Annotated in this window: 121 protein-coding genes, 1 pseudogene and 1 riboswitch (1 of these 123 cut by a window edge); of the genes and pseudogenes, 38 read left to right on the top strand and 84 right to left on the bottom strand. The window is 71.9% G+C overall.

The features are described from left to right. The 3 genes from ACPC54_RS18110 to ACPC54_RS18100 all read right to left on the bottom strand — a co-directional run. Positions 1-729, bottom strand: partial view of an ABC transporter permease gene (locus tag ACPC54_RS18110; protein WP_498965813.1) — the 5' portion only. The gene continues 261 nt to the left of window position 1, outside the view; the window shows 729 of its 990 coding nt (coding positions 1-729); it begins with the start codon at positions 727-729; its stop codon lies off the left edge, out of view. Between the two features lie 464 nt (positions 730-1193). Then, positions 1194-2108 (bottom strand): enhanced serine sensitivity protein SseB C-terminal domain-containing protein, encoded by a 915-nt coding sequence (locus ACPC54_RS18105; protein WP_498965811.1) that lies wholly within the window; start codon positions 2106-2108, stop codon positions 1194-1196. 115 nt (positions 2109-2223) lie between these two features. Beyond that, on the bottom strand, positions 2224-3009 hold the full coding sequence (locus ACPC54_RS18100; protein ID WP_498965810.1) for an enhanced serine sensitivity protein SseB C-terminal domain-containing protein: 786 nt from the start codon (positions 3007-3009) through the stop codon (positions 2224-2226). A 240-nt stretch (positions 3010-3249) separates the two neighbouring features. Beyond that, positions 3250-3354: riboswitch (glycine riboswitch) on the top strand. 230 nt (positions 3355-3584) lie between these two features. On the opposite strand from ACPC54_RS18100, the gene gcvT reads away from it, so the two are divergent. From gcvT to ACPC54_RS18080, 4 genes are all read left to right on the top strand, one after another. Further along, positions 3585-4706: a glycine cleavage system aminomethyltransferase GcvT gene (gene gcvT, locus ACPC54_RS18095; RefSeq protein WP_498965808.1), complete on the top strand. Its 1122-nt coding sequence runs from the start codon at positions 3585-3587 to the stop codon at positions 4704-4706. Between the two features lie 88 nt (positions 4707-4794). Then, complete coding sequence (gene gcvH / locus ACPC54_RS18090; RefSeq protein ID WP_498965807.1) at positions 4795-5175, top strand: glycine cleavage system protein GcvH; 381 nt, start codon at positions 4795-4797, stop codon at positions 5173-5175. 80 nt (positions 5176-5255) lie between these two features. Then, positions 5256-6536, top strand: coding sequence for a serine hydroxymethyltransferase (gene glyA, locus ACPC54_RS18085; RefSeq protein WP_498965806.1), 1281 nt, complete (start codon positions 5256-5258; stop codon positions 6534-6536). Positions 6537-6702: 166 nt separating this feature from the next. Further along, a complete protein-coding gene (locus ACPC54_RS18080) occupies positions 6703-8070 on the top strand; it encodes an L-serine ammonia-lyase (protein WP_498965805.1) in 1368 nt (455 codons plus the stop codon). Between the two features lie 341 nt (positions 8071-8411). Here ACPC54_RS18080 and ACPC54_RS18075 read toward each other — a convergent pair whose 3' ends face one another. Then, positions 8412-8624 (bottom strand): hypothetical protein, encoded by a 213-nt coding sequence (locus tag ACPC54_RS18075; RefSeq protein ID WP_498965804.1) that lies wholly within the window; start codon positions 8622-8624, stop codon positions 8412-8414. 161 nt (positions 8625-8785) lie between these two features. Here ACPC54_RS18075 and ACPC54_RS18070 point away from each other — a divergent pair, with 161 nt between their 5' ends. Continuing rightward, the gene (locus tag ACPC54_RS18070; protein WP_498965802.1) at positions 8786-9754 is read left to right on the top strand and encodes a hypothetical protein; all 969 of its coding nucleotides are present in this window, start codon (positions 8786-8788) and stop codon (positions 9752-9754) included. On the opposite strand, the gene ACPC54_RS18065 is transcribed toward ACPC54_RS18070, so the two are convergent. Beyond that, complete coding sequence (locus ACPC54_RS18065; protein WP_498965800.1) at positions 9717-10031, bottom strand: hypothetical protein; 315 nt, start codon at positions 10029-10031, stop codon at positions 9717-9719. The two genes, ACPC54_RS18070 and ACPC54_RS18065, sit on opposite strands and share 38 nt — an antisense overlap. A 77-nt stretch (positions 10032-10108) precedes the next feature. On the opposite strand from ACPC54_RS18065, the gene ACPC54_RS18060 reads away from it, so the two are divergent. Beyond that, positions 10109-10354, top strand: coding sequence for a helix-turn-helix domain-containing protein (locus ACPC54_RS18060; protein ID WP_498965798.1), 246 nt, complete (start codon positions 10109-10111; stop codon positions 10352-10354). A gap of 356 nt (positions 10355-10710) precedes the next feature. Here ACPC54_RS18060 and ACPC54_RS18055 read toward each other — a convergent pair whose 3' ends face one another. The 7 genes from ACPC54_RS18055 to ACPC54_RS18025 form a co-directional block, all read right to left on the bottom strand. Then, positions 10711-10896 carry a hypothetical protein gene (locus tag ACPC54_RS18055; RefSeq protein WP_498965796.1) on the bottom strand — a complete coding sequence of 62 codons (186 nt, stop codon included), beginning with the start codon at positions 10894-10896 and terminating at the stop codon, positions 10711-10713. Beyond that, positions 10893-11111: a hypothetical protein gene (locus ACPC54_RS18050; protein ID WP_498965795.1), complete on the bottom strand. Its 219-nt coding sequence runs from the start codon at positions 11109-11111 to the stop codon at positions 10893-10895. The genes ACPC54_RS18055 and ACPC54_RS18050 overlap by 4 nt, the downstream gene beginning before the upstream one ends. Before the next feature lie 59 nt (positions 11112-11170). Next, on the bottom strand, positions 11171-11299 hold the full coding sequence (locus tag ACPC54_RS18045) for a hypothetical protein (protein ID WP_498965793.1): 129 nt from the start codon (positions 11297-11299) through the stop codon (positions 11171-11173). A gap of 208 nt (positions 11300-11507) precedes the next feature. Next, positions 11508-11717 carry a hypothetical protein gene (locus ACPC54_RS18040; protein WP_498965792.1) on the bottom strand — a complete coding sequence of 70 codons (210 nt, stop codon included), beginning with the start codon at positions 11715-11717 and terminating at the stop codon, positions 11508-11510. Positions 11718-11803: 86 nt separating this feature from the next. After that, positions 11804-12643, bottom strand: a complete 840-nt coding sequence (locus tag ACPC54_RS18035) for a helix-turn-helix domain-containing protein (protein ID WP_498965790.1) — start codon at positions 12641-12643, stop codon at positions 11804-11806. Further along, positions 12640-13179, bottom strand: a complete 540-nt coding sequence (locus ACPC54_RS18030; RefSeq protein WP_498965789.1) for a DUF6879 family protein — start codon at positions 13177-13179, stop codon at positions 12640-12642. Before ACPC54_RS18030 ends, ACPC54_RS18035 begins: the two co-directional genes overlap by 4 nt. Before the next feature lies 1 nt (position 13180). Further along, a complete protein-coding gene (locus ACPC54_RS18025) occupies positions 13181-13381 on the bottom strand; it encodes a hypothetical protein (RefSeq protein ID WP_498965788.1) in 201 nt (66 codons plus the stop codon). A gap of 179 nt (positions 13382-13560) precedes the next feature. Here ACPC54_RS18025 and ACPC54_RS18020 point away from each other — a divergent pair, with 179 nt between their 5' ends. From ACPC54_RS18020 to ACPC54_RS18010, 3 genes are all read left to right on the top strand, one after another. Then, the gene (locus ACPC54_RS18020; protein WP_498965787.1) at positions 13561-14079 is read left to right on the top strand and encodes a hypothetical protein; all 519 of its coding nucleotides are present in this window, start codon (positions 13561-13563) and stop codon (positions 14077-14079) included. Between the two features lie 487 nt (positions 14080-14566). Then, positions 14567-14872: a hypothetical protein gene (locus ACPC54_RS18015; RefSeq protein WP_498965786.1), complete on the top strand. Its 306-nt coding sequence runs from the start codon at positions 14567-14569 to the stop codon at positions 14870-14872. Next, entirely contained in the window at positions 14869-15090 is a 222-nt protein-coding gene (locus tag ACPC54_RS18010) for a hypothetical protein (RefSeq protein ID WP_498965785.1), read from the top strand. Before ACPC54_RS18015 ends, ACPC54_RS18010 begins: the two co-directional genes overlap by 4 nt. Before the next feature lie 50 nt (positions 15091-15140). Here the strand turns inward: ACPC54_RS18010 and ACPC54_RS18005 are convergent, their stop codons facing one another. From ACPC54_RS18005 to ACPC54_RS17775, 47 genes and pseudogenes are all read right to left on the bottom strand, one after another. Next, positions 15141-15446 (bottom strand): hypothetical protein, encoded by a 306-nt coding sequence (locus ACPC54_RS18005; RefSeq protein ID WP_498965783.1) that lies wholly within the window; start codon positions 15444-15446, stop codon positions 15141-15143. Then, complete coding sequence (locus tag ACPC54_RS18000; protein WP_498965782.1) at positions 15443-15721, bottom strand: hypothetical protein; 279 nt, start codon at positions 15719-15721, stop codon at positions 15443-15445. Before ACPC54_RS18000 ends, ACPC54_RS18005 begins: the two co-directional genes overlap by 4 nt. 2 nt (positions 15722-15723) lie before the next feature. Beyond that, complete coding sequence (locus ACPC54_RS17995; RefSeq protein WP_498965781.1) at positions 15724-16593, bottom strand: hypothetical protein; 870 nt, start codon at positions 16591-16593, stop codon at positions 15724-15726. Continuing rightward, the gene (locus ACPC54_RS17990) at positions 16590-16982 is read right to left on the bottom strand and encodes a hypothetical protein (RefSeq protein WP_498965780.1); all 393 of its coding nucleotides are present in this window, start codon (positions 16980-16982) and stop codon (positions 16590-16592) included. The genes ACPC54_RS17995 and ACPC54_RS17990 overlap by 4 nt, the downstream gene beginning before the upstream one ends. Further along, positions 16975-17505, bottom strand: a complete 531-nt coding sequence (locus ACPC54_RS17985; RefSeq protein ID WP_498965779.1) for a hypothetical protein — start codon at positions 17503-17505, stop codon at positions 16975-16977. Before ACPC54_RS17985 ends, ACPC54_RS17990 begins: the two co-directional genes overlap by 8 nt. A gap of 15 nt (positions 17506-17520) precedes the next feature. After that, complete coding sequence (locus ACPC54_RS17980) at positions 17521-20349, bottom strand: hypothetical protein (protein ID WP_498965777.1); 2829 nt, start codon at positions 20347-20349, stop codon at positions 17521-17523. A gap of 11 nt (positions 20350-20360) precedes the next feature. Next, the gene (locus ACPC54_RS17975) at positions 20361-23183 is read right to left on the bottom strand and encodes a phage tail tape measure protein (protein WP_498965775.1); all 2823 of its coding nucleotides are present in this window, start codon (positions 23181-23183) and stop codon (positions 20361-20363) included. A gap of 32 nt (positions 23184-23215) precedes the next feature. Next, positions 23216-23701: a hypothetical protein gene (locus ACPC54_RS17970; protein ID WP_498965774.1), complete on the bottom strand. Its 486-nt coding sequence runs from the start codon at positions 23699-23701 to the stop codon at positions 23216-23218. Continuing rightward, positions 23691-23876 carry a hypothetical protein gene (locus tag ACPC54_RS17965; RefSeq protein ID WP_498965773.1) on the bottom strand — a complete coding sequence of 62 codons (186 nt, stop codon included), beginning with the start codon at positions 23874-23876 and terminating at the stop codon, positions 23691-23693. Before ACPC54_RS17965 ends, ACPC54_RS17970 begins: the two co-directional genes overlap by 11 nt. 17 nt (positions 23877-23893) lie before the next feature. After that, the gene (locus tag ACPC54_RS17960; RefSeq protein ID WP_498965772.1) at positions 23894-24352 is read right to left on the bottom strand and encodes a hypothetical protein; all 459 of its coding nucleotides are present in this window, start codon (positions 24350-24352) and stop codon (positions 23894-23896) included. Next, complete coding sequence (locus tag ACPC54_RS17955) at positions 24349-25314, bottom strand: phage tail tube protein (RefSeq protein WP_498965771.1); 966 nt, start codon at positions 25312-25314, stop codon at positions 24349-24351. The genes ACPC54_RS17960 and ACPC54_RS17955 overlap by 4 nt, the downstream gene beginning before the upstream one ends. Beyond that, on the bottom strand, positions 25314-25544 hold the full coding sequence (locus tag ACPC54_RS17950) for a hypothetical protein (protein WP_498965770.1): 231 nt from the start codon (positions 25542-25544) through the stop codon (positions 25314-25316). The genes ACPC54_RS17955 and ACPC54_RS17950 overlap by 1 nt, the downstream gene beginning before the upstream one ends. A 9-nt stretch (positions 25545-25553) precedes the next feature. Further along, a complete protein-coding gene (locus ACPC54_RS17945; protein WP_498965769.1) occupies positions 25554-26048 on the bottom strand; it encodes a hypothetical protein in 495 nt (164 codons plus the stop codon). After that, a complete protein-coding gene (locus tag ACPC54_RS17940; RefSeq protein WP_498965768.1) occupies positions 26048-26653 on the bottom strand; it encodes a hypothetical protein in 606 nt (201 codons plus the stop codon). The genes ACPC54_RS17945 and ACPC54_RS17940 overlap by 1 nt, the downstream gene beginning before the upstream one ends. Before the next feature lie 12 nt (positions 26654-26665). Then, positions 26666-27235, bottom strand: coding sequence for a hypothetical protein (locus ACPC54_RS17935; RefSeq protein ID WP_498965767.1), 570 nt, complete (start codon positions 27233-27235; stop codon positions 26666-26668). 1 nt (position 27236) lies between these two features. Beyond that, the gene (locus ACPC54_RS17930; RefSeq protein WP_498965766.1) at positions 27237-27563 is read right to left on the bottom strand and encodes a hypothetical protein; all 327 of its coding nucleotides are present in this window, start codon (positions 27561-27563) and stop codon (positions 27237-27239) included. Between the two features lie 67 nt (positions 27564-27630). Further along, positions 27631-29067: a phage major capsid protein gene (locus ACPC54_RS17925; RefSeq protein WP_498965765.1), complete on the bottom strand. Its 1437-nt coding sequence runs from the start codon at positions 29065-29067 to the stop codon at positions 27631-27633. A 133-nt stretch (positions 29068-29200) separates the two neighbouring features. Continuing rightward, positions 29201-29899, bottom strand: a complete 699-nt coding sequence (locus ACPC54_RS17920; RefSeq protein WP_498965764.1) for an HK97 family phage prohead protease — start codon at positions 29897-29899, stop codon at positions 29201-29203. A 3-nt stretch (positions 29900-29902) separates the two neighbouring features. Further along, positions 29903-31117: a phage portal protein gene (locus ACPC54_RS17915; protein ID WP_498965763.1), complete on the bottom strand. Its 1215-nt coding sequence runs from the start codon at positions 31115-31117 to the stop codon at positions 29903-29905. Continuing rightward, the gene (locus ACPC54_RS17910; protein ID WP_498965762.1) at positions 31114-31263 is read right to left on the bottom strand and encodes a hypothetical protein; all 150 of its coding nucleotides are present in this window, start codon (positions 31261-31263) and stop codon (positions 31114-31116) included. The genes ACPC54_RS17915 and ACPC54_RS17910 overlap by 4 nt, the downstream gene beginning before the upstream one ends. 9 nt (positions 31264-31272) lie before the next feature. Further along, positions 31273-32925 carry a terminase large subunit domain-containing protein gene (locus ACPC54_RS17905; protein ID WP_498965761.1) on the bottom strand — a complete coding sequence of 551 codons (1653 nt, stop codon included), beginning with the start codon at positions 32923-32925 and terminating at the stop codon, positions 31273-31275. Then, positions 32912-33403, bottom strand: coding sequence for a phage terminase small subunit P27 family (locus ACPC54_RS17900; protein WP_498965760.1), 492 nt, complete (start codon positions 33401-33403; stop codon positions 32912-32914). The genes ACPC54_RS17905 and ACPC54_RS17900 overlap by 14 nt, the downstream gene beginning before the upstream one ends. 163 nt (positions 33404-33566) lie before the next feature. After that, positions 33567-33758, bottom strand: coding sequence for an HNH endonuclease (locus tag ACPC54_RS17895; RefSeq protein WP_498965759.1), 192 nt, complete (start codon positions 33756-33758; stop codon positions 33567-33569). 302 nt (positions 33759-34060) lie between these two features. After that, positions 34061-34360, bottom strand: a pseudogene (locus ACPC54_RS17890) (DUF1003 domain-containing protein); the annotation flags it as partial. A gap of 103 nt (positions 34361-34463) precedes the next feature. Next, positions 34464-34658 (bottom strand): helix-turn-helix domain-containing protein, encoded by a 195-nt coding sequence (locus tag ACPC54_RS17885; RefSeq protein WP_498965758.1) that lies wholly within the window; start codon positions 34656-34658, stop codon positions 34464-34466. 123 nt (positions 34659-34781) lie between these two features. Further along, a complete protein-coding gene (locus ACPC54_RS17880) occupies positions 34782-35450 on the bottom strand; it encodes an NUDIX domain-containing protein (RefSeq protein WP_498965757.1) in 669 nt (222 codons plus the stop codon). A 41-nt stretch (positions 35451-35491) separates the two neighbouring features. Then, positions 35492-36097: a hypothetical protein gene (locus ACPC54_RS17875; RefSeq protein WP_498965756.1), complete on the bottom strand. Its 606-nt coding sequence runs from the start codon at positions 36095-36097 to the stop codon at positions 35492-35494. A gap of 29 nt (positions 36098-36126) precedes the next feature. After that, on the bottom strand, positions 36127-36741 hold the full coding sequence (locus tag ACPC54_RS17870; RefSeq protein WP_498965755.1) for a hypothetical protein: 615 nt from the start codon (positions 36739-36741) through the stop codon (positions 36127-36129). 35 nt (positions 36742-36776) lie between these two features. Further along, positions 36777-37058: a response regulator transcription factor gene (locus ACPC54_RS17865; RefSeq protein WP_498965754.1), complete on the bottom strand. Its 282-nt coding sequence runs from the start codon at positions 37056-37058 to the stop codon at positions 36777-36779. A gap of 37 nt (positions 37059-37095) precedes the next feature. Beyond that, positions 37096-37290 (bottom strand): hypothetical protein, encoded by a 195-nt coding sequence (locus tag ACPC54_RS17860; RefSeq protein WP_498965753.1) that lies wholly within the window; start codon positions 37288-37290, stop codon positions 37096-37098. Further along, complete coding sequence (locus tag ACPC54_RS17855; RefSeq protein WP_498965752.1) at positions 37287-37493, bottom strand: LuxR C-terminal-related transcriptional regulator; 207 nt, start codon at positions 37491-37493, stop codon at positions 37287-37289. The genes ACPC54_RS17860 and ACPC54_RS17855 overlap by 4 nt, the downstream gene beginning before the upstream one ends. Before the next feature lie 63 nt (positions 37494-37556). After that, entirely contained in the window at positions 37557-38132 is a 576-nt protein-coding gene (locus ACPC54_RS17850) for a hypothetical protein (protein ID WP_498965751.1), read from the bottom strand. Between the two features lie 5 nt (positions 38133-38137). Next, complete coding sequence (locus ACPC54_RS17845; protein WP_498965750.1) at positions 38138-38443, bottom strand: hypothetical protein; 306 nt, start codon at positions 38441-38443, stop codon at positions 38138-38140. Between the two features lie 92 nt (positions 38444-38535). After that, positions 38536-38826 carry a hypothetical protein gene (locus ACPC54_RS17840; RefSeq protein ID WP_498965749.1) on the bottom strand — a complete coding sequence of 97 codons (291 nt, stop codon included), beginning with the start codon at positions 38824-38826 and terminating at the stop codon, positions 38536-38538. Continuing rightward, on the bottom strand, positions 38823-39110 hold the full coding sequence (locus ACPC54_RS17835; protein ID WP_498965748.1) for a hypothetical protein: 288 nt from the start codon (positions 39108-39110) through the stop codon (positions 38823-38825). Before ACPC54_RS17835 ends, ACPC54_RS17840 begins: the two co-directional genes overlap by 4 nt. Beyond that, a complete protein-coding gene (locus ACPC54_RS17830) occupies positions 39107-39328 on the bottom strand; it encodes a hypothetical protein (RefSeq protein WP_498965747.1) in 222 nt (73 codons plus the stop codon). Before ACPC54_RS17830 ends, ACPC54_RS17835 begins: the two co-directional genes overlap by 4 nt. Beyond that, complete coding sequence (locus ACPC54_RS17825) at positions 39328-39570, bottom strand: hypothetical protein (RefSeq protein WP_498965746.1); 243 nt, start codon at positions 39568-39570, stop codon at positions 39328-39330. Before ACPC54_RS17825 ends, ACPC54_RS17830 begins: the two co-directional genes overlap by 1 nt. Positions 39571-39580: 10 nt before the next feature. Further along, on the bottom strand, positions 39581-39874 hold the full coding sequence (locus ACPC54_RS17820) for a hypothetical protein (protein WP_498965745.1): 294 nt from the start codon (positions 39872-39874) through the stop codon (positions 39581-39583). 14 nt (positions 39875-39888) lie between these two features. Then, on the bottom strand, positions 39889-40596 hold the full coding sequence (locus ACPC54_RS17815; protein ID WP_498965744.1) for a hypothetical protein: 708 nt from the start codon (positions 40594-40596) through the stop codon (positions 39889-39891). Then, positions 40593-41543 carry a mucin-2 gene (locus tag ACPC54_RS17810; RefSeq protein WP_498965743.1) on the bottom strand — a complete coding sequence of 317 codons (951 nt, stop codon included), beginning with the start codon at positions 41541-41543 and terminating at the stop codon, positions 40593-40595. Before ACPC54_RS17810 ends, ACPC54_RS17815 begins: the two co-directional genes overlap by 4 nt. A 100-nt stretch (positions 41544-41643) precedes the next feature. After that, positions 41644-41850, bottom strand: a complete 207-nt coding sequence (locus ACPC54_RS17805) for a hypothetical protein (RefSeq protein WP_498965742.1) — start codon at positions 41848-41850, stop codon at positions 41644-41646. 17 nt (positions 41851-41867) lie between these two features. Beyond that, complete coding sequence (locus ACPC54_RS17800; protein ID WP_498965741.1) at positions 41868-42248, bottom strand: hypothetical protein; 381 nt, start codon at positions 42246-42248, stop codon at positions 41868-41870. Beyond that, a complete protein-coding gene (locus ACPC54_RS17795; protein ID WP_498965740.1) occupies positions 42245-42400 on the bottom strand; it encodes a hypothetical protein in 156 nt (51 codons plus the stop codon). The genes ACPC54_RS17800 and ACPC54_RS17795 overlap by 4 nt, the downstream gene beginning before the upstream one ends. Then, entirely contained in the window at positions 42400-42972 is a 573-nt protein-coding gene (locus tag ACPC54_RS17790) for a hypothetical protein (RefSeq protein ID WP_498965739.1), read from the bottom strand. Before ACPC54_RS17790 ends, ACPC54_RS17795 begins: the two co-directional genes overlap by 1 nt. A gap of 103 nt (positions 42973-43075) precedes the next feature. Continuing rightward, entirely contained in the window at positions 43076-43522 is a 447-nt protein-coding gene (locus ACPC54_RS17785; protein WP_498965738.1) for a hypothetical protein, read from the bottom strand. Between the two features lie 94 nt (positions 43523-43616). Further along, on the bottom strand, positions 43617-43892 hold the full coding sequence (locus tag ACPC54_RS17780) for a helix-turn-helix transcriptional regulator (RefSeq protein ID WP_498965737.1): 276 nt from the start codon (positions 43890-43892) through the stop codon (positions 43617-43619). Positions 43893-43908: 16 nt separating this feature from the next. Then, the gene (locus tag ACPC54_RS17775; RefSeq protein WP_498965736.1) at positions 43909-44148 is read right to left on the bottom strand and encodes a helix-turn-helix domain-containing protein; all 240 of its coding nucleotides are present in this window, start codon (positions 44146-44148) and stop codon (positions 43909-43911) included. A 132-nt stretch (positions 44149-44280) separates the two neighbouring features. On the opposite strand from ACPC54_RS17775, the gene ACPC54_RS17770 reads away from it, so the two are divergent. From ACPC54_RS17770 to ACPC54_RS17755, 4 genes are all read left to right on the top strand, one after another. After that, complete coding sequence (locus tag ACPC54_RS17770; protein ID WP_498965856.1) at positions 44281-44853, top strand: helix-turn-helix transcriptional regulator; 573 nt, start codon at positions 44281-44283, stop codon at positions 44851-44853. A 122-nt stretch (positions 44854-44975) separates the two neighbouring features. After that, positions 44976-45413, top strand: a complete 438-nt coding sequence (locus ACPC54_RS17765; protein ID WP_498965735.1) for an ImmA/IrrE family metallo-endopeptidase — start codon at positions 44976-44978, stop codon at positions 45411-45413. Further along, positions 45383-46843 carry a tyrosine-type recombinase/integrase gene (locus ACPC54_RS17760; RefSeq protein WP_498965734.1) on the top strand — a complete coding sequence of 487 codons (1461 nt, stop codon included), beginning with the start codon at positions 45383-45385 and terminating at the stop codon, positions 46841-46843. Before ACPC54_RS17765 ends, ACPC54_RS17760 begins: the two co-directional genes overlap by 31 nt. Positions 46844-47070: 227 nt before the next feature. After that, complete coding sequence (locus tag ACPC54_RS17755; protein ID WP_498965733.1) at positions 47071-47892, top strand: serine/threonine kinase C-terminal domain-containing protein; 822 nt, start codon at positions 47071-47073, stop codon at positions 47890-47892. Between the two features lie 50 nt (positions 47893-47942). On the opposite strand, the gene ACPC54_RS17750 is transcribed toward ACPC54_RS17755, so the two are convergent. From ACPC54_RS17750 to ACPC54_RS17740, 3 genes are all read right to left on the bottom strand, one after another. Next, positions 47943-48356: a DUF6210 family protein gene (locus ACPC54_RS17750; RefSeq protein WP_498965732.1), complete on the bottom strand. Its 414-nt coding sequence runs from the start codon at positions 48354-48356 to the stop codon at positions 47943-47945. 64 nt (positions 48357-48420) lie between these two features. Next, the gene (locus ACPC54_RS17745; protein ID WP_498965731.1) at positions 48421-48882 is read right to left on the bottom strand and encodes a nuclear transport factor 2 family protein; all 462 of its coding nucleotides are present in this window, start codon (positions 48880-48882) and stop codon (positions 48421-48423) included. Between the two features lie 97 nt (positions 48883-48979). Beyond that, positions 48980-49558 carry a DUF6368 family protein gene (locus ACPC54_RS17740; RefSeq protein ID WP_498965730.1) on the bottom strand — a complete coding sequence of 193 codons (579 nt, stop codon included), beginning with the start codon at positions 49556-49558 and terminating at the stop codon, positions 48980-48982. Between the two features lie 242 nt (positions 49559-49800). Here ACPC54_RS17740 and ACPC54_RS17735 point away from each other — a divergent pair, with 242 nt between their 5' ends. Next, positions 49801-50865 (top strand): SUKH-4 family immunity protein, encoded by a 1065-nt coding sequence (locus ACPC54_RS17735; RefSeq protein ID WP_498965729.1) that lies wholly within the window; start codon positions 49801-49803, stop codon positions 50863-50865. Positions 50866-50883: 18 nt separating this feature from the next. On the opposite strand, the gene ACPC54_RS17730 is transcribed toward ACPC54_RS17735, so the two are convergent. The 5 genes from ACPC54_RS17730 to ACPC54_RS17710 form a co-directional block, all read right to left on the bottom strand. After that, positions 50884-51309: a hypothetical protein gene (locus ACPC54_RS17730; RefSeq protein ID WP_498965728.1), complete on the bottom strand. Its 426-nt coding sequence runs from the start codon at positions 51307-51309 to the stop codon at positions 50884-50886. Positions 51310-51525: 216 nt separating this feature from the next. Further along, positions 51526-52011: a hypothetical protein gene (locus ACPC54_RS17725; RefSeq protein WP_498965727.1), complete on the bottom strand. Its 486-nt coding sequence runs from the start codon at positions 52009-52011 to the stop codon at positions 51526-51528. A 104-nt stretch (positions 52012-52115) separates the two neighbouring features. After that, positions 52116-53081: a DMT family transporter gene (locus ACPC54_RS17720; RefSeq protein WP_498965726.1), complete on the bottom strand. Its 966-nt coding sequence runs from the start codon at positions 53079-53081 to the stop codon at positions 52116-52118. A 239-nt stretch (positions 53082-53320) separates the two neighbouring features. Further along, on the bottom strand, positions 53321-54016 hold the full coding sequence (locus tag ACPC54_RS17715; protein WP_498965855.1) for an aspartate/glutamate racemase family protein: 696 nt from the start codon (positions 54014-54016) through the stop codon (positions 53321-53323). A gap of 240 nt (positions 54017-54256) precedes the next feature. Beyond that, positions 54257-54706 carry an ATP-binding protein gene (locus ACPC54_RS17710; RefSeq protein ID WP_498965725.1) on the bottom strand — a complete coding sequence of 150 codons (450 nt, stop codon included), beginning with the start codon at positions 54704-54706 and terminating at the stop codon, positions 54257-54259. A 163-nt stretch (positions 54707-54869) separates the two neighbouring features. Between ACPC54_RS17710 and ACPC54_RS17705 the strand changes: the two genes are divergently transcribed. From ACPC54_RS17705 to ACPC54_RS17690, 4 genes are all read left to right on the top strand, one after another. Beyond that, positions 54870-55679 (top strand): helix-turn-helix domain-containing protein, encoded by an 810-nt coding sequence (locus ACPC54_RS17705; protein WP_498965724.1) that lies wholly within the window; start codon positions 54870-54872, stop codon positions 55677-55679. An 8-nt stretch (positions 55680-55687) separates the two neighbouring features. After that, on the top strand, positions 55688-55876 hold the full coding sequence (locus ACPC54_RS17700; RefSeq protein ID WP_498965723.1) for a DUF397 domain-containing protein: 189 nt from the start codon (positions 55688-55690) through the stop codon (positions 55874-55876). 208 nt (positions 55877-56084) lie between these two features. Then, positions 56085-56933, top strand: coding sequence for a hypothetical protein (locus tag ACPC54_RS17695; protein WP_498965722.1), 849 nt, complete (start codon positions 56085-56087; stop codon positions 56931-56933). A 95-nt stretch (positions 56934-57028) separates the two neighbouring features. Next, complete coding sequence (locus ACPC54_RS17690; protein WP_498965721.1) at positions 57029-58144, top strand: DUF4185 domain-containing protein; 1116 nt, start codon at positions 57029-57031, stop codon at positions 58142-58144. 315 nt (positions 58145-58459) lie between these two features. On the opposite strand, the gene ACPC54_RS17685 is transcribed toward ACPC54_RS17690, so the two are convergent. From ACPC54_RS17685 to ACPC54_RS17670, 4 genes are all read right to left on the bottom strand, one after another. Next, positions 58460-58978, bottom strand: coding sequence for an ATP-binding protein (locus ACPC54_RS17685; RefSeq protein WP_498965720.1), 519 nt, complete (start codon positions 58976-58978; stop codon positions 58460-58462). A gap of 244 nt (positions 58979-59222) precedes the next feature. Beyond that, complete coding sequence (locus ACPC54_RS17680) at positions 59223-60452, bottom strand: L,D-transpeptidase (RefSeq protein WP_498965719.1); 1230 nt, start codon at positions 60450-60452, stop codon at positions 59223-59225. Between the two features lie 234 nt (positions 60453-60686). Next, positions 60687-61931 (bottom strand): L,D-transpeptidase, encoded by a 1245-nt coding sequence (locus ACPC54_RS17675; RefSeq protein WP_498965718.1) that lies wholly within the window; start codon positions 61929-61931, stop codon positions 60687-60689. A 182-nt stretch (positions 61932-62113) separates the two neighbouring features. Continuing rightward, the gene (locus ACPC54_RS17670) at positions 62114-63220 is read right to left on the bottom strand and encodes a L,D-transpeptidase (protein WP_498965717.1); all 1107 of its coding nucleotides are present in this window, start codon (positions 63218-63220) and stop codon (positions 62114-62116) included. Between the two features lie 349 nt (positions 63221-63569). Between ACPC54_RS17670 and glgX the strand changes: the two genes are divergently transcribed. Next, positions 63570-65753 carry a glycogen debranching protein GlgX gene (gene glgX, locus ACPC54_RS17665; RefSeq protein WP_498965716.1) on the top strand — a complete coding sequence of 728 codons (2184 nt, stop codon included), beginning with the start codon at positions 63570-63572 and terminating at the stop codon, positions 65751-65753. A gap of 17 nt (positions 65754-65770) precedes the next feature. Here the strand turns inward: glgX and ACPC54_RS17660 are convergent, their stop codons facing one another. Further along, positions 65771-67201 (bottom strand): family 2B encapsulin nanocompartment shell protein, encoded by a 1431-nt coding sequence (locus tag ACPC54_RS17660; protein ID WP_498965853.1) that lies wholly within the window; start codon positions 67199-67201, stop codon positions 65771-65773. A gap of 238 nt (positions 67202-67439) precedes the next feature. Here ACPC54_RS17660 and ACPC54_RS17655 point away from each other — a divergent pair, with 238 nt between their 5' ends. Together ACPC54_RS17655 and ACPC54_RS17650 are read left to right on the top strand one after the other, a co-directional pair. Beyond that, positions 67440-69269 (top strand): ABC transporter ATP-binding protein, encoded by a 1830-nt coding sequence (locus tag ACPC54_RS17655; protein ID WP_498965715.1) that lies wholly within the window; start codon positions 67440-67442, stop codon positions 69267-69269. Next, positions 69266-71149 (top strand): ABC transporter ATP-binding protein, encoded by a 1884-nt coding sequence (locus ACPC54_RS17650; protein ID WP_498965714.1) that lies wholly within the window; start codon positions 69266-69268, stop codon positions 71147-71149. Before ACPC54_RS17655 ends, ACPC54_RS17650 begins: the two co-directional genes overlap by 4 nt. A gap of 72 nt (positions 71150-71221) precedes the next feature. Here the strand turns inward: ACPC54_RS17650 and ACPC54_RS17645 are convergent, their stop codons facing one another. Then, entirely contained in the window at positions 71222-72127 is a 906-nt protein-coding gene (locus ACPC54_RS17645) for a hypothetical protein (protein WP_498965713.1), read from the bottom strand. A 102-nt stretch (positions 72128-72229) separates the two neighbouring features. After that, on the bottom strand, positions 72230-74896 hold the full coding sequence (gene glgP / locus ACPC54_RS17640) for an alpha-glucan family phosphorylase (protein WP_498965712.1): 2667 nt from the start codon (positions 74894-74896) through the stop codon (positions 72230-72232). Positions 74897-75970: 1074 nt separating this feature from the next. Between glgP and ACPC54_RS17635 the strand changes: the two genes are divergently transcribed. The 8 genes from ACPC54_RS17635 (at position 75971) to pyk (ending at position 89697) form a co-directional block, all read left to right on the top strand. Next, on the top strand, positions 75971-77926 hold the full coding sequence (locus ACPC54_RS17635; protein ID WP_498965851.1) for an alpha-1,4-glucan--maltose-1-phosphate maltosyltransferase: 1956 nt from the start codon (positions 75971-75973) through the stop codon (positions 77924-77926). After that, on the top strand, positions 77923-79647 hold the full coding sequence (gene treS, locus ACPC54_RS17630) for a maltose alpha-D-glucosyltransferase (protein ID WP_498965711.1): 1725 nt from the start codon (positions 77923-77925) through the stop codon (positions 79645-79647). Before ACPC54_RS17635 ends, treS begins: the two co-directional genes overlap by 4 nt. Positions 79648-79907: 260 nt before the next feature. Next, entirely contained in the window at positions 79908-81380 is a 1473-nt protein-coding gene (locus tag ACPC54_RS17625) for a maltokinase N-terminal cap-like domain-containing protein (RefSeq protein ID WP_498965710.1), read from the top strand. A 71-nt stretch (positions 81381-81451) separates the two neighbouring features. Continuing rightward, on the top strand, positions 81452-83878 hold the full coding sequence (gene glgB, locus ACPC54_RS17620; RefSeq protein ID WP_498965709.1) for a 1,4-alpha-glucan branching enzyme: 2427 nt from the start codon (positions 81452-81454) through the stop codon (positions 83876-83878). Positions 83879-84004: 126 nt separating this feature from the next. Continuing rightward, entirely contained in the window at positions 84005-84673 is a 669-nt protein-coding gene (locus ACPC54_RS17615; protein ID WP_498965708.1) for a hypothetical protein, read from the top strand. A gap of 152 nt (positions 84674-84825) precedes the next feature. Further along, a complete protein-coding gene (pta, locus tag ACPC54_RS17610; RefSeq protein WP_498965707.1) occupies positions 84826-86955 on the top strand; it encodes a phosphate acetyltransferase in 2130 nt (709 codons plus the stop codon). After that, entirely contained in the window at positions 86952-88175 is a 1224-nt protein-coding gene (locus tag ACPC54_RS17605; RefSeq protein WP_498965706.1) for an acetate kinase, read from the top strand. Before pta ends, ACPC54_RS17605 begins: the two co-directional genes overlap by 4 nt. Positions 88176-88269: 94 nt before the next feature. Next, positions 88270-89697 (top strand): pyruvate kinase, encoded by a 1428-nt coding sequence (pyk, locus tag ACPC54_RS17600; protein ID WP_498965705.1) that lies wholly within the window; start codon positions 88270-88272, stop codon positions 89695-89697. 89 nt (positions 89698-89786) lie between these two features. Here pyk and ACPC54_RS17595 read toward each other — a convergent pair whose 3' ends face one another. The 4 genes from ACPC54_RS17595 to ACPC54_RS17580 form a co-directional block, all read right to left on the bottom strand. Next, positions 89787-91244, bottom strand: coding sequence for a hypothetical protein (locus tag ACPC54_RS17595; protein ID WP_498965704.1), 1458 nt, complete (start codon positions 91242-91244; stop codon positions 89787-89789). Next, positions 91241-91897, bottom strand: coding sequence for a DUF6114 domain-containing protein (locus ACPC54_RS17590; RefSeq protein ID WP_498965703.1), 657 nt, complete (start codon positions 91895-91897; stop codon positions 91241-91243). Before ACPC54_RS17590 ends, ACPC54_RS17595 begins: the two co-directional genes overlap by 4 nt. Before the next feature lie 132 nt (positions 91898-92029). Beyond that, entirely contained in the window at positions 92030-92701 is a 672-nt protein-coding gene (locus tag ACPC54_RS17585; protein ID WP_498965702.1) for a DUF6230 family protein, read from the bottom strand. A 724-nt stretch (positions 92702-93425) separates the two neighbouring features. After that, positions 93426-94421 carry a tetratricopeptide repeat protein gene (locus tag ACPC54_RS17580; RefSeq protein ID WP_498965701.1) on the bottom strand — a complete coding sequence of 332 codons (996 nt, stop codon included), beginning with the start codon at positions 94419-94421 and terminating at the stop codon, positions 93426-93428. Between the two features lie 414 nt (positions 94422-94835). Here ACPC54_RS17580 and ACPC54_RS17575 point away from each other — a divergent pair, with 414 nt between their 5' ends. Continuing rightward, positions 94836-95474 (top strand): TetR/AcrR family transcriptional regulator, encoded by a 639-nt coding sequence (locus tag ACPC54_RS17575; protein ID WP_498965850.1) that lies wholly within the window; start codon positions 94836-94838, stop codon positions 95472-95474. Positions 95475-95551: 77 nt separating this feature from the next. Here ACPC54_RS17575 and icmA read toward each other — a convergent pair whose 3' ends face one another. The 3 genes from icmA to ACPC54_RS17560 all read right to left on the bottom strand — a co-directional run bounded on the left by icmA (position 95552) and on the right by ACPC54_RS17560 (position 98303). Next, on the bottom strand, positions 95552-97237 hold the full coding sequence (gene icmA / locus ACPC54_RS17570; RefSeq protein WP_498965700.1) for a coenzyme B12-dependent isobutyryl-CoA mutase large subunit: 1686 nt from the start codon (positions 97235-97237) through the stop codon (positions 95552-95554). A gap of 176 nt (positions 97238-97413) precedes the next feature. After that, complete coding sequence (locus ACPC54_RS17565; RefSeq protein ID WP_498965699.1) at positions 97414-97746, bottom strand: DUF3817 domain-containing protein; 333 nt, start codon at positions 97744-97746, stop codon at positions 97414-97416. A 20-nt stretch (positions 97747-97766) separates the two neighbouring features. Then, a complete protein-coding gene (locus ACPC54_RS17560; protein WP_498965698.1) occupies positions 97767-98303 on the bottom strand; it encodes a MarR family winged helix-turn-helix transcriptional regulator in 537 nt (178 codons plus the stop codon). 497 nt (positions 98304-98800) lie between these two features. Here ACPC54_RS17560 and ACPC54_RS17555 point away from each other — a divergent pair, with 497 nt between their 5' ends. After that, positions 98801-100450, top strand: coding sequence for a M4 family metallopeptidase (locus tag ACPC54_RS17555; protein ID WP_498965697.1), 1650 nt, complete (start codon positions 98801-98803; stop codon positions 100448-100450). Between the two features lie 450 nt (positions 100451-100900). Next, positions 100901-102535 (top strand): M4 family metallopeptidase, encoded by a 1635-nt coding sequence (locus ACPC54_RS17550; RefSeq protein WP_498965696.1) that lies wholly within the window; start codon positions 100901-100903, stop codon positions 102533-102535. Positions 102536-102619: 84 nt separating this feature from the next. On the opposite strand, the gene ACPC54_RS17545 is transcribed toward ACPC54_RS17550, so the two are convergent. Beyond that, a complete protein-coding gene (locus ACPC54_RS17545; protein WP_498965695.1) occupies positions 102620-102943 on the bottom strand; it encodes a DUF3817 domain-containing protein in 324 nt (107 codons plus the stop codon). A 248-nt stretch (positions 102944-103191) separates the two neighbouring features. On the opposite strand from ACPC54_RS17545, the gene ACPC54_RS17540 reads away from it, so the two are divergent. From ACPC54_RS17540 to ACPC54_RS17520, 5 genes are all read left to right on the top strand, one after another. After that, a complete protein-coding gene (locus tag ACPC54_RS17540) occupies positions 103192-103995 on the top strand; it encodes a DUF2127 domain-containing protein (protein WP_498965694.1) in 804 nt (267 codons plus the stop codon). Between the two features lie 91 nt (positions 103996-104086). Continuing rightward, positions 104087-104725 carry an AIM24 family protein gene (locus ACPC54_RS17535; protein ID WP_498965693.1) on the top strand — a complete coding sequence of 213 codons (639 nt, stop codon included), beginning with the start codon at positions 104087-104089 and terminating at the stop codon, positions 104723-104725. Continuing rightward, positions 104725-105375: an AIM24 family protein gene (locus ACPC54_RS17530; protein ID WP_498965692.1), complete on the top strand. Its 651-nt coding sequence runs from the start codon at positions 104725-104727 to the stop codon at positions 105373-105375. The genes ACPC54_RS17535 and ACPC54_RS17530 overlap by 1 nt, the downstream gene beginning before the upstream one ends. Next, positions 105375-106340 carry an AIM24 family protein gene (locus tag ACPC54_RS17525; protein WP_498965691.1) on the top strand — a complete coding sequence of 322 codons (966 nt, stop codon included), beginning with the start codon at positions 105375-105377 and terminating at the stop codon, positions 106338-106340. The genes ACPC54_RS17530 and ACPC54_RS17525 overlap by 1 nt, the downstream gene beginning before the upstream one ends. 40 nt (positions 106341-106380) lie before the next feature. Next, positions 106381-106896, top strand: a complete 516-nt coding sequence (locus tag ACPC54_RS17520) for a MarR family winged helix-turn-helix transcriptional regulator (RefSeq protein ID WP_498965690.1) — start codon at positions 106381-106383, stop codon at positions 106894-106896. 60 nt (positions 106897-106956) lie between these two features. Here ACPC54_RS17520 and meaB read toward each other — a convergent pair whose 3' ends face one another. Continuing rightward, positions 106957-107913 (bottom strand): methylmalonyl Co-A mutase-associated GTPase MeaB, encoded by a 957-nt coding sequence (gene meaB / locus ACPC54_RS17515; protein WP_498965689.1) that lies wholly within the window; start codon positions 107911-107913, stop codon positions 106957-106959. A gap of 95 nt (positions 107914-108008) precedes the next feature. Beyond that, a complete protein-coding gene (locus tag ACPC54_RS17510; RefSeq protein WP_498965688.1) occupies positions 108009-109202 on the bottom strand; it encodes an acetyl-CoA C-acetyltransferase in 1194 nt (397 codons plus the stop codon). Positions 109203-109447: 245 nt separating this feature from the next. Here ACPC54_RS17510 and mce point away from each other — a divergent pair, with 245 nt between their 5' ends. Beyond that, entirely contained in the window at positions 109448-109891 is a 444-nt protein-coding gene (gene mce, locus ACPC54_RS17505; protein WP_498965687.1) for a methylmalonyl-CoA epimerase, read from the top strand. Positions 109892-110018 lie beyond the last annotated feature (127 nt).

Raw genomic sequence — 110018 nt, 5'->3', positions numbered from 1 at the left:
CGGCAGCAGTTCCTTGAACAGGATGAACGGGCCGCGGGCGCCGAGGCTGCGGGCCGCGTGCACGAACTCCCGTTCGCGCAGCGAGAGGGTCTGTCCGCGCACGATCCGGCCCATGTAGGGCCAGTTGAAGAAGCCGATCACGAAGATCAGCACCATGATGTGCAGCGGGAGGCCGTGCAGGCCGAACGCGCCGCCCTGGAGCGAGGCGGAGATCGCGATGGCGAACAGCAGCAGCGGGAACGCCAGGAAGACGTCCATCAGCCGGCTGATCAGGGTGTCCACCCAGCCGCCGTAGTAGCCGGCCATCACGCCGAGCACGGCGCCGAGGGTGTTGGACAGCAGGGTCGCGCCGAAGGCGACCAGCAGGGAGACCCAGGAGCCGTCGATCACGCGGGCGAGCAGGTCGCGGCCCTGCAGGGGGTCGACGCCGAGCGGGTGGTCGCCGCTCATCCCGCCCCAGTCCCCGAGCGGCAGGCCGCCGAGGTCGGCGTCCAGCAGGTCGGTGTTCGACGCGTCGGGGTCGAGCCCGAACAGCGACTCGATCGGCTGGGACAGCAGGGCGAGCAGGATCAGCAGGATCACCACGACGCCACCGGCGACGGCGGCCTTGTCCCGCTTGAAACGGGTCCAGGCGATCCGACCGAGGGAGCGGCCCTCGATCGTCTTGGCCGGGCTGGGGGAGGCCGGTGCCTCCGGCTCGTTCCCGGCGGTTGTGATGGGTGCGGTCATGGTCAGTAGATCCCCTCGCCGACGGTGGCCGGCCCACGGGCGCCGGTCGCCGGGGGTCGGCGGTGCGGCTGCGGACGTGCGGAGGTGCGGAGGTGCTGGAGTTGCCTGGCAGTTGTGCGCGGCGGTGCGTCGTGCACGAGTTACTTCCCCCGTGCGGGATGGGCATCACACGGCGGATCGAGCGGTCTGCGTGCGCGTTCACCTTCGTGGGGTAACCAGTACGCGCTTTGCGTTGCGCAGAACTCTCTGCCATCCGAACTGGCTTGCGCCAGCCCTGACAACCGACAGATGCCCAACTGTGATCTGCGTGCATGCACCACGGGATTCGCCGGCATATCCCTCTTCACACGGCTGTAACAGGCATGTCAAGATGCCTGGACGACGTCCGACCTAATTCGTCCGGAAAACGCCGAAGCCGACCTGACGTGAAATCAAGTCGGCTTCGTGCGAACGTGTTTGGAGATTCAGCGCCCCGGGTATCCGGGCCACTGCCGCGGCGGCTGCTGCCCGGTCCAGCCCTGCGCGGGCTGCTGCGCGCCGTAGTAGCCGGGCTGCCCGTGGTACGGCGGCGGCGGCTGATGGTACGTCCCGGCGGGCGGGCGGCCCGCCTCGCGGTCGAAGAACGGCCGCGCGTTGGCGCGCATCCACAGCGCCACCGGGTCGTACTCGTCCGCCATCGCCACCGTGGACACCGCCAGACCCTCCGGGGCCACCGCGATCGCCCGCTGCATCAGCGCGCGCACCGCCTCCACCGCCGGCGGCGAGCTCTCGTACAGCTCCAGCCCGATCGCCAGGTACGGCTCCCCCACGGCCGGCTGCACCCAGGCCCGGCGCAGCGCGCGCACCGCGCGCACCTCGCCCGCCTGCCGCGCCAGCAGCGCGAAGAACTGCTCGGCGTTCACCTGCGGCTCGCTCAGCTTCAACGGCCCGGCCGGCAGCCGGTCCAGGCCCGCCGCGATCCGCCGCAGGTCCGCCCAGGGCACGCCGACGCCGCCGCCCGGCGCGTGCGGGTTGAGCCACAGGCCCCAGCGGGTCCGGTACAGCGAGGCGGCGATCTCCCGCCCGGAGATGACCTCGTGGGCCCGGGCCCAGCCGGAGGCGGTCAGCTGCTCGGCCGAGGTGACGGCCGGCGCGTAGCCGTGGCCGCTGATCTCCATGTTCCCGTACTGGGCGTCCGGGCTGCCCGGCGTGCCGTGCCAGAGCAGCATCCACACCTGGCCGTCCGCCAGGGCGCGGAGCAACTGCTCGTACGCGTCGTAGCGTTCCGGCGCGACCTCGCGCAGGGCGCGCTCCAGCACACCCGGGTCCACCCCGGGGCGCCCGGTCGGCGCCTGGCCCCAGGGCCCCGGTCCACCCACCGCTCCCGCTCCCGCACTCATGCGCCCACCTCGCCGCGCCTCTTTCGCTCTTCCCGCCGGCCGTCAGCCGTCTGCACGCACCCTATGGCGCGACACCGGCCACCGCCACGGCGACGTGCCTGTGAACCGACCCCGCTCACACCCGCGAGTAGAAAGGCAGTACCCGGGTGAGCAGCCACTCGACCACCGGGTCCTCGGCGAGGTCGAGCAGCACGAGGTGGACGCCGCCGGGCAGCGGCGCGGTTCCCAGCGCCCGGCCGAGCGCCTCGTTCACCGCCGCCGGGTCGGCCGGGGCCGCCAGGTCGAGCTGGACGCCCACGAACATCACGGTCGGCTCGCCCTCGACGCTGGCCAGCGCCCGGCGCGCGGTCAACACCCCGGGCAGCGCGGCGAGTTCGGCCCGGCAAGCGGCCAGGAAGTGCTCCGGGTCCTCGCCCGGCACCGGCTCGCGCAGCGCCACCCGGCCGCCGGTCGGGGCGTCCGCCGGCAGCTCCCACCGGTCGTCGCGCGGCCCTCGGCGCAGCTCCGCCACGCCCTGCGGCGGCACCGGAATGCCCACCGCCGCCTCCGGGTTGACCGCGATGCCCACACCCAGCGGCAGCCCGCGGGCGAACTCCCAGACCGGCGCGACCGCGAACGCCATCCCCGGCGCCTGCTGCAGGAACACCTCCTGCGAGGAGAACACCGGCACGTACGGCTCGCCGGCCAGCTCGATGGTCGGCAGGTCCAGCGACTGCCCCTGCGGGTCGCCCCCGGCGGGCAGCGGGATCCACACCTGGCTGCGCGCCAGCACCTCGATCACCCGCGGCGTCGCGCCCGGGTCGCCCAGCGCGGCGGTCAGCACCTGCTCCAGCTCGTTGGCCGGCCACGTGCCGCCCTGCGGCGCCGACTCCGGACCGCCCCACCCCTGCTGCTGCTCCACCGGGCACCCCGTCCGCCGCCGCTCCGCCGCCGGCCGCCCTGTGCCGCACCGACGCGGAGCAGTTTAGGGCGTCCCCGCGGATCCCCGCCGGGCCGCCGGACCGGGGGAGACGGACCCGCGGGGCGTGTGCGGGATCACTCGGTCCGAGCGGGCCCCCTCTCCCTTCATCGGCCCGGACGTGCCATGATGTGCGCGTCCGACGGCATGCGCCGCGGGCCCCACAACTCCACACCGGCCGCTCGAACCCGCGCGGGAGAGCCCGGAGTGCCGCCTCGGCGGCACAGCCGGCGCCGAAGGAGCAAGTCCTCCCCGGAATCTCTCAGGCACCCCTACCGCACGGGTTAGGCACATCTGGAAAGCGGCGCACGGCCCGGTCGCGCGCCCACCCACGGTGCAAGCCGCCACGCTGTCCCCGATGCTGGAACCAGCACCGGGCAGTGGGCGGTGAAGCTCTCAGGTTCGACGACAGATGGGGAGACCCACGCCGCCGCATGCCCGCGCGCAGGGTCGGTCCCCGAGCGGGTCCGGTCCCGGCGCGCGCACCCCTGAGTGCCCCGACCGAGGAGTTCCTGGCCATGTCGTCCCTCCGCCTGACCGCGCTCGACGCGCTGCACCGCGCCCTCGGCGCGACCATGACCGACTTCGCCGGCTGGGACATGCCGCTGCGCTACGGCAGCGAGCGCGAGGAGCACCTCGCCGTCCGCACCAAGGCCGGTCTGTTCGACCTCTCGCACATGGGCGAGATCACCGTCACCGGCCCGCAGGCCGGCGAGATGCTGGACCACGCGCTGGTCGGCTTCGTCTCCGCGCTCGGCGAGCTGCGCGCCCGCTACACCATGATCTGCGCCGAGGACGGCGGCATCCTGGACGACCTGATCGTCTACCGCCTGCGCGAGGACGCCTTCCTGGTCGTCGCCAACGCCTCCAACGCCCAGCTGGTCCTCGACGAGCTGATCGCCCGCGCCAAGGGCTTCGACGCCGTCGTCACCGACGACCGCGACACCTACGCGCTGATCGCCGTCCAGGGCCCGGAGGCCACCGGCATCCTGGCCGGCACCACCGACGCCGACCTGCCCGGCCTGAAGTACTACGCGATCCTCCCGGCCCAGGTGGCCGGCCGCGACGTGCTGCTGGCCCGCACCGGCTACACCGGCGAGGACGGCTTCGAGATCTTCTGCGCCCCGGCCGACGCCGAGGCGATCTGGCAGGCGCTGACCGAGGCCGGCGAGGGCCGCGGCCTGGTGCCGTGCGGCCTGTCCTGCCGCGACACGCTGCGCCTGGAGGCCGGCATGCCGCTGTACGGGCACGAGCTGTCCACCGACCTCACCCCGTTCGACGCCGGCCTCGGCCGGGTCGTCCGCTTCGACAAGACCACCAACGACGGCGCCTTCGTCGGCCGCGCCGCCCTGGAGCGGGCCGCCGCCGCGGCCGAGACCAACCCGCCGAAGGTCCTGGTCGGCCTGGTCTCCGAGGGCAAGCGGGTGCCGCGCGCCGAGTACACCGTGGTCTCCACCGAGGGCGCCCCGATCGGCCGGATCACCTCCGGCGCGCCGTCCCCGACGCTGGGCCGGCCGATCGCGATGGCCTACGTGGACGCGGCCCACGCCGCCCCCGGCACCACCGTCGCGGTGGACGTGCGCGGCAGGCACGAGCCGGTGCAGGTCATCGCGCTGCCGTTCTACAAGCGCCAGCGCTGACCCCCACTTTTCCCATAGCCGCACGTCGCAGCCGTCCGAGCGGCGGCCCGCTTCGTCGTACCCTCTTCCCATCCTGGAGAATGACGCCATGAGCAACCCCCAGCACCTGCAGTACACCAAGGAGCACGAGTGGCTGACCGCCGCTGAGGACGGTGTCTCCGCGGTCGGCATCACCAAGCACGCCGCCGACGCCCTCGGCGACATCGTCTACGTGCAGCTGCCCGAGGTCGGCGACACCGTGACCGCCGGCGAGACCTGCGGCGAGCTGGAGTCCACCAAGTCGGTCAGCGACCTGTACTCGCCGGTGACCGGCGAGGTCGTCGAGGTCAACCAGGACGTCCTGGACGACAACGCCCTGGTCAACAGCGCCCCCTTCGAGGGCGGCTGGCTGTTCAAGGTCCGCGTCGAGGCGACCGACGAGCTGCTCAGCGCCGACGAGTACGACGCGCTCACCAACCCCCAGGGCTGAGCCCCCGCAGGGACGGGCCGCGGCAGCGCGGCCCGTCCCGCCCCGGCCCCTTTCCCTCCTCCTCCCGGGAAGACCACACCATGACGGTTCTGAACCAGTCCCTGCACGCCCTCGACCCGGAGATCGCCGCCGCGGTCGACGCCGAGCTGCACCGCCAGCAGACCACTCTGGAGATGATCGCCTCCGAGAACTTCGCCCCGGTGGCGGTCATGGAGGCCCAGGGCTCGGTCCTGACCAACAAGTACGCCGAGGGCTACCCCGGCCGCCGCTACTACGGTGGCTGCGAGCACGTCGACGTGGTCGAGCAGATCGCGATCGACCGCATCAAGGCCCTGTTCGGCGCCGAGCACGCCAACGTCCAGCCGCACTCCGGCGCGCAGGCCAACGCCGCCGCCATGTTCGCGCTGATCCAGCCGGGCGACACCATCCTGGGCCTGAGCCTGGCCCACGGCGGTCACCTGACCCACGGCATGAAGATCAACTTCTCCGGCAAGCTCTACAACGTGGCCGCGTACCACGTCGACGAGAAGACCGGCCAGGTCGACATGGCCGAGGTCGAGCGCCTCGCCAAGGAGCACCAGCCGAAGCTGATCATCGCCGGCTGGTCCGCCTACCCGCGCCAGCTCGACTTCGCCGAGTTCCGCCGGATCGCCGACGAGGTCGGCGCCCTGCTCATGGTGGACATGGCGCACTTCGCCGGCCTGGTGGCCGCGGGCCTGCACCCCAACCCGGTGCCGTACGCGGACGTCGTCACCACCACCACCCACAAGACCCTGGGCGGCCCGCGCGGCGGCGTCATCCTGTCCAAGGCCGAGTGGGCCAAGAAGATCAACTCCGCGGTCTTCCCCGGCCAGCAGGGCGGCCCGCTGGAGCACGTGATCGCGGGCAAGGCCGTCGCCTTCAAGGTCGCCGCGTCCGAGGAGTTCAAGGAGCGCCAGCAGCGCACCCTGGACGGCGCGCGCATCCTGGCCGAGCGCCTGCTGCAGGCCGACGTCGCCGAGGCCGGCGCCAGCGTGCTGTCCGGCGGCACCGACGTCCACCTCGTCCTGGTCGACCTGCGCAACAGCCAGCTCGACGGCCAGCAGGCCGAGGACCGCCTGCACGAGGTCGGCATCACCGTCAACCGCAACGCCATCCCGAACGACCCGCGCCCGCCGATGGTCACCTCCGGCCTGCGCATCGGCACCCCGGCCCTGGCCACCCGCGGCTTCGGGGCCGAGGACTTCCGCGAGGTCGCCGACATCATCGCCGAGGCGCTCAAGCCCGGCTTCGACGAGACCGTCGCCGCCGCGCTGAAGGCCCGCGTCACCGCGCTGGCCGAGAAGTACCCGCTGTACCCGAACCTCGCCAACCAGGAGTAGTCCGGCCCGGCCGGGGTGACCTGTCTCACCCCGGCGGGCGACCTGGGGCCCCCGGGGCACCGCGCACACTGGAAGTGCGCGCGGTGCCCCTCCTCATGCACCGCCCCCGCTTCCGTTCTCCTCCACGTTCCAGTCCTTCCACGAGACCAGACAAGGACGTCCCCCCGTGGCCATCAGCGTCTTCGACCTCTTCTCCATCGGCATCGGCCCGTCGAGCTCCCACACCGTCGGCCCGATGCGCGCCGCCCGGATGTTCGCCCGCCGCCTGCGGACCGAAGGCCTGCTGCCCCAGGTGACGGCCGTCCGCGCCGAGCTGTACGGCTCGCTGGGCGCCACCGGCCACGGCCACGGCACCCCGAAGGCCGTCCTGCTCGGCCTGGAGAACAACTCGCCGCGCACCGTCGACGTCGACCGGGCCGACAAGGACGTCGAGCGGATCACCGCCGAGAAGCGGATCAACCTGCTCGGCGAGCACCCGATCGACTTCGACCCCGACAGCCAGCTGATCCTGCACCGCCGCCGCTCGCTGCCGTACCACGCCAACGGCATGACCCTCTGGGCGTTCGCGGCGGACGGCTCGACGCTGCTGGAGAAGACCTACTACTCGGTCGGCGGCGGCTTCGTCGTCGACGAGGACGCGATCGGCGCCGACCGGGTCAAGCCCGACGACACCGCGCTGCGCTACCCCTTCCGCACGGGCGAGGAACTGCTCCGCCTCACCCGGGAGACCGGGCTGTCGATCTCCGGCCTGATGCTGGAGAACGAGAAGGCCTGGCGCAGCGAGGAGGAGATCCGCACCGGGCTGCTGGAGATCTGGTCCGTGATGCAGGAGTGCGTGCGGGCCGGCATGACCCGCGAGGGCATCCTGCCGGGCGGGCTCAAGGTCCGCCGCCGGGCCGCCTCGGGCGCCCGGGCGCTGCGCGCCGAGGGCATCGGGCCGGCCAACGCGATGGAGTGGGTGACCCTCTACGCGATGGCCGTGAACGAGGAGAACGCCTCCGGGCGGCGGGTCGTCACCGCGCCGACCAACGGCGCGGCGGGCATCATCCCGGCCGTCCTGCACTACTACCTCAACTTCATCCCGGGCGCCGACGACGACGGCATCGTCCGTTTCCTGCTCGCGGCCGGTGCCATCGGCATGCTGTTCAAGGAGAACGCCTCCATCTCCGGCGCCGAGGTCGGCTGCCAGGGCGAGGTCGGCTCCGCCTGCTCGATGGCCGCCGGCGGCCTCGCCGAGGTCCTCGGCGGCACCCCCGAACAGGTCGAGAACGCCGCCGAGATCGGCATCGAGCACAACCTCGGCCTCACCTGCGACCCGGTCGGCGGCCTCGTCCAGATCCCCTGCATCGAGCGCAACGGCATGGCCTCCGTCAAGGCCGTCACGGCGGCCCGGATGGCGCTGCGCGGGGACGGCCGGCACCACGTCTCGCTCGACAAGGCGATCAAGACGATGAAGGAGACCGGGGCCGACATGAAGATCAAGTACAAGGAGACCTCGCGGGGCGGGCTCGCCGTCAACGTCATCGAGTGCTGACGAAACCGGCTCTGACCTCGCAAGATGACTTCCTCATAATTCCTCACAGCCCCTCATGAGTCCTCGAACGAATCCTCCCCAGATGCTCCCTGGGGAGGGCCTTTCTCCCTGGAGACTCCCTGGGGTTCCCTAGCTCGTAAATGCGACGCCGCCCCGTGCCCACCATGTGGGGGGTACGGGGCGGCGTCGCGGGTCAGTAGGATGCCCGGCAAGCCTCCCAGCAAGAGGGTTGCCTACTGACCCCGGGAGTTCCATCCCTCAGCGCCCGCTTTCACCGGGCACTGAGGGATGGAAGTGTGAGGCCGGGCCGGCCGCCGTTGAGCGGCCGGCCCCGGTCGAGCTCAGCCCCAGATCGTGTCGTCGAGGACGACCGCGCTCGCCGCGGTGGTGGACGTCGGAGCCGGCTGAGGGGGAACGACTCCCCAGATCGTGTCCGCGATGGTCGCCGGTCGCCCCTCGGAAGCCGGCGCCGCGGCGAGTCCGATCCCGATGGCCAGCCCCAGTGCGGCCAGGATGCCGACCGCAGCGACGCGGCGCGTTCCGTGCTTGGACATGCCAAACACCCCTTTCACCGCCATCGCCGGCGGCCTGTGGTGTGGGTGATGAGATGAGGTTCCCGAAGACCATGTTCCGGTTCGTTCGTCGTTGAATCAAGTGATCACGCGATACGCTCCGAAGTGTGCACGATAGTGCATCCGGACATTCAAGGAATAACGTGACAGGCGCTGTCAAACCGGGCGTCGACGATGGTCGACTGCTGCTCACGAGTGCATCCAAAGACCTCTACCTGCGAATGCTCGAAGGCCACCCGGCCAAGGAAGGCGCCCCCCTTCAACTGCTGATCCAGTCGCACTTGGTGGAGCGCAACGCGGAGTCCGGGGAATGGGAACCGGTCGACGTCGACGTCGTGGTCCACCAGTGGCAGACGTCGCTTCAGACGATGGCGGGGCAGCTCCTGGCTGAGGCTCAATCAGTGCCGGCTCAGCTGCGGGAGCTGAGCGATGCATACCAGCGTGCGCGACCGAAGCGCCCCCTGATCGAATATGTGGTCGGCACCAAGACCATCAACGAGCGGATCGCCGCGGCTGTGCGCGACGCGAGCGATGAACTGCTCAGCGCCCAGCCATCCGGCCCTCGGCCAGCGGACGTCCTGATTGCTTCCTACGTCCAGGACCTGGCGGCGCTTAAGCGCGGGATCTCGCTTCGGACTCTCTACTTGCCGTCAGCTCGGACGGATGAGCCCACCGCGAGGTGGGCCGAGACGGTGACCGAGCAGGGGGCGCAGATTCGGACTGCACGCTTCCGCAGTCGCATGATCATCATTGATCGCAGGCTGGCCATCACATCGGTCCTGACCCGCGAGGAGCCCGACCCGGGAGCCATCGATCGTGCGGTCTTCATCACTGATGAGACCGTCATCCAGCTGTTGGTGGCCACCTGGGAGCGGATCTGGGTACGCGCGGATCCATGGGACGGTAAGGACAAGGGCGTCACACTCACAGAGCAGCAGCGGGCGATCCTTGACCAGCTCGGACGCGGCCTCAGCTGGGAGGAGACCGGGACCGAGCTGCACATCGCACGGCGAACCGTGGCAAAGAGGCTGGCCGAGCTTCGGAAGGCGACAGGGTCGCGCTCGAACACTCAGCTCATGTACTGGTACGGAACTCGCCACGATCAGCTTTGATCACCGCGGTGAAGGTGCGGCCGGCGGCCGTGAACCTCAGGGGCATCTGGCCGTCGCGCCGGATGTAGTCGTCTACGCGGCTGGGGTCGCTGAGGAACAGGTCCAGCCCGGAGGCCTCGTCAACATCCATGGGGAGTTCGGCCAGTAGCGACCGGAGGGCTGCGACCGCCTCCTCCAGCGCAGGGTGGGAGGTGGGGTCGATCAGCCCTTCGACGGTCAGGGTGAAGCTGTTCAGGGTGTGCTCCCGGATCCGGTCCCCCCGGATGGCGGCGGGCAAGTCTATCGAACATGCTGTCGAGCAAGTGGTGACTTTGGTATGCAGACAATTGATCATGGTCGCGCCAGCGTCAAGGGGTGCCGACTCCGCCCCGCAGACCGCCCGACACCCGCCAGTTGCAGGAGCGGCGCGAGGTCGGCAATCGGATCCGGCATCTCCGCCGACAGCAGCACGTCAGCCAGGAACGCCTCGGCCAGCTGATCGGGCGCGACCGGCAGTCGATCAGCAACTGGGAGATCGGCAAGACGCCGCCCAGCCTCGACGACCTCGTCGCCGTCGCCCGGGCCCTCGGCGTTGAGACTTGGCGGCTGCTCTACGGGTGACCCTGGCTGGCCGGTCTGAGGTGCAGCCAGCCAGGGAGTCGCGCGCTACTCGGTCGGCGGCGGATTCGGCGGCGGCGGCGACTTCGGGCTCGCGGGCGGGCTTTTCGGGCCGCCGATCCCTCCACTGCCGCCGCTCGGGTCCCGCTGCGGTGTCATCTCGTCCTCCTCGGGGTCGACCACCGGGATCTGGTCCGGCGGGGGCAACTTGGGGTGGAACTTCTGCCGGGTCGGAGCTGCGGCTCCGCGGCGGCGCCCGGGCCAGCGGCCCTGACGGTCAGGCGGGATCCTGTCGCTCAACGGTCGTCCTCTCGTGGTGCTGCGGGTGGACCATCGTGGCGCCGGGAGGCCGGTGGCCGCTATCGAACGGGCTTTCCCAGGGGATCGGGGCGCACGTCCAGCGGCGGGCAGTGTTCGACGGCCGCGATGTACTGGGTGATGTCCTCCAGCCACCGGCCGCGCACCCAGGCCCCGCAGACGGGACACACGCCCATCTCCGTCCGCTCCTCGCCGCCCTCGACCGGCGTTCCGCCAGCGACGCTCACCGGGGGAGCTGCGTGATGGTCGGCTGACAGCGGCTGTGCGCGGGCACGTAGCGCTCCTCGGGCCGCAGGCAGTCGATGTGCGCGTACGCGGCCCGGCGGTACCAGGGATCGCTGGGAACGACGGTGGCATTGTAGAGGTCGCCGACGTAGTCCAGTCGACCGCTGCAGTCAGTGCCGACGACGCAGACCTCGGCGCGCCACTGTGCGAGGGTCACTCTGATCTTTCGAGCCGGCCCCTTGTTCGGCCTGAACTCCACGGTGGTGCGCCGATCGCTCACTGGCCCTCCGTGGCAGGGGCCTCCGGCGCGGCGACCTCACGGATGTGCTGGCACAAGTCGTCCAGGCTCGCGACCACGTCGTACGCTCCCGGGTCCAGCGCGAGGTAGAAGTCGTCGTCGGTCATGGGGTACCTCCTGATAGGTGGCGGCTGCACGAGCAGCCCGTGGTCATGCACAGGCAGACGAGGACGCCATCGCCGACATGAAGGCCGCCCGGGCAGGCGTGATGCGCGCCGAGCTGGCACTCCGCGCTGACGTACCGCTGGCCTCTGTAGACGGCCAGCTTGATGACGATGCGGTCCGAGGCGGCCAGCCGTCGTAGCGGGAGCGCGGTCACGACGGCTCCGCGAGGCACGTCGGGTGCGCGACGACCGCCCACGCGAGGTCGGGCAGGCCGGGGACGTAGACGTGACCGTCCGGGACCAGGTCGCCGCCCTCGACGCCGCAGCAGACACACGCGGCGCAGTCCTTCTGGGCCCGGCTGAGCAGCACTACACGTGCGAGCCCGGGCGCCGGCGGCCGGGCAGCCAAGTGATCCGCCATGGCACGAAGGTAGGGCCCGGTTTCGCGTCGCGGCCGCCGTGTTTCTCGATGTTTCGCGGGCGGGGCCGCGTGCTTCCCGACGTTTCTCAGATTGCTCCAGCAGCGTGACGGGCAGCCACCAGGAGCCTCCGCGCGTCGGCGCCGGCCACCGCGGCCTGTTCGTACAGGCCCCAAGCGCGGAGGTACAGGGCGACGTCGGCCTGGTCGTCGAGGTGCAAGGCGGCGTTGATGGTTTCGACGGTGACGTACGACTCGTCGTGCACCCAGAAGCCGTGGCGGAGCGTCAGCGGCAGCACCGCGGTGAACGGGATGATGGCGAGGCTCACCGTATCCAGCCCGATCAGTCCGCTCAGGCGGTCAAGCTGGGAGGCCAGCACCTCTGGCGGGCACACCCGGGCCCGAAGGGCGCCCTCCCAGAGAATGAAGCGGAACCGGCGCCCGGGCTCGTACAGGATCTCCTGGCGCCGCATTCGCTCGCGGACGGCACCGTCCGTATCCCGAGGGGACTGGTGCAGCGTTGCGCCGGCCAGCAGGACGTGCCGGGCATAGTCCGGGGTCTGGAGTATCCCGGGCACGACGGTGGGCTCGTAGGCGCGGATGATCCGGGCGCCCCGTTCCTCCGCTCCCGCTTCCTGTTGTGCCTGCTGGTGTCCGGCGGCCAGCCGCCGGCGCCACGACCGGTATTGCGTCTCCAGGCCGTCGAGGTCGCGATGTAGCGACGCCACAAGGTCTGGACGCCCGGTGGCGTCCGCCCACGCGCTCAGGTCGGTAGCGGTGGCGGTCTGTCGACCGTTCTCCAGCTTGCTGATCTTGGAGTGGGGCCAGCCGAGTCCGGCGGCCAGATCGCGGCCGGTGATCCGAGCGTCGGCGCGCAGCTGCTGCAGCCGCGCGCCGAGCGCTTCCCGGGCCCGCTGAAAGTCGCTCACGCCACGGACGTTACCCGCTCGGCGAATTCCGCGCGGGCCACCGCGTGATGCCACGCTGCATCCCGGATCTGGCACGCCTTCAGGACCGTGGCCGAATCGTCGACCAGCTCGGCGCCGAGATAGTCGTCGGCGTCGTCGAAATGCATCTCCAGCAGGACCCGGGAGTCGAACAGCCAGAAGTCCCGTTCGGGGAGGGCAAGTTTGTGAGCCGTCTCGCGCCGGAGGTGCCGGATGTCCTCGCCAGCCTCCACGTTGGCCCAGCCCACTGCGAGGAGGTAGGCCTGTCCGGCTCCGAGCGGATCATCGGCGATCCGGACCCGTTCCACCCGCTTCCCGGCTGCGACCTGCGCGCGGATGTTCTGGCACCACGGCCGGTTGGGGTCGGCCTTCGGGTCCTCCCCGGCCGCCCACCGCGCGTACCCGGGTGACATGAGGTCGGAGGCGTAGCTGGCCCGGCTCTCCAGCCGCCACGCGGTGTGCTGGAAGCCGTCGCCGAAGAAGTGGTCGAACTGCTCGTCGGTGATGAACTCGGGCACGTCAGGTCCTCGGCGCGAATTGGGTCAGGAGGTCTCGCGGGACGACGACGAAGGTCTCGCCGGGCAGGACGTTGCGCAACTGGCCGAGGGCTTCGGTGTCGGTCAGCTGGTAGCCCTGCACGACGATGTCGCCGGTCTCCGTCTCATACAGGGTGGGGCACTTGCCGTCGTCGCTGGTGGAGCCGAGGAACGTGAGCTTCACGCTGCTCTCCTTTGCTGCTGGGTGGGCTACCAGGATGGCGGGTGCTGGGTGATGCCGGGGTGAGAATCGGTGATCGGGTCCTGTTTCCCGTTTGGTCACAGGTCCGTCACGCCTCCCGCGTCGAATGCGCGTCGCCGATACGGTCCCCTCACCACCACAGTCTCGTCCCAGGGGGGACCATGCGCCGCACTGCCCTCGTTCTGCTTGCCTCCGGCCTGCTGGCCACAACGGCCGCCTGCAGCAGCGGGGGTGACAAGACGGCGGCACCCGCGGCGCAAGCCCCGGCCGGCACCGCAGCGGCCGCGGCGCCGGCGGCGGCAGCTCCCGCCGCGGCCCAGGATGCGGCCGCCATCGCGGCGAAGATCGCCAAGAAGGTGCCCACCGCGAAGATCGCCAGGAACGTCACCGCCGACGACGACCCCAACCACCTCCTCGGCCGACCGCACCAGTACACCAGCGCCACGGTCATCGCCGACAATCGCATCGACGGTGGCGGGAAGGGGGTCGACCAGGGGGCGACCGTAGAGGTGTTCGCGAACGAATCCGACGCGAAGGCACGCGCCGCCTACATCGACGGGATCGGCAAGGCCCAGCCCATGTTCGCCGAGCAGGATTTCCTCCACGGCACCGTACTGGTCCGGGTCGCCAAGGCCCTCACCCCCGCACAGGCCACCGAGTACGACAAGGCAGCCGGCTGACGGCACGACGAAGCGCCCCCACCCTCCCGAAGGAGAGCGGGGGCGCTACCCCGCGAACGCGGGGCCGATCCGTCGATGAGACGGAACCAAGGGCGATCCCCGCGAGCGCGGGGGCAACAGTGAGTCGCCTGTGCGGCGTTGAGCCACCGTCGAGCGATCCCCGCGAAGGCGGGGCCAATGTGCTCACGAACACGCCTGTGTTTAGATCCTCGGCGCCCTCGGAAGGGCGCCGCCACCTGAACGAAACCGCTCAGAAGTCGTCCAGCAAACACTGTTGTTGCGATCCATCAGCAGCCCCAAGGGCTGCCGCCACGTCTTGCCGGGTTGCCCGGGTTCGACGTCCCAGACTCTGCCACGCGCCACTGACAAGTCGCAAGCGGCGTGGCCCGGTTCGCTCGAATGGGGGAATGTCGGCGGACCTCTTGCCAACTTTGCCGCACGTGCGGCAAAGTTGGGGATGTCGCACCAGCCACCTACGGAGGACACCATGACCACCCAGGTCTACAGCCACACCGGCGGACGCGCACTCGCCACCTACCCCCTCCTCGTCGAGGTCCAGGACCTCACCGGACTCGACCGCCACGCCGCCCACGACCTCATCCACGCGACCCTCACCCAGCTCGTCAACGAGGACGGAGAGGAGAGCGTCGTCGTCGACCAGCACTCGGACCGCCCCGAGCTCATCGGCAACAACCCCCGAGACCTCGACATCAACAGCTGGACCGTCATCACCGACGATGCCGCCGAGTTCGTCCGTGCCGTCGCCGCCGAGTACGAGCACGAGGACCAGTGACCGCCGAGCTCTGGACTATCGACCAGGTCGCCGACTACCTCGGTGCCGCCTCCGCCTCCTCTGCCCGCCGCACCCTCTCTCGCTGGGGCGTCACCGCCACGGACTACGTGCCGCACCCCGCCAGCGGCCGCCCCCAGGCCCGCTACCTGGCCGACGCAGTCCGCGCCGCCAAGGCCGGCCGCCCCGGACAGGGACGCCGCACCGACCTCAACCGCTGAAGGGACCGCGACGCCCCCGCCCGGCCGAAGCCGAGCGGGGGCATGGTGGTTCAGCGGGGCTGCTCGTGCAGGTCGGTCAGCTTGGTCTCGATCCTGTTCACCGCATCCCGCAGCGACAGCCCCGAGTTCGGGTGCAGCTCGTGCTTGATGTCGGCCACGACCGTCTCCAGGTCGCCCACCCGCTGCATCATCCCCGGTCTCTCCGGAACGCCCGGCCGGGCCGCAGTCCCCTGCCAGTCCTCGGCGAACTGATCCATGGTGCGGGTGAGCCGTCGAGCCCAGCGACCCACCCACGCCAGCGCGGCCGCCACTGCCGAGCCCACCGCCGACCAGGCGACCAGGGTGTCGACACTCACTGGCCGCTCCCGGCCGGCGGCACGAGCGGCGCCGGCGCGGTCGGGTCCGGCAGCGAGGCCTTCGGCGGCGCCATCTGCAGCCAGCTGAAGAGCCGACCGTTGACGGCGGGGAGCGCCATCACGCGGGTCACGGAGGCGGCCACCGCGAGAACGGTCCCCAGCCCCGGCAGCGCGCTCGGGACGCCCGCAGTCTGGACGAGCAGGGGCAGGCCCGCCGCGATGCCGAGCACGAGGGCGACGACGGTGCGGATCATGCGGCGCGTCGAGTCGGACATGGTCAGGCCCCCTTCGCCGGGCTGGTGACGGTCAGCTGCAGGCCACCCGCGAGCGCCTGCTCCACCGCAGCCCGGATCTCGTCCTGGGTGGTCTGGGGCAGCGCGCGGATCGCCTGACCGAGAGGGCCGACGACCCACTTCAGCGGGTGGTCGCCCGGGTCGGCCGGCGTCGGGCTGAGCGACTGCAGCAGCCAGTACAGGGTGTCGTGCGTCTGGTAGCTCTTGAACGCGTCCAGCTCGGCGCGCACGCCGGCCCGGATCTCGTCGATGGTGGGCATGTCGTCCTCCTGGGCGGGCGCCGTGGACGGCGCGGGGGTGGTGGGGGTCTGGTCCGGTCCGGGCCAGGTGTACGAAGCGACGGCCGGGCCGCCGCGAGGGTCGTTCGGATCGGCAGTCGGCGGGCACCCGTCCGGGAAGCGGGGCGCGAAGTAGCCGACCACGCGGGCGGATTGCCTCGGGGTGGTGTGCGACCAGACGCCGTTGCCCTGGCCGGCATCCGTCGACCCGGCCTGGACGCTGTTGCCGCCCTTGGTGTACACGTTCGTCTCGTCGAAGCCGACGACCAGCTCGGTGTGCTGGCCGCCGCCGAAGTTCACCCAGCTGCCGACGCTGGGGTACTCGGACCACTGGCCGTTCTGCTGGGCCCAGGAGGTGAAGGAGCTGACGTTGTCCGTCTTCGGCACGATGCCGTCGAGGCCGACGTCGGCGAACATGCACCAGTCCCAGATGACGCACCAGCTGACGCCGTTCTCGCCGTACTCGGCGCCGAACTGGGTGACGTTGTCCCAGCCAGCCGAGGCGTTCCAGTGCTCGTACACGCCCTCGGGCACGGCCATGACGTGGTCGAGCAGGGTCTTCCACTGCGGGGTCATCGGGGCTCCTGCTCGGTGGGGGCCCACCCGGCGGGGAGGGCGTAGAGGTCGGGCTGCGGGGGCACGGTCTGGGGCGCCGGGGTGAGGTCGCACGCGCAGTCGGGGGCGGCGCAGTCGGCTTGGTGGAGGTGGGCGGCGGCGTTGAGGCCGATGGCGTGGCCGGCGCAGGTGCGGACGGCGACGGTGGTGTCGTCGATGGCGGGCATCGGCCCGAACTGCGGGGTCGGCCAGTCTGGGTCGGCATGCGCGAGGATCTGGTCGCGGCGCGCCTGCTCGGCGCCGAGGACGGCGGCGAACTCGGCCTCGGTGGGGTGCCGCTGCCACTGCACGACGGGCGCGTCGAGGCAGCCCAGGAAGTCGCACTGCGGTGCGAAGGGCGTGTCAGGCATGCATCCACCACACCTTCATGGCCGAGCACTGGCCGCCGCCGGTGGCGGTGGCCAGTGCTCCCCCGCTGTTCTGATAGCCGCCGAGTTCCACATAATCACCGACTGCCATCTGTACGAGGCCGCACACGACGGCGCTGCCGTAGTAGGCGCTGGGGGCGATGGCGGCGAAGGTACCGTTCACGCCGACGCCGTTCTTGTTGATGATCGCGGAGCGGAAGCCGGCCGAGTTGTTGTTGAACAGGGCGGCGCCGTACACCCAGTACCAGCCGGGCTGTTGGGCGGTGTACCGGGAGTTGTTGACGGTGTTGGAGTGGCCGCCGTAGGTGTCGACGGTGGTGCTGTCGAACGCAATGGGGGCGATGGTGACGTTGGCGACGGACTGAGAGGTGGTCTGGTAGAGGTCGGCCATCGGCCGGCCGAGGAGGAACGTGGTGGCGTTGTAGACGCCCGCGTTCCACAGGGCGGCGGTGATGTAGCCGCCGGGCACCACGCTCGCGGGCGTGGGGACGGCGAGTCCGGTCACATGGGCCCCCTTTCGTCAGTAGGAGAAGGCGGCGGAGTCGAAGCGGGCGCTGGTGTCCCAGGTGGTCGGGTCGGTGATGCCGGCCGGCAGCGGCTCGCACACCGTGTCGCCCGCGGCGTGCGCCTTCGTCGTGGCAGCGGCGAGGGTGAGGACGGCGGTGGTCCAGCCCGCTGTGGTGGCGCCCACAGACTGGACGGTTACCGTCTCCTGGTTCGCGGCGCCGAGGCCGAGTACGAGCTGCTGGCCGCCGCCGATCTGGGCGGCGGCCGGGTTGGCGGTGTCGGCGCCGGCGTTGATGGTCACCGTGGTGGCGCCTGCGGCCGGGATGGTGTTGAGGGTGGTGTGGAACGACGCGAACAGGCCGTACGGGGTGGTGTCGACCGGGGAGAGCTGGAGCACCCAGCGGGCCGTGTCCTTGGCCATGTCGGTCTGGATGTTCTCGACGAAGCACGGCAGCGAGATCAGCGAGCCGTCCGCGCGGCGCCGGTTGACCGTGACGCGCATGCCGAGCTCCAGGCTCAGGCAGACGGGCCACAGCGCCGGGTTGGCGGCAGGGTTGAGGGTGATGGCGGTGACGCGCACTGCGGGCTGCCGGTAGCGGGACAGCAGGTAGTTCGCGGCGTCCTGCACCTCCAGCGCGGACTGCGAGTTGATGGTGCGCGAGGAAGTCCGTGGGAAGTACTGGCCGATGCTGGTGCTGTCCTTGGCGGTGAACGTCTGGCCGCCGGACTGGGTGGTGGAGACGATGTTGGCGACGCGGGTGAGGTCGTAGTCGAACCCAACACCTGGCTCGTACGGGTACTCGCCGGGGCCGTCGCCGAACGTGTAGACCGAGGCCCCGGCGTTGTAGCGGTCGGAGCGGGCCTTGAAGACCACGTTGCCGGCGCGGTCGATGTAGTGGTTGCCGCCCTCGGTGGTGACGATGTCCTGGAGCACCTGCAGGGCGGTTCCGGCGGACGCGGGGCCCATAGCGGTGGTGCGCCCGGTCTGGATCGCCTTGCCTCCCTGGTAGCCGGCCCAGTACAGGACGCGGTTGTAGCGGGTGTCGGTGGATTCCCCGGCGAGGGCTGACCGCCACGCGTTGTACATCGTGGTGATGGCCGGTGAGTCGATGCTCGCAGCGAAGGAGGGGGCGAACTCGGCGGCGAAGGCGAGGTCCCCGCCCCATGCGTAGTAGGCGGTGTTGCCCTGGCGGGGGTCCACGTAGCCGCCGATGACGTCGGAGATCAGGCCGGTGGGGCCGGCAGTGGACGGCGCGCCGAAGAAGGCGGTTGGCGCGCCGTCCACGGACAGGACGACGTAGCCGGAGCTCGCGGAGTACCCGAAGACGGCCAGATGCCAGTTGCCGTCCGCCACGTTGACGGCGGGGGTGGTGGTGAAGGTGCCGGCGTTGGTGGTGGGGCTGGCGAGTGTGAACTTCAGGACCCCGGTGGGGTCGAGGTAGAGGGTGGTGTGGCTGTTCGCGGCCGGGTCGGTGCGGCCGTCCTGGCAGACCCAGATGTTGGCGGCCTGGGTGATTGTGCCGCCGGTCCACCGGAACGCGATCATGCGCACCCATTCCGATGGGTTCGCTGGCCCGGTGACCCCTCCCTGGGACAGGGAGAGGTAGGTGAGTCCGCCGAGGAAGTTGCTGCCGGGGTACTGGCCGGTGATCGTGCACGCGGTGCCGTGGGCGCCGGTGTAGGCGCCGCCGGGACTGGCAGAGGTGACCTGGGTGCCGAAGGCGAAGGCGGCCGCGCCGCCTCGGCTGTTGGTGACGATGGCGGGTGGGCACTGACCGGTGGAGTCCGAGGCGACGGTCGAGCCCTGCGGGTCGCTGAGGGCGTACAGGAAGCGCAGGCCGCGGGCGGTGATCTCCTGGCTGAGCGCGTCCTGGAGGGTGAGCTGGGAGAGGGCCGCGAAAGCGTCGGTTGCCACGGGGCTGACCAGGGCGTACTTGGGGTCGGTCCAGGACTGCGGCCACCTCTCGATGAAGCCGCCGTAAAGGGGATACCAGACGCCGGGCTGGACCCAGGCGGAGGCGCTGGCGCCCTTCTCCAGCTGCCACTCGTCGGCCTGGACGGTGACGGTGGCTGCGGGGACTGCGGCCACGGCGGCGCCTACCGTGATGGCTTGCGCGCCGGCGGGCAGAGCGGCGGTGCAGGTGATCTGGGTCCATGGGGCGGTGGCCGAGCCGGTCAAGGTGGCGGTCGTGCCGTATGCGTAGGCGGTCGGCGATGCGCCGGGGGTGAGGTGCCAGCCGATGTGGGCCTTGACCTGCACGGTGGTGCCCGGGGTGGTGTTGCGCACGCGCATCTGCACGGTGTACGTGGCACCGGCCTCGCCTGCGGGCTCCGCCGTGTGGAAGACGCGCTGTCCCACGGTGGCGCCGCCGGTGACGGTGAACTGCAGGACGCGGGAGCCTCGGTAGGCGGTGGCGTCCGTGACCACCGAGGCGGTGCCGGTCTCGCTGTACACCTGGGCGGCTGTGCTGTCGAGCGTTCCCAGGGGCCAGCCGCCGACGTCGCCGCCGGTGGCCTGCCCCTGGCTGAGGCGGTTGATCGTCGGCGGCCACTGGGCCCGGCGCCGGACCGGGACCATCGGCCGGACCAGCCCGGCGAACGGCGAGCTGGTGTTGGTGGGGTCAAAGACGCCGTCCGTGTTGTCGAGGCTGAACCGCAGCTCGCCGGATCGGACCTGGTCGAGCTCGTACTGCCGGCCACGGTTCTGGGAGACGGTGCCGCGCACGCGGCTGGTGATCTCCGACCAGCGGTTGGGGGAGATGAGACCGCCGTAGGGCTGCCAGTACGGGCCCCACGCCTCCTCCACCAGCGGCCAGTTGGGGTTGGGGGCGGGGGTGGTCATGGGGCCTCCTGTCAGCGGTTGTAGGGCTGGTAGGTGCCGACGTTGCGGGCGCCGTCGCGCAGGTTCTCCTGCCGGACGAGGTCGCGCAGGTCCCGTTCGGCCAGGACGCTGCCCTGGACGGTGATGTGGGTGGTGTGCTGCACGATCTGACCGCCCCCGGCCGCCGCCGCGGGGAGGGAGACGGCGGCCGGCACCTGGGCCGCGGTGAGGGCGCCCGCATCGACCGCGGCCCCCGACAAGGCGGTGACAGCGGCGAGGGCGGTGCTGGCGTTGGCCTTGACGCCGGCCGCGATGCCCGCGGGGATCCAGTGGCCGACCTGCTGGGCGAACTCCCGCGAGGGCGAGGAGATGCCCAAGAAGCTTTTGGCGGCGTTCAGGGCATCGTGCGCGAGGTTCTTGACCTGGTCCTTGAGCCAGTTCCAGCCCTGCTTGATACCTCGGCCGATGCCGTTGATGATCTCCTCTCCGACGTGGACGAATTCGGAGGCCTTCTCCTTGGCCGCGTCCCAGGCGTCCGCGATGCCATTCTTGACGGTGGTGGCGATCTCGTGGAGTTTCGTCTTCATCGCGCGCCACGCGTCTTCGACGGGGCTGACGATGGCCGAGTGGACGGAGTGCCACCCTTCCGTGGCCGAGTCGATGATGCTCTGCCACACGGAGGCCAGCCACGTCGTTGCCGCGTTCCAGACGCTCACGAGCCAGTCCCACGCCGCCATGATCGGATCGATGATCCGCTGCTGGACGCCCTCCCAGGCCGTCTTGGCGTCGGCGGCGATCGCCGTCCACACAGAGGACAGCCACGCCATGGTTGCGTTCCAGACGCTCACCAGCCACTGCCAGGTGCTGATCACGGGCTGGATGATCCACTGCTGGATGAGCGCCCATGTGGTCTTCGCGTCCGTGACCAGCGAGTTCCAGGCGCCGGCCAGGAAGTCGGCGATGGCGTGCCACGCGGTCATCACTGCGCCGATGATCTGCTCGTGGAAGTGGTTCCAGATCGCGACGAACAGCGCGACGACCGGGAAGAAGATGACGAACAGCAGGGGCCACCACTTCGCGAAGAAGTCGTGGATGGCGTCCCAGACGGCCACGGTGGTGTCGTGGACCCAGTGCCACGCATCGACGATCGGGTCGGCCACGGCGTGCCAGGCCGACGTGAAGAACTCCGCGGTGGCGTCCCAGGCATCGACGGCGCCGTCGTGGATCGCGTTCCAGGCGTCGACGACGGGGTCGGCCACGCTGTGCCAGGCGGACGCGAACCAGGCCGCGGTGGCGTCCCAGGCCTCTTGAACGTGGCGCCGGACCCAGTGCCACGCGGCGCCGGTCTCGTCCTCGAGCCAGTGCCATGCGCCGACGACGACGTCCGCGACCGCGCGCCCGGCACTGCTGATCCAGTCCCACACGGCCCGCCAGTGCATGCCGACGTAGACGAGTGCCGCGGCGAGGGCGAGGATCCCGACGATGATCCACACCACCGGGTTGGCCAGCGCCGCCGCCGTGAAGGACCACATGGCCACGGCGGCCGCGACCAGGGCGACGACGAGGACGCCGCCGATCACGATCGCGAGGGCCTTGGCGGCCCACTCGTGCTGGGTGAGCCAGCGGGCGCCGTCCGCGACGACGACGGCGATCCGCTCGGCGACAGGCAGCAGGTACTGGCCGATCTGGATCGCCAGCGCCCCGGCGCTCGCCTTGGCGCTGTCCAGCTTCTGGTTGAAGTTGTGCTGGACGTCGACCCAGCCCTCGATCTCGTGGCCGCCCGTTTTGACGTGCTCGTTGATCGTGGCGACGTTCTGCTTGAACGTGTCCATGTGCGGGCCCGTCAACTGCAGCGCGGCCATCATCGACTTGGTGCCACCGACCATTGTCGCGAGCGCGCCGATGTAGGTCTGCTGCTCGGGCGACAGGTTCGCCAACACCTTCTGGTAGTCGGTGGTGTTGGCGGATGCCTTGCGCAGGTGGTCGATGAGGACGGTCCCGGCCGGCCCCATCTTCTTCTCGATGGCGTCGGTCAGCATCTCCAAGGTGCTGGCCAGGCCGTTCTTGCCGAGGTTCTGCCCGACGTCGACCGCGGACAGCCCGAGGCTCTTCATCTCCATCGCGGCCTTGCCGCTGGGATTGCTCAACGCGCCGATGGTCTGGCGCAGGTAGGTCGCGGCGACGTCCGCGGTGGTGCCCTGCGCGGTCATCGTCGCCATCGCGCCCAGGACCTCGTTCAGGCCGACGTGGGCGGCGGACGCGGTGGGCAGGATCTTGCTCATGGAGCCCGCGAGGGCTTCCATGTTCGTTTTGCCGCTCGCTTCCGTCGCCACCAGGGCGTTGGTGACCTCGGCGGCATGCTCGGCGCCCAGGCCGTAGGCGTTGAGGCCGGTCGTCACCGCGTCCGCGACCGTGCTCAGTTCGGCGGCGCCGACCTTCGCGCCCATCGCGCTGTTCTTCAGCACCTCCAGGGCGGCGGAGCCGTGGTAGCCGGCCGACTCGACTTGGTACAGGCCCGCAGTCAGGTGCTCGGTGGACTGGCCGACCTCGCCCGCCATGGCCAGCACGCCGTCCGAGACCATCTTCATGTTCTCGGCGGCCTCGCCGGCGCCCGTGCGCACCCTCGTCATTTGGAACTGGAAGTCGCCGGCCGCCTCAAGGGCGTGCTTGCCGGCTTCGAACGCCGCCAGCCCCAGCCCAGCCATCGCAGCTTTGCCGAGCATCCCAGTCTTCGTGAAGGCGCCCGCGCCCGCGGCGTCGGCCTCGGCCAGGGCAGCCTTCGTGTCCGCGATGGCGGTCTTGACGCCCTTGCTGGAGCCGATGAACTCGATGAAGACGGGAGGCAGCCCGGCCACGACACCCCCCGCTCTTCACTTGTCCTGACTCGTCACAAATCCTTGGTGGCTCGGCCCCACGCCGCGGCCCAGATCGCGCCCATCTTCGGCTGGGCCTTGTCCACGCCCGGTTTGAAGTACGGGTAGTCGGCTTCGAGTTGGCCCTTGTAGAGGTTCTGGGGGCCGCCTCGGCCGCCGGCGAAGACGACGCCGTTGAAGCCGCCGCCGGGCAGCGGTCGCGGCTTCCTGTTGGCCTTGATCGACTTCGACAGGGCGCCCGTCAGCCGGCCCGGTCCGCCGGACTTGGTGACGACGTGCGGGGTGAGGTTGAGTCTCACCGTGTCGCCGGTCCTGCTGGACCTGCCGCGGTGGTCCCAGCGCGGGCGCCCGCGCAGCTGCCCCTTGATGGACTGCCGCGCCAGACCCTGGCAGGCCTTCAGCGCCTTGAGGGTGGCGAGGTCGATGTTGGCGTCCATCCTCAAGAGCGCGCCCTGGGCCTCCTTCACGCCGCGGACGACAGCACGCATCTCACCCGGCATCGGCAGCCCTCCTCTCCAGCGTCTCCCTGGCCTTGGCGGCGACGTCGTCGACCGCGATGAGCCAGTCCAGGGCCAGCGCTGATTCATCATCGAGCTGAGACGGCAAGCAGTGCAGCAGGGTGCACAGGCGCCACGTGCGGTACTCCTCGGCCGGGAAGTCGGTGACGCCCCTCATCCCCTCCAGGGCGTTCCTCAGGCGCTGGAGGGCACGGTAGGGGACGTCGGGTCCGGGCTGGGCTCGCGCAGGTTCGGGTTGAGGGCACCCTGGTAGGGGGCGACAGCGGCACGCAGGGCGTCCAACGCCTGACCCGGGAGGTCGAGCAGCCCGTCGACCGTGATCGGCACGGCGTCGAAGGACCAGCCGCGGACGGCCGCGACGACGAGAAGGTCCTGGATGGCCTCCAGGTCGTCGAAGGCCGAGCCCATGCCGGCCGCGACGCGCAGCTGCTCGTCGGGGGTCAGGGACGCCGGGTCCTTGCCGGAGCTCTGCATCTCGGCGACGGCCGCCGCGAAGTCGGCGTGGCCGAGGAGCTGCGTGGACAGCTTGCGGATCGGGCGCCGGTGCCGTTCGGTGATGTCGGCGACCGGCCGCAGGTCCGCCCAGCCGCCGGGGAGCGGGATGCGGTTGGCGGTGGTGATGTCGATGCTCACTTGTACGTCCCGGAGGTGATGGCGTTCTGGATGGTCATCTTGATGGGGCTGTAGCCGCCGGAGCCGCCGACGTCGGTGGTGTTGGCGAGGCCCTCGTAGTTCACGGACAGCTCGATGTAGTCCTTGCCGCGGCTGATCTCGGCGGAGCTGTAGGCGACCTTGGACATGTGGAGCTTGACCTGCACCGCCGTGGCGCCGGCGCCCTGCGCGAAGTTGAAGTCGAGCGACGGCTTCGCGTTGGTCAGGTAGTTGGTCAGCTGGGAGTCGTCCTCCATGACCAACGTCATCTTGCCGCCGACCGTGACCGGGCCGGCCCACAGGGCGACAGGGGCCTGGGTGCCGTCCGCCGTGTGGATCGGCGTGACGGGCCGCTTGATGGTGCACTCGCCGTCGATCAGCGTGGTCACCGAGGTGCCGCCGATGGTGACGGCGCCCTGCCACGCGGGCATTGGTGTGACCGCCGTGTAGGACGGGGTGGGCGCGGTCGTCGTCACGCTGGCCAGCGTCACGGCCTTCGCCGAGTACTCCAGCAGGCCGTCGCCGTTGAACTTCAGGCCGAGCTCGCTGAACTTGGTGCCCGCGAACTGCCGCGTGGAGATGGCGTAGTAGTCGCTGAGCGTGTAGGACGGTGGCTGGGCGGTGCCGGTGTTGAGGACGGCGAGGGCGTGGGTGAACGGGGCGCTGGCGCCGGTAGTAGCAAGGTCGCCGAGGACGCCGGTGGCGATCCAGCCAAGCGTGTCGGGGAAGACGTCGCCGCCGAACTCGTACTCGGCCCAGATCGGGCCGGAGATCTCGTCGTAGATCTCGACCATGGAGCCGCGCAGGCCCTTGTCGGGCAGGAGGGACAGCTTCTCCTTGGGCTTCATGTCCTTGACCGCGAGGAACGCGGTCGCGGCCACGGGCGTCCCGAACACGGATTCCTTGGCGATGCCGAGGAATGAGCGGGCGGACGGCTGGGGCATCACTCACCTCCGGTGGTGTCGTGCGGCGCCGGGGCCGACTCTTCGATCGGCGCTGTCGCGGGTGCGGGTTCCACGGCGATCTGGGACGTCCAGGAGCCGGTGTCGACGGCGGGGGCCCACCGGCCGTCGCCGGGGTCGGCATCGAGGTCGTACGACGTGCCGGGCGCCGGGGTGAGGGCGAGCGAGGGGTAGTAGCGGTCCCCTTCGCCCTGGTAGATGAAGCGGGGCAATGGGGCCTCCTAGATGCGCTGGTTGCACTCGACGGTGAGGGTGCCGGTGGCGACCCAAGTGGAGTGGTCGTCGGCCCAGACGGTCTCCAGGTCGGAGCGGGTGGGCTTCGTCCACAGGGCGTTGCCGCCGAGGGTGGGATCGGTGCGGACGACGGCGACGACCTGGTCGATCAGGGCGGCGGTGCGTTCGAACGCAGACTGCGAGTCGTCGGTCGCGCGGGCGCACTCGATGGTGATCTCGATGGTGTAGTGCTCGATCAGCCAGCCCGCGCCGCCGGAGCCGACCATGGACGAGACGTCGATGCGCCGATCGACTTTGCCGACGACGACGATGTCCTCGGGCTGGTAGGTGCCCGGAGCGTCCAGGCACACGAGCAGGCTGGCGTTCGCGTCGCCGTACGATCCCTGGCCACTGACGGCCCCGGAGTCCGGCGTGAGTGAGGCGACCAGGGCCTTGAACAGCCACAGGCGTGCGGCGGGGACCGACGAGGAGGGAATGGTCATCACGCCACCCCCGGCGCCCGGCGGAACGGCGCCCACAACTCCAGCACTCGGGCCGGCAGCGCGAATCCCATCGGGACGGCGGCGCCGTCACCGTCGAACGAGCCGGTCGCCCCGAACTTCGGCCGGCCGCCCTGCTGGGTCTGCTGCCACAGGTGCCGGACCAGTTCGAGGGCGCCGAGGAACACCGTGGGCGCCACGACGCCGGGGCCGGCCGTGTAGACGACACGGACGTTCTTCAGCCCACGGGGAAACGGGACATCCTGGCCGACTGCGCGCCGTGTGATGGTGCCGCGGGCGAGGTCGACGGTGTACCCGTAGGAGTCCATGCCCCCGCCGCCGAGAGGCTGTTCGGTGAGGTTCCAGGTGGAGGAGGCGACGAACTCCGTGACCGAGGTGACGGAGGCGACGGGCTGCCAATCCAGGGAGATCACCGGCCGGCCGCCGTCGTACCACTCCGTGTGCAGCTCGGCCGTGACCGGCCCGCACACGTAGCGGGCCTGGTCGTCGGCGGCAGAGATGAAGCGGCCCAGCTCCGTATCCTGCCGGGTGTCGCTGGACGGGATGTTGAGGTGCAGCTTCACCGAGGCGAGGTCGACGATGCTCACCGGGCCTCCTCGCTACGTGGCGACGACCCGGGGGACGAACGCCGAGATGGACGGGGTGGCGATCGTGGCGGGCGCGACGCCGGCCAGGGCCGAGCCGGACACGGTGGTCAGCGTCTTGTCGCCGCTGGTCATGCCGGTGACGGCGCCGGTCAGCGTCGCCAGTCCGACCAGCGACGGTGCGGTCGTGGCCTTCACCATGACGGCGGCGTAGTAGATGCCGGTCTGGGTGATCTGCACCGGCGCCGCGAGCGGGAGCGTCTTGGAGGTGGTCGCCGCCCATGCGCCCGCACCCTGGTCGGCGCTCTGGCCCAGCAGGTTCGGGGTGGCGGCGGTGTCGTAGAGGGCGAACCACCAGTTGGTGGGGACGCCGGCGGCGGTGGCGCCGGAGGCGAACGTCAGGTTGGTGACGACGTCGCCCGCGCAGAGGGGCAGCGCTGTGGCCAGCATGATGCCGCTGGTCATGATCGCGCCGTCATTGATGACGAGCTGGCGGGCGATGTTCTCCCGGAACGTCCCCGCCGGCTGGCCCGCGATCAGCCAGTTCGGATTCTTCGGGGCATACTTCCCGTTGACGAGAGGCATCTCACTCGCCACCCTTCGCCGTCTCCGGGGCCGCAGGCGCGGCGGCGGTCTGCTTGGCGCCGCGCTTGGCCGGTGCCGGGAGCGCCAGTTCAGCGAGGCCGGCGCGCAGGAGCCGGGCGGCCTCGGCGCGGTCGGCGGCCGGGAAGTGCTGGCCGCGGTCGGCGAGGTCGGCAGCTTCGTCCTCCAGGCGCTCGATCTCGGCGTCGATCTCGCCGGTAACGCGGCCGATCGCGGCGACGACCTGCGCGGTGCGGTTGCTGTCGCCGCTCTGGGTGTGAACGGTGTGTTCGTTGCGCAGGCCGCGCAGTTCGGCGATCCGGTCGTGCATGGGGTGTCCTCCGTGGGGAGGGCCCGCCGCCCTGGAGTAGGGGGCGGCGGGCCGGTCAGGGGTCGGATCAGAAACTGGTCGGCGCGATCACACCGGTACCGGAGATGACGGAGATCTGCTCCGGCCTGCGGTTTGGCATGAACGCGGCGTAGTTGTAGACCTGCAGGCGCACCTGCAGCGTGCCGGACAGGATCTCCGGCAGCACCCGCGTGCGCATCGCGCCCTCCCACAGGTACATGTCGCTCGTGCGGGCGGCGATGATGCGCTCCTCGTTCGTGCCGCCGCCGAGGTTGCCGGGAATGTTGCCGTCCGCCAGCAACGGGAAGTTCAGGATCCGGCCGACCGGGCCCTCGACCGTGTCGCCGCCGGTCTGCAGCGCAAGCGGGTTCCACGGCGCCGAGGTGTCCGGAAGGATGAGCGGACGGTTCTGGCCGTCGAGCTGGGAGGCCATCCAGAACCATCGGGACGGGGTGAGGAACACCGCGGTCGGCATCATCTTGCGGTTCTTCGCCGACTGAGAGATCGCCTGCATGAGCGGCCCGTACAACTTGCCGAGCGTCGGCGACCCATCGGTGTAGGTGATCGCGTTGATGCCGCTCACGTTGAGGATGCCCAGGAGCTGACCGGACACGCCAGAACCGGAGATGACCTGGGTGTCCAGGCGCATGTTGTAGTCGGCGTGGAGGTCGTGGAACACGATCTCGTCGAAGCTGGCCGGGGACTGGTCGAGGAGCTGGATGGCGATGTCCTGCTGGCCGGCGATCGTGCGCACGGGCGCGGACACGAACGTGTCGGTCAGGTCCTGGGACGTCACCGCAGCGGCGTCGGCGGTCTGCACGCCGGTCAGGGTCCCGGTGGCGACCTTGGGCACGTTGATGCTGTCGGTGCCGGCCGGGAGTGTCATGTTCCGCACCGAATTGGCGATGGTGCGGCCGAACCTGGGCAGGTCGATGTACTCGTCGATCAGCCACATGGGCGGCACGAAGTACCCGCCCTGGCCGTCCGTTCGGTTGGGGTTGACGCGGCGCTCGAACGTGGAGCCCGGGTCGACGCCGCGCAGTTCCTGCTCGGCGCGGGCGGCACGCTGGCGCTCGCGCTTGGGCATCTCGACGTCGAGCTCGGTGCGGTGGCGGGCGAGACGGTCGCGGGCCGCGTTCACGCCGCCGTCGCCGTCGCCCTGGCCGAGCTGGGCCCGCATCAGGTCGAGGAAGTAGGAGTGCCCGTTACCGCGCTGGTAGGTCTTCGGCTCGGAGGTGACGGTGACGCCGGTCGGCGCGTACCGCTTGGCGCGCTCGGCGGCCTGCTCGTCGCGCTGCAGCTGCTCGTCCAGCTCGGCGATGCGCTCGTCGATCTGACGCACCTCGGCCTCCTTGGCGTCGAAGCGCGTGCGCTCGTCGTCGTTGAGGTCGCGGGTCTCGGCGGTGGGCTTCTCCAGGATCTGGCCGAGCTCGGTCTTGAGCGCGGCACGCCGGGTCTGGAGAGCCGTGATGAACTCACGGGACATGAGGGGTCCTTCGGTTGGTGGCGTGGGTGGTGGCGTGCCTGCGGCTCGGGTGGTGGTCCGGGTGGCGGCCAGGTGCACAGGGTGCGGCGTGGCCGCCGGCGCGGCTCCGGCGCGGTCGGCAGGCGGGAAGAGGTCAGAGGGAGAGCAGGCGCAGGCGGGCCTGGTCGAGGCCGAGCAGGGTCGGCGCCGACTCCTCGGGCGTGGAGGTGAACTCGGCGGCCAGGCGCTCGAAGACGGTTCGGCGCTCGTCGGCGGAGAGGCGTTCGAGCTGCTGGCCGACCTCGCGGGCGTTCAGCTGGGCGCCGGCCGTGTTCGGGTTCGCGCCGTAGTTGACGACGCTCACGTCGCCCTTGTTGAGGCTGACCTCGAGGATGTCCCGCTGGTCGAAGTCGGGGCTCCACTGCTGGCGGGTGACCCAGAACCCGAACGACATCTCGTCGACGTCGCCGCGCTCCATCGCGGAGCGCAGGGCCTGGACGTGAGGGCTGGCCGGGTCAAGGTCGGCCTCGGTGTAGAGGCCGGTGTCGTCCTCGGACAGCCGGAGCGTGCCGCTCTTCGTCCGGGCCAGGGTGAGGCCACCGTGGTTCACGAGGAACGGCACGTCCGCACCCTCGCTGAGGGTCTTCTTGAAGGCGCCGGCGCGGACGACCTCGGTGTAGGAGCCGAGCCAGTCCTCCATCTCGTAGCCCTGCTCGGTCACGCTGGCGTAGCCGGTGAAGGTCAGCGTCTCACCGCTGGCGCCGGAGGGCTTGGACCGCAACTCGACGCCCTGGAACGGCGTGGAGCGGCGCTGGACGGTGGTGGGCCGTGCGGCCCGTGCGGACAGGTCCACGGCTCACTCTCCGGGCATGGGGACAGGGGGTTCGGCTCCGGCACCACTGTGGGCGGAGTTCAGCGGCGCGAAAGGGTCGTCGCCGCCGTCGACCGGCGCCAGGTTCTCCTTGGCGCGGGCCTCGTTGATCGTCAAGACGCCGCTGGTGCGGGCCTGCGTGTAGGCGGCGTACCGGCCGGCGGTGTCGGTGCGCTGCAGCGCAGTCGTGTCGAGCTTCGCCGTGCTGCCACGAGGGAGCATGGCGGACCAGGCGTCCTCAATGAGGCCGATCCACGGCTCAAGGGTGAACGTCAGGAAGCTCAGACCCTGCTGCTCGATTCCCGTTCCCCAACTGGTCGTTCGGTCGACCTGGCCGAGCATGTGCGGAGGCACCCCGTACAGCATGGCGATGTCCAGCGTGGCTGCGGCGCGGGTGCCAAGGAACTGAGCGTCGTCCGGGGTGACGCTGATGCTCTGCCACTTCGCGCCGCCGGACAGCACGCCGATCGCGTGCGCGTTGGACAGGCCGCTGTGGCTGGCCTCGAACGCCTCCTTCATCCCCCGGGCCGACTGCTTGTCGAGGTTCGCGTCGACCGTGATCACGCCGGACAGGTGGGCGCCCTGGGAGAAGAACTTGCCGCCGAACTGCTCGGCAGCCAGGCCGAGCCCGATGGCGTTCCGGGCGTAGGCGATCGGCGACATCGCGGTCGGCTCACCAGGCAGGCACATGCCCATCAGGTGCACCATGTCGCTTGCCGGGACCGGCTGTCGGTCAACCTGGTAGACGCGTGCGCCGTCGTCGCCCCAGTCGACCTTCACCCGGTCCGGGTGTACCACGGCGAGCCGGTTCGGCCGGTACAGCCAATCCCTGGAGACCACCGTCGCATAGGCGTTGCCGCGCACGCCGAGGCTGACCGCGAGCTGCTGGAACCCGGATCGGCGACTCAGGAACCGCAGGTCGTTGGAGCCCCCGAACGGGTCGCCGACGATTGTCGGCTGGTCCGGAACCGGCTCGGTGACGGCGCCACGCTGGCGCATTGCCGTCATCGGGAGGCCCGACACCGCGGTGGAGAGGATGCGCACGCACGCCCACACCGCGGACAGCTGCATCGCCGTCTGGTCCGACACCGGCACCCCGGCCGACGACAAGCCGGCCAGCGACCAGCCGTTGGTCGGGATGCTGGAGTCGCCCCACTGCTGGACGACGCGGCGCTCAGCCGCACGACGGAGGAGACTCACCGGTCCATCACCCACCCGACCAGCAGCAGCACGGCACCCGCGACCGCGAGGCCGAGCACCGGGTGAAGCCACCACGCCGCAGCGTCCAGGCATGCCAGGCCTGCGAGGTCGACCAGATCGGAGATGAGACGTCGGCGCGGACGCATGCACACCTCCTACAGGTCGGCCCAGTTCCAGAACTGGGGAACAGGCTCGGGCTCGGGCGTCTGACAGGCGCGGTCGAGCGCGATGATTGCGGAGACGGCGAGGTCGATCTTTCGGGGGCTGCCCTTGGCGTCCTTGAAGATCATCAGGCCGCGTGTGGTCGCCTTCACCACCGCGTTGCCGACGTGCCGGGCCAGGGCCGGGCTGCCGGAGTGGGTGAAGCGCTGGTTCATGACGCCTTCGAAGAACCGCGCGGTGGCCGGGACCATGCGGGCCGGAGATTGCGGGAATTCGACGATCGGCAGGCCCCCGGCCTCCAGCACCTCGTACGTCCGGGCCCAGCGTGCCGGGTCGGCGACGATCTCCCGTACCGCCCAGAGCTTGCAGGCATCCCGGATCGCCTGCTCGACCTCCAGGATCGGCACCGTCCAGTCGGGGCCGGCGTCCGCCGGGCGCTCCCACAGTCGCACCACGTCGACGTGCGGAAGCCGAAGGCCCGCGTTCAGCTCGGCGAACTGGCGCTGCTTCTCGTCGTCTTCCAGGTCGGCGTGCTCCGGGGCGTCCGGGTCGAAGACCAGCGCCTCCGGCACGCGCACGACCGTGAGCGCGGTGCAGTCGTTGTTGTAGGAGCCGTCTAGGCCGAGGGTTACCTCGGCGCCGGCCGGGATGGTGAGGTCCGGGCGGGCGCAGGTCTCCCAGGCGCCGTCCGGCAGCCACGCCTTGGCCGACGTCACCCAGACGTTGAGGCGCTTCGTCTTGAAGTCCGCCTCCGGGGTCTTGCGGAGGGCGGCGAGCATCTTCTCCTCGTCGAGGAAGTCGCCCATCGCCGGGTTGGCGCCCGCCCACACCTTCGGGTCCTTGTAGTCGAAGCCTCGGACGCGCTCGTTGGTCTCGTAGATCCGGGCGCCGTACCGCGGGTCCTCGGCCTCGCCCTTCATCAGGCGCTTGGCGTACTGGTACTGCGCGTAGCACACCGAGTCCTCGCCAGAGGAGTCCGTGCGCACGCCGAAGGTCGAGATCGCGACAAGCAGGGGCTGCTGGCGGGTGTCCGACCCCTGGTTCATGACGTTCCAGAGCTCCCAGTTCGGCTGAGCGTGCAGCTCGTCGAACAAGGTCCTCGACGGGTTCAGGCCTTCCTTGGTGAACGCCTCCGAGGAGAGCGCCCGGTACACGGAGCCGGTCGCCGGATACTCGATGGCGTCCCGGTAGACCTTGAGCAGGCCGCCCTGCTTGGAGTCCAGCTCTGGGGACATCTCGACGGCCTGCCGGACCTCCCGGAAGATGATCTTCGCCTGTTCCTTGTCCGCGGCGCACGAGTACACCTCGGCGCCGGGCTCGTCGAAGAGGCCATCGATCGCAAGTCCGGCGCCCAGCAGGGACTTGGAGTTCTTGCGGGGCACCAGCAGCAGGTACGTCCAGTACTGTCGGCGCCCGCGCTCGTCCAGGCGCAGGATGTCGCAGATGGTGTCGGCCTGCCACGCGCGCAGCTTGACCTGCTCGCCCCGCTGCGGGCCCTTCGTCAGCCGCAGGTACGAGCCGATCAGCTCGCACGCGAAGATGCCGTCCGTGTTCTCCTCGGTCCAGCGCGATGCCGCCGGGTCCCACAGCTGCGGGCCGCGCGGCAGCACCTTCGGGAACCGGGGAGGAGCCTTACGGCTGGCCACTGGCGCGCGTCTGGCGTCGGGCGAGCATCTGCTCCAGGGCCGATTCCTTCTTCACCTCGGCCACCCCCAGGCGCGTGCGGTCCGTGGGGGTCAGGCCCAGCACGGACAGGAGCTTCGCGATCTCCGTCTCCAGCGTCGACAGCATCCCGACCAGCGGATTCGCGTAGGCGTAGCCCTTGTCCGTGAACAGGACCGGGTCCGACGTCTCCAGTCGGGCCATGAAGTCCTGGCGGCGGTCGAACTTCTCGCACAGCATCACCAGCGTGGGCCGGTCGGTCTCCGCCAGCCACTGGCATCGGTCGGTGACGAGTGTCCACACCGCGCGGCCGGCCGGGCCCAGTTGCTCGGGTGCATGGTCCTCGACCGGGGGCAGCGCGACGACGTTCGAGGCGTCCGGCAGCGGCCGCTTGCCCGGGTTGCCAGTTCGCCGCTTACGTTCCGTGGGCGTAGGGGGTCGTCCTGCGGGCAAGATCGCCACCCCCTCGGCCGGTTCGAGACCCCCCGGGGTCGAATTTCGCGGTCGTGTGTGGGGGCTGGGGGGCCGGGTCCGAAGAAGATCTTGGTTTTTACTTTTGACCCGCCCCGGTTACGGCCGAGTAGCCTGGAAAGTATTCACCCACTGTGACGACGGCCTGTGCTGGCTACTGGTCGCCCTTGCGGCCGTTGCAGGAGCGGCACAGGACTCGGACGTTCTCTGCAGTACTGCTGCCACCACGGGCCAGGGGCACGACGTGGTCCGCGGTGAGGTCGGTGCTCTGGTGGGCCGGCGCATTCCAGCCTGGGCACCAGTTGCCGTAGACGGTCTGGTGCTGGGTGACTGCTGCTCGAGCCACGCGCTGCCAGTCGGCACCGTAGCCGCGTTGGGTGGCGCTGCCTCTGAGCTGGTTCTGCCGTGTCTGCCATGCGGCTTGGTGCTGGTCGCAACGGGATGCGTTGCGGGTGAGCTTGCCGCAGTCGAGGCATGGGCGTTGGCGTCTGCGCACGGTTCCTTGCCTCGCTCTGGCCGTCGCGGGTTGGCAGTAGGACTTTGCTCTGACCGTTGGGGAGTTGGCGGCTGGGCTGCCCCCTGCGTTGCCCCTCCCCCTGACGTTGACCCCCCGGGTCAGTCAGCGGTGGGCGCGTCGACGCCGAGGTGGGCGGCGATGCCACGGACGAGGCCGAGTGTCTCGGTGTCGGTGACGAGGTCCTGTTCGGCGCGTTCGCGGTCGCTCTCGGCCTGTCGGTTCTGTGCGAGCAGGATCAGCGGCGCCGCGTAGGAGGCTTGGAGCGACAGGACCAGGGTCAGGAAGATGAAGGGGTAGGGGTCGAAGTGCATGCTCTCCGGCAGGAGGGTGTTCCAGACGACCCAGATGATGATCACCACGGTCATCCAGGCGATGAACCGTCCGGTGCCGAGGAAGCGGGCGATGCGCTCCGATCTCTGGCCGAGGGTTTCGTCGGGCATGGTCACCTCCTTGTGGGCGGCGGCACGGGCCGCTTATGTGACACGGCACTGTCCGGACACTGCATCAGCACTTCCGTGCCGCCGCTGCTCTGGGTTACGCCGCGATGGTGCGGCCGGCGCGCTCGCGGGTGACGGCCTCGGCCCTGGCGACGTCGAGTTGCCGGTAGAGGGGTCGGCCGCGTTCGTCCAGGCCGGCGGGCTGCAGGATGCCGCGGTGTCGCCAGCTGCGGATGGTGGTGGGGGAGACGCGGCAGAGGGTGGCGGCTTCGGGTCCGGTGAGTAGGTCCACGGTGGCCTCCCTCGGAAACGGCGAAGGGCCCGACCGGAGTCGGGTCCTTCGCTACGTGGACGCACCTGTGGTGCTGACATCAGCGTTGCACACGGTGCTGATCTTGCGCAAGCGGCGTTGTGTTCAGCACCTGGCGAGGTGGTCGAGGGCGCGCTGCAGCAGGGGGCGGTGCGCGGCGTAGAGGGTGCGTCCGGCGGCGGTGATCGCCATCTCGAGCTGATCCAGGTCGCCGAACGGGTACCAGTCGGCGTCGAGGGCGTCGTCGGCCCCGGTAGCGGCCACCGTGGCGGGCAGTCGGTACAGCGCGCTGGTGGAGGCCACCCACGCGTGGTCGCTCTGCCGCCAGTCGTTGACGATGTCGCGGCCCAGGATCACCGGCTGGTGGCCCGCCAAATCCACGCCAGTCTCCTCCTTGAGTTCACGCACCAGGGCGGCCGGGGCGGTCTCCCCCGCGTCGACCATGCCCCCGGGAATGGCCACCTGGCGAATGTCGTCCCGGGTGATCAGCAGGACCCTGCGCTCGGCCCCGGCGCCGGCGACCACGATCGGGTCCGCCGCGGCGTTCTCGCCCCAGCGGCCCAGGTTGCGACCGACGTGTCCGGTGCGACCGAGGGGGTGCATCGGCCACCCGCGCTCATCGAGCTGGTAGGGCACGAGCGCGGCGGCCTGGCGCTCCGGCCAGTCGTGCACGTCGGCCGGCGTGGGCGCCGCTTCGGCCCAGGCGGGCACGCGGACGGCCAGCGCCTCCGGCTGCAGCTCGGGCGGCGTGATGTCAGTAGGGGTGTAGCTCATGGTGGATCTCCTGGTCTCGCGGTGGGGTCGGAAACAGATGCTCAGGCCGCGCGGGTTGCCTTGCAGACCTGTGTGATGCGGCTGGGGTCGCGGCCGTCGATCTGGGCGACGAGGTCGCGTGGGACGCCCCCGGCGCGGAGTCGGCGGACGAGTTGGTCGCGTTCGGCTTCGGCGTTGCGGCCGGCGGTGGCGCGGTCGACGGCCCGGGCGAGCCAGGTGAGCGCGCTCACCCCGAGGGGGCTGTCGTCGTCGGGGATGGGCTTCCAGTCGGCGAGCAGGCCGATTGCCGTGGCGATGTGGTGGGTGGCGTCGTCGGGGTTGCGTTGTGCGAGGAGGCGGTAGCCGAGGCTGACGTGGGTGGGTCCGGGCTGCGGGGTGATCAGGCTCACCAGGGTGCGGGTGCCGGTGGGGAGGACGCTCACGGTGGCGGTGGCGTAGGTGGTGTGGCCGGGGCGCCGGTGGTCGGGTTGGTCGCTGAGCTGGGCGGTGACGGTGGTGGTGTCGTCGTGGTGGTGCTGGATGGCCCAGATGGTGGCGGTGCCGTGGATGGTCCAGGGGCCGGCGGCGCCGTGGATGCGGGCGGTGTAGACGCCGCCGATGGTGAGGGGGCTCATTGTGGTGGTCTCCGGGTGGGTGAGGGCGCTCACGGTGGTGGGGTGAGCGCCCTCACAGGTGGTCAGGCGGCTTCGTTGATGGCGAGGTACTGGTCGATGCGGCGCTCGTACTCGTCCGGCCGCAGGACGGCCCAGCAGCTGTCGTTGCTGCAGCGGATGTCGTCGCCGTCGAGCTGGGAGAGGGACAAGAGTCCGCAGCGGGGGCACGGCAGCTGGATGGCGCGTTGGCGGGGGCGGATGGCGGCGAGGCCGTCGAGGGTGCGCCAGGCGTCGTGGATTTCGACGGCGTACTCGTCAGCCCACATCTGCTGGACGGCCCAGGCGAGGGTGTCGCGGCGGCCCAGGTAGTCGGCGAGGGCGCCGATGTTGCCGGAGCGCGGGGTGCCGAGCTGGGGGTGCTCCTCGACGTGCACCCGGGCCCAGGCGGTGAGGGTGCCGGCGAGGGGGGTCTGGCCGTCCTGGTCGCCGTGGGGGTCGTGGACGTCGCCGGGGGCGGCGGGGCCGAGGTAGCTGGCGACGTCGAGGCGGAGGGGGGTGGGTGCGGTGCGGGTGGCGCCGGAGACGCGGGCGCCGCGGCGGCTGGCGCCGGGCTGGATGGAGAGCTGGGCGTAGGTGGCGAGCTGGGGCATCTCGGCGAGTTCGCGGGCGAGGCGGCTGCCGATGGCGAAGTCGAGCATCACGGTCTCCGAGGTCAGGCAGGTGGTGACGGGTGTCAGCGGGGCTGTGCGGGCGCGGGACCGGGCCGGACCGGTCCGGCGCTGGTCTTGGGTGCGGCGAGGGCGAGTTGGCCGGTGCGGTAGGCGAGGACGATGGCCTGGGGGATGGTGCGGGCGCCGAGTTTGGTGCGGGCGCGGACGACGCGGCTGGCGATGGTGGAGATGGTGACGCCGAGTTGGGTGGCGATTTCGCGGGCTGTGTGGCCGTCCGCGTAGAGGGCGAGGGTGTCGGTCTCCAGGTCGGTGAGACGGTCACCGCGGGTGGCGGTTCGGGTCATCTCTGGGGCTCGCGCTGCGGGCCGGGGGTGGGCAGGGTCACCATGTGGTGTCCTCCTGTTCGTGCAGGTCGTGGTCGAGGGGGTTGACGATGGCCCAGAACTCGCGGTCGGTGCGGTCGCGTTCGGCGAGTGCGGCTGCGGCGGTGGCGAGGTCGCGGGCGATGGTGCGGAGCCAGAGCAGGGCGAGCAGGGCGGCGGGTCCGCAGGTGGCGAGGACGATCCAGGCGGTCACTGGGGCTCCTCGACGGCCGGCTGGTTGGCGAGTTGGATGGCGTGGTCGAGGCTGCGGGCCCCGAGGGCGCGGACGGCCCGGGCGACCGCGTTGCGCACGTCGCGCTCGGTGGTGTTGAGAGCGCGGGCGATCTCGTAGTCCTTGAGGCCCTGAGCGCGGTAGCGGAGGGCGTCGGCTTCGCGCGGCGTGAGGGGCCGGGTCACGGTGGTCTCCTCGGGGTGGGGCCGCCCGTGGGTGCGGGCGGCGTTGACGGGCGTCAGGGGGCGTCAGCAGCCCTCGGGGTCGACGAGCTGGAGGCCGAGGGCTTCGCGGTATTCGTCGTCGAGGAAGAGGGCGACGGGCCGGCCGTCGTCGGTGAGGCAGCAGACGATGGTGTCGTCGCCGGGGATGCTCGGGTTGGGGTGGATGACGGTGCGGTCCCAGCGGACGGCGATGGGGTCGCCGGTGGGCCCGCTGCTGGTCGTGGTGTGGGTGACGAGGGCGCGGATCTCCTTCGCGTCCATGCGGACCATGTCGGCGGATCCGGGGCCGATGCCGGACGTGGGCCCGTAGTAGGCGGCGACCTTGGCCTCGACCTCGTCGGCGGTGCGGTCGAGGTGGTCGGCGGCCTCGGCGAACGCGGTGTTGCGGGCGGCGGCCAGGTCGGCGCGGAGCCGGTCGATCTCGGAGTCGCGGGCGTCCAGCTCGGGCTGCACCACGGCCAGCACCCACTCGGTGATGGAGTCGGCCCACTCGCCGATGCGCTCGCGGCCGGGTTGGTCGTGGAGTTCGGCGTCCTGGAGGCCGATGAGCATGGCGGGTCGGATGGCCGCGTCGATGCGTTCCCGGAGGCTGGGCGGCATGTCGGTCACCGGGCACCGCCAGCGGTGCGGTCGCGGACGATGCGGGCGGCGGCCGCGAGCCCGAGGCGGCGGCCGCGCATGGCCGAGATGTGGGGGTACTCGGCGAGGTTGTGCTCGATCGCGGCGTCGATCTCGGTGGCGACGTGCTCGCGTTCCTCGGCGAGGGCGTCGTCGATCAGCCCTTCCAGGCGGGCGCGGGCGTCGGTGTGGTGGCCGGCGTGGTGGTCGTCGCCGAGGAGTTCGGCGAGGAGGGCGTTTCGAGCGGTGGTCGGCGTCCCGTAGGTGTCGCCGTCGTCGTAGATGCCGGGCATGTGGGTCTCCGTGGTGGGTGTGCGTGGCGGGGGCGTGGACGGGTGTTCGGGCGCCGGGTGGCCCTGGGGGCCGGTGTGGTGCTGTGGGGCCGTCAGGCGGGCCGCGGGCCGTCGTAGTCGAGGGCGTTCTGCCAGGGGCAGTTGCCGGCAGAGTGCTCGCCGGTGACGTCGAACGGGGCGATCCGGTCGGCGAGGCGGTCGGCGTAGTCGCTGGCCCGGTCGCGGTCGGCGATGGTGCTGTGGTGGGCGGCGCGCTCGCGGCGGAGCTCGGCCTCCAGCCGGCGGGCCTCGGCGAGCAGTTGGTCGACGACAGTGTGGGTGGGGGTCCACCGCGGGTGGTTGAGCTGGGCCTGGATGGCGTCGAGGTCGAGGGGCTGGTTCATCGGGCGTCCTCGGGGTGGTCGTAGTCGTGCAGGGCGTGGTGTGCGGCGTGGGCGACGGCGAGGCAGCGGCGCTGCTGCCTCGGGCCGAGGTGCACGGACAGCAGGGGGCCGAGGTATTCGGCAAGGTGGGCGATCCGCTCCGGGGGGAGGAACGCGGTGCACGCGTAGTCCGGGTAGGTGGCGCAGTCCTCACAGCGGCATCCGGTCTTGGTGTGGTCGGTCAGCGTGCCGCTGCAGTCCGAGCAGCGGCAGCGCGGGCACCGGTCCGGCTGGTCGACAGTCACTCGACGCCGTCTCGGGCCCACCGGGCGATCTGCTCGCCGGTCGGTTCGATCCAGTAGGTGATGCCGTGGGGGCACCGGAGGCCGTCGTTGGTGTAGGGGCCGGCGACGAGCGGGGGCTCGGTGCTGACGGTGATTTCGGTGGGCTGGTCGCCGCAGACCTTGGCCCAGCGTTCGCGGAGGTCGTTCTCGCACTGGTGGGTGAAGGCGGCCGGGGTCATCAGGCGGTCCCTTCGGTGCGCAGGTCGATGTGTCCGAGGGAGATGCCGCCGGCGTAGTCGTCGACGAGGACGACCGGTTCGCCGTGGCCGAGGTTCCAGGCGACGGAGCGGGTGCGGGTCTCCAGGCGGCGACACGTGAGGCCGGTCTGGGCGGCGTACTCGGGGCGGATGCCGGGGTAGGCGGTGACGGGTGTGCCGATCGGGTGGCGTTCGTTGAACTGCTCGGCGGTCAGGTTGCTCACCGGGGTCTCCTCAGGCGGCGGTGCGGGTGGTGTGGTGGTCGCATTCGCCGAGGAGGCACGGTTTGACGCTGGCCTGCCAGTCGGCGGGGGTGACGAGGCGGTAGCGGACGCCGCGGCGGTGGTCGCGCTCGCGTTCGCGGCGGACGGGTTCGCACCTGGCGGCGGCGGCCTCGGGGCTGGTGGCCTCGTCGCCGAGGAGGCTGCCGGTGGCGCATCCGTTGGGCTCGTAGCGGACCCACCGGCAGGCGGCCAACGGGTGGTTGACGCCGTCGAGGGTGACGGTCAGCAGCAGGGTGTCGGGCATGGCGGTGGCTCCGTTCAGGCGGCGGTGCGGGTGGTAGCAGCGGATCGGTGCTCGGCCTCGGCGCAGATGCGGGCGAGCTGCAGGTAGCTGGGCGAGCGGTTGGGCCGGCCGTCCTGGATCTCGTTGGTGCCGAGGCCGCCGTTCCAGCAGTCCGGGCGGGCGTAGGCGAGCGGCGGCTGGGTGAGCTGTTCGGCGAGGTCGGGGTAGCCGAGGACGAGGCGCTTGCGCCGCTCGCAGTCGGCCTTCGCCCGGGCGTTGTCGTCCTTGAGCATCCGGGCGAGGTCCTTCTGCTGGCGGAGCGCGCGAACGTCGTCCTCGGTGAGGTCGCGCACGCCGCGGGCCGGGGCCAGGGCGGGACCGATCGCGGCGATCGCTCCGGAGACGGATACCGCTTCGCCGGCGGCGGCGGCGCGGCGGCTGGCGACGATCTGGCGGCGGTACTCGGCCGGGTCGTCGGTGTCCGGGATCGGGTCGATGTGGTGTTCGGCGCGCCGCTTGGCGTGGGCCTTCCACTGGTCGGCGATGTCGGAGGGGCGGATCTGCCACGGGCTCTTGGCGTGGTGCTCGGCGATCGCGTTGACGGCGAACTCGAACGGGACGTCGGCGAGGGCGACAATCCACAGGGCGGTGGTGGCGATGGCCTCGTCGAGGTCGTTGGGGAGGATGCGGGAGTCGGTGAGGGCGGCCCGCTTGAGGAACGGGCCGATTTCGGCGGGGTTCACTGGGTGCCTCCGGCGGCGAATCGGGCGGCGGCCTCGGCGAGGAGGTCGCGACGCTGCTGGTTGCGGGTCAGGGGGCCTGCGGGGGCCGTGGCGGGGGTGTCGGCGTGCGGGGCGTCGGGGAGAGAGCGCCAGCCGGGGATGAAGTAGTTGGCGTTCTGCGGGCGGCGCTTGGCGCCTTGCCACTGGCCTCGGGCGTGGTCGACGAGCATCGGTACGCCGCAGCGCTGGATGAGCGCGTCGATGATCAGCCAGTTGGTGTGCTCGTCCCAGCCGACGACCATCTGCGCGTTGGTGAGCGCTTCGACGAGGGGCCGGCAGGCGGCGGGGATCCGCGGCTGCGGACCGATCGTCGGCAGCAGCTGGGCGCCGTCGCGGCTAGCTAGCTGTACCTCCGTAGGAGGTACAGGGGTATGGGTGTTGGCTTGGTTATGGGCAAGCGCAGCACCGTCAGCGGGCGTGCGATGTGACAGACCCTCCTGACCTGCGGCGCAGTCCTGAAAGTGGGGGTCTTTTCGATCTCGATTCGTTTCGTTTTCGTCGACGAAACGAGGACGATTCGAAGCGTTTTCGTCGGCGATTCGGTTCGCGTTTCGCGCGGCGCGGCTCTTCGCGGCCCTCTCCGCGGCGGCCTTCTTGTTCGCCTCGTCTTGGGCCTTCGTGGTGTTCCGGCCACCCTCGAAGAAGTCGTGGATCACGTAGTCGCCGGCGCCCGGTTGAGGGCAGCGGGGACAGTCGTGCGGTGCCTGGTGCCACAGGCCGACCTTGACGAGCTTGGCGGCCTGCGGGGTGGTGCCGTAGAGCTGGGCGACGGCGGCGGGCACGATGCCCTCGGTGAGGTGCTGGGCGGAGTAGCTGCCGGCGCGGACGAAGAGGCCGATCGCCGCGTTGCCGGCCTTCAGCCACTTGGGGTGGCTGTGGGCCTTGTCGTCGATCTTGAACCACGGCATGTGGCGGGCCTCTCAGGCAGTGCTGGTGGTGGGGGTGGTGGCCTGGGGTGGGGGACGGTGCCGCCCCACCCCAGGCGGGTGTTGGGTGCCGACGATTCGGCTACCCGCGCCGCCACGCAGGGGGCAGGGCGAGGAGGGCCTGGTCGACCTCCTCATCGATCGGGACCCCGGCGAGGTCCAGCTCGGTGAGGAGACTCAGCGCCGCCGTGATGACGGCCGGCTGCCCGCTCGACACCCCGTTGGCGACGTGGTCGACCACCGTGCGGCGCAGGATGACGAGGTCGGACTCGGGCTGCGGAGCGGGCATGACGACGGCCTCTCGGATCAGAACGGCGGTTCGGTGCTGTACTGGGGCTCGCACCAGCCGAACAGGCGGCGCGCGGCCCAGTGGGGCACCTGGATGGTCAGGACGGGTTCGTGGTAGCCGAGCCAGCAGTCGCACGGGTCCCACTCGGTGCTGGCGTACTCGCCGGTCTCGGGGTCGCCGTAGTCGCGCTCCCAGCCGCCGGTGCCGCGGCACTCGGAGCACTTCGGCCGGGGCGTGTCCTCGAGGCACAGGCGCGGCCGCGGCCAGTCGTGGAAGCGGAACCGGAGTCGGGCGCGGGGCGGCAGCGGGGCGAGGAACCATCCGGTGCCGTTCGGGCGCTGCAACTCCAACGCGGGGCGCGGGTCGTCGATGCGCACGATGCGCAGGCGGCGGATCACCGGTTGCCCTCCCGCCTGCGGGACACGTACCGGACGGCCTCCGGCGACACCTCGGCGACGCGCACCGAGCGCACCCGACGCCGGGCCCGCCAGTCCAGCCACAGCAGCAACGCGAACCCGGCCAGCGAGGCGAGGACGACGAAGACGGCCATCAGGCACCGTCCTCGGCGGCGACCGGCTCGTAGCCGTAGGCGTAGATCGGCGCCCCGGCGATCACGCCGTCGTTGAGCCCGACGACGCTGCTGACGCGGCCGGTCTCCGGGTTCGTGACCGTGTAGCCGTACGTCTCGAAGCCGAAGGCCACCGCCAGCGCCCGTACGGCGTCGTGGCTTCCCGCGACGCGGTACGGCGGGCTGGCGTGCAGGGCGCCATCCGGGCAGATCTGCCAGGTGATCGGTAGGGTGGCCAGCTCGGGCCGCTCGGTCAGCAGGGTGTGGAGCGCGGCGATCGTCGCCAGCGCGGAGGGCATGCTCATCGGCTTGATCTCCAGGCAGGTGATGGCGCGCTCGGGCGCACGGTCGGACCAGGCCGCCCGGCGGATCAGCGCGCGCTTGCTGGCCAGGGTGGTGTCGCAGTCGACGGTCAGGGCCTTGTCAGTGACGTGCTGGACGGTTCCGGTCCGCCAGACCAGGCCCCGACCGCCGAAGCCGGTGTCACGGGTGAGGAACCGGATTCGGTCACCGGCCTGGAAGTCCTGGAAGTCAGCGGGGCTGAAGTCGGTCACCGGGACCGCCTCCTCAGCGCAGTGCGGACCACGTCCGCGATCTCCTCGGCCGCCGCGACGCCGAACAGCAACGTCCAGCCAACGAACACCACCAGCAGCCAGATCACGAGGCACCGCCGTTCCAGCGGCCCCGCATCGCGGCGCGGAAGTCCTCGGCGTGCTGTCGGCGCGTGAACGACTGCGACCGCTGGCCGTCGCCCTCACGCCACCGCACCGCCCACTTCCCCGACTTGGTCCGGGAGATCGACGCAGACGGCGCCTTCGGGGCGGCCTTCGCCCGCAGCCGCTTCACCTCGGCCAGCAGCCGCTCGACCTCGTCCTCCGAGTCCGACAACGCGTCGTCCAGCACATCGATCTCGTCCAGCAGGACCAGGACCACGCGGGCGTCGTCGTCCGTCCGGTCGGCGTACCGCTCGCGCAGCTCGGCCAGGTACTCCTCGCTCGCGGCCTCGTCCTGGCCACCGTTCGCGAAGGCTGCGACGGCGGACCGGAAGGCCGCGACGGCCAAGGCCGCCGAGGTCAAGTTCGGGCGTTCGGTAGGCTTCGACATGAGGCCTACCTCCTTCCTGTTCGGGTTGATCGGTGGGCCGGGGTCGCCCCAAGGGGTCCAATCCGGGGGCGGCCCAACCCAGGTCTGAGATGGGTCAGGCGGCGAGCGGCTGGCGACGGCGCGGCCGGCGCGGCTCGGGGGCCTGACGGGTGGGGTCCAGCGCCGGGTTCGACCGGCTGTCCTGCGCCTCCTGCTCGGCGAGCCAGTCGTCGAGGGCGGTGAGGCGGTACATGACGCGTCCGCCGGCGCGGAATCCGGGCGGCCCGGACCGGCGCTCGCGGAGGCCCCGCAGGCCCTTGGTCGACCGGCCGATGTAGGCCGCGGCCTCCTCCAGGGTGAGGAGGTGCCTCTCGGGTCCAGTGGTGCTCATGACTTCCCTCCATTGCTCATTGGGAGAGATCGGCGATGTCGGTGATTTCGGCGTTCAACTCGGCGGCGATCCGTTTGACCACCTCGGGCTGAGCTCCGCGTTGCCCTCGTTCGATTCGGGACAGATGCGCAGGTGAGACACCGACCAGAGCGGCGAACCGCCGCAGGCCATAGCCCAGCTGTTCGCGCCTGTGCCGGATGTTCGGTCCGTGCGCTCTCACACCGAGAACGATATGGGGAATGATGCGCAATAGCAAGGAGCAATGAGGAATGAAGTGGAGCGAGGCCTATCACCTGGGGGAATGGCGGGAACCTGACGCGCAGTGCTGGGCAACTGTCTGCGATGCTGTTGTCTAACGTTGTCCATCAAGAGGAACTCGGGGGCCGTGATGAGTGCAGCCAGGCAGGCTGACCTCGACTGGGCCGCAGCCGGCCGAAGGATTCGGCGCGCGCGGGTCAAGAGCGGCATGACCCAAGCGGATCTCGCACTCGCTGCAGGCCTGGACCGGAAGTCGATCAGCAACTACGAGAACGGCCGGCCGCCTGCGCGGACCGACCGGGTGCCGGACGGCTACTACAAGGTCGGCGAGGTCTTCGGCTGGGGGCCCGACGAGGTCGACGACGTCCTGCGCGGCGCCACGCCCAGCGAGGAACCCCCAGCAGCGGAGGCTCCTGCAGCTGCAGCCGGATCTCCGTTGGACCTCTTTCCGAACGTCGGCCGGTTCGCCCGTGCCGCGGTTAGCGCCGGCGGCGATCCGCGGCTGCGCGACCTGCTCGAGGATGTGGCAGACCGCCTTCTGCAGTCAGTCCCCAAGGAGGCGCCGACGCGCCAGTCCGCCTACGGCCTAGCCGCGTATCGGCCGCACGGCTGGGCCGAGGGTGACCCAACCGTCCCGGACGACGACGCGGAGCGAATCCGGCAGGCGATCGAGGAGTACGAGCGGGGTCAGCACAGGTCGTAACTCCCTGGAGTACCGCGACACGCGTGACTTAACGTGGCTAAATCCTCACGCTTCCTCGCACGCATATGCCAGAATCGGTCGACCGGCATGCCTCCCACACGTCAGGACTCAGGGGGAGAGGCATGCCCGCAGTCGTCGGCATTGTCGCCGCGGCACAGTACGACCCGCACGCCGAGCTGGAGCGGATGGGCACACCCGTCGTCCGGCAGTGGCTGAGGGACACCTGGGGCGCGTGGTCCCCCGAGCACCGCGTCGTCATCCTCGCCCAGGGGCTCAGCCCGGTCGAGGAGCGGTGCGTCCTTGCACACGAGATCGAGCACATCCTGGCTGGCGACGCCGGCTGCGGCGGCGCGGCCGGCCTGCGGGCCGAACGCCTCGCCGACCTGCGAGCCGCCCGCAAGCTCATCGGGTTGTCCGACTTCTGTGCCGCCCGACAGTGGGCCACCACCCCGGCCGAGCTCGCCGCCGAGCTCGGCGTCACCGGCTGGATCCTGAAGACCCGTGCGGTCGACCTTGAGGGGGGCGCCCAGTGGCTGGGTACATCGAAGATCGCTGGCTGACCAAGAAGCCGGACCCCAAGACGGGGAAGCGCCGACGTACCGACCTCTGGGGGAAGGGGAAGCGCTACAAGGTCGCCGGCATCCCCGGGGTCCGCGCCCGCTCATTTCATGCCGCGGCCGACGCCAAGAAGTGGCTCTCTCAGGCCCAGGCCGACGAGCGCCGGGCGGAGTTCGTTGATCCCCGCGACGGCGACATCCTGCTGACCGACTACATCCAGAAGCACTTCTGGCCCGGCCGCACCGACAAGCTCACCACCTACACCGCGATGGAGAGCAAGGTCCGTCGACACATCGAGGGGCTGCCCATCGGCGAGCTGCCGCTGCGCCGGATCGATGCCGCCGCGCTGAGGGAGTGGAAGAAGCAGCTGCTCGCCCGGGTCGACACCTCCACCGCTGAGGTGATCTGGATCCACCTGAGCACCATCCTCGCCGCCGCTGTCGAGGACGGACGCCTCCTCAAGAACCCCTGCAAGGTCAACAGGTCGGTGAAGCCACCGAAGAAGACGGAAAAGAAGGCACGCGCCTGGTTGCGGGCGACAGTCGACGCGATCCGGGCCGGCCTCCAGGCCCGGTACCGCATCGCGGTCGACCTCGGCGTTGGCGCCGGCCTACGCCAGGGCGAAATCCTCGGCCTGGCCGCCGAGGACTTCGACGTCGACAAGGGCGTGATCCACGTCCGCCGCCAGCTCCGGGCCACACTGAAGGGCGAGTTCTACTTCGCCCTGCCCAAGGGCGACAAGACCCGTGATGTGCCGCTGACGCCGCGCCTCGCCGCCCGGGTCCGCGCTCACATCGAGGCGTGGCCACCGGTGGAGACGACGCTCCCGTGGTCGGACCCGGCGCCCCCGACCAGCGAGCTCGAGGCCCGGCAGCGTAAGCCGATCACCGTGCAGCTGCTGCTGACGACCAGCCAGGGGAACAGGGTCTACTACCGGACGTTCAACGACCGGTCGTGGAAGCCGGCGCTCGTCGCCGCCGGGCTGATCCACCGGATCGAGCCGGACACCCCGGAGGAGGCTGCCCGTCAGAAGCGTCTGCGTCGCTTCCGGTGGTCGGACCCACGTGAGCACGGGATGCACTGCCTTCGGCACACCTACGCCAGCGTTCAGCTCGCCGAGAGCGTGGATCCGGTGACGCTGTCGGTGTGGATGGGGCACAGCTCGCCGACGATCACGCTGGAGCGGTACGCTCACTTCATGCCGGGATCCGGCGCCCGCGGCCTCGCCGTGATGGACAGCTGGTTCGAGCCCGAGGCTCCCAGCACCCCCCAGAACGAAAATCTCCCTGGAGACTCCCTGGCGGTCGATCCGGTCCGTACGTGGCTGGTTGGAGCACAGGTCAGAGGCATGATGGTCAAGGATGCCGACATGAAGATCAAGTACAAGGAGACCTCGCGCGGCGGGCTCGCCGTCAACGTCATCGAGTGCTGATCGCGCCGTAGCAGGGCCGCGCCGGGGGCTTCCGGCGCGGCCCTGCGCTCTGCCACGGTAGTCTCCGGTCGCAGCCGGACCGGCCGGCTGGTCGGCCGGTCGTGCGAGCGTGGACTTCGGGGGGCGTGGTGGGGGATCACTGGGACGCGCAGCGGCAGCAGTGGGTGGCGACACCTCCGCCGCCGCCTCCGCCGCCGCTAGGGGCCGTCCCGCCACCGGTGGGGGCCGTGCCGCCCGCCGCTCCCCCGCCGCTGACGGCGCCGCTGCTGCGGGCGCCGACCGGGCCCCGGCCGACGCCGCCGGCCCGCACCGGCGGGCGCGGGCGGCCCGTGCTGCTGGCGGCGCTCGCCGGCGTGCTGTTCGGGGCCGTCGCGGGCGGCGGCGGGTGGTACCTGTACGTACGGCACGACGACGGCCGGCACACGACGACGGCGGCGGCGACACCGCTCGGCACGCCCCTGCCGAGCATCAGGGCCTCGGACGCCCCGCTGCCCTTCCCTCCGTTCACCTTCCCGGCCTCGCCGTCCACCGACCCGGTGCCCACGCCGTCCGCCACACCGTCAGCCACGCCGTCCGCCACGCCCACCACCGGGCTGCACACCACGCCCGTCCAGGACGCCGCCGGCTTCACCCTGCCGGTGCCGGACGGCTGGCAGCGCCGCGCCGACGGCACGTCCGTCTTCTACGACTCGCCGGACGGCAGCAGCCTGATCCAGGTGTTCTCGATGGGCGGCGACAGCCCGTACGCCCAGGCCACTTCCACGGACAGCAGCCTGTCCGCCGACCCCAACCGCTTCCCCGGCTACCGCCGCCTCCGGCTGGACCAGACTCCGGGCGGCGGCGCGGTGCTGGAGTACTCCTACGACCTGGCGGGGCACGGCGTCCGGCACACCGTCGACCAGATCGTCACCGGCCCGGACGGCCAGGCGTACGCCCTCCTGGTCGCCGGCCCCGAGACCAGCTGGCCCACTCCGCTGCGGGACGTCCAGGCGAGCCTCGTCAACGGCTTCTGCCTCGCCGGGCACTGCCCGGCCACTCCGGCCGGCTGAGCCCGACTCCGGCTGAGCCCGGCCGGAGTCGGGCTCAGCCGGAGTCGGGCTCAGTCCGAGTTGGGCCAGACCAGCACGCCGGGCCCGTCCGGCGTGAGCACCGGCACCCACGCCTCGTCGATCTCGCCGGCCCGGCTCTCGTCGACCCGCAGCCCGTGCGGCTCCTCGGCCTGCCCGTCGCACGCCCAGTAGACGACGCCCGCCACGAGCGCGCGCAGCCTGCCGTGCCGGTCGTCGGCACCGCGGGGCCCCTCGAACAGCTCGCGCAGGCCGTCCCGCGGGTCGGGGCCGCACACCGGGCGGCACACCGGGACGAGGAAGCCCTCCACCCGGCCCTGGAGGCAGGCGGTGCCGCCGTACCGGTGCCGGTAGAACACCCCGGTCCCGGCCTCGACCACCACGTGGAGCCCGCCGCTCCGCGCCAGGCCGTCCGGATCGAGGGACACGAAACGCCGAAAGCCCATGGGCGGCAGTCTTCCCGACCACCGCCCATGGGCTCAACGGCTTTGCCGGCCCCGGGCCCCCGGGTCAGGCCTGCTCCGCCAACTTCGCGGCCACGGCGGCGAGTCGGCCGGTGCCGGCGGCCACGCCGAGGCCGTCCATGTAGTCGCGGACGTGCACGATCCGGCCGCCCCGGGCCCGGAGGACCAGCAGGCCGGGGAACGCGAACGGCCTGCCCGTCCCGGCGATCGTGCCGTGCACCACCTGCTCGACCACGACCACCTCCGGATCGCTGCCCGGGTGCGCGGCCACCTCGCGGATCTCCGTGACCCGCGCCGGGCTCGCCCCCCACGCGGCCCGGTACCCGGCCCGCACCTCCTCCCGGCCGCGGTAGGCCTCGGGCATGCCGGGGAAGAGGAACGGGAACTCGTGCACGGCGTCCTCGGCGTAGAGGTCGGCGAGCGCGTCCGCGTCCATGTCGAGCATCGCCTGCCGGTAGCGCGCCAGCAGCTCGAACGGGCTGGCGCCGGACAGAGGTTGAGTGGTCATCATGCCAGCCTAGGGCGCACCGGAATCCGTTCGCACGACTCCCCTGCCCGCACCGGAAGTCGGCCCGGTCGACTTCTTACGCGGGTTCCGCGGCGGGCTACTTGACCAGGTGGAAGGCCGGGTGCCGCAGCCAGGCCGCCAGGAACTCCGGGTCGCCGACGTGCCGGAACCACCGCTCGCCGCCCCAGGTGTCGTACGAGACCTCCACGACCCGGCCCGGGAGGGCGGCGACCAGCGCCCGCGCCCCGGCCAGCAGCGCCTCGTCGTGCGCGTCGTCGCGCGGGGTGCAGTAGCCCAGCACGCCGTCGAAGTCGACCAGGGCGCCCAGGCGTTCGGCGAGCGCGAGGGCCAGCCGGCCGAGCGCCCGGTGGTTCGCCGGGCCGGAGCAGCCGGCGCCGAGCACCAGCCCCTGCACCGGCGGCCGCGGGAACGCCGAGTAGTCCTCGTCCTCCGCCGGCACCTCCTCGTCCTCCGACAGGAAGAACACCCCGAGGTCGGCGAGGTCCGCCTCCGCCAGCTCCACGGCCGCGCCGTCCCGCACCCAGAAGTCCAGGTCGCCGCCGGCTCCGGTCTCGACCGGCGCGCAGAAGCCCGCCAGCCACCCGGCCACCTCGGCCCGGATCTCCCCGAACTCCCGCCGCTCGAACAACCACAGCCCCACCGCCGGTCCCGCCATACCGCTCACCCCTCCCTGCCCACCATCCTGCCCTCCCCCGCGCCCGCTGTCAGTGCGCTCGCGTACGCTCGCGCCAGTCATCGGATCGGAGGGAGCGCCATGGCGGGCCGTACGGGCGTCGCGAGGCTGATCGAGATCGCGGCACCTCGCCGCGCTGTGTGCACCGGCGCGAGCGGCAGCTGAGTGAGAAGGCCCCCGGCCGACCGGCCGGGGCGAAGCGATCCAGAACGGGGACGACGAGCATGACCGACGAGACCGACCTGCCCGAGCGCGGTGCCTTCCTGGAGTTCGGGGCCGCCGCCACCGCCCCGGCCGGCGGCGGGCGGTGGACCGTCCTCGGCGGGACGTCGTACTGCGGCAGCCTGGTCGTGCTCGACGGCGAGACCGGCGAGGTCCGGCTCGCCGAGGAGTCCGGCCGGGAGGAGGAGGGCGACCTGCTCGCCTCCTCGCTGCCCGCCCTCGCCGCCCTGGTGCGGGAGGTCGAGGCGGTCGCGGCCGGCGCCGCCGACCGCACGGCGTTCGACGGCCGCAGGGGCGCGGCGGTGGCGGACGCCGTCGCGGCGGCCGCCGAGCAGCGGATGCGGGAGCTGGACCCTGCCCTGTTCGCCCCGGGCGCCCGGCCCCCGCACTGGCGCACCGCGCTGCTGATCGCCGCCCTGGCCTGGGGCGCCCGCCCCGGTGAACCGGACGGCCTCGCCTACGACTTCGAGCCGGACCTGGTCGCCGACCTGGCCCGGCTGATCGGCGAGGACGACGGCGCCGTCCGCCGCTACCGCCCCGAGGAACTGCCCGCCGACCTCACCCACGAGCCGACCCGCCGGCTCCTCACCGAGGCCGGCCTGCCGCTGGACGGCGAGACGTTCGGCCTCGACCCGGACGCCCCGCTCACCACCATGGCCGGCGCCTACCCCGACCACCACGCCGAGCTCACCCACCAACTCGCCCTCGCCTACTGGCCGCACGACCTGGTGATCGCCCTCGACGGCGCCACCGGCCGCCTCGAACTCCCCGGCCTGTACGGCGCCGACGACCCGGCCCGCTACCTCCACCGCGACCTCTCCGCCCTGCTCTACGCCCTCTGGACGTACGAGCGGCTGCGCGCCCACTGGAACCGCTGGGAGTACGGCGGGGAGGAGTGGAGCGACGAGGACGGCGACGACGGCTGGACGGTCTTCGACCCGCACTCCTTCCTGTGCACCGAGGTCGACGGCCTGGTCGCGGCCGTCGACCCGGAGTCCTTCGCCACCGCCCGGCACTCCTGGCGCCTCCTCGCCGAGGACCCCTACACCGGCGGCCTGCTGGCCTGAACCGGGCCGGTCGGCCCGTCAGCCGCCGCGCGGCACGCGCTTGCGGAGGAGCTCGTCGTCCATACAGGTCTGGTCCGGGTCCATGACGAGGCAGAGGTCGTACCCGTCGTCATCGCGCTTGACCTTCACGAAGACGTCGCAGTCACGGGGGTAGCCCACGTCCGGCTTCAGCGCCAGGTTGATGGAATCGCTCCTGGTCACCGGCTCGTTCATCGGCTCGAGGGCGGCGGAGATCTTCTTCTTCCGCGGGCCCTTCAGCTCGTAGAACGTCCACGTCCCGACCGACACGGTCATCGGGCATCCGTTGTCGGGCACGGCCTGGTCGAGGCCGCTGATGGACAGGCTGTGGTCGAGCGCCATGTGCAGCCGGGTGCCGTCCTTGTTGCCCCACTCCCCCGCCAGGTCGGCCTGCTCGATCACGGCGCGGTCGCCTCCGGCGTCCATGACCGCACAAGCGGCGTACAGGGCCAGACACCCCACCGCGACCACCCCCCACCGAACGAGCCTCCCGGCCCGCTTCCCTGAATCCACGTCTCCCCCCACAGATCCGCAGGCCTGCGCCACGCCCCCAGCGGTACGAACGATCGGCCCGCCGTCAGCCTTGCACGCCACTTGAACGCGTTCAACCATGCCGACGGCAACCAGCCACCGCACCGGGGCTCAGCCCCGGATGGCACCGGTGATCCGGAGGGCTTCGGCCCTGACCTCCGCGTCGACCTCCGCGGCGGCTCGCCCGCCGCCGTAGGGGAGCAGGTCGTACTCGTCGTCGAGCTCGGCGAGCCGTCCGGCCGGCGGCAGCCGGTGGCCGAAGTGCACATGGATCCGGGAGGTGAGCTCCCGGGGAGTCAGCCGACCGGCCAGCATCCGGTGCGCGAGTGCCCGGGCGGCGGCTTCCCGGCCGGCATCGCTGTCGGCCGGGGGGAAGGCCAGGCCGAGTTCGTCGAACGCGGCGGGCAGGAGTTCGGGCACGTCACGGTCCGCTTCGCCCCACGTGCACGCGGCCAGGGTCACCAGGGCGGGGCCGTCGAGTCCGGCGACGAGTGCGTCGCAGGCGGCGCGGACGACCTCGTACGCACGGACCTCGCCGATGCTCCAGAGCGCGGCGCGGTCCCGGAGCTCCCGGGCGGCGGATTCGGTGGACGGCATCCGCTCATGTTCCCCGCCCGCGTGCGGCCCGGTCCAGCGGTTTCCCCGCCGCGGCCCGCCCGCGCGGGGCGTCGGCCGGGCCGACGTCCCGCGCGGCGGGGGTCTCAGCGACGGCCGGGCAGGGCGAGCACCGCGAGGCCGGCGGCCAGGACGGCGAGGCCGCACCAGGAGACGGCCGGGAGGCGTTCGCCGAGGGCGGCGACGCCGAGGAGGGCCGCGACGGCCGGTTCGGCGAGGGTGAGGGTGGTGGCGGTCTGCGCGGCGGTGTGGCGCAGGCCCCGGCCGAACAGGCGGTACGCGAGGAGGGTGGTGATCAGCCCGAGGTGCAGCACCACGCCGGCGCCGCGCGCCGTGAGCAGCCAACCCGCCCCGCCGCCTCCGCCGACCCCGAGCAGCAGCACCGGCGAGACCAGCAGCGCGGCCCCGCCGAACATCACGCCCATCACCCCGCCCGAGGGCCGCCCGTCCGCGATCAGCCGGCCGCCGATCAGCGAGTACGCGGCGTACGAGAGCCCGGAGAGCGCCGCGAGCAGCACCCCCGGGAGGTCCACCGCCCGTCCGCCGCCCGCGAGTTCGGGGCCGAGGACGAGGACGACGCAGCCGAGCACGGCGAGCCCGGTGGCTCCCGCCCAGCGCCCGCCGGGGCGCCCCTGCCGGGTGAGCCAACCGAGCAGCCCGGTGAACACCGGAGCGCTGCCGAGCGCGATCACCGTGGCGACGGCGACGCCGGTGCGGGTGACCGCCGGGTAGAAGGTCAGCGGGTAGCCGACCACCGCCACCGCTCCGAGCGCGAGCAGCCGGCGCTCGCGGGCGTCGCAGGTGCGGGGCAGGGTCCAGGCGGTGCGGTCGGTGAGGAACAGCAGCAGCCCGCCGAGCATCAGGGCCGCCGCCCCGATCCCGGCGGCCGGGGCGCCGGCCGGGGCGAGGGCGCTGGCCGTCCCGGTGGTGCCCCAGAGCAGGGCCGCCGCGAGGATCGGCAGCGCGCCGCCGGCCCGCCCGGCGGGGCGAGGCCGAGCAGGCGCGGACGCGGGCGCAGACGCAGACGCGGGCGCAGACGCAGACGCAGACAAACGATTCGGCACAGTCGTGAACTTCCGTCGTCGAAAACCGTCAGTGGGAGTGGTTTCGAGAACGGGCGCACGCCAGAACGGCACCCGGCGGCCTCAGCGGGCCGAACCGGGGCTCGGGGAGGGGGTCAGACCACCGCCGCGTACGCCCGATCAGGCGCGGAGCGGTGGCAGCACGGCGTGCCAGTAGAGGTTCACGCCCCCGATGCTACGGCCGGGCCGTGCGGGAGGTCGACCCGTGGTCACGCACCGGACAGTGCCGCGCGCACGGCCGCCGCCGCGTGCAGTCGCGCGGTCGGGAAGAGCGGGACGGGACTGTCCTCGGGCCCGACGAGCAGCTCGATCTCGGTGCAGCCCAGGATGACGCCCTCCGCGCCGGCGGCGACCAGGTCCGCGATGACCTGCCGGTAGGCGGCCCGCGACTCCTCCCGCACGACGCCCAGGCAGAGCTCCTCGTAGATCACCCGGTGAACGGTCGCGCGCCCGTCGGCGTCCGGGACGAGCACGTCGAGCCCGCCGGCTTCGAGCCGGCCCCGGTAGAAGTCCTGCTCCATGGTGAACGCGGTTCCCAGCAGGCCGACCCGGCGCAGGCCGGCCGCCCGGACCGCCTCCGCGGTGGCGTCGGCCAGGTGCAGCAGGGGGACGGAGACCGCCGCCTCGACCTGGTCGGCGACCTTGTGCATGGTGTTGGTGCAGATCAGCACCAGGTCCGCGCCGGCCGCTTCGAGGGCCCGGGCGGCCGCGGCCAGGGCCTCCCCGGCCTCCGCCCAGCGGCCCTGGACCTGCAGTCGCTCGATCTCCGCGAAGTCCACCGAGTAGAGCACGCACCGCGCCGAGTGGAGTCCGCCGAGGCGCTCCCGCGTGAACTCGTTGACCAGGCGGTAGTACTCCGCCGTCGACTCCCAGCTCATCCCGCCGATCAGCCCGATCGTCTTCATCGCCGCACCCCTCTCCATAACCATGCCATCATGATAGAGCTCAAGGCATAAGACTTACTTTGAGGCTGCGGGAGACGGCAGCCGTGCAGGGGTGGGGCAAACGACCCTGTCCGCACCCCGGGTCCCGTTCTTTACCGTGCGGGCGACCTCACCGCCGCGAGCCTAACAATCGGAACCTCGGCGGGATCTGCGCAGGAAGTCGGCCGGGCCGACTTCCTGCGCAGCGCTCCCCCATCCGCCTCACGGAATCGCGCGCACCGAGGTCGGCTTCGCCGGGGCGGAGAGGGCGAGTTCGAACCAAACGATCTTGCCGATGCAGCCCGCGCCCCGGGAGTGGGCACCCCAGGAGGTCGAAAGGGCGTCGACGAGTTCGAGGCCACGGCCGGACTCGTCCTCGGGGGCGGCCCGCCGGAGGACGGGGAGGTCGGCGCCGGCGTCGGCGACCTCGACCCGGAGGACGGTGTCGGTGGGGAGGAGGAGCCGGACGCCGATCAGGCGGTCGCGCGGGACGCGGGGGTGGTGACAGGCGTTGGCGACGAGCTCGCTGAGGAGGAGCATCGCGATCTCGGCGGACTCGTCGTGGATGTGCCAGTCGAAGGCCTGCCGCAGGAGCCGGATGCGGGCGCGAGCGGCGCTGCGGGGGTGGCGGGGGAGCATCCACTCGATGGCGTCGACGGGCTGAACGGTCATCAGAGTCCTTCGGGGTGAGAGGAGTCGGGCGTCACCCGCAGGAGCTGAGTTCGGCCATTTCACCCTTCAAGAGTCGGGACGCGGGCATACCCTCAGGAGTCACACCGCCGGTACAACGCGAAGATGAACCACCCTTTGACCAGGGCAGGGAGGGGTCGGGCCGATGAGCACGCCGAAGCAGAACCCGATGGCGTGGAAGTACTGCGGAAACCAGATCAAGCGATGGCGCGAACTGGCCGGCGTGACGCGGGAGGAGTTGAGCAAGGCCTCCAACTACGACATCGAGAGCGTGCGGTCGATGGAGGGAGGCAGGAGGAAGCCATCGCTCAAGTTGCTCACAGTGGCAGATGAGTTGTGCGACGCCAGGGGGATGCTGCTGGCAGCCCACCCCTACCTCGCCCCAGAGGCCACTCCCGCTCGCAGCGATGCCTATCGCGAGGTCGCGGACAATGCCGTCGCCTACTACTCGTACGAACCCCTCTACATCCCAGGCTTGATGCAGACCGAGGAGTACGCGAGGACGCTCCTATACCGCAGCATGCCGCCTGTGGATGACGCCACCGCTGGAAGGCGCCTGGAGGCGCGCCTCAAGCGGCAAGAACGGCTCAAGCTACCCACGGTGCTGTTTCACTTCACAATCTACGAAGCCGCCCTCCACACATTCATCGGCGGCGAGAAGGTCATGGAGGGACAGCTCCTGCGACTGCTTGAGTTTGAGCACTCGCACCACATCCAGGTCCACGTCGTACCCACCGGGCATGCAACCCCCTCCTCCCTCTCGGGATCGCTGATCATCATGGAAACGAGCAGCAACGAGCAGTACGCCTATGTCGAGACTCACGGAACGAACGCACTTCACTCAGATCCGTGTCTTGTCGGCGAACTCAGCCGACGCCACGCGATGATCCGCGCGCAGGCCCTGAACACTCAGGATTCAGCGAAGCTCATCAGGAAGACACTGGAGCAGCTATGAACGCCGAAATGGCATGGTTCAAGTCCAGCTACAGCGACTACGAGGGCGGCGACTGTGTCGAAGTCGCCTCCCGCCCCACCGCCATCCATGTCCGCGACTCCAAGGACAAGGCCGGCCCGACCCTCGCGTTCTCCCCCGAGGCCTGGGCATCCTTCCTCACCTTCGCGCTCGAAGCTCAAGCGGCGCGGGTCGAGTGACCTCCTAGTGGAACGGGTGGGTAACCACCTTCCAACCACCTCCGCGCACAGCAGATATGACTTATCGTCACAACTTCGCCGCAGCCGGTCGCGGCGTGTAGCGTGCGCAGCAACGAAACAACCCCCGCCGGTGCGCCAACACCGAACGGGGGTCTGACCGGCACGATCGAAAGCAGTCGATCCTGTGGCTATCCACGACTCTACCGCCATGGCCGCGCCCGGATACGGCAAGCAGTCCGCTCCGGACCAGCTTCCTCCCGAGCAGCGCGACTTCTCGCACCTCCCCGTCCGCGAGGCCTACCTCGCCTCGCTGATCGACCACCTCCCGGACGGCGCGGCGATGGACGTCAAGACCCTCGCCGCCCACCAGCCCCTCTACGGGCAGATGGCCGTCCGCACGGCGCTCACCAACCTCTCCATCGCAGGTCACCTGCGCCGCGTCCGGGAGCGCGTCAACTCCAAGGACTGCCGGTGGGTGTTCCGCACCTACTTCTCCCGGACGCCGCGCAGCGACGCCTGGTGGGCGCACTTCATCGCCACCGGCGAGGCGTCAACGCCCGCAGCGCCCGATCCCCCGAAGGAGCGCACGCTCAACCGCACGTCCCCCACCTCGGCCGCCTACGCGGCCCTCGCCGGCCTCGGCCTCACCGACCCCCGGCTCGCCCTCTCCGCCGCCGACTGCGCCACGCTCGAACCGCTCGCCGCCGAGTGGTTCGCCCGGGGCACCACCCCGGCCCTCTTCACGGCCGCCCTCACCGGGGGCCTCCCGCCGTCCGTCCACAGCCCGGCGGCCTTCACCCGCCGCCGCCTGCTCGACAAGCTGCCCCCGGAACGCCCCTTGCCGGAGCCGGCCACCCGCATCGCCGAGTGCACCACCTGCCGCACCCCCTGCCGCCCGCACGCCCTCCTCGGCGGCCTCTGCCGCGCCTGCCGTACCGGCGCCACGCCCCTGCCGCCACCCCCAACCCACCTCTCCCCCACGGCCGTCCATCACCACGCCGCCCGCATCCGCGCGGCGATGAGCGGCGTCAGAAGTGCGAATCCCCTTCAGGTCTAGCTCATTCGGGTGAAGGTTCGTCCACCGATCGGCGGAGCGGCGACGGCGCCCATAGCCTCGGGACGCCGCAGAACTCCTCGACCCGGAAGGCCGCCATGACGCACGAACCAGCCGGAGACGACATCACCCGCCGCACGCTGCTCCGGATCGGCGCCGGCGTCGCCCTGGGGGCGGGGGCCTTCGCGGCCGGCACCCCCGCCGCGATCGCCGGCGGCCCGAACGACCCGACCGCCCCCACCATCGCGACCAAGGTGAAGAACCTCAGCGGCCTCGCCGAGACCGGTCCGGTCGGCGCACCGTGGACGGACCTCGGCATCCCCGTGCGGTGCCCGGACGGCACCATGCTCTTCGTCTGCGGCGACACCTTCGACGGCAGCGGGGTGGGCGACGGCGACTGGTACGCCCCGGTGGGCCTGCGTTCCAGCAGCGCGGACCTGAACAACCTCCGGATCGACGGCAGCGTCGGCGGCGACCACGCCCGCAGCCTCGTCGACGAGCCGCACACCCCGGTCGACGGCGGGCGCACGACGGCGATCCCGTCCGACGTGTTCGTCGTCAACGGCGTGATGTACATGCACCTGATGCGCGGCGTCATCTACAACACCCACCACACCGACTTCTGGCGCTCCACCGACAACGGCGAGACCTGGGACTACCTGTGCCAGTGGCCGGCCGACCTGTACGGCGGCCAGTTCCAGCAGAAGACCTATGCCGTGGCCGACGACGGCTACTGCTACGTGCTGTCCACGGTCTTCAACCGCGACGTCGAATCCGGGATGCTGCTGCACCGGGTGCGGCAGGACAGCCTCGGCAACCCGGCCGCCTACGAGCCGTGGGGCTTCACGGACAGCGGCTGGCAGTGGAACGCGCCCGCCCCGACGACCGTCTTCGGCACCCGCAAGTGGGGCGAGATCTGCTTCCGCGCGATGGACGGCAAGTACGTCCTCACCTGGCTGAACATGGACCCGCTGTCGATCAGGGCGATGGTCTTCCCGCTCCCGACCTCGGACCTGACCACGACGCTGGAGCAGACCATGATCCTGCCCTGCGCCCCGGGCCAGGAGGCCGGCAACCTCGTCCTCAGCCCGTACGGCGGCTTCGTGATCCCCGGCTCGACCTTCGGCAACTTCCACATCGTCGTCAGCCAGTGGTACGTCCCGGACCCGACGATCTACCGGATCATGCAGTATCGGATCGCCATGCTGTCCTGAGCCCTGGATCATGAATATTCACAGGTCCCGGCGTTAACCTATGCAAATTCCAAAGGTGAAGTAGGTTACAAACCTTTCATTCCAAGCCGCCCGGTTTGCCCACATGCTGAGATCCGTGCGATAGTCGACGCAACGAAGACTTCGGCGGGCCCGACCTGGCACTGTCGACGCCCATCGTGCGGCACGCACCCCCTTGGCCGGCGCGATGACTTGCAGGGGCCCCCATCGCCGAACACGGCGAACCCGGGGGCCCTGCGCGTATCCGCAGCCGCACGGCCGCGGCAGCACAGTCGCAGCCGCGGCCGGCACGGCGGCTCAGTTCCGGTCGCGCACCTTCAGCTCGAACCAGACGCCCTTGCCGCGCGGCAGCAGGTCCGCGCCCCAGCGGTCGGCCAGGTCGTCGACGACCTTCAGCCCCCGCCCGCGCTCGTTCACCGGCCGCGGCTCGGCGAGGATCATGCAGGGCAGCGACCGCGAGGAGTCGCGGACCTCGACCCGCAGCCACCCGGGCTTGCGGCCGACGAAGAGGCCGATGGTGCGCCCGCCGGCGTGCCGGATCGCGTTGGAGACCAGCTCGCTGGTGAGCAACTCGCCCGCCGCCAGGTGCTGGTGGAGCTCCCAGGACTGCAGGACGGAGAGCACCAGCCGCCGGGCCACCGGGCCGGACTCCGGCCGGGACGGCAGCCGCACCTCGTTCGGCGAGGACTGGTCGCACAGCCTGCCGGAGTACATCTCCTCCAGCTCCGCCGAGCTGAGCCGCTCCAGCTCCGAGAGCGCGCCCGGGACGTCCGCCCAAGCCGCCTCGGCGACGTGGGCGGCCCGAGCGCCGGCCACGGTAACCACTGACTGATCTGTTTCGCCCCAACCCGCCATGCGGACCATCATTGCGGAACGCAAGCGGCCGCGTACGGACAATGAGCAAACGATCACGCCCGGTTCGGCATATGCCGGGAGCAATCCGAAACCCGCCGGCGACGGCCCGAACAGGCGTCGGAAAACGCGTCGGGGCCACCCCGGTCAATCCCGGGTTGACCCCGACGCCCGTTCACCAGCGGGTCGGTGCCCGCTCAGCGCCCGCCTACCACTGGCCCCAGGCGAGGTTCCAGCCGCTGAGCCCGTTGTCCGGCTCCAGCGTCTCCTTCTTGATCGAGTTCTTGACGATCACGACGTCGCCGATGATCGAGTTGTCGTAGAACTTCCCGGCGCTGGTGGAACTGCCGCCGCCCTCCGCGTCCTTGAGCCCGACGCAGCCGTGGCTGACGTTGTCCCCGCCGAACACGCCGTTGCGGGCCCACCAGTTGCCGTGCACGTACGTCCCGGACGTGGTGAGCCGCATCGAGTGCGGCACCTGCAGGTCGTACGGCGCGCCGGTCATGCCGGGCAGGGTGCTGGACTGCATCCGCACCGTGCCCTCCTTGGACATGACGACCATGGTGCCGTTCCAGGTCGGGTGGTCGTCCGAGCCGGAGGTGATGTCGACCTGCTCGGTCTTGCCGCCGTCCCCGACGACGGTCATCTGGTGCGCGGCGGCGTCAACCGTCGAGACCTGGCTTCGCCCGATAGTGAAGGGCTCGTCCCGGTCCGAACCGCCGTAGACGCCCGGCGCGATCTCCACGCTCTTCAGCCGGTAGTGCACCGTCACCTTGGTGCCCGGCTTCCAGTAGTTCTCCGGGCGGAAGTCCAGCCGCCGGTCGCCGAACCAGTGGCCCTTGACGACCGTGCCGTTGTTCGTCTCGAAGGTGATGCCCTTGGCGACGGCGTCCTTGTTCTTGACGTCCTTGGTGAACTCCACCGAGACGATCATGCCGACGCCGTACGTCGCGTTGTCGTCGACGTTGTCGGCGGCCTTGGCCTGCACCTCCGGCGTCAGCGTGGTGAAGCTGCTGTCCGCCTCCGCGACCACGCCGTTGGCGTCCGCCGCCATCGCGCTGACCTGGTAGGCCGTGCCGACCGAGAGACCGCCGGTCGGGGTCCAGCTCAGGCCGTCCGCGGCGATCGTGCCGGGCACCTCCTTGCCGGACTTGTCGCTCACCTTGACGGTGGTGAGCTTGCCGCCCGTCGCGCCGACCTTGAGCGCGGCCGGCGCCACGTCCACCGAGCCGGTCTTCGGCTCGATGCTCACCGCGGCCTGCGACACCTTCGGCGCCGCACTGCCCGGCGTCGCCGCCGCCGAGGCGGGGGCCGCACCGGCCCCGATGTCGGCCTTGGCCGCGCTGCCGCCGCCGCTGCCCCCACTGCTGCAGGCCGCCGTCAGCACCATCGCCCCGCCGACCACACCGGCGGCCACCACTCTGCGTATCGACCTCACGTCGATCCCTCCCTCTGCTCCCCAGGGGCCCGCGGGCCCCGACCGCTAGATGCGCCGGCCCTCCGGAAAGGTTGCGCCGTTCGAGGGGCTCATCGCCCCGGAAGCCGGAACGGCCCGACCCCAACGGGTGAGGTTCGAGCCGCCCCGGCATGAAACCGCCGACACGGTGCCGGCATGAAACCCAACGGAATCCCCCGGTGGCCCGGGTTCACCGGGCCACCGGGGCGATCCGGCCTACCAGTTCGCCCAGGCCACGTTCCAGCCGCCGAGCCCGTTGGACGGGGCGACGGTCTTCTCCTTGGTGTTCACGATCTTCACGACGTCGCCGACGATCGAGTCGTTGAAGAACTTGCCGGCGACCGAGGAGTCGCTGCCGCCCTTCTCGTCGGCCATCGAGACGCAGCCGTGGCTGGCGTTGCTCTTGCCGAACGGGCTCGACCAGTAGTTGCCGTGCACGAAGGTGCCCGAGGTGGTCAGCCGCATCGCGTGCGGCACGTCCTGGATGTCGTACTCGCCGCCGAGACCGACGGTCTGCGAGTTCATCCGGGTGACCTTCTCCTTGGACATGATCACCATCGTCCCGCCCCAGGACGGCGTCGCGTCCGCGCCCAGGGTGACCGGCACGGTGCTGACCTTGCCGCCCTGGTCGACGGTCATCTGGTGCGACTTGGCGTCCGCCGTGGCGATCCGCGAACGGCCGATGGTGAACGGCTCGTCCTTGTCCACGTCGCCGTAGACGCCCGGGGACACCTCGACGTTCTTCAGCCGGTACTTGATGACGACCTTGGTGTTCGGCTTCCAGTAATCGGCCGGACGGAAGTCCACCCGCCGGTCGCCGAACCAGTGGCCCTTCACCTCGGTGCCGCCGGCGTCGATGGTGATGCCCTTGAGGACGGCGTCCTTGTTCTTGACGTCCTTGGTGAAGTTCACCGAGACGATCATGCCGACGCCGTAGGTGGCGCCGTCGCTGATGTTGTCGTTGGTGGAGACCTTCTTCTCCGGCGTCAGCGTGGTGAAGGAGGTGGTGGACGCGGCCACCAGCCCGTCCGCGTCCTTGGCCTGCGCGTTCACCTTGTAGGCCGTGCCGACCGCGAGGCCCGCCGCCGGCTTCCAGCCGGTGCCGTCCGGGGTGATCGCGCCCTCGACCGGCTTGCCGTCCTTGTCGGTCACCTCGACGGTGGTCAGCTTGCCGTTCGAGACGGACACCTGCAGACCGGTCGGCGCGACGTCCTGGGCACCGTCCTTCGGCTCGACGTTCAGCACCGCGGCCGAGGTCTTCGGCGCAGCCGAGGCACCCCCGTCCGCCGGCGCCGAGGCCGAGGCCGCGTTGTCGCCGCCGGACCCCCCGCCCGAACCGCCCTTGTCGTCGTTGCAGGCCGCGGTCAGCAGCAGCACCCCGCCCATGACCAGCGCAGCGGCTCCCCTGCGCCCGAATCGGCCGGTGCGTATCGCGGCGCCGGCCGCCTTACCCGTCTTCACGGTCTCTCCCCTCCCGTTATCCACTCTCTTGACGCGCCGAGTGCCCCCATGAGTTGCACCGGGCGCCGATCTTCCCCCTCCGGGGCACGACGCGCCGGAGCAGGATAACTGGGCCGTCCGGGTGAATCCGGAGGGGAGGTGGGTGGAGCGGGGGTGAACCCGTCGTGAAGACCGCCGGACGGCTAGCGCAGCGCGCTGCCGGCCAGCCACTGGTCCCAGGGCAGGTTCCAGCCGTTGAGACCGTTCGAGGGCGGCACGAAGTCCCCCGCGGAGGCCTTCACCTCCAGCACGTCGCCCGGGATCGTGTGCTCGAACAGCCAGCCCGCCGGCGTGTCCTTGCCGGTACCGCCCTTGGTGTCGGCCAGGCCGATGCACCCGTGGCTGGTGTTGGCGGTGCCGAACACCGCCGGGTTCGCCCAGTAGTTGCCGTGCACGAACGTGCCGGAGCCGGTCAGCCGCATCGCGTGCGGGACGTCCTTGATGTCGTACTCGTCGCCCATGCCCACGGTCTGCGAGTTCATCCGGGTCACCTGGTACTTCTCCGACACCACCAGCACCCCCCGGTAGGTCGAGTGCTCGGGGCTGCCGCCGGACACCTTGAGCACCCGGAGCACCTTGCCGCCCTGCCCGGCCCGGACGGTCAGGGTGTGCGCGTCCAGGTCCACGCCGGAGACCTGCGCCCGGCCGATGGTGAAGTGCAGGTCCCGGCTCTGACTGCCGAAGTCACCCGGCGCGCCCTGCACGTCCTTCAGCCGCAGCGCCACGGACACCCTGGTCCCGGCCGCCCAGTACTGCTGCGGCCGGAAGTCCAGCCGCTGGTTGCCGAACCAGTGCGCGGCCACCCGCACCGGCGGGTCCGCAGTCACCTGCACCGCCCGCTCCACCGCCGCCCGGTCCGCGATCGGACGGCTGAACCGCAGCGACACCGGCATCCCCACCCCGACCGTCGACCCGTCCTCGGGCGTGAAGAACGCGACGAAGGTGTGCGCCCGGGCGACGGTCGAGAACTCCGCGTGCTGGGCCGCCTTCTGCCCCTGCTCGTCCTCCGCGACGGAGTCCAGCGTGAACGCCGTCCCCAGCGGCAGCGGACCGTCCGGCGCCCACGAGGCCCCGTCCGCCGCGATCGTCCCCGGCACCTCGGTGCCCCGGGCGTCGGCCAGCCGGACGGACAGCAGCCTCCCCTGCGCCGCCGCCACCTTCACCGCCCCCTCCGGCGGCACGTCCTGCGCCCCGTCCGCGGGCTGCACCGTGAGCACCGCCCGGGACGGCGGCGGCGCGGGCGCGGTCACCGTGGCCGAAGCACCGTCGCCGACCGGAGCGCCCGGCGAACCGCCGCACCCCGCCAGAACGGCCACGCAGCAGCCCACCGCCGCCGCACGCCGCGCCCACACCCGTACTCGGCGCCGCATCGGGGCCTCCCACTGTCCGGTTCCGCCGCCAGGAACAACGAGGCCCGTCCCGCCGGGGACACGTCCCGCACGCCCCCCGCGGGCGCGCGGGGCGACGCCCGCGCGCCCGCCCTCCCGGGAGCCCACCTCCGAACAGCCATCCGCCGGTAAGCCCCCGTTCAACGGCTTCCCCCCGCCCCATTCCGGGAAGGAAACAACGGCATGAGGTCCGGGACAGGGAGGTACGGCCATGGCGTCAGGGCAGGAGCTGGAAGCCGCGGCACGGCCGGACGAGCACGGGGAGACCCGGCCCGGCAGCCCGCACCCGCTCGGCGCCCGCTACCGCCCGGACCACCGGGGCACCAACTTCGCCCTCTGGGCCGCCGGCGCCGAGGCCGTCGACCTGTGCCTGTTCGACGAGGACGGCCGGGAGACCCGGCACCGCCTCACCGAACAGGACCTCCAGGTCTGGCACGGCTTCCTGCCCGGCGTGCTCCCCGGCACCCGCTACGGCTACCGCGTGCACGGCCGCTGGGACCCGTGGACGGGCGCCCGCTGGAACCCGGCGAAGCTGCTGCTCGACCCGTACGCCCGCGCGGTCGACGGCCACTACACCGCGCACGACGCGGTCTGCGCCGCCGTCCGCAACTGGCCGGAGGCGGACGTCGCCGACACCGTCCGGGACAACCGCGACTCGGCCGCCCACGTGCCCAGATCCGTGGTCGTCGCGGACGACGACGACTGGTCCGACGACCACCGCCCGAAGACCCCGTGGTCCGAGACCGTCCTCTACGAGCTGCACGTGCGCGGCTTCACCATGCGCCACCCCGACGTCCCCCCGGCCCTGCGCGGCACCTACGCCGGCCTCGCCCACCCCGCCGCGCTCGCCCACCTCACCCGCCTCGGCGTCACCGCCGTCGAGCTGCTGCCCGTCCACCAGTACGTCAGCGAGGACCACCTGCAGGCGCGCGGCCTGGTCAACTACTGGGGCTACAACACGATCGGCTACTTCGCCCCGCACGCCGGCTACTCCGCCTCGGGCTCGCGCGGCGGCCAGGTCGGCGAGTTCAAGCGGATGGTGCGCGCGCTGCACGCCGCCGGGATCGAGGTGATCCTCGACGTGGTGTTCAACCACACCGCCGAGGGCTCCGAGTTGGGCCCGACCCTCGCGCTGCGCGGCATCGACAACGCCGCCCACTACCGCCTCGCCCCGCACCGCCCGCGCGGCTACACCGACTACACCGGCTGCGGCAACACCCTGGACACCCGCCGCCCGCAGGTGATCCGGCTGATCACCGACTCGCTGCGCTACTGGGTCGCCGAGATGGGCGTGGACGGCTTCCGCTTCGACCTGGCCGCCGCCCTGGCCCGGGCCTCGGACGGCGTCGACCCGGAGCACCCGTTCCTCGCCGCCGTCGCCCAGGACCCGCTGCTGTCCCGGGTGAAGCTGATCGCCGAGCCGTGGGACGTCGGCCCGGGCGGCTACCAGGTGGGCGGCTTCCCGCCGCTGTGGGCCGAGTGGAACGACCGCTACCGCGACACCGTACGGGACTTCTGGCGCGGCGCCCACCCGGACGTCCGCGAACTCGGCTACCGCCTCTCCGGCTCCTCCGACCTCTACCAGCGCGACGGCCGCCGCCCGCACGCCTCCGTCAACTACGTGACGGCGCACGACGGTTTCACCCTGCGCGACCTGGTCTCCTACGACCGCAAGCACAACGAGGCGAACGGCGAGGGCGGCCGGGACGGCACCGACGACAACCGGTCCTGGAACCACGGCGTCGAGGGCGAGACCGCCGACCCGGAGGTCAACGCCCTGCGGTTGCGCCAACTGCGCAACCTGCTGGCCACGTTGCTGCTCTCCACCGGCGTCCCGATGATCACCGCCGGGGACGAGTTCGGCCGCACCCAGGGCGGCAACAACAACGCCTACTGCCAGGACAACGAGGTCGGCTGGGTCGACTGGTCGACGCTGGAGCGGCCCGAGTGGCGCGAGCTGACCGAGCTGACCGCCCGGCTGGTCCGGCTGCGCCGCGCCCACCCGGTGCTGCGCCGGCGGGCGTTCTTCTCCGGCCGGGCCGCCGCCCCCGGCGGTCGCCCGGACCTCGCCTGGTTCACCCCGCTCGGCAAGGAGATGACCGAGGCCGACTGGTTCGCCCCGACCGCCTGCCTCGGCATGCTGCTGTCCGGCAGCGCGATGTCCGAACGGGACGACGCCGGGCGGCCGGTGCGGGACGACGACTTCCTGCTGCTGCTCAACGCCGGCCACGAACCCGTGGTGTTCACCCTGCCTCGCGAGCCCTGGGCGGCACCGGAGGCCCGCTACGAGACGGTCGTCGACACCGCCGGGGCCGGCGAGCCGCACCCGGCCGGCGCGGTGGTGCTGGGCGGGCGCGCGCTGCTCCTGCTGCGCGCGCCCGCCCCACTCCCCTGACTCGCGAGAATCACAGGTCAGTTGCGGGCGTGCCCGACCTCGACGTTCTCCAGCACGCCGATCGCGTCCGGCACCAGCACCGCCACCGAGTAGTAGGCGCTCACCAGGTAGGAGGCGATCGCCTTCTCGTCGATGCCCATGAACCGGACGTTCAGCGAGGGCTCGACCTCGTCCGGGATGCCGATCTGGTTGAGGCCCACCACACCCTGGTTGTCCTCGCCGACGCGCATCGCGAGGAACGAGGTGGTCTGGTTGTCCGCCACCGGGATCTTGTTGCACGGGAAGATCGGCACCCCGCGCCAGGTCGGCCGCTGCTTGCCGAGCACCTCGGCGGTGCCGGGGTAGACGCCGAGCCGGTTGCACTCCCGCTCGAAGGCGGCGATCGCGCGCGGGTGGGCGAACAGGAAGTCGGTGTCGCGGCGCATCGCGAGCAGGTCGTCCAGGTCGTCCGGCGTGGGCGCGCCGGAGTGGGTCTGGATCCGCTGGTCGAAGTCGGTGTTGCCGAGCAGCCCGAACTCCGGGTTGTTGATCAGCTCGTGCTCCTGGCGCTCGCGCAGCGCCTCGATGGTCAGCCGCAGCTGGTGCTCGGTCTGGTTCATCGGGTGGTTGTAGAGGTCGGCGACGCGGGTGTGCACCTTGAGCACGGTCTGCGCGACGCTCAGCTCGTACTCGCGCGGCTTCAACTCGTAGTCCACGAAGGCGCCGGGGAGCTCGTACTCGCCCTCGTGGCCGGCCGACAGGTCGATCTCCGCCTCGCCGTGCGCGTTCTGCGCCTGCGCGGCGTCGGCGGCGAAGCCCAGCAGGTGCTCGCGCAACTCCGTGGAGCGGTCGGTGAGCTCCTGGAACTGCGACCACTGCAGCGCCATCGCGACGCCCGCCGTCGCCGCCCGCACCGTGTACGGCCAGTTGCCGGAGGCCTCGGTCAGCCCCTCGTCGCCGATGTGGTCGCCATCGGCCAGGGTGCCGACCACCGTCTCCTCACCGTACTTGCCGGTACCCAGACGCTCGACCTTGCCGTGCGCGATCAGGAACACCTCGGCGATCGGCTCGCCCTCGCGCACCAGCACGTCGCCCGGGGCGAAGTCCCGCTGCACGAACCGGCGGGCCAGCTCCTCCAGCACCGCCTCGTCCTCGAAACCGCGCAGCGCGGGCACCTCGGTCAGCGAGGGGGCGATCACGGTCACCGTGGAGCCGGTCTTCGCGAAGCCCACCCGGCCGCGCCCGGTGGCGTAGCTGAGCCGCCGGTTGACCCGGTAGGTGCCCGCATCGACCTGCACCCAGGGCAGCATCTTGAGCAGCCAGCGGGAGGTGATCTCCTGCATCTGCGGCGCCGACTTGGTCGTCGTCGCCAGGTTCCGCGCCGCCGCCGTGCTGAGGCTCAGCTGCGCCCGTACCTGTACCAGTGCCGCCGCGCCGCCGCTGGGGCCGGACTCGGTGTCGACCGTCATGTCCTTCATCTCCCGTCACTCTGTTCCCGATCTCGGGCATCCGTCAGGAGATGTAATCGGCCGATGCGGCGGCGCCCGCAAGAGGCGCACGACGCGCTCCTCCCTGCACGAACGGACGCGCACGCCCCTTCGCCCACCCCCGCACCGCCCGTACGCGTGGCCGGTTCTCGCCGGACGACACCGTCAGGGGTGAAAAACCGGATGAGATATGACGCGGACCCGGCCTACCCTCACCGCGATGGCCGAGAACCGACACGACGACGACACCACCGGGAGCGGGCGCCGCTCCGCGGTCCGCTCACTGCTGCGCCTGTGGCCCTACGCGCGGGTCGTCCGCGGCCGGCTGGCCGTCTCGGCCACCACCGCCACCACCGCCATGCTCACCACCCTCGCCGTCCCGGTGGTGCTCGGCCGGATCGTCGACGGCCCGGTCGCCGACCACGACCTCGGCGCGCTGTGGCCGCTGATCGGCCTGCTGCTCGCCCTCGGCCTGGTCGAGGCCGGACTGTTCTACACCCGCCGGGTGGTCCTGGCCCGCCCGCTGGCCGGGCTGGAGTCGTCCATGCGCGGCGACCTGTTCGCCAAGCTGCAGCGGCTGCCGGTCGCCTTCCACGACCGCTGGGGCTCCGGCCAGCTGCTCTCCCGGGCCACCGCCGACCTGTACACGATCCGGCTGTTCCTGGCCTTCGCGCTGATCTTCCTGATCGTCAACTCGGCCACCTTCCTGGCCGGCGCGGTGATGATGTTCACCCAGGACTGGCGGCTCGCCCTGATCTTCCTGGCGCCCGCCGCCCCGCTGCTCCTGCTCACCCGGCGCTTCGAGGGCGGCTACTCGGCCACCGCCCGCCGCGCCCAGGACCAGAACGGCGACCTCGCCACCGTGGTCGAGGAGTCCGTGCTCGGCATCCGCATCCTCAAGGCCTTCGGCCGGCACCGCGCGATGGCCGAGCGCTTCCGCGAGCAGTCCCACCGGCTGCGCCGCACCGAGCTGCGCAAGGCCCACCTGCTGGCCAACCTGTGGGCCGTCATCGTCGGCCTGCCGGAGGTCGCCCTCGCCTGCGCCCTCGCGGTCGGCGCCTACCTGGTCGCCCACGACGAGCTGAGCACCGGCACCCTGGTCGCCTTCCTGTCCACCGCGCTCGCGCTGCGCTGGCCGGTCGAGTCGCTGGGCTGGCTGCTCGCCTACGCCAACGAGGCCGCCACCGCCACCGACCGCTTCTACGAGGTGATGGACGCCCCCGAGGCCGAGGACGCGGGCACCGCCCACGACCTGCCCGCCGCGGACGGCCCGGGCGCCGGCGCCGCGCCGGACGGCATCCGCCTCACCGGCGTCCGGTTCCGCTACCCCGACGCCCCCGAGGGCAGCCCCGACCTGCTGGCCGGCATCGACCTGCACATCCGCAGCGGCGAGACGATGGCCCTGGTCGGCGCCACCGGCAGCGGCAAGACCACCCTCACCGCGCTGCTCCCCCGGCTGTACGAGGCCACCGCCGGCACCATCACCCTGGACGGCCGGGACATCCGCGAACTGCCCCGGCAGCGGCTGCGCGAGCTGGTCTCCGTCGCCTTCGAGGAGCCCACCCTGTTCTCCGCGTCCGTCCGGGAGAACGTCCTGATGGGCGCCCCCGGGGCGAGCGAGGCGCAGCTGCGCTCGGCCCTCGCCACCGCCCAGGCCGGCTTCGTCGAGAAGCTCCCCGCCGGGGCCGGGACGGAGGTCGGCGAGCAGGGCCTGAGCCTGTCCGGCGGCCAGCGCCAGCGGCTCGCGCTGGCCCGCGCCGTGGTCGGCGACCCGCCCTTCCTGGTGCTGGACGACCCGCTCTCCGCGCTGGACGTGCACACCGAGGCGCTGGTCGAACGGGCACTGCGCGAGGTGCTGGGCTCCACCACCGCCCTGGTGGTCGCCCACCGCCCCAGCACGGTGCTGCTGGCCGACCGGGTCGCGGTGCTCGCGGACGGCCGGATCGAGGCGGTCGGCACCCACCAGGAACTGCTGCGCGACTGTCCGCACTACCGCGAACTGATGTCGGGCCAGAGCGCCCCCACCCCCGAGGGGAGCACCGCCCGATGACCACCACCGTCGAACCCTCCCAGGCCGGGCCGGGCGAGCCCGCCCGGCCGGCCGAGGCGGTCGAGTCCGCCGGGGCCGTCGAGGAGGAGCTGCCGCCGCCCCCGGCGGACGAGGAGGACATCCCCGTCCCGCCCGGCGCTCCCGGGGCCCTGCTGCGCTCGCTGCTCGCCCCGCACCGGGCCCGGATCGCCGTCGCGATGGCGGTGATCCTGATCCAGCAGGCGGCGCTGCAGGCCGGCCCGCTGCTGGTCGCCGTGGCGATCGACCGGGGCATCCCGGCGCTGCGCGCGCACGACTCCGGCCCGCTGATCGCGGTGGTGGCCGGCTACCTGTTCTGCGCGCTGCTCAGCCCGGTGCTGCAGTGGGTGTTCATCAAGATCAGCGCCCGGGTGAACCAGGACGTCCTGCTGGACCTGCGCGGCCGGATCTTCCGGCACGCCCAGCGGCTCAGCCTGGACTTCCACGAGCGCTACACCTCCGGCCGGATCATCTCCCGCGCCACCAGCGACATCGACGCGCTGCGCGAGCTGCTGTCCGAGGGCCTCCAGGAGCTGCTGACGGTCTTCCTGTCGGTCTGCTACATCTCGGTGCTGCTGCTGGTGCTGGACTGGCGGCTCGGCCTGGTGTCGCTGGCCTCCGTCCTGCCGCTGGCGCTGATCGCCCGCTCGTTCCGCACCCGCTCGCGCCGGGTCTACCGCCGCTCCCGCACCACCGCGGCCTCGCTGATCGTGCGCTTCACCGAGACCATGAACGGCATCCGCCCGGTGCAGGCGTTCCGCCGCGAGCGGGCCAACGACGCCGCCTTCGCCCAGGTCAACCGGAGCTCGGCGACGGCGGCGGCGGACGGCCTGCTGGAGATCGCCCGCTACGTCGGCCTCTCCCGCGCCACCGCCAACCTGTGGATCACCGGCGTGACGCTGCTCGGCGCGTACCTGGTGGTCGGCGGCACCCTGGAGCTCGGCGTGCTGACCGCCTTCACGCTCTACCTGCGCCGGCTGTACGACCCGGTCGACCAGCTGGCGATGTTCCTGAACAGCTACCAGTCGGCGGCCGCCGCCCTGGAGAAGATCGCCGGCCTGCTCGCCCACGAGCCGACCGTCGCCGAGCCGGCCGAGCCGGCGGAACTGCCCGCCCAGTCCCGGAAGGGGCGCGAAGTCCGCTTCGAGCGGGCCCGGTTCGCCTACCGGACCGGCAAGGAGGTGCTGCCGCCCTTCGACCTGGTGATCCCGGCCGGGCAGACGGTCGCGGTGGTCGGTGCGACGGGCGCGGGCAAGTCGACGGTCGCCAAGCTGCTGGCCCGGTTCTACGACCCGACCGGCGGCCTGGTCCGGCTGGACGGCGTGGACCTGCGCGAGCTCGCCACGCCCGAACTGCGGCGCGGCGTGGTGATGGTGACCCAGGAGTCGTTCCTGTTCTCCGGCACCGTCGCCGAGAACATCGCGATCGGCCGCCCCGCCGCGAGCCGCGAGGAGGTCGAGCAGGCCGCCCGGGACATCGGCGCGTACGAGTTCATCGCCGCGCTGCCGGACGGCTTCGACACCGACGTGCGCAAGCGCGGCGGCCGGATCTCCGCCGGGCAGCGCCAGCTGGTCGCCTTCGCCCGCGCCCTGCTGGCCGACCCTGCGGTGCTGATCCTGGACGAGGCGACCAGCTCGCTGGACGTCCCCGGCGAGCAGGCCGTCCAGCGGGCGATGCGCACCGTGCTGGCCGGCCGGACGGCGGTGATCATCGCGCACCGGCTCTCCACCGTGGAGATCGCCGACCGCGTCCTGGTGATGGACCAGGGCCGGATCGTCGAGGACGGCACCCCGCGGGAACTGGTCGACGGCGCCGGCCGCTTCGCCGTCCTGCACCGCGCCTGGCGGGACAGTCTCGTCTGACGCGGCCATGGATGAGCCCGGCCGGGTGCGCCGTCACGTACCCGGCCGGGCCTTCACCTTTCCCGGGGCCGGTCAGTCCACGGTCACCACGAAGCCGGTGTGCCAGTCGGACACCGGCCCGCAGTCCTCCTCGGGCGAGGGGATCACGTCCAGCGTCCCGCCGGGGAGGATCTGCCCGGCGACGGTGTCCGGGTCGATCTCCACGGACGCCTCGATGAAGATCGCGTCCTGGTAGCGCGGCCCGCTCTGGAAGCGGCAGGTCAGCGTCCTCGGCCCGGCGGCCGTGCAGCCGTACGGAATCGTGCCGGTCAGCGCGGTGTGCTCGGGCGCGGTGATCATCACGTCGATCGGGTGGCGCGAGTAGGACGGCCCGGCGTTGTAGACCCACAGCGGCAGATTGACGGTCGACCCGGGCTTGCCGGTGAGGTCGCCCGGCTGCGGGACGGGGTGCCCGGCCTGCCAGGCGGAGGAGGCGCCGACCATCATGTGCGCCTTGGTGTCGGCGGTGGTGAAGCTGTACGGCGTGGTGTGGCCGGACCGGTCCGGGTCACCCGGGTAGAAGGCCTGGACGTCGCCGTCGATGGTGGTGAACGGCAGGGTGATCGGCGCGACGTGCAGCACCAGCTTCTCCGTCGCGGCGGCCCCCGGCGGCAGGCCCGCCGGGACGGTGTAGGAGCTGCCGGTGCCGAAGTAGTCGAGCGCGACGGGCGGGTCGGCGGACCGGATCACCCCGGGCGGCGGGAAGTGCACGACCACCAGGGTGGCGTCGGTGGTGGTCGACGGGCCGTTGTTGACGATCCGCACGTCCAGCGTGCCGCTCTCGCCGGGGACGACCGGGTCCGGCGGGCACACCAGCTCGATCGAGATCCGCGCCTCGGCGGGCGGCGCGGCCAGGGAGTGCGCGGCGGCCTGCGCCGGCGCCGCGAGGAGGACTACGGAGAGCGCGGCGAGGGCGATCGCGCGCAGGGTTCGCATCATGCTGCCCACGCTCCCGCCGCCCGACACGCCGGGCAACCGGACGGGTGCCGTCCGTAGTACCCGCGCGGAGTACGACGGCCGGCACCCGTCCGGTGGAGAAGGTCAGCGCAGCAGCCCGGCGTCCATCCCGGCCGACTCGGCGGGCAGGGCGACCAGCCCCAGCTCGGCCGGCGAGGCCAGCCGGGGGTGCGCGGGCAGCACCCGGACGGTGTAACCGAACGGGCCGGTCCGGGCCAGCTCCAGCGAGCCCTCGTAGCGGGTCCGCCCGTCCAGGTCGGGCCCGCCGACCGGCTTGAGGGCGAGCACGGCGGCGTCCGAGATGCCGTCCGCCTCGTCCACCCGGCCGGAGACGGCCTGCACCTCGACGTCGCCCGGCTCCAGCGCCCCGAGCGCGACCTGCACCCGCAGCTCCAGCGCGCTGCCCAGCTCCTGGGCCTCGCCCGGGCCCTGCGCCTCGACGTGCTCGACCAGCACGGCCGGCCAGGCCGCGCGGACCTTGGCCTTCCAGGCCGCCAGCTCCCGCGCGCCCCGGTAGTGGTCCCCGGCGAGCTCCCGCTGGGCCAGGGCCGCCGGGGCGTACAGCCGGTCCACGTACTCGCGGACCATCCGGCCGGCCAGCACCTTGGGCCCGAGGGTGACCAGGGTGTGCCGGACCATGGCGATCCAGCGGTGCGGCAGCCCGTCACCGGCCCGGTCGTAGAACCGGGCGGCGACCTGCTCCTCGATCAGGTCGTAGAGCGCGGCGGCCTCGATGTCGTCGCGCCGCTCGGCCTCGCCGCTGTCCGGGTCGAGCCCCCCGGCGCTCTCGTCGGCGGTGGGGATCGCCCAGCCGTTCTGGCCGTCGTACCACTCGTCCCACCAGCCGTCCAGGACGGACAGGTTGAGGCAGCCGTTCAGCGCGGCCTTCATCCCGGAGGTGCCGCAGGCCTCCAGCGGGCGCAGCGGGTTGTTCAGCCAGACGTCGCAGCCCGGGTAGAGGTGCCGGGCCATGTCCATGTCGTAGTCCGGCAGGAAGACGATCCGGTGCCGCACGGCCGGGTCGTCGGCGAAGGCGACCATCTGCTGGATCAGCCGCTTGCCGCCGTCGTCGGCCGGGTGGGCCTTCCCGGCGACCACGATCTGCACCGGCCGGGTGGGGTGCAGCAGCAGGCCGCGCAGCCGGTCCGGGTCGCGCAGCATCAGGGTGAGCCGCTTGTAGGAGGGCACCCGGCGGGCGAAGCCGATGGTGAGCACGTCCGGGTCGAGCACCGAGGAGACCCAGCCGAGTTCGGCCTCGCCGGCGCCGCGCTGGCGCCAGGAGGCGCGCAGCCGCTGCCGGGCCTCGTCGACCAGCTGGGCGCGCAGGCTGCGGCGCAGGTCCCAGACCTCGGTGTTGCCGATCCGCTCCAGGCCGGTCCAGCGCTGGGTCTCGCCGGTGGTCATCGCCTCCTCGGCGCGGTCGGCGCCGATCTCGGCGGCGCCGAGCCGGACGACGGCCGGGTCGATCCAGGTCGCGGCGTGCACGCCGTTGGTGACGGAGGTGATCGGCACCTCGGCGGCGTCGAAGCCGGGCCACAGGCCGTTGAACATGGCGCGGCTGACCTCGCCGTGCAGGGTGGAGACCCCGTTGGCGCGCTGGGCGAGCCGCAGGCCCATGGCGGCCATGTTGAACAGCTTCGGGTCCCCGCCGGGCCAGGTCTCGGCGCCGAGCGCGAGCACCTGCTCGGCCGGGACGCCGGGCAGGGCGGCGTCGCCGCCGAAGTGCCGGGCGACCAGGTCGCGGTCGAAGCGGTCGATGCCGGCCGGGACGGGCGTGTGGGTGGTGAACAGGGTGCCGGCCCGGACGGACTCCAGGGCGGCGGCGAAATCGAGCTCGGCAGTCTGGTCGGCGACGAGTTCGCGGATCCGCTCGATGCCGAGGAAGCCGGCGTGGCCCTCGTTGGTGTGGAAGACCTCGGGGGCGGGGTGCCCGGTGAGCCGGCAGTAGGCGCGCACGGCCCGGACGCCGCCGATGCCGAGCAGCATCTCCTGGAGCAGCCGGTGCTCGCTGCCGCCGCCGTACAGCCGGTCGGTGACGTCCCGTTCGGCGGGCGAGTTGGCCTCGATGTCGGAGTCGAGCAGCAGCAGCGGGACGCGGCCGACCTGGGCCTTCCAGATCCGGGCGACCAGGGTGCGGCCGCCGGGCAGCGCGAGGTCGACCCGGCAGGGCGTGCCGTCCGGCTCGCGGAGCAGGCTGACGGCCAGCTCGTCCGGGTCGAGCAGCGGGTAGCGCTCCTGCTGCCAGCCGTCCCGGTTCAGGGACTGCCGGAAGTAGCCGTGGCGGTAGAACAGGCCGACGCCGATGAGCGGGACGCCGAGGTCGCTGGCCGCCTTGAGGTGGTCGCCGGCCAGGATGCCGAGCCCGCCGGAGTACTGCGGCAGCGCGGCGGCGATGCCGTACTCGGGGGAGAAGTAGGCGATCGCGGCGGGCGGCGGGGTCGGTCCGTCGTCGGACCGGGACTGGTACCAGCGCGGGCCGGTCAGGTACTCCTGCAGGTCGTCGGCCAGGTCGCCGAGTCTGCGCAGGAACCGCCGGTCGGCGGCGAGCGCGGCGAGCCGGGCGGCCGGGACCTCCCCGAGCAGCCGCACCGGGTCCTCGCCGGTCGCGGCCCAGACCTCCGGGTCCACGGACCGGAACAGGTCCCTGGTCTCGGGGTGCCAGGACCAGCGCAGATTGAGGGCCAGCTCGTGCAGCGGCTGGAGTTGTTCGGGCAGGACGGTGCGGACGGTGAATCTGCGGATTGCCTTCACGGCGTGAAGCGTAGCCCCGACGGCCGTCATGGCAGTGCGTCAAGTGGGCTATTGGGCATCCGTTCGGCCTATTGATGAGATCGCATTCGGCGCATCGATCCGTACGGGGGGCGCACGAGGCGCACATTTCGGGGAGGCGCGCTACCAATGCGTGAACTCTTCGGTACGGATCCATTTCCGATGGTGCGTCCGCCCGGGCCGATGCCCGAAACTCCTGTCGTACTGCTGCAAAAACCTTGTCCCCGGTGCGAGGATGACCGAAGGTCGTTGATGCCGTGGGGAGTGCGGCGACGGGTGGCGTCCCCCTCAGGCAGCACGTCCGGAACCCTTTTCGTGCCGGTCGTTCCCCTTCTTCCTTAGCCCATTCGGCGTTCGCCGCGCACCGGTGCGTGTCCTCGTGCCCGGACCGCTCGTTCACGGGTGGACCGGGTCGCCCAGGGGCGCGTCACCGGACGACGTGCGCCGGGACGCGCGCGGCTCCGGGGCCTCCCGCCACCGGCTCGGCGGGCACCGGGCAGGTTGTTGGGGACAGCGGCACGGACAGGTCTCCGGTCGCACGTCCTCCCCCACCCAGCAGTCCTCCCGGCACTCCTCCCTGCCCGGCCCCGGGCGGCGGGGGTTGCCGCCGATCTCGGGCAGGAGCTTGGCATGCACGGCGACACGCGGGACCAGTCCACACCGGTGGCCGACGATCTCGACGCAGCGGTCGCGACATCCGCCGGACGGAAGGATCCTGACCCTCGAACGGATCCGGCGATGCCGGCGCCCCGGGCCGCCGGGGCGGTCCGGACCGAACCGGCCGAGGCGGCCCCGCGACCCGGGGCCGAGCCGGGCCGGGCGGCGTCCCCGCGCCGGCGCACCACCACCACGCGCCGCACCGCCGCGACGGCCGCCGGGGCCGACGCCGCCACCGGGGCGGCACCCGCCGGGAAGACCCCCGCGAAGACTCCGGCCGCGAAGACCCGTGCCGCGAGGACCTCCACCGCGGGGACCGCGCCCGCCGCCCCCTCCGCACCCGCCCGCAAGGCGCCGGCCCGCAAGCCCGCCGCCCGCAAGACGACAGAGAGCGACACCGTGATCGGCCGCATCCCCGTCCTGGACGTCAGCCCTCTCGTCGACTCCGGCCGCCGCCCGGCCAAGGCCGTCGTCGGCGAGACCTTCCTGGTCACCGCGACCGTCTTCCGCGAAGGGCACGACGCCGTCAACGCCAACGTGGTGCTGCGCGACCCGCGCGGCCGCAGCGGCCCGTGGACGCCGATGCGCGAACTGGCGGAGGGCACCGACCGCTGGGGCGCGTACGTCACCCCGACCGCGCCCGGCCGCTGGTCGTACGCCGTCGAGGCGTGGAGCGACCCGGTCGCCACCTGGCGCAAGGCCGCGGCGATCAAGCTGCCCGCCGGGATCGACACCGCGCTGGTGCTGGAGGAGGGCGCCCGGCTGCTGGAGCGGGCCGCCGCCGGGGTGCCGAAGAAGGAGGGCCGGGCGCACGTGCTGGCCGCCGCCGACGCGCTGCGCGACCCGGGCCTGCCGCCGCTGTCCCGGCTGGCCGCCGCGCTCGCCCCCGAGGTGCTGGAGCTGCTGGCCCGTCACCCGCTGCGCGAGCTGCTCAGCGCCTCCCGTCCGCTGCCGCTGCAGGTGGACCGCGAGCGTGCGCTGTTCGGCTCCTGGTACGAGTTCTTCCCGCGCTCCGAGGGCGCCGTGGTGGATCCGAGCGGGGTGGAGCCGCCGCGCTCGGGCACCCTGCGCACCGCCGCCGAGCGGCTGCCGGCCGTCGCCGCGATGGGCTTCGACGTGGTCTACCTGCCGCCGGTGCACCCGATCGGGCGGGCCTACCGCAAGGGCCCGGACAACACCCTGACGGCCGGTCCGCACGACGTCGGCTCGCCCTGGGCGATCGGCTCCCCCGAGGGCGGCCACGACGCGATCCACCCGGACCTCGGCACCATCGAGGACTTCGACCACTTCGTCGCCGAGGCGCAGGCGCTGCACCTGGAGGTGGCGCTCGACTTCGCCCTCCAGTGCTCCCCGGACCACCCGTGGGTGAACAAGCATCCGGAATGGTTCAGCCACCGCGCGGACGGCACCATCGCGTACGCCGAGAACCCGCCGAAGAAGTACCAGGACATTTATCCGATCAACTTCGACCAGGACATGGACGGAATCGTCAAGGAAACGCTCCGAATCCTTCGGTTCTGGATGGCCCACGGCGTCCGGATCTTCCGGGTCGACAACCCGCACACCAAGCCGGTGCTGTTCTGGGAGAAGGTGCTCGCCGACATCGCCCGCACCGACCCCGATGTGGTGTTCCTGGCCGAGGCCTTCACCCGCCCCGCGATGGTCCACACGCTCGGGAAGATCGGATTCCACCAGTCGTACACGTACTTCACCTGGCGCACCAGCAAGAACGAACTCACCGAGTACCTCACCGAACTCACCGGTGACGCGGCCGCCTACATGCGCCCCAACTTCTTCGCCAACACCCCCGACATCCTGCACGCCTTCCTCCAGCACGGCGGCCGGGCCGCCTTCGCGATCCGCGCCGTCCTCGCCGCCACCCTCTCCCCCAGCTACGGCGTCTACGCCGGCTACGAGCTGTGCGAGAACGAGCCGGCCCACCCGGGCTCCGAGGAGTACCTGCACTCGGAGAAGTACGAGCTGCGCCCGCGCGACTGGAACCGCACCGACACCCTGGCCCCGCTGCTGACCGTGCTGAACCGGCTGCGCCGCCGCCACCCCGCCCTCCGGCAGCTGCGCGACCTGCGCTTCCACCCCACCGACAACGACCAGGTGATCGCCTACTCCAAGACCGCGACCACCGAGGACGGACTCACCGACCAGGTCGTCACCGTGGTGAACCTCGACCCGCACCACGTGCAGGAGGCCACCGTCACCCTCGACACCGACGGGCCCTTCCCGGTGCAGGACGAGCTGACCGGCGCCGCCTACACCTGGGGCCGGCACAACTACGTCCGGCTCGATCCCTCAGCCGAGCCGGCTCACCTCCTCACGGTTCGGAGGAACCCAGCGTGACTGTGAACGAGCCCGTCCCCGACACCTTCCCCGAGACCTCGAAGAAGAACCTGGACCCGGAGTGGTTCAAGCGTGCGGTCTTCTACGAGGTGCTGGTGCGGTCCTTCCAGGACAGCAACGGCGACGGGATCGGGGACCTCAAGGGGCTCACGGCCAAGCTCGACTACCTGCAGTGGCTCGGCGTCGACTGCCTCTGGCTCCCGCCCTTCTTCGCCTCACCCCTGCGCGACGGCGGGTACGACGTGTCCGACTACAAGTCGGTGCTGCCCGAGTTCGGCGACCTCGCCGACTTCATGGAGTTCGTCGACGCCGCCCACGCCCGCGGCATGCGCGTCATCATCGACTTCGTCATGAACCACACCAGCGACCAGCACCCGTGGTTCCAGGCCTCCCGCTCCGACCCGGACGGGCCCTACGGCGACTTCTACATGTGGGCCGACGACGACAAGCAGTACCCCGACGCCCGGATCATCTTCGTCGACACCGAGACCTCCAACTGGACCTACGACCCCGTCCGCAAGCAGTACTACTGGCACCGGTTCTTCTCGCACCAACCGGACCTCAACTACGACAACCCCCGCGTCCAGGACGAGATGATCGCCGGGCTCCGCTTCTGGCTCGACCTCGGCATCGACGGGTTCCGGCTGGACGCGGTGCCGTACCTGTTCGCCCGCGAGGGCACCAACTGCGAGAACCTGCCGGAGACCCACGAGTTCCTGCGGCGGGTCCGCAAGGAGATCGACGCCGACTACCCCGACACCGTCCTGCTCGCCGAGGCCAACCAGTGGCCGGAGGACGTCGTCGACTACTTCGGCGACTTCGCGGCCGGCGGCGACGAGTGCCACATGGCGTTCCACTTCCCGGTGATGCCGCGGATCTTCATGGCGGTGCGGCGCGAGTCCCGCTACCCCGTCTCGGAGATCCTGGCCAAGACCCCGCAGATCCCCGGCGGGTGCCAGTGGGGCATCTTCCTGCGCAACCACGACGAGCTGACCCTGGAGATGGTCACCGACGAGGAGCGCGACTACATGTACGCGGAGTACGCCAAGGACCCGCGGATGCGCGCCAACGTGGGCATCCGGCGCCGGCTCGCCCCGCTGCTGGAGAACGACCGCAACCAGATCGAGCTGTTCACCGCCCTCCTCCTCTCCCTGCCCGGCTCGCCGGTGCTCTACTACGGGGACGAGATCGGCATGGGCGACAACATCTGGCTCGGCGACCGGGACGGCGTGCGCACGCCGATGCAGTGGACCCCGGACCGCAACGCGGGTTTCTCCTTCGCCGACCCGGGCAGGCTCAGTCTGCCGCCCATCATGGACCCGGTGTACGGCTATCAGGTGACCAACGTCGAGGCGCAGCAGAGCAGTTCGAGTTCACTGCTGCACTGGACGCGTCGCATGATCGAGATCCGCAAGCTCAACCCGGCGTTCGGCCTCGGCAGCTACACCGAACTGCCGTCCAGCAATCCGGCCGTGCTGGCCTTCGTGCGCGAGCACGAGGGCGACCTGGTCATGTGCGTGAACAACTTCTCGCGGTTCGCGCAGCCGACCGAACTCGACCTGCGGCAGTACGGCGGGCGCTACCCGGTGGAGCTGATCGGCGGGGTGCGCTTCCCGTCGATCGGCGAGTGGCCCTACCTGCTCACCCTCGCCGGACACGGCTTCTACTGGTTCCAGCTCCGGCAACCCCCGCGCCTGAGCGGCAGCAGGCGCTCGAAGTAACGATCCACCGCACCTGACTGCGGACCGGACGGCACCACCAGACCCTCCGGGGGCGCGAGTTGAACCCCGCACCCCCGGAGTTCGCCGCACCACCACGTGCGGCACCGCGTACGGAGAACAGCCCAACGGCCACCCACACGAAGGCGTGACACCCGAGCCGCACTCGCGTGCCGCGACCTCCGCGCCGTCGAAATCCGGAAGACTGACGGACCCGGCCACGACCCGTCGGGCCGTCCGCGTGCTTCCGGGGAAAGGGAGTCATGTCCGAAACCTCCCGCTCGCGAGCCCATGTGCAGCACGACCCGCCGGCCGGCGCGCGCGGCGCCGGGGCCCGGAGAGCCGCCCTGGGGGTCAGCGAACTCGTCCAGGCGGCGCTGCCGCTGATCGCCGAGTGGCTCCCCACCCAGCGCTGGTACGCCGGGAAGGGCCGGCCGATCACCGGCCTCACCCCCGTGGTCGGCACCCCGCTGCAGGTCGGCGACCCGGCCCTGCTGCACCTGCTGCTGCGGGTCGACCACGCCACCACGGCCGGCCTCCCCCACGGCGACATCTACCAGCTGCTGCTCGGCATCCGCTCCGGCGGCCCGGCCGGCATCGAGCCCAGCGCCGTCCTCGGCCGGCTCAGCCAGGGCCCGTACGACGGCGCCGCCCTCTACGACGCGGTGCACGACCCCGACCTCACCGGGCGGCTGCTCGAACACCTCGCCACCGGCGACCGGTTCGGCTCCCTCGCCTTCCGCCGCACCCCCGGCTCCGGACTGCCCACCAACCTGCCCGGGCGGGCCTCCACCGCCGAGCAGTCCAACAGCTCCGTCATCTACGGCACCTCGTACATCCTCAAACTGTTCCGCCGCATCCACCCCGGCACCAACCCGGACCTCGAACTCTCCCTGGCCCTCTCCCGGGCCGGCTCCACCCGCATCCCCCGGGTCGCCGCCTGGTTCGAGAGCCGGATGGAACGCGCCGAACCCGCCACCCTCGGCCTCCTCCAGCGCTACCTGCCCGACGCCGAGGACGGCTGGGAACTCGCCCTCGACCAGGTCGGCCGGCTCAAGGGCGACCCCTCCCCCGGCAACTTCGCCATCGAGGCGCACCGGCTCGGCCGGGCCACCGCCGAGGTGCACCGGGTGCTCGCCCGTTCCATGCCCGTCGCCCGGCTCGACCGCGCCCAGACCCGGATGCTCGCCACCGCCATGGCCGACCGGCTGGACAGCGCCGTCGCCGCCGTCCCCGGCCTGCTGCGCTTCCGCGCCGCGCTCCGCAGCGCCTTCCAGCAGCTCGCCGACGCCCACCCGGACGGCCTGCCCGTCCAGCGCATCCACGGCGACCTGCACCTCGGGCAGGCCATGCGCACCCCGCACGGCTGGGTGCTGCTCGACTTCGAGGGCGAGCCCGCCAAGTCCGTCAACGAGCGCCGCGAGCCGCAGCCCGCGCTGCGCGACGTCGCCGCGATGCTGCGCTCCTTCGACTACGCGGCGGCCCACCTCCTCGCCGGCGGCCCGGTCGACCCCGAGCTGGCCCACCTCGCCGCCGCCTGGGCCCAGCGCAACCGCACCGCGTTCTGCGCCGGCTACACGGCCGGCGGCGGCGCCGACCCGGCCGCCTCGCCGGAGCTGATGCGGGCACTGGAGATCGACAAGGCGGTCTACGAGGTGGTGTACGAGGCCCGGCACCGGCCCAGCTGGCTGCCGATCCCGCTGGCCGCGATCAACCGGCTCGCCCTCACCGTCTGATCCCGCCCGCCCCACGCCTGTCCCGCACCGCCCGCAGGAGTTCGCCCACCCCGCCGCAGGAGGACCACGCCGTGACGCCGCCCGACCCGACCGGCCGCCCCACCCGACCCGTACCGGCCACCTTCCTGGCCGGGCCGGACACTCCCGGAGCCGCCCGTCCCGGGCCCACGCCCACGGCGCCCGCCCGGGCCGACCGGGCCGACCGGGCCGACCGGGCCGGGCTGCCGCAGGACCCGCCGGTCACGCCGGTCACGCCGGTCACGCCGGCGGGGGTCGCCGCGCCTGCCGCCGGGCACGCCAACCCGCTGCGGCTGCCCGAGGCGCCGCTGCCGCCCGCCGAGGTCGACCGGCTGGTCGGCGGGCAGCACCACGACCCACACGGGCTGCTCGGCGCGCACCCGGTGCACGGCGGCACCGCGATCCGGGTGCTGCGCCCGCTCGCCGAGCGGGTGGTCGTCGAGACCGCCCAGGGCCCGGCCGAACTCACCCACCAGCAGGGCGGGTTGTTCACCGGCCTGCTGGCCGGCGGCGAACGCCCCGACTACACCCTGCTGGTGACGTACCCCGGCGGCGAGCCGCTGCGCCAGCAGGACGGCTACCGCACCCCGCCCACCCTCGGCGAGCTCGACCTGCACCTGATCTCCGAGGGCCGGCACGAGCAGCTGTGGCAGGCGCTCGGCTCGCACGTGCGGACCGTCGACGGCGTCGCCGGCACCGCCTTCGCCGTCTGGGCGCCGAACGCGGTCGGGGTCCGGCTGATCGGCGACTTCAACCACTGGGACGGCACCGGGCACCCGATGCGCTCGCTCGGCTCCTCCGGGGTGTGGGAGCTGTTCGTCCCCGGCCTCGCCGAGGGCGCCACGTACAAGTACGAGATCCACACCCGGCAGGGCTGGGTGCTCGACAAGGCCGACCCGCTCGCCCGGGCCGCGCAGTGCCCGCCCGGCACCGCCTCGGTGGTCACCTCCTCGAACCACGTCTGGACGGACGGCGAGTGGATGGCCCGCCGGGCCCGGACCGCGCACCACCGCGCGCCCATGTCGGTGTACGAGCTGCACCTCGCCTCGTGGCGGCCCGAACTCACCACCTACCGCGCCATTGCCGAGGAACTACCGGGCTATCTCCAGGAGTTGGGCTTCACCCACGTCGAGTTCATGCCGGTGATGGAGCACCCCTTCGGCGGCTCCTGGGGCTACCAGGTCTCCGGCTACTACGCCCCCACCGCCCGGCTCGGCAGCCCCGACGACTTCCGCCACCTGGTCGACACCCTGCACCGGCACGGCATCGGCGTGATCGTCGACTGGGTGCCCGCGCACTTCCCCAAGGACGCCTTCGCGCTCGCCCGCTTCGACGGCGAGCCGCTGTACGAGCCCGCCGACCCGCTGCGCGCCGAGCACCCGGACTGGGGGACGCTGGAGTTCGACTACGGCCGCACCGAGGTGCGCAACTTCCTCGTCGCCAACGCCGTGTACTGGTGCGAGGAGTTCCACGTCGACGGCCTGCGGGTGGACGCCGTCGCCTCGATGCTCTACCTCGACTACTCCCGCGAGGGCGGCGCCTGGACGCCCAACCAGTACGGCGGCCGGGAGAACCTCGACGCCGCCGCCTTCCTGCAGGAGATGAACGCCACCGTCTACCGGCGCTGCCCCGGCGCGGTCACCATCGCCGAGGAGTCCACCGCCTGGGACGGCGTCACCCGGCCCACCGACGCGGGCGGCCTCGGCTTCGGGCTGAAGTGGAACATGGGCTGGATGCACGACTCGCTGGTCTACATGTCCAAGGAGCCCGTGCACCGCAAGTACCACCACAACGAGATCACCTTCTCGATGGTGTACGCCTACTCCGAGAACTACGTCCTGCCGATCTCGCACGACGAGGTGGTGCACGGCAAGCAGGCCCTGGTCTCCAAGATGCCCGGCGACTGGTGGCAGCAGCGCGCCAACCACCGCGCCTACCTCGGCTTCATGTGGGCCCACCCGGGCAAGCAACTCCTGTTCATGGGGCAGGAGTTCGCCCAGGGCGCGGAGTGGGACCACGAACAGGGCCCGCAGTGGTGGGTGCTCGACGAGCAGTGGCCGGCGCACCGGGACCACCAGGGCGTGCGCCGCCTCGTCCGCGACCTCAACCGCCGCTACCTCGACACCCCGGCCCTCTGGGAGCTCGACACCACCCCGGACGGCTTCCGCTGGCTGGACGGCGGCGCCGCCGAGGACAACCTGCTCTCCTTCGTCCGGCACGCCGCGGACGGCTCCCCGCTCGTCGCGGTCTGCAACTTCTCCCCCGTGGTCCGCCACGGCCACCGCGTCGGCCTGCCCGCCCTGGACGGCCGCGACCAGCTCTGGGAGGAGGTGCTGAACACCGACGCCGAGGCCTACGGCGGCAGCGGCATCGGCAACTCCCACCCCGTCAAGGCCGATCCGGTCGGCTGGGACGGCCAGCCCCGCTCCGCCGAGCTCGTCCTCCCGCCGCTCGCCACCCTCTGGCTCCGCCCGGCCTGAACCCCCGGGAACCCCTAGGCTCCGCCCGGCCCGAACCCCCGGGAACCCCTAGGCTCCGCCCGGCCCGAACCTCTAAGCTCCCCGCCTGGGACTGATCGTCAGCAGGCGGGGGGCTTGCTCGTGTGGGTGTGGTTACTGGGATCGATCTACCTGCTGGTGCCGTTCGCCTGCTGGGCCGCCATGGTCCGCACCCGGGCGGTCGGGGTCGCGGTCTTCGCCGTCCTGGCGGCGCTGGCCGCCTTCCTCGTCGGCCTGGAGCGCGAGTGGTTCTACCTCCGCGCCACGGCCGAGGTGGAGTCCGGCTATCCGTTCGCGGCGGCCCTGGTGATCCTGGCGGGCGCGCTGGCGGAGCGGCGGCTGCGCGGCCCGCGGTCGAAGGGCCGGGCCGTCGAGCCCGAGGGCGGGGCCGTCGTCGCGCTCTGCGTCCACGCCCTGGCCGGGGCCGCCATCGTCGTCCTCTACCAGGCCACCGCCTACGACTCCTTCTTCCCGAGCCTCGCCGAGGTGCCGCTGCCGCCCGGGCTGACCATCGAGCACGCCACCGGCACCGCGGGGGGCTGCGGCTCGAACTACTGCTCCCGCACCCTCACGATCGGCAGCGACACCGGCCTGCCGGCGGACGAGGTGGAGGCCCGGATGCGCGCCGCGCTCGCCGCCGACGGCTGGACCCCCGGCCGCAACGGCGCCCTCGTGCACCCGCACGGCTGGCTGGTGGACGGGCGGGTGTCGGAGGTCTTCGTCACGGGCAGGACGGTGGAGCTGTCCGGTTCGGAGCTCACCAACGCCGAGCGCTGACCCGGGCCCGACCGGCGGGCCTTCGGGCCGCCCGGGGGCATGACCTTCGCCCCTGTTCCTCCTTGCCGCCCTCTGCATGCGGACGGGCGTTCACGGTACGAAGGTATGGTCGATATGACCACTTTCCGAGACGACGGGACGGAGACACCCGGGTGGCGCGCAGCGTGTACGTGACCGGAATCGACCGGGGGGACGGCCGCCAGGCGGTCGAGCTCGGGGTCATGGAACTGCTCACCCGGCAGGTGGACCGGGTCGGGGTGTTCCGGCCGCTGGTGCACGCGAACGCACCCGGCGAACCCGGGTCGGACCACGTGGTCGAGCTGCTGCGCGGGCGGTACCGGATCGACCTGCCCGGCCCGGAGCTGTACGGGCTGACCTACGAGGAGGCGGCCGCGCTGCAGGCCGCGCAGGGCCAGGACGAGCTGGTCTCCGTCCTGGTGGACCGCTTCCGCGCGCTGGAACGCCGCTGCCAGGCCGTGCTGGTGCTCGGCACCGACTTCGCGGACACCACCATCCCGGACGAACTGGCCTTCAACGCCCGCCTGGCGAACGAGTTCGGCGCCGCGGTGCTGCCGGTGGTCGGCGGGCAGGGCAAGGAGGCGGAGGCGGTGATCGCCGAGGTCCGCAACGCCCACCGGGCGTACACCGACCTCGGCTGCGAGACCCTGGCGATGATCGCCAACCGGGTCGCCCCGAGCACCAAGCAGCGCATCCAGCGCACCCTCACCGAGAAGCTGCCGATCCCCGCCTACGTGATCCCGGAGGAGCCGGCCCTGGCCGCGCCCACCGTCGCGCAGCTGGTCGAGGCGACCGGCGCCGAGGTCCTGCTCGGCGACGCCGCCGGCCTGGCCCGGGACGTCCGCGGCTTCGTCTTCGGCGGCGCCATGCTGCCCACCTTCCTGGACGCGCTGACCGAGGGCGCCCTGGTCGTCACCCCCGGGGACCGCGCCGACCTGGTGGTCGGCTCGCTGGCCGCGCACGCCGCCGGCGCCCCGCCGATCGCCGGCGTGCTGCTGACCCTCGGCCAGCACCCCGGCCCGAACGTGATGGCGCTCGCCGCCCGGCTCGCCCCCGGCACCCCGGTCGCCGTCGTCCCGGAGGGCAGCTGGCCCACCGCCGCCACCCTGACCCACCTGGAGGGCAAGCTCACCGCGGCCAGCCCCCGGAAGGCCGAGATCGCCCTCGGCCTGTTCGAACTGCACGTCGACACCGCCGAGTTGACGAACCGGATCGAGGTCGGCCGGTCCGAGCGGGTCACCCCGATGATGTTCGAGCACGAGCTGCTGGAGCGCGCCCGCGGCAACCGCCGGCACGTCGTCCTGCCGGAGGGCACCGAGGAGCGGGTGCTGCGCGCCGCCGAGATCCTGCTGCGCCGCAACATCTGCGACCTCACCCTGCTCGGCGAGGTCGACGCGGTGCGCCGCAAGGCCGCGGGCCTCGGCATCGACCTGCCGCAGGAGGAGCCGGGCGCCGACCGCGCGCAGGCCCGGATCGTCGACCCGACCACCAGCCCGCTGCGCCGCCAGTTCGCCGAGCTGTACGCGCGGCTGCGCGCCCACAAGGGGATGACCGTCGAGCTGGCCCTGGACGTGGTCACCGACGTCTCCTACTTCGGCACCCTGATGGTGCAGGAGGGCATCGCGGACGGCATGGTGTCCGGCGCGGTGCACTCCACCGCCGCGACCATCCGGCCGGCCTTCGAGGTGATCAAGACCTCGCCGGGCGCCTCGATCGTCTCGTCCGTCTTCTTCATGTGCCTGGCCGACAAGGTGCTGGTGTACGGCGACTGCGCGGTCAACCCGGACCCGGACGCCCAGCAGCTGGCCGACATCGCCATCCAGGCCGCCGCCACCGCCGCCCAGTTCGGGGTGGAGCCGCGGGTCGCGATGCTGTCCTACTCGACCGGCACCTCCGGTTCGGGCGCGGACGTGGACAAGGTCCGCAAGGCGACCGAGCTGGTCCGCGAGCTGCGCCCGGACATCCTGGTCGAGGGCCCGATCCAGTACGACGCGGCGGTGGACCCGTACGTCGCGGCGACCAAGCTGCCGGGCTCGGAGGTGGCCGGGCGGGCCACCGTGCTGATCTTCCCGGACCTCAACACCGGCAACAACACATACAAGGCCGTCCAGCGCTCGGCCGGCGCAGTGGCGGTCGGCCCGGTGCTGCAGGGGCTGCGCAAGCCCGTCAACGACCTGTCGCGCGGCGCGCTGGTGCAGGACATCGTCAACACGGTCGCGATCACCGCGATCCAGTCGCAGGACCACAAGGAGCCGCAGGCATGAGCAACGGTACGCGCGTCCTGGTGCTCAACGCCGGCTCCTCGTCGGTGAAGTACCAGCTGATCGACATGCTGGACGGCGCCCGGCTCGCCTCCGGTCTGGTCGAGCGGATCGGCGAGCCCGGCGGCCGGCTGGTGCACACCCCGCGCGCGGGGGGCAAGCGCGAACTGGTGCAGCTCTTCCCGGACCACTCGGCCGCGCTGAAGTCCGTCGCCGAGGAGCTGGCCGCGGACGGCCTCGGCCTGGACTCCCCCGAGCTGGCCGCGATCGGCCACCGGGTGGTGCACGGCGGCAAGCGGTTCACCGAGCCGACGGTGATCACCGACGAGGTGCTCACCGAGATCCGCCGGCTGATCCCGGTCGCGCCGCTGCACAACCCGGCGAACATCATCGGCATCGAGGTGGCCCGCGCGCTGCGGCCCAACCTGCCGCAGGTGGCCGTGTTCGACACCGCCTTCCACGCCTCGATGCCCGAGTACTCCGCGCGGTACGCGATCGACAGGGCCGTCGCCGACGAGCACCGGGTGCGCCGCTACGGCTTCCACGGCACCTCGCACCAGTACGTCTCGCGGGCCACCGCCCGGCTGCTCGGCAAGGACCCGGCCGAGGTGAACGTGATCGTGCTGCACCTGGGCAACGGCGCCTCCGCGTCGGCGGTCAGCGGCGGCCGCTGCGTGGACACCTCGATGGGCCTGACTCCGCTGGAAGGCCTGGTGATGGGCACTCGTTCGGGTGACATCGACGCGGGCGTGGTGTTCCACCTGCACCGGGTCGGCGGGCTGTCCGTGGACGAGATCGACGACCTGCTGAACCGCCGCAGCGGCCTGCGCGGCCTGTGCGGGGACAACGACATGCGCGAGATCATGCGCCGCGCCGACGAGGGGGACGCGGACGCCCGGCTCGCCTTCGACGCGTACGTCCACCGGCTGCGCAAGTACATCGGCGGCTACTACGCGGTGCTCGGCCGGGTGGACGCGATCGCGTTCACCGCGGGGGTCGGGGAGAATGCGGCGCCGGTGCGCGCGGCGGCGACCGCGGGGCTGGACGAACTGGGCATCGCCGTGGACCCCGAGTTGAACTCGGTGCGCTCGGCGGAGCCGCGGATCATCTCGCCCGGGTACGCCCGGGTGGCGGTCGCCGTGGTGCCCACGGACGAGGAGCTGGAGATCGCCCGCCAGTCCTTCGCCCTGGTCCACCGGGAGAGCGCACTGCCCGAGGAGTGAGACTCCCCTGTCTCGCCTCTCGGGACGATTCGTCGGCGATTCCTCACGATCCGTGCCGAATGCGCCTATAACACGAACGGATAGACTGACCGATATGCGCCGAGCGAAAATTGTCTGCACCCTGGGTCCGGCGACGGACTCCTACGAACAGCTGAAGGCCATCGTCGAGGCGGGCATGAACGTCGCCCGACTGAACATGAGCCACGGCAACCACGCGGACCACGAGGAGCGGTACCGAAAGGTCCGCCAGGTCTCGGAGGACACCGGCAAGGCCATCGGCGTCCTTGCCGACCTCCAGGGTCCCAAGATCCGTCTGGCGACCTTCGCCAACGGCCCGGTGACCGTCGACAACGGCGACGAGTTCACCATCACCACCGAGGACGTCCCCGGTGACCAGCACATCTGCGGCACCACCTACAAGGGCCTGCCCGGCGACGTGAAGCCCGGCGACCCGATCCTGATCAACGACGGCGTCATCGCCCTGGAGGTCGTCAGCGTCGACGGCCCGCGGGTGAAGACCGTGGTGATCGAGGGCGGCGTGCTCTCGAACAACAAGGGCATCAACCTGCCCGGCGCGGCCGTGAACGTGCCCGCGCTGTCCGAGAAGGACAAGGACGACCTGCGGTTCGCGCTGCGTCTCGGCGTCGACATGGTCGCGCTGTCCTTCGTCCGCAACGCGGCCGACATCAAGGACGTCCACGCGATCATGGACGAGGTCGGCATCCGGGTGCCGGTCATCGCCAAGATCGAGAAGCCGCAGGCCGTCGAGGCCATGGAGGAGATCGTCCTCGCCTTCGACGCCATCATGGTCGCCCGCGGCGACCTCGCGGTGGAGTACCCGCTGGAGCGGGTGCCGCTGGTCCAGAAGCGGCTGATCACGCTGGCCCGCCGCAACGCCAAGCCGGTCATCGTCGCCACCCAGATGATGGAGTCGATGATCCACGCCTCGCGCCCGACCCGCGCCGAGGTCTCCGACGTCGCGAACGCCATCCTGGACGGCACCGACGCGGTGATGCTCTCCGCCGAGTCCAGCGTCGGCAAGTACCCGGTCGAGACCGTCCGCACCATGAGCCGGATCTGCGAGAAGGCCGAGGAGGAGCTGGTCGGCCAGGGCCTCCAGCCGCTCAACCCGGGCCGCAAGCCGCGCACCCAGGGCGGCTCGGTCGCCCGCGCCGCGTGCGAGCTCGGCGACTTCCTGAACGGCAAGGCGCTGGTCGCGTTCACCAAGTCCGGTGACACCGCGCGCCGGCTGTCCCGCTACCGGTCGCCGATCCCGGTGATCGCGTTCACCCCCGACTCGGCCACCCGCAACCAGCTCTCGCTGAGCTGGGGCGTCGAGGCCTACGTCACCGAGCAGGTCGCCACCACCGACGCGATGGTCGCTCAGGTCGACCGCGAGCTGCTGAAGATGGGCCGGCTGGAGGAGGGCTCCACGGTGATCGTCACCGCCGGTGTCCCGGTCGGCATCCCCGGCACCACCAACATGGTCCAGGTGCACCACCTGGGCACCCGGGGCGAGTGAGCCACCGGTAGCGCGAACGCCGTTGGGGCGGTCCTCCGTTCGTGGAGGGCCGCCCCAACGGCGTTGCGTCGCGGGCCGGTTGTCGCGGGCTACTTGTCGCTGTAGGGCGCGTCGTCGTTGAACAGGTGCATCCCCGGGATGTGCAGGGTGCCGCCGAACTGGCCGGCCTGCTTGGCGGTGACCTGGGTCAGCTCCAGCTCCAGCGGGATCGGGATGGAGCCGATCAGGTCGTAGAGCCAGCGCGGCAGGGTGTCCGGGGTGAGGGTGATCTCGCCCAGGTCGATCGGGATCGGCAGGCCGAGCACCTTGGAGAGGTGGCCGGACAGCCGCTCCACGTACATGGTCACCGGGCCGTTGCGCATGGTCGACGTGGTACCCGGGCCGCCCTGCACGTGGAAGGTGACGCCGTTGCCCTCCAGAGTCGACATGTCGAGGTTCTCGATGTCGACGCTGTTCACCACGAACTTCAGCACCCGCTTGGTGCCGGTCGGGGTCCGCACGTCGTAGACGCCGTGGAAGGCCGCGCCGTGCAGGCCGAGCCGGCTGGTCTGCAGCGTCCAGTTCTGCAGCGGCACGACGTCCCCGGTCGCGGCCTTGCCGGCGGTCAGACCGCGGGCGTCCACCGCGCAGTTGGGGTCGGCGGTCGGCGTCGCGGTGGGTGAGCCGGACGGCGTGGCGGCGGGCGCGCCGGAGGCACCTGCGCTCGGCGTGGCACCGGCGGCGGGCTTCGGCGCCGCCTTCCCGCTCGGGCCCGCGGAGGGCGTGGCGGCGGGCGCGGCGGGCGCGACGGCTGCGGCCTCCTGGTCACCGGCCGCCGGGGCCTGCTGCGGCTGGGCGGGCTGGGCCTGGGTGCCGGCCCGCGGCGCGGGGGCGGCCGGGGCCGGGGTGGTGGCCGGCGCGGGAGCGGGCGCGGGAGCGGGAGCGGTCGTCCCCGGCTTGGCGCTCGGCGAGGGGCCGGCCGAACTCCCCGGGTCCAGCAGGTGGGTGATGCCGCCGACGATGTCGTCGATCAGGCCGGCCTGACTGGCCGTGCCGGTGCCCGTGCCGCCGCCCTGGTAGACCGCGCTCACCGCGCCCGAGCCGCCGGTGTCGGCGGAGCGGACGGCGGGCGGCTGGGTGGCCGGCGTCTGCACGGGCGGCGTCCTGACCGGCGAGGTCGGCTGCTGGGCCGGCCCGCTCGGCACCTGGGTCGGCACCTGGGTGGGCGTCTGGGTGGGCGTCTGGCCGGGCAGCGAGGTCGGGCCGCCGGTGGGCGCCGTGGACGGGCCGGGCGGCGGCGCGGGCAGCTCGCTCTTCGGGACGGGCGTCTCGACCGGCGCGACGTCCGGCACCGAGGCGGGGGCCGTCCCGCACTTGCTCGCCGCGGCCTCGGCGACCGCCGGGTTGGGCGTGTAGGCGGCGGCCATCAGCAGCGCGGTCGGCACCGCGGCCATCGCCAGCGCCCGGCCGCGCAGGCGGGCCCGTACCGGGGTGCGCGGCGCGGCGTGCCGGCCGGCCCTGCGCGCGGGGGCGTCCGCGCCGTCCGGTTGCTCGGCCGGCCCGGTCACCGCGTCTCCCCCTGGTCCCCGGTCACGGCCGACGCCTCGGCGGCGGGCTCGCGCGGCTCGGCCTGGGCGGGCAGCTTCGCGGTGGGCGCCTCGGTGGCAGCCGCGGCCGCGGTCCCGGTCGCGGCGGCCGGCTCGGCAGCCGGCTCGGCGGCGACGCTCTGGGCGACGGCGTTCGGGGCCGCGGCGGCCTCCGCCTTCCGGGCCTGGCGTCCGCGCCGCCCCTTGGCCGCCGTCTCGGCCTTCGGCTCCGGCAGCGGCGCCCAGGAGACCATCAGCCCGCCGCCGATCAGCCCGGGCAGCAGCGCCATGCCGAAGCCCGCCAGGTTGGAGACCGGGATGGACACCAACGTCAGCAGGATGGTCGCGATGCCGGCGAAGACCCGGACGGCCGGCTGGAACCAGGCGGTCAGGCCGAGGATGATCATCAGGACCCCGATGATCAGCGAGCCGGCGCCGGCCGTGGTGGACATCGCGATCGTCATGCCGCCGAGCGACAGGTGCGCGTACGGGAAGTAGAGGATCGGGACGCCGGCGATCATGGCCAGCTTGCCGCCCCAGTAGGGCCTGGTGCGGCGGAAGTCACGCCAGTGCCGCCAGAGCCACCCGATCGGGTTCTGATGGCCGGGCCGCGTCTCGACCGTTGCGCTGGACATGGTGTAACTCCTCGGCGTCGCTACGAGGTTGGAACAAAAAAAGGGGGGTGGCCGGGGGCGGCGGTCGCCCGCCGCCTCCGGCCCCAGGACCCGTCACCCGGCCGAGCCGGGCGGCGCGCCGTCAGGCGAGGCTCAGAAGCACTCGTTGCCCGCGCCGTCGCCGCTCTTCAGCGAGAGGCTCAGGCCGTTCAGCTTGAAGGTGCCGGCCGAGGTGGCCCGCGCCGTCTGCTGAACGCCGCTCAGGTCGGCCTTCTTGGCGGCCTGGGCGAAGCCGGTCGCACCGGAGGGCAGGCCGGCGCCGCCGCCCGCCTTGGTGACGCCCGGGTGCGGGGTCCAGCCCTGGGTGGCCGAGCCGGAGAGGGTGGAGGCGTCCTGGCCGATGTTGATGTCGGTGAAGGTCGCGTCCGCCTTCAGCTGCTCCAGGTCGATCAGCAGGTTGTCGGCCTGGACGGGCTTGCCCGCCTCGGTGCCGGCGTGCAGCTGGAGGGTGATCTTGCCCAGACCGAACGCGGAAAGGTCGGTCACCACCGACTGGCACAGGTTGGTGATCTCGGCGTGGTCGAAGGCCGAGACGGCGACCGGGTGCGGCTTGCCGTTCGCCTCGATGTCGACCGAGCCGAACTGGGCGAAGTTGGTGCCGTGCAGCTGGTCGGTGCTGACCTTGAACTGCTGGCCGGAAATGCTGAACGAAGCGGCGAGCGCACTGTTGGCGATCGAGACGCCGACCATCGCGGTGGCCGCGACGCTCGGCACCATCACCAGGGCGAAGCGCTTCCAGCGGGTCTTGCCGTAGGTCTTGGACATGCGAGTCCTCCTTCTAGGACGTACATCTCCGGCTCCCGGCGGCGCGTCCCGCGCCGGTGGGGGCCTGGGATGGGAGAGAGCTACGTCCTCGGTAGCGGAGAGCGCCTTGGGCGTCGTCGGCCCCGGGAGCAACCTGAGTACGGCGGCACTCCCGTCCTTGCGCCGACCGTCCTGGTGGGACGGCGGGCCGGACCGGCGACAATTCGGCGATCACCCCCGAGCGACAACCAGCGACCGCGCAGGGCCGCGCGGCCGGTCGAAGGCAGGAACCGCCGTGGGACCGCGGATACCCCCCTGCCCTCCCTGCCGCCGGCCGTGGGCCGGCGGAGCACCCGGTGGGGTTCCCGAACTCCGCGTCGCCGACCGGCTGTCGGAGGGTGTGGAGTCTGGGACCGGGCGTGGCCGATCGTGCTTGAATCCCGGGCGAAGCACAAGGGGTTGCTTACTGACGGGTAATGCAACATCCGGTGGCGTCGATCATGGAACGACGGCCATCTGCACCCTGCGTGACGCTTCACAGAACCCCCGCCGACGAAATCCCCCGGAAACACCAGCGAAACACCCGAGGGTGGTCACTGAACGTGACCACCCTCGGGTGAAATCAAGATTTGATAAACCTGTGTCCGGTTGACGCGATTGTCGTCAAATCACCCAACGACACCGCAGGTCACCCACCGTGCCAGACGCCACGCCGGTCACTGCCGGTCACCGGGCTCGGACGGGCTCAGAACAGCACCCGGGCCAGCGCCGAACGGGCCGCCGTGACCCGCGGGTCCTCCGGGCCGATCACCTCGAACAGCTCCAGCAGGCGGACCCGGGCGGTGTCCCGGTCCTCGCCGAAGGTCCGTCCCACGGTGTCCACCAGGCGCCCGAAGGCGTCCTCGACGTGACCGCCCACCAGGTCCAGGTCGGCCGCCCGCAGCTGCGCCTCGACGTCCTTCGGCGCGGCCGCGGCCGTCGCCCGGACCTCCTGCGGGTCCAGGGCCTCGACCCGGCGCAGCAGTTGGGCCTGCGCCAGGCCCAGCTTCGCCTCGGTGTTGCCGGGCTGCTCGGCCAGCACGTTCTGGTACGCCTGGACGGCGCCGCCCAGGTCGCCGCGGTCCAGCGCGTCGTGCGCGGCGGCCAGCGCCGGGTCCTCGGGCCGCTGCGGGGCGGCTGCCGGGCCGCCCTCGCCCGGGGCGACGGCGCCGCCGACGATGCCGAAGCGCTGCTCGGCGACCAGCAGCAGCTGGTCCAGCACCTTGCGGACGTTGGCCGCGCTCTCCGCGCCCTGGAACAGCGGCACCAGCTGGCCGGCCACCACGGCCATCACGGCCGGGATGCCCTGGATCCCGAACTGCTGGGCGATCAGCTGGTTCGCGTCGACGTCGATCTTGGCGAGCACGAAGCGGCCGGCGTACTCCTCGGCCAGGCCCTCCAGGACCGGGCTGAGCTGCTTGCAGGGGCCGCACCACTCGGCCCAGAAGTCGATGACGACCGGCACCTCGGTCGAGCGCTGGACGACCTCGGTCTCGAAGGTGTCCTCGGTGACGTCGATGACGAGCTGGTAGGCGACGGCGGGGGCGGCGATGCCGTCCGCCTCGGCGGCGGCGACCTGCCGGGCCCGCTCGGCCCGGGCCTGCTCGGCCTTCTGGGCAGCCTCGCCGGCTGCCTTCACTGCGGCGAGGTCGACCGCACCGCGCAGGGCGGAGCTGTTGGGACGCGAATTCCGTGGCTGCATGGCACCATCCTCCCCCGTCCGCGCTGCTCGCGGGCACCAACCTCCGGAAAGTCGGCCCCGCGCGGGCTGCGCGGTGCGGGTTCCCGTACAGGTCGCCCGTTCCCCGGTAGCCTGAACCGTTCGGCGAGGGTCCCCACCCCCGCCCGCGCCGTTCCCGTCCCACGGGTCGCGGCGCCTGGTCGTCACTGCTTTCGCTACGAGTCGTAGCGTAACTGGATCCGGGGCCCCGGCCGCAAGCCCCACCGGTGGTTCGGGGACGTGACCTGCCCCACTTTCCCGGGCCACGCGGCTGCCCGAACGGGCGAACAGTCGCTACCGTTACCAGCCCCACCCAAGTTACTTACCAGTAAAGCGCAAGGAGGCCCGGTGCCGGCCGCCCAGCCCCCCGCGAGCCCGCTGACCACCGCCCCCGGGGTGACCGGTCCCGCGGCCGCCGCCCCCGAGGCGACCGGCACGTCCCGGGCCAAGGGCCGTCCGCGCAGCGCCGCCGCCGACCTCGCGATCCTCGACGCCACCCGCGAGGCCCTGGCCGAACTCGGCTGGGGCGGCCTGACCATGGGCCACGTCGCGACCCGCGCCAAGGTCGCCAAGACCACCCTCTACCGCCGCTGGCCGTCCAAGAACGAACTCGTGGTCGACGCCGTCGCCAGCCTGTTCGACGAACTGGAGATGCCCGACCTGGGCAGCCTGCGCGCCGACATCGAGGCCGTGGTGGCCCAGTTCGCCGACCTGCTGGCCCGCCCCGAGACCCAGGCCGCGCTGCTCGCGCTGTTCGCCGAGGGCACCCGGGACCGCCAGCTGCGCCGCCGCATCCGCGAGGCCATCGTCGACCCGCAGAAGCGCCTCGTCCGGCAGGGCCGGGCCGCCGCCCAGGCCCGCGGCGAACTCGCCCCGGACGCCGACCACGAGACGGCCCGCGCGGAGATCGACATCATCTTCGACATCGTCGCCGGCACGGTCGAGCACCGCGTGCTGGTCAGCGGCGAGCCGATCACCCCCGAGTGGATCAGCCGCTTCACCGACCTGCTGCTGGGCTCGCTCACGATCGGCTGACGGGCACGGCGGAGCCGCCGTACGGGTGTCCCGTACGGCGGCTCCGCGGTCCTGCGGCCCCGGGCGGTGCTACCGCCTCAGAACGCCGCGTTCTCCTGGTACGTCCCCCACTCCGCCCGCAGCGCGTTGCAGATCTCGCCGAGCGTCGCCTCGGCCCGCACCGCGTCCAGCATCGGCGGGATCATCGACTCGCCCGAGCGCGCGGCCGCCAGCATGGCGTCCAGCCCGGCCTTCACCGCCGCCTCGTCGCGGGCCGCCTTGCGCTCGCGCAGCACCCGCACCTGCTCGCGCTCGACCTCGTGGCTGACCCGCAGGATCTCCAGCTCGGGGGTGACGCTGCGCGGGTGGCAGTTGACGCCGACCACGCGCTTCTCGCCCTTCTCCACGCCCTGCTGGTACTGGAAGGCGGCCTCGGCGATCTCGCCGGTGAACCAGCCCTCCTCGATGCCGCGCAGGATGCCGGAGGTGATCGGACCGATCTCGTGGTCCTCGCGGCCCTTGTCCAGGATCCGCTGGAAGATCGCCTCGGCCTGCTGCTCGATCCGGTCGGTCAGCGCCTCGACGTACCAGGAACCGCCCAGCGGGTCGGCCACGTTGGTGACGCCGGTCTCCTCCATCAGCACCTGCTGGGTGCGCAGGGCGATCTCGGCGGCCTGCTCGGAGGGCAGCGCCAGGGTCTCGTCCAGCGCGTTGGTGTGCAGCGAGTTGGTGCCGCCGAGCACCGCGCTGAGCGCCTCGACGGCGGTGCGCACCACGTTGTTGTACGGCTGCTGCGCGGTGAGCGAGACGCCGGCGGTCTGGGTGTGGAAGCGCAGCCACTGCGCCTTGTCGGTCTTGGCGCCGAAGCGGTCGCGCATCCAGCGGGCCCAGATCCGGCGCGCGGCGCGGAACTTGGCGATCTCCTCGAAGAAGTCGAGGTGCGCGTCGAAGAAGAAGGACAGGCCGGGCGCGAAGACGTCCACGTCCAGGCCGCGGGACAGGCCCAGCTCGACGTAGGCGAAGCCGTCCGCGAGGGTGTACGCCAGCTCCTGCGCGGCCGTCGCCCCGGCCTCGCGGATGTGGTAGCCGGAGACGGACAGCGGCTTGTACGCCGGGATGCCCTGGGCGCAGTGCTCCATCAGGTCGCCGATCAGGCGCAGGTGCGGCTCGGGGGCGAAGAGCCACTCCTTCTGCGCGATGTACTCCTTGAAGATGTCCGTCTGCAGGGTGCCGTTGAGCACCCCCGGGTCGACGCCCTGGCGCTCGGCGGCGACGAGGTACATGCAGAAGATCGGGACGGCCGGGCCGCTGATCGTCATCGAGGTGGTGACCTCGCCGAGCGGGATGCCGTCGAACAGCACCTCCATGTCGGCGGCCGAGTCGATGGCCACACCGCAGTGGCCGACCTCGCCGAGCGACTTGGCGTCGTCCGAGTCGTACCCCATCAGGGTGGGCATGTCGAAGGCGACCGAGAGGCCGCCGCCGCCCGCCTCCAGGATCATCCGGTAGCGCTCGTTGGTCTGCTGCGCGTTGCCGAAGCCGGCGAACTGGCGGATGGTCCACGTCCGGCCGCGGTAGCCGGTGGGGTGGAGGCCGCGGGTGAAGGGGTACTCGCCCGGCCAGCCGATCCGCTCGAAGCCCTCCACGGCCTGCCCGGGGGCCGGCCCGTACACCGGCTCGACCTCGTCACCGGAGAGGGTGGTGAAGTCCGCGTCCCGCTTGCGGGCCTTGTCGTACCGGTCCTGCCAGCGCTGGCGTCCGCGCTCGATCTCCTCGGCGTCCATGACCCCGAACTCCGCTCCGTGCGGCCGCCACGGCACCGGGCGGCACAGTTATAGGACGTCCTACTAATTTACTCGGACGTCCTACTACTTGTCGATGGATCCCCGCACGAAATGCCGGGAGCGCCCCTCCCGCGATCGGGGAGGGGCGCTCTCGGAAGCTCCGGACCGGCGGCGGCTCAGGCGCCGACCGGCTCCGGGGCCTCGATCAGCGGCGCGACCTCGCGCGACACCCGGCGCTCGACGAAGAAGGCGGCGGTCGGCACGACGCCGGCCAGCAGCACCCAGGCCAGCTTGCCGACCGGCCACTTGGCCTTGGTCCCCAGGTCGAAGGCGAACACCAGGTACACCACGTACAGCCAGCCGTGCGCGATGCCCACCCCGGTCGTGAAGCCGGACGCGCCGTCGATGTCGAGCACGTACTTGGCGATCACGCCGGCGGTCAGCAGCACGAGGAGGACACCGGTGACATACGCCATGGCCCGGTAGCGGGTCAGCACACTCTGCTTCATGGCATCGAGGGTAACCGCCCTCACGGCCTCCCCTTCGCAGCCCCCTCACCCGGATCGGTGAAGTCGCCGGCGGCCACCCGCAGCGGCCTGAGCAGCTCGAACACCTGGCGGCACTGCTCGGGGCCGTACTCCTCCAGCCCGAACTCCATCGCCATCAGCTCCCGGGTGGCCTCCTCGACGACCTCGCGGCCGCGCCCGGTGATCGCCGCGAGCACCCCGCGGCCGTCCAGCGGGTTGGGGCGGCGGGCGACCAGGCCGGCCCGCTCCAGCCGGTCGACGGTGTTGGTGACGCTCGTCGGGTGGACCATCAGCCGCTCGCCGATCTTGGACAGCGACAGCTCGCCGGTCCGGCTGAAGGTCAGCAGCACCAGCGCCTCGTACCGGGCGAAGGTCAGCCCGTACGGCTTGAGCACGGCGTCGACCCGGGAGAGCAGGATCTGGTGCGCGCGCATGATCGAGGTGATCGCCGCCATCGAGGGGACGCCGCCCCAGCGGCGGGTCCACAGCTCGTCGGCGCGGGCGATCGGGTCGAAGTCGAGTGCGAGGGGCTTGGCCACCTCCTAACCGTACCGGCGGACGGTACGCGTGCTACCAGCCGTCCTGATGCTGGACAAGCGCGGCACGTGGCGGGAACCCGCCAATCGGGCGGTCAGGTCCGGACCAGGACGTTGCGGGAGCGTGAACCCGCGCCAACCGCCGGACGGCGGGCGGTCGTTGACCGCAGATCCGGACAACGTCGCACTACCAGGCACCGGTTCACCGGGTAACCCGCTGAAAGACGGGGCGGTTCGCCCCGGTTCGTCCGCCCGTTCACATTCCGCGGCTCTGGCGGGACTTGGCCAATTCATGAGCAAGACCTGTCATTCCGTTTGCCTGGTCGCGATGATTTCCGCCAACCCCGCAAGGCAGCCACCACCCCCACCCACCGGTGGTCTGCCCCTCGGCCGTACGGGGTCCTGCACGTCAGTGCCCGTCCCGCCCCTCAGGAGCCGACCCCGGCCCCCGGGACGCGGCGCGACCGCGCCCAACCGCGGTTTCCCGGAAGGACTCGTCCGTGAAGCGAAAGCTCGCAGCAGTCGCCGTACTCTCCGCCACCGCCCTGCTCACCGGCGTCGTCGGTGCGAGCGGCGCCGCCCAGGCCAGCCCGCTCGGCGCGCCGCAGCCGCAGCCGCAGCCGCAGGCCGCCGAGCAGCACGCCGCCGCGCTCGCGCTGGCCGGCGGGCAGTCGGGTCCGCTGGCCAAGGCCCTGAAGCTGGGCGGCCAGGAGCAACTCGTGGCCAAGGACGCGGTCGTGGACCGCGACGGCACCAAGCACCTGCGCTTCGAGCGCACCTACGCCGGCCTGCCGGTGCTCGGCGGCGACCTGGTCGTCCACCAGAGCTCCGCGGGCACCGTGGCCTCCGTCGACAAGGCCGTCGGCGCGCAGCTGAGCCTGCCGAGCCTCACCCCGCAGATCCCCGCCGACAAGGCCGCCGCCCAGGCCACCGGCGCCGTCCAGGCGACCGTGGGCATCACCGCCGACAAGGACGAGTCCCCGATCAAGGCCGTGCACCAGACCGGCAAGGCCGAGCTGGTGGTCTGGGCGAGCGACGGCAACCCGCGCCTGGCCTACCGGACGACGGTCGAGGGCGAGCGTGCCGACGGCACCCCGAGCAGCCAGCTGCTGGTCACCGACGCGGCGACCGGCGAGGTGCTCTCCACCCACGAGCAGGTGCAGACCGCGGCCGGCACCGGCACCGGCGTCTTCGTCGGCACCGTCCCGCTGACCACCACCCAGTCCAGCACCGGCTACTCGCTGAAGGACGCCAGCCGCGGCGGCCAGTCGACCGTCACCATGAAGAACCGCACCTCCGGTTCGGGCACGCTGTACGCCAAGACCACCAACACCTGGGGCAACGGCCTGGTCTCCAACGGCGAGTCCGCCGCGGTGGACGCCCAGTACGGCGCGGCGGCCACCTGGGACTTCTACAAGAACACCTTCGGCCGCAACGGCATCAAGAACGACGGTGTCGGCGCGACCAGCCGGGTGCACTACGGCTCCTCCTACGTCAACGCGTTCTGGAGCGACACCTGCTTCTGCATGTCGTACGGCGACGGCGCGAGCAACACCCACCCGCTCACCGAGATCGACGTGGCGGGCCACGAGATGAGCCACGGCGTCACCTCCGCCACCGCCGGCCTCAACTACTCCGGCGAGTCCGGCGGCCTCAACGAGGCCACCTCGGACATCCTCGGCACGATGGTCGAGTTCTACGCCAACCTGCCCAAGAACCCGCCGAACTACTGGATCGGCGAGCTGATCAACCTGAACGGCGACGGCACGCCGCTGCGCTACATGGACAAGCCCTCCAACGACGGCGGCTCGGCCGACTCCTGGTACTCCGGCGTCGGCAACCTGGACGTCCACTACTCCTCGGGCGTCGCCAACCACTTCTTCTACCTGCTGTCCGAGGGCAGCGGCGCGAAGACCATCAACGGGTTCAGCTACAACAGCCCGACCTCCAACGGCTCGACGGTGACCGGCATCGGCCGGGACAAGGCCGCGCAGATCTGGTACCGCGCGCTGACCGTGTACTTCACCTCGACCACCAACTACGCGGGCGCCCGCACCGGCACCCTGAAGGCCGCGGCGGACCTGTACGGCGCGAGCAGCGCCGAGTACAACGCGGTCGCCGCCGCGTGGAGCGGCGTCAACGTCAACTGACGTCCACCGCACCGCAGTCAGGACGCCCGGGGCCCCGCCGTGGAGGGCCGGCCCCGGGCGTCCACCCATCCCCCGGCCGGCCGCTCCCCCGCCCACCGGGCCGCCCGCACGGCCCGTCGAGGCGGCCCGTCGAGGCGGCCCGGCTGGCGGAGTCCCGCCAGCGGGGACGAACCGCCCGTACCGGGCATGAGGGCGCACCCGAACCACCCGTACCGGCGCTGGCGGTTCCCGGCCAATCCCCGGTCGCGACCTGTCCTTTCCTGTCGCCGATTGTCATGCTTATGACCAAGCTCCCGTCGACACCCCGCCGCCCCACCCACCGGCGGAGCGTCAGCAGCCGCACGGGAGCCGCCCGTCCGCGCCCTACCGCCCCAACGGCGCCAAGCCCGGTGCCCCGGTACGCGGCGCGCCCGCGCGCACTCGCGGGTCTCCCGGAAGGAACCCCCGTACGTGAAGCGAAAGCTGACGGCCGGAGCCGTACTCTCCGCCACCGCCCTGCTGGCCGGCGTCATCCAGATCGCCGCCGTCCCCACCGCCCAGGCCGCCGCCCCGGGCCCCGAGCAGCAGCAGGCCGCCCTGCTGAGCCTCGCCGCCGGGCAGAGCACCCCGCTCGCCCAGTCCCTGGGCCTGGCCGGCCAGGAGCGGCTGGTGGCCAAGGACGCGGTGGCGGACCGCGACGGCACCAGGCACCTGCGGTACGAGCGGACCTACGCCGGCCTCCCGGTGATCGGCGGCGACCTGGTCGTCCACCAGCGCGCGGACGGCTCGGTGGCCTCCGTCGACCGGGCCTTCGACGGCCGGCTGGCACTGCCGACCCTCACCCCCGGCCTGGCCGCGAACCAGGCCGGTGAGAAGGCCGCCGCCGCCGTCCGCGCGACGATCGGCTCGGCCGCCGACGAGGACGAGGACGAGGCCGCGCTCACCCGGGTCGACGGCTCCGACGCCGCCGAGCTGGTGGTCTGGGCGGCGGACGGCACCCCGCGCCTGGCCCACCGCACGGTGGTGCGCGGCGAGCGCGCGGACGGCACCCCGAGCCGCCAGCAGGTCGTCACCGACGCCACCACGGGCGCGCTGCTCTCCACCCACGAGGAGATCCAGGCCGCGGCCGGCACCGGCAAGGGCGTCAACGTCGGCACCGTCCCGCTGACCACCACCCAGAGCGGCTCGACGTACTCGCTCAAGGACGCCGGCCGGGGCAACCAGTCCACCACCGACCTGAAGGGCGCCACCTCGGGCAGCGGCTCGCTCTTCACCAGCACCAGCAACAGCTGGGGCAACGGCCTGGTCTCCAACCGCCAGTCCGCCGCGGTGGACGCCCAGTACGGCGCCGCGGCGACCTGGGACTTCTACAAGAGCACCTTCGGCCGCAACGGCATCAAGAACAACGGCGTCGGCGCCGCGAGCCGGGTCCACTACGGCTCCAACTACGTCAACGCGTTCTGGGACGACTCCTGCTTCTGCATGACGTACGGCGACGGCGCGAGCAACACCCACCCGCTCACCGCCATCGACGTCTCCGGCCACGAGATGACCCACGGCGTCACCTCCGCCACCGCCGGCCTCAACTACTCCGGCGAGTCCGGCGGCCTCAACGAGGCCACCTCGGACATCTTCGGCACCATGGTCGAGTGGTACGCCAACCTGCCGGCCAACCCGCCGAACTACCTGATCGGCGAGAAGCTCAACATCTTCGGCAACGGCAAGCCGCTGCGCTACATGGACAAGCCCTCGCTGGACGGCAAGTCCGCGGACTCCTGGTACTCCGGCGTCGGCAACCTGGACGTCCACTACTCCTCGGGCGTGGCCAACCACTTCTTCTACCTGCTGTCCGAGGGCAGCGGCGCGAAGACCATCAACGGCTACAACTACAACAGCCCGACCTCCAACGGCTCCAAGGTGACCGGCATCGGCCGGGCCAAGGCCGCCGCGGTCTGGTACCGCGCGCTGACCGTCTACTTCACCTCCACCACCAACTACAAGGCCGCCCGCACGGCGACCCTGAAGGCGGCGAGCGACCTGTACGGCGCCACCAGCACCGAGTACAAGGCGGTGGCCGCGGCCTGGAGCGGGGTCAACGTCAACTAGCCATCCCGGAAAGACGGCAGGCTGCCGCGGCCCTTTGGGAGAGGAGGCCGCGGCAGCCTGTCGGACGTCCGCGCGGGAACCGCGTCAGACGGTGACGGTCTCCGGCTTCGGGGCGAGCTCGCCGCGCTCCTCCTGGGCGAGGGTCTTCTCGGTGTAGATGCCGCCGAACGGCACCACCGAGAGGACGAACAGCAGGATGCCGCGCTTGCTGTCCCACTTCTGCTTCTGCCAGGCCTGGATCCAGAACACCACGTAGACGAGGAACAGCGTCCCGTGGAGCGGGCCCATGACCGGGACGGCGTTGAAGCTGGTGGTGTACTTCAGCGCGGTGCAGATCAGCAGCAGGACGAAGGAGATCCCCTCGGGGGCGGAGATCAGGCGCAGGCGGTGGACGGCGCTGCTGTTCACGATGACTACCTCAATACGGGGGTCGGAGGCGTGGGCACGCTTGTGAAGCGACTCACAAGCCTTTCCGGCCATTATCTCCGAGCACACGTCCGGGCCCCGGGCCGGGGGTGGCCACCGTGCCCGATGTCACAGCCGCGCCCCAGAACGCGGCGGCGTGCGGCGCCGCACCGCCCGTACCCCCTATCCTGCTGCCCGCGCGCCCACCGATCCGGGCGCGCGAGGCATCGCACCACGGGGGAGTCACACCGATGTTCAAGCGGGACTGGGACCGCAGGACCTGCGCCAAGCGCGGGCACATCACCTACAAGCCGACCGAGCCCGAGCTGGCCGCCCGGCTGCACGCGGCCACCGCGGTCGGCGACGCCTGGCGCTGCCTGCGCTGCGGCGACTTCGCCCTCGGCGCCCCGCACGGCTCCGGCCCGGCGCAGAACGCCCCGCTGGTACCGCGCGGCAAGGCCCTGCGGGACCTCTTCATCCTGCGCTTCCTGGCCGTCGAGCGGGTGCTGCGCGGCGTCATCATCATCCTGATCGCGTGGGGCGTCTGGAAGTTCTCCAACAGCCAGGACGCGGTGCACCGGGTCTTCGACGAGAACCTCACGGTCTTCAAGCCGGTCACCGACCACTTCCACTGGGACCTCGAACACGCGCCGATCGTCGAGACGATCCGCAAGACCTTCGACTACAAGAAGAGCACCCTGCTGATCGTCGCCGGCGCCCTGGTGGCGTACGCGCTGATCGAGATCGTCGAGGCGGTCGGCCTCTGGCTGAACAAGCGCTGGGCGGAGTACCTGACGGTGGTCGCCACCGCCGCCTTCCTGCCGCTGGAGGGCTACGAGCTGCACGAGCACGTCAGCGCGGTGAAGGTCTGCACCCTGCTGCTGAACATCGCGGCGGTGCTGTGGATCATGCTCTCCAAGCGCCTGTTCGGGCTGCGCGGCGGCGTGGTGGCCTTCGAGGCGGAGCGCCACTCGGCCTCCCTGCTGGAGGTCGAAGAGGCCGCCGGCACCGTCCCGCACCCCGGTCACGGCCACGGGGCGCACGCGCGCACCTGACCGGCGCGCGCGTACCGGACTCGTACCGGCCGGGTAGCGGTCCGGCCCCGCCCCCTCCCCGTGCCACGGCCGCGATGGTTGGATTGCGGCCGTGGCACAGTTCAGACTCCAGGGATCACGAGTGCTCGCGGTCGAGTTGACCGGCGACGCCGTCAAGGCCCGGCACGGCGCGATGGTCGCCTACACCGGGCAGATGACCTTCAAGAAGCTGACCGGCGGCGGGGACGGCCTGCGCGGCATGGTCACCCGCCGCCTGACCGGCGAGAAGATGACCGTCATGGAGGTGAAGGGGCAGGGCACCTGCTACTTCGCCGACCAGGCCACCGAGATCAACCTGGTCCGCCTCGACGGCCGGGCGCTGTACGTCGAGGCGGACAACCTGCTCTGCACCGAGGCCTCGCTGCACACCGGCACCAGCTTCACCGGGCTGAACGGCATGTCCTCCGGCAACGGCCTGTTCACCACCAAGGTCGAGGGCCACGGCTGGGCCGCCGTCACCTCCAACGGGCCGGCCGTCGTCCTGCGGGTCGGCAAGGACATGCCGCTGCGGGTCGACCCGGGCGCCTACGTCGCGCACACCGGCGACCTGCAGCGCAGCCTGAAGTCCGGCGCGGGCTGGACGACGGTGATCGGCGAGGGCGGCGGCGAGGCCGTCCAGGTCGAGTTCACCGGCGAGGGCCTGGTGTACGTCCAGCCCTCCGAGAAGACCACCCTCGGGGGCGACGTCTGATGGCCTTCGCCAGGATCAACGGCAAGATGGTCGAGGCCCGTGTCGTGCCCGGGCAGCAGCTGTTCAGCCAGCGCGGCGCGATGCTCGCGTACAGCGGGGACGTCCGGTTCACCCCGAGCATCACCGGCGGGCAGGGCGGCGTGATGTCGATGATCGGCCGCCGGGTCGCCAACGAGGACACCCCGCTGATGACCGTCGAGGGCGAGGGCCGGGTGATGTTCGGCCACGGCGGCCACCATGTGCACGTCGTCGACCTCACCGGCGACGCCCTGTTCGTCGAGTCGGACCGGCTGCTCGCCTTCGACGGCACGCTGCGGCAGTCCACCGTGTTCCTCGGCTCGCAGGGCGGGGTGATGGGCATGGTCCGCGGTCAGGTCTCCGGACAGGGCCTGTTCACCACCAGGCTGGAGGGGCACGGCTCGGCCGCGGTGCTGGCGCACGGCGGCGTCTTCGAGCTGCCGATCACGCCCGGGCAGCCGGTGCACGTCGACCCGCAGGCGTACGTGGGGCACCGCGGCGAGGTGCGCAACAAGCTGTCCACCGCGATCGGCTGGCGCGAGATGATCGGCCGGGGCTCGGGCGAGGCGTTCCAGCTGGAGCTGTCCGGCCAGGGCACGGTGTACGTCCAGGCGAGCGAGGAGAAGCTCTGATGTCCTACCCGCCGCAGCCGCCGTACGGCGGGCCGCAGTCGCCGTACGACCAGCCGACCCAGCCCGGCTTCGCCGTCCCGCCCGTGCCGCCCGCACCGCCCGGGTACGGGCCGCCGCAGGGCTACCCGGGGCCGGCCGAGCCCACCCGCGTGGACCTGCAACCGCCGTACGCCCCGGCGGGGTTCGACGGCCCGGTGGTGCACGACGCGTACACCCTGCCGGTCAACGACAACGTCAACCCGTACGCCTTCTCGGTGGAGCTGAACGGGTCGTACTTCCTGCAGAAGGGCAAGATGATCGCCTACTACGGCGACATCACCTTCCGCGGCGTCGGCGCCGGCCTGGTCGACCGCGCGCTCGGGATGCACTTCAACTCCCCGATGCACGCGGCGGACTGGGTGGTCGCCCAGGGCCGCGGCAAGCTGCTGCTGGCCGACCGGTCCTTCGACCTGAACTCCTACGACCTGGAGGACGGCAACCTGACCGTCCGCTCCGGCAACCTGCTGGCCTTCGACCCCACGCTGCGGCTCAAGCAGTCGATCATCCCGGGCTTCCTGACCCTGCTCGGCACCGGCCGCTTCGTCGCCGCGTCCAACGGGCCGGTGCACTTCGTGGAGCCGCCGATCCGGGTGGACCCGCAGGCCCTGGTCGGCTGGGCGGACTGCCCGGCGCCGTGCCACCACTACGACCACGCGTACCTGCACGGGGTGGTCGGGGGCCTGCGGCGGCTGACCGGCATCGGCGGGGCCTCCGGCGAGGAGCACCAGTTCGAGTTCATCGGCGCCGGGCAGGTACTGCTGCAGTCCAGCGAGAAACTGCTGGCCGAGCGCTCGGTCGGCGTGGTCGAGGCCGAGGCGGGCGTCCCGATGGGCGGCGTCCCGGCCCAACCGGGCCACGGCGGCGGCAACCCGAACACCCCGGGGCTCGGTAACCTGGGCGACCTCGGGCGACGTTTCGGCCTGTAAATTTGTACAATATTTAACTAAATCGGCTATGCTAGGACCCATGGATACGCACACGATCGACACTGCGGACACCCCTCCGTCGCAGCCCGAGGAGGGGACTCCCTGGCTGACCGCCAGGGAGCAGCGGATGTGGCGCGCCCATCTGGAGGTCGCCAAGCTGCTGGACTACCAGCTCAGCCGCGAACTCCAGCCCCACAACCTGGCCATCAACGACTACGAGATCCTGGTCGTCCTCTCCGAGGCCCCCGAGCGCCGGATGCGGATGACCGACCTCGCGACCGCCACCCTGCAGTCGAAGAGCCGCCTCTCCCACCAGATCACCCGGATGGAGAGCGCCGGCCTGGTCCTGCGCCAGGAGTGCCCCGGCGACCGCCGCGGCCTCTACGCCCACCTCACCGACGAGGGCTGGGAGACCATGCAGCGGGTCGCCCCCGACCACGTGCGCAGCGTCCGGGCCCACTTCATCGACCGCTTCACCCCGGAGCAGCTGGAAGCCATGTACGAGGCCCTGGCCCCCGTGGCCGACCACCTCCGCAACCTCCGCGGCCGCTCCTAGATCACCTGCGCGCGGGAAGTCGGTCCGGCCGACTTCCCGCGCGCGGGCGTGCCGGGCGGGTCAGGCCTCGGTGAGGCCGGCGACGAGCTCGTCGGCCGCGCCGTACGGGTCCAGGGCGCCCTCGGCGACGCGGTCGGCGAGGGCGGCCAGGTGCCGGTCACCGCTCAGGTCGCCGATGCGGGAGCGCAGTTCGGCGAGCGCGATCGCCTCGATCTCGGCGGCGGCCCGGCGGCGGCGGCGCGCGGCGAGCTCGCCGTGCTCCTCCAGCCAGGCGCGGTGCTTCTCCAGCGCCTCGACGACCTCGTCGACGCCCTCGCCGCGGGCCGCGACGGTCTTGACGATCGGCGGCCGCCAGTCGCCCGCCTCGCGGGCCTCGCCGAGGCCCAGCATGTGGTTGAGCTCGCGGGCGGTGGCGTCGGCGCCGTCCCGGTCGGCCTTGTTGACGACGAAGACGTCGCCGATCTCCAGGATGCCCGCCTTGGCGGCCTGGATGCCGTCGCCCATCCCGGGGGCGAGCAGCACCACGGCGGTGTCCGCCTGGCCGGCGATCTCGACCTCGGACTGGCCGACGCCCACGGTCTCGACCAGGATCACGTCGCAGCCGGCCGCGTCCAGCACCCGCAGCGCCTGCGGCGCCGCCCAGGACAGCCCGCCGAGGTGGCCGCGGGTGGCCATCGAGCGGATGAACACCTCGGGGTCGGTGGCGTGGTCCTGCATCCGGACCCGGTCGCCGAGCAGCGCGCCGCCGGAGAACGGCGAGGACGGATCGACGGCCAGCACGCCGACGCGCTTGCCGAGCCGCCGGTAGGCGGACACCAGGGCGGAGGTGGAGGTGGACTTGCCCACCCCGGGCGAGCCGGTCAGGCCCACCGTGTACGCCCGCCCGGTGTACGGCGCGAGCGCGGCCATCGCCTCCCGCAGCTGCGGCGCTGCGTTCTCGACCAGCGTGATCAGCCGGGCGACCGCCCGCGGCCGGCCCTCCCGGGCCTGCTCGACCAGCGTGGCGACATCGATCATGGGGATCTCCTTGCGGATGCCGAGGGGCCAGGCCCGAAGGGGCTGCGGACCACTTGTGGCGGTCCGCAGCCCCGAAGATCAGGTCAGAGCGGCGATCAGGCCTTGGGGACCCGCACGATCAGCGCGTCGCCCTGGCCGCCACCGCCGCACAGCGCGGCCGCGCCGACGCCGCCGCCGCGGCGCTGCAGCTCCAGCGCCAGGTGCAGCACCACGCGGGCGCCGGACATGCCGATCGGGTGGCCGAGCGCGATCGCGCCGCCGTTGACGTTGACGATGTCCGCGGAGACCCCGAGGTCCTTGCTGGACTGGTGGGCGACGGCGGCGAAGGCCTCGTTGATCTCGATCAGGTCGAGGTCGGCGACCTCCAGGCCCTCCTTGGCCAGCGCGTGCTTGATCGCGTTGGACGGCTGCGACTGCAGCGAGTTGTCCGGGCCGGCGACGTTGCCGTGCGCGCCGATCTCGGCGATCCAGCTGAGGCCCAGCTCCTCGGCCTTGGCCTTGCTCATCACGACCACGGCGGCGGCGCCGTCCGAGATCTGCGAGGAGGTGCCGGCGGTGATGGTGCCGTCCTTGGCGAAGGCGGGGCGCAGCTTGCCGAGGCCCTCGACGGTGGTGTCGGCGCGGATGCCCTCGTCCTGGCTGAAGAGGACCGGCTCGCCCTTGCGCTGCGGGATCGCGACGGGGGTGATCTCGGCGTCGAAGATGCCGTCCGCCTGGGCCTTGGCGGCGCGCTGGTGCGAGGCGGCGGCGATCTCGTCCTGGACCTCGCGGGAGATGCCGAGGCGGGTGTTGTGCTTCTCGGTGGACTCGCCCATCGGGATGTTCTCGTAGGCGTCGGTCAGGCCGTCGTGGGCCATCGAGTCGAGCATCGCGATCGCGCCGTACTTGAAGCCCTCGCGGGACTTGGGCAGCAGGTGCGGGGCGTTGGTCATGGACTCCTGGCCGCCGGCCACCACGATGTCGAACTCGCCGGCGCGGATCAGCTGGTCGGCCAGCGCGATGGCGTCGAGGCCGGAGAGGCAGACCTTGTTGATGGTCAGCGCCGGGACGTTCATCGGGATGCCGGCCTTGACGGCCGCCTGGCGGGCCGGGATCTGGCCGGCACCGGCCTGCAGCACCTGGCCCATGATCACGTACTGGACCTGCTCGCCGGTGATGCCGGCGCGCTCCAGCGCGGCCTTGATCGCGACGCCGCCGAGCTCGGCGCCGGAGAAGCCCTTGAGCGAGCCGAGCAGGCGGCCCATCGGGGTCCGCGCCCCGGCAACGATCACAGAGGTGGTGTTGGTCATGGGACGGGCCCCTTCGCACGTCGTGGCCAGGTTGAGGATGCGCTCAATGTACTGACCTGCTACCCGCGCGTCACCGGAGCAACGGTGTGATCGAGCGCACTGGCACCATCCAGTCAACACCGTGCCGGAACGGTGCGGGTGAACCGACGGCGTGTGAGCAGGCTCGCACCTGCGGCACTGGCGCGGTCGGCGGGCATGCGATGCACTGGGGGCCACTTTGCTGCCTACGGCCCCGGAGGACCGTCGTGCTGACCCGCATCGACCACATCGGCATCGCCTGCCGAGACCTCGACAAGACCGTCGAGTTCTACCGCGCAACCTACGGCTTCGAGGTGTTCCACTCCGAGGTCAACGAGGAGCAGGGCGTCCGGGAGGCCATGCTCAAGATCAACGACACCGGCGACGGCGGTGCCTCGTACCTCCAGCTGCTGGAGCCCACCCGCCCGGACTCGGCGGTCGGCAAGTGGATGGAGAAGAACGGCGAGGGCGTGCACCACATCGCCTTCGGCACCGCCGACGTGGACGGTGACTCGGAGGACATCCGCGCCAAGGGCATCCGGGTGCTGTACGAGCAGCCGCGGATCGGCTCGATGGGTTCGCGGATCACCTTCCTGCACCCCAAGGACTGCGGCGGCGTGCTGACCGAGCTGGTCACCGCCGCGGAGCCGGGCGAACACGGGGAGCACTGACCCCCGCGACGGTGGTGGCGCCCCGCCCCGGGGGGCCCCCCCCCCCCCCCCCCCCCCCCCCCCCCCCCCCACCCCCCCCCCCCAAAACCCCCCCCCCCCCAAAACCCCCCCCACACCCCCCGCCCCA

The sequence above is a fragment of the Kitasatospora sp. NPDC094028 genome (genome assembly GCF_049543595.1).
In the GTDB taxonomy this organism is placed as follows: Bacteria; Actinomycetota; Actinomycetes; order Streptomycetales; family Streptomycetaceae; genus Kitasatospora.
This window is presented reverse-complemented; position numbering and strand designations above follow the sequence as displayed.

Bases quoted from the DNA above. Each gene is read 5' to 3' on its own strand.
- ACPC54_RS17955 (WP_498965771.1), bottom strand. From the start codon at position 25,314: ATGCCCCAGCCGTCCGCCCGCTCATTCCTCGGCATCGCCAAGGAATCC.
- ACPC54_RS17845 (WP_498965750.1), bottom strand. From the start codon at position 38,443: ATGCCCGGCATCTACGACGACGGCGACACCTACGGGACGCCGACCACC.
- ACPC54_RS17965 (WP_498965773.1), bottom strand. From the start codon at position 23,876: ATGAGGGGCGTCACCGACTTCCCGGCCGAGGAGTACCGCACGTGGCGC.
- ACPC54_RS17795 (WP_498965740.1), bottom strand. From the start codon at position 42,400: ATGGCCGTCTTCGTCGTCCTCGCCTCGCTGGCCGGGTTCGCGTTGCTG.
- gcvT (WP_498965808.1), top strand. From the start codon at position 3,585: ATGTCGTCCCTCCGCCTGACCGCGCTCGACGCGCTGCACCGCGCCCTC.
- ACPC54_RS17645 (WP_498965713.1), bottom strand. From the start codon at position 72,127: ATGATGCGAACCCTGCGCGCGATCGCCCTCGCCGCGCTCTCCGTAGTC.
- ACPC54_RS17690 (WP_498965721.1), top strand. From the start codon at position 57,029: ATGACGCACGAACCAGCCGGAGACGACATCACCCGCCGCACGCTGCTC.
- ACPC54_RS17820 (WP_498965745.1), bottom strand. From the start codon at position 39,874: ATGCCCGACACCCTGCTGCTGACCGTCACCCTCGACGGCGTCAACCAC.
- ACPC54_RS18045 (WP_498965793.1), bottom strand. From the start codon at position 11,299: ATGACCGACGACGACTTCTACCTCGCGCTGGACCCGGGAGCGTACGAC.
- glyA (WP_498965806.1), top strand. From the start codon at position 5,256: ATGACGGTTCTGAACCAGTCCCTGCACGCCCTCGACCCGGAGATCGCC.
- ACPC54_RS17925 (WP_498965765.1), bottom strand. From the start codon at position 29,067: ATGTCCCGTGAGTTCATCACGGCTCTCCAGACCCGGCGTGCCGCGCTC.
- ACPC54_RS17990 (WP_498965780.1), bottom strand. From the start codon at position 16,982: ATGCCTGACACGCCCTTCGCACCGCAGTGCGACTTCCTGGGCTGCCTC.
- meaB (WP_498965689.1), bottom strand. From the start codon at position 107,913: ATGATCGATGTCGCCACGCTGGTCGAGCAGGCCCGGGAGGGCCGGCCG.
- ACPC54_RS18000 (WP_498965782.1), bottom strand. From the start codon at position 15,721: ATGTCCGACTCGACGCGCCGCATGATCCGCACCGTCGTCGCCCTCGTG.
- ACPC54_RS17710 (WP_498965725.1), bottom strand. From the start codon at position 54,706: ATGACCGTTCAGCCCGTCGACGCCATCGAGTGGATGCTCCCCCGCCAC.
- ACPC54_RS17740 (WP_498965730.1), bottom strand. From the start codon at position 49,558: ATGGCGGGACCGGCGGTGGGGCTGTGGTTGTTCGAGCGGCGGGAGTTC.
- ACPC54_RS17540 (WP_498965694.1), top strand. From the start codon at position 103,192: ATGTTCAAGCGGGACTGGGACCGCAGGACCTGCGCCAAGCGCGGGCAC.
- pyk (WP_498965705.1), top strand. From the start codon at position 88,270: ATGCGCCGAGCGAAAATTGTCTGCACCCTGGGTCCGGCGACGGACTCC.
- ACPC54_RS17785 (WP_498965738.1), bottom strand. From the start codon at position 43,522: ATGTCGAAGCCTACCGAACGCCCGAACTTGACCTCGGCGGCCTTGGCC.
- ACPC54_RS17870 (WP_498965755.1), bottom strand. From the start codon at position 36,741: ATGCTCGACTTCGCCATCGGCAGCCGCCTCGCCCGCGAACTCGCCGAG.
- ACPC54_RS17585 (WP_498965702.1), bottom strand. From the start codon at position 92,701: ATGTCCAAGACCTACGGCAAGACCCGCTGGAAGCGCTTCGCCCTGGTG.
- ACPC54_RS17605 (WP_498965706.1), top strand. From the start codon at position 86,952: ATGAGCAACGGTACGCGCGTCCTGGTGCTCAACGCCGGCTCCTCGTCG.
- ACPC54_RS17730 (WP_498965728.1), bottom strand. From the start codon at position 51,309: ATGGACGCCGGAGGCGACCGCGCCGTGATCGAGCAGGCCGACCTGGCG.
- ACPC54_RS17590 (WP_498965703.1), bottom strand. From the start codon at position 91,897: ATGTCCAGCGCAACGGTCGAGACGCGGCCCGGCCATCAGAACCCGATC.
- ACPC54_RS18040 (WP_498965792.1), bottom strand. From the start codon at position 11,717: ATGGCGGATCACTTGGCTGCCCGGCCGCCGGCGCCCGGGCTCGCACGT.
- ACPC54_RS17840 (WP_498965749.1), bottom strand. From the start codon at position 38,826: ATGAACCAGCCCCTCGACCTCGACGCCATCCAGGCCCAGCTCAACCAC.
- ACPC54_RS17520 (WP_498965690.1), top strand. From the start codon at position 106,381: ATGGATACGCACACGATCGACACTGCGGACACCCCTCCGTCGCAGCCC.
- ACPC54_RS17625 (WP_498965710.1), top strand. From the start codon at position 79,908: ATGTCCGAAACCTCCCGCTCGCGAGCCCATGTGCAGCACGACCCGCCG.
- ACPC54_RS17650 (WP_498965714.1), top strand. From the start codon at position 69,266: ATGACCACCACCGTCGAACCCTCCCAGGCCGGGCCGGGCGAGCCCGCC.
- ACPC54_RS17695 (WP_498965722.1), top strand. From the start codon at position 56,085: ATGGCCGCGCCCGGATACGGCAAGCAGTCCGCTCCGGACCAGCTTCCT.
- ACPC54_RS17725 (WP_498965727.1), bottom strand. From the start codon at position 52,011: ATGCCGTCCACCGAATCCGCCGCCCGGGAGCTCCGGGACCGCGCCGCG.
- ACPC54_RS17525 (WP_498965691.1), top strand. From the start codon at position 105,375: ATGTCCTACCCGCCGCAGCCGCCGTACGGCGGGCCGCAGTCGCCGTAC.
- ACPC54_RS17830 (WP_498965747.1), bottom strand. From the start codon at position 39,328: ATGACCCCGGCCGCCTTCACCCACCAGTGCGAGAACGACCTCCGCGAA.
- ACPC54_RS18075 (WP_498965804.1), bottom strand. From the start codon at position 8,624: ATGTCCAAGCACGGAACGCGCCGCGTCGCTGCGGTCGGCATCCTGGCC.
- ACPC54_RS17805 (WP_498965742.1), bottom strand. From the start codon at position 41,850: ATGCCCGCTCCGCAGCCCGAGTCCGACCTCGTCATCCTGCGCCGCACG.
- ACPC54_RS18015 (WP_498965786.1), top strand. From the start codon at position 14,567: ATGACCACCCAGGTCTACAGCCACACCGGCGGACGCGCACTCGCCACC.
- gcvH (WP_498965807.1), top strand. From the start codon at position 4,795: ATGAGCAACCCCCAGCACCTGCAGTACACCAAGGAGCACGAGTGGCTG.
- ACPC54_RS17580 (WP_498965701.1), bottom strand. From the start codon at position 94,421: ATGCAGCCACGGAATTCGCGTCCCAACAGCTCCGCCCTGCGCGGTGCG.
- ACPC54_RS17810 (WP_498965743.1), bottom strand. From the start codon at position 41,543: ATGCCGTGGTTCAAGATCGACGACAAGGCCCACAGCCACCCCAAGTGG.
- ACPC54_RS17655 (WP_498965715.1), top strand. From the start codon at position 67,440: ATGGCCGAGAACCGACACGACGACGACACCACCGGGAGCGGGCGCCGC.
- ACPC54_RS17945 (WP_498965769.1), bottom strand. From the start codon at position 26,048: ATGACCATTCCCTCCTCGTCGGTCCCCGCCGCACGCCTGTGGCTGTTC.
- ACPC54_RS17700 (WP_498965723.1), top strand. From the start codon at position 55,688: ATGGCATGGTTCAAGTCCAGCTACAGCGACTACGAGGGCGGCGACTGT.
- ACPC54_RS17750 (WP_498965732.1), bottom strand. From the start codon at position 48,356: ATGGGCTTTCGGCGTTTCGTGTCCCTCGATCCGGACGGCCTGGCGCGG.
- ACPC54_RS17660 (WP_498965853.1), bottom strand. From the start codon at position 67,201: ATGACGGTCGACACCGAGTCCGGCCCCAGCGGCGGCGCGGCGGCACTG.
- ACPC54_RS17880 (WP_498965757.1), bottom strand. From the start codon at position 35,450: ATGAGCTACACCCCTACTGACATCACGCCGCCCGAGCTGCAGCCGGAG.
- ACPC54_RS17930 (WP_498965766.1), bottom strand. From the start codon at position 27,563: ATGCACGACCGGATCGCCGAACTGCGCGGCCTGCGCAACGAACACACC.
- ACPC54_RS18105 (WP_498965811.1), bottom strand. From the start codon at position 2,108: ATGAGTGCGGGAGCGGGAGCGGTGGGTGGACCGGGGCCCTGGGGCCAG.
- ACPC54_RS17565 (WP_498965699.1), bottom strand. From the start codon at position 97,746: ATGAAGCAGAGTGTGCTGACCCGCTACCGGGCCATGGCGTATGTCACC.
- ACPC54_RS17770 (WP_498965856.1), top strand. From the start codon at position 44,281: ATGAGTGCAGCCAGGCAGGCTGACCTCGACTGGGCCGCAGCCGGCCGA.
- glgX (WP_498965716.1), top strand. From the start codon at position 63,570: ATGGCGTCAGGGCAGGAGCTGGAAGCCGCGGCACGGCCGGACGAGCAC.
- ACPC54_RS17980 (WP_498965777.1), bottom strand. From the start codon at position 20,349: ATGACCACCCCCGCCCCCAACCCCAACTGGCCGCTGGTGGAGGAGGCG.
- icmA (WP_498965700.1), bottom strand. From the start codon at position 97,237: ATGGACGCCGAGGAGATCGAGCGCGGACGCCAGCGCTGGCAGGACCGG.
- ACPC54_RS17910 (WP_498965762.1), bottom strand. From the start codon at position 31,263: ATGCGTCCGCGCCGACGTCTCATCTCCGATCTGGTCGACCTCGCAGGC.
- ACPC54_RS17735 (WP_498965729.1), top strand. From the start codon at position 49,801: ATGACCGACGAGACCGACCTGCCCGAGCGCGGTGCCTTCCTGGAGTTC.
- ACPC54_RS17970 (WP_498965774.1), bottom strand. From the start codon at position 23,701: ATGCCGGGTGAGATGCGTGCTGTCGTCCGCGGCGTGAAGGAGGCCCAG.
- ACPC54_RS17705 (WP_498965724.1), top strand. From the start codon at position 54,870: ATGAGCACGCCGAAGCAGAACCCGATGGCGTGGAAGTACTGCGGAAAC.
- ACPC54_RS17780 (WP_498965737.1), bottom strand. From the start codon at position 43,892: ATGAGCACCACTGGACCCGAGAGGCACCTCCTCACCCTGGAGGAGGCC.
- ACPC54_RS17850 (WP_498965751.1), bottom strand. From the start codon at position 38,132: ATGCCGCCCAGCCTCCGGGAACGCATCGACGCGGCCATCCGACCCGCC.
- ACPC54_RS17765 (WP_498965735.1), top strand. From the start codon at position 44,976: ATGCCCGCAGTCGTCGGCATTGTCGCCGCGGCACAGTACGACCCGCAC.
- ACPC54_RS17530 (WP_498965692.1), top strand. From the start codon at position 104,725: ATGGCCTTCGCCAGGATCAACGGCAAGATGGTCGAGGCCCGTGTCGTG.
- ACPC54_RS17715 (WP_498965855.1), bottom strand. From the start codon at position 54,016: ATGAAGACGATCGGGCTGATCGGCGGGATGAGCTGGGAGTCGACGGCG.
- ACPC54_RS17865 (WP_498965754.1), bottom strand. From the start codon at position 37,058: ATGACCCGAACCGCCACCCGCGGTGACCGTCTCACCGACCTGGAGACC.
- ACPC54_RS17745 (WP_498965731.1), bottom strand. From the start codon at position 48,882: ATGACCACTCAACCTCTGTCCGGCGCCAGCCCGTTCGAGCTGCTGGCG.
- ACPC54_RS17935 (WP_498965767.1), bottom strand. From the start codon at position 27,235: ATGCCTCTCGTCAACGGGAAGTATGCCCCGAAGAATCCGAACTGGCTG.
- ACPC54_RS17995 (WP_498965781.1), bottom strand. From the start codon at position 16,593: ATGACCCCGCAGTGGAAGACCCTGCTCGACCACGTCATGGCCGTGCCC.
- ACPC54_RS17510 (WP_498965688.1), bottom strand. From the start codon at position 109,202: ATGACCAACACCACCTCTGTGATCGTTGCCGGGGCGCGGACCCCGATG.
- ACPC54_RS18020 (WP_498965787.1), top strand. From the start codon at position 13,561: ATGCGCCGCACTGCCCTCGTTCTGCTTGCCTCCGGCCTGCTGGCCACA.